Raw genomic sequence first — 99,763 nt, forward strand, 5'->3', positions numbered from 1 at the left:
GATCAACACGCCCTAATTTCTACTCGATTAAGTTAACTAGAGTGAATCGAACCAATGCACGTAATCCGCCTAGCCCCCTTCCCTTTTCTCTGCTTATCATTGCCGATAACTTTTTGCTCGATTTCTCAATTGCTCAATTGCTCAATTGCTCAATGTTTGCATCAAAAAGATCACAAGAGTTGGGAATAGTGAACGACGAAATCCGATCTTCTTTTAATTGCATTCGAGTACAACTCTACGAATAAATGAACTGTAACGTCGCTTAGATGGCCTTCACTCATTGTTTTAGTATCTTGTAGCACGTTATTTCAATATAGAATTAGAACGCGATACAGCTAAGTTTAGGCGCTAACATTAGATATAGGGACGACGTTTAGTTGAAGTAAGCTGCCGAATATATAGAACTAACCAAAGCTTAAGTTCAAATAGCAGGCACAAAAAAGCCGAGCACTAAGCTCGGCTTTTAAATTCGCTATTTAAGCTATTCACCTATAAGCACTTGGCTTGTAAGTTTCACTTAAAACTAAAGGTTGATTAACCTTCGTTGCGCTCTGGACGACGACCGCGGTTGCCGCCATTGCCTGCTGCGTTGCCATGGCCACGTTCGCCACGGTGGTTACCACGGTGATCGCCACCACGGTTACGGTCGAAACGACGCTCGCCATCACGGCCGCCAGCTGAGTTACCATCACGTGCGCCGTCACGGTTGCCACGGTAGCCACCACGACCGCCATTGCCGCCTTCGCGATTACCGCCTTCACGGTTACCACGGTAGCCGCCGCCATCACGACCGCCACGACCGCCATCACGACCGCCGCCACGACGAGGCTCACGGAAGTCGTTGAAATCAACAACTACAGCGCCAGCTTCTTTTTGACGAATACGAAGTTTGCTTAGCTTACCAGCAGTTTCAGAGTTCATTGCTTTTGGCAGTTGAACGTAAGTAGAACCTTGGTCTAGCTTGATAGCACCGATAGAACCTTTAGTTAGGCCAAGTTCGTTTGCTAGTGCGCCAACGATGTCTTTAACCTGAACGCCTTGCTCACGGCCAACTTGTAGTTGGTACGTATCCCAATCTTGCGTATTGAAGTTACGATCGCCACGACCATTGTCACGGTCTTCACGACGCTCTTTGCGACGGTTCTTATCACGCTCAATAGCAGCGATCATTGGGTCTTCGCCAACGTAGAATAGAGGGCTCTTACCTTGCTGACGCTTAAGAAGCATTGCAGCTAGAGTAGCAGCATCAACTTCTAGAGATTCTTGTAGTGTAGAGATTAAACCTGCGAAGTTTTCTAGAGCTTTGCTCTCTTTCTCAGTTTCAAGCTCAGCACCAAGCTTAGCAACACGTGCAGCAGCAACTTCGTCACGTTGTGGAAGTTGGATTTCTTCCATTTGAGACTTAGTTACACGCTCGATTGTGCGAAGCATACGGATTTGGTTAGTGCGAACTAGTAGGATCGCTTTACCTTTACGTCCAGCACGACCAGTACGGCCAATACGGTGGATGTAAGATTCAACATCGAATGGGATGTCGTAGTTAAATACGTGAGTGATACGTGGAACATCAAGACCACGTGCTACAACGTCAGTTGCAACTAGGATATCGATAACACCTTGTTTGATGTGATCAACAGTGCGCTCACGTAGAGACTGAGGAATATCACCGTGCAGTGCAGCAGCTTTGAAGCCACGTGCAGATAGCCAATCAGCTAGACGCTCAGTGTCTTGACGAGTACGTACGAATACGATTGACGCGTCAGTTTCTTCAGTTTCAAGAAGACGAGACATTGCTTCGTCTTTTTCTACGCCTTTAACAACCCAGTAGTTCTGCGCTACTTTGTCAACTGTGTGGTTAGTACCAGCAACGTCAACTTTAGCCGGGTTACGTAGGTAACGGTCAACAATAGTCTTAACCATTGGAGGCATAGTCGCAGAGAAAAGTACACGTTGTGCAGATTCTGGAGCTTGCTCTAGGATCCAAGTAACGTCATCTACGAAGCCCATTTTTAGCATTTCATCTGCTTCATCAAGAACAAATGTATGTGCTTCATCTAGGTGTAGACGGTCACGAGTTAGTAAGTCTTTAACACGACCTGGAGTACCAACAACAATGTGAGCACCGCGGCTTAGAGCGCGCATTTGGTCAACAATTGAAGCGCCACCGTAGATTTCAAGAACTTTAAGACCTTTGATATCACGGCCTAGGTTTTTGATTTCCGCAGCAACTTGAATCGCTAGCTCACGAGTAGGAGCCATGATGATTGCTTGTGGTTTATGTTGGTTCAGGTTGATTTTGTTAAGTAAAGGCAGAGAGAATGCTGCTGTTTTACCAGTACCAGTCTGTGCTTTACCTAGTGCGTCACGGCCTTCAAGAAGAAGAGGAATAGCTGCTGCTTGGATTGGAGTCGGAGAAACGAAACCCATGCTATCAAGAGCTGAAAGAATGTTTTCGTTTAGGGCTAATTCATTAAATTGAATTACAGATTCGGACATTGGGATCCCACTAAATATAAGTAAACAAAAGGTCCCGGGAGCTCTATCAATTCCAATACTGATCCAATCAGATACTGATTCCATTCAGAGTTACGAAGCAGTAATAAAACACTTCAAGCCATTAGGGACGTCTAAGGGAGGCGGATTATTCCTTAAATGCATAAAAAAAGCCAGAAAAAATTGAAATACATCACATATTTTTCGGTTTCACATCAACACTGGCTATCATATCGTCAAAACTTGATGAATATCTCGTCACAGCACCAAACTTCTAGCAAATTGACCTAGTTAAATAAGAGGGCAATTAATTAACGCTCACTTCGCCTTTAAGTAGTAATCAAGCCTCGCAATGATTATAGTGTGCTCAATTGTCCTCGATAGATAAAAGTCAAAATGTTTCAAGATAATCCTCTACTCGCTCAACTCAAACAGCAAATCCAAGAAACCCTCCCTAAAAAGGAAGGTACGATCAAAGCCACTGAAAAAGGGTTTGGTTTTCTCGAAGTCGATAGCAAAACTAGCTTCTTCATCCCACCGCCGTACATGAAAAAATGTGTGCACGGTGACAAGGTGATTGCCATCATTCGCACAGAGAAAGAGCGCGAAGTTGCAGAGCCAGAGGAGTTGATTGAACAGGGTCTTACTCGCTTTATTGCACGAGTTAAGCTTTTCAAAGGTCGATTGAACGTTGTTCCAGATCACCCGCAACTGAAAAAACTGCAGCTTAAAGCGAAAGCAAAGAAGGGCTTGAACCCTGAAACGCTTAAAGAAGGCGACTGGGTTGTTGCTCATATCGTTCAACACCCGTTAAAAGGTGACAACGGCTTCTTGGCTCAAATCTCTGAGAAAATCACAGACGCTGACGACAAAATCGCGCCTTGGTGGGTAACGCTAGCGCAAAATGACCTACCAAACAGCGAACCTGAAGGCATCGACGACTGGCAGATCAAAGACGACGCTGATCTTGAACGTGTAGACATGACTCACGTCCCTTTTGTGACTATCGATGGCGAAAGCACAAAAGATATGGACGATGCGCTTTACGCTAAGAAGAAAGAGAACGGTGATTTTGAACTGACTATCGCAATTGCTGATCCTACCGCTTACATCTCTCCAGATGATGCAATGGATAAAGTGGCTCGCGAGCGTGGTTTCACTATTTACCTGCCTGGTCGTAACATCCCAATGTTGCCTCGCGATCTAGCTGACAACTTATGTTCACTCATAGAGAACGAAGTTCGCCCGGCACTTTGCTGCACAGTAACGGTATCTAAAGATGGTGTTATCGGTGATGACATTAACTTCTTCGCTGCAAACATCAAATCTCACGCTCGTCTTGCTTACGACCACGTATCAGACTGGCTAGAAACAGGTGCATCAGAGAAATGGCAACCGTCAGAAGAGATTGCTGCGATTGTTTCTGACCTTCACCAATTTGCTCAAGCACGTTCAGCGTGGCGTTCTGCAAATGCGGTTGTGTTCCCAGATCGCCCTGATTACCGCTTTGAACTAAGCGAAGACAACGATGTTGTCGCTATCCACGCGGACATGCGTCGTAGCGCAAACAAGTTGGTTGAAGAGTCGATGATCAGCGCGAACATCTGTGCAGGTCGAGTATTAAAAGAAAGCTTTAACCAAGGTGTCTTTAACTGTCACTCTGGTTTTAAAGCTGAGAAAGTAGCAGACGTTCTGGAGCTGGTTAACCCAGAAGCCGAAACACCGTTCACTGAAGAGCAGATCGTTTCTCTAGAAGGTTTTTCCACTCTGCGTCGTTGGTTAGGTTCTTTAGACAACAGCTACTACGACAACCGTATTCGTAAATTCCAAGCATACAGCGAGATCAGCAATGAACCTGCGCCGCACTACGCAATGGGATTAGACATTTACGCAACTTGGACTTCTCCAATTCGTAAATACGGTGACATGATTAACCACCGCATGCTTAAAGCACACATCCTAGGTAAAGCGCCAATTCAAACACCAGACGAAACCATTGGTGATGAACTTGCCCTGCACCGCCGTCACCACGGTATGGCTGAACGTAACGTTGGCGATTGGTTGTATGCTCGTACTCTAGCGAACGCTCCAGTTGAAGAAACTCGTTTCCAAGCAGAGATTTTCGATATTAACCGCGCAGGTATGCGTGTACGCCTACTTGACAATGGTGCAGCGGCGTTTATCCCTGGCTCTCTCATTCTTGATAATAAAGAGAGAATAGAGTGCAACGGTGATATGGGTACTGTATCTATCGATAAAGAAATGGTATACAAACTGGGAGACGTTTTAGAAGTAGTTCTCTCAGAAGTTAATCAGGAAAACCGTAACTTGGTAGCAAAACCTACACAAGTTTTTGCGGACTTGCCTAGCGAGCCTGAAACGACAAATGAAACCGAAGCCTAATTTCTAATAGGTTTACTTCTAAAGGCGCTAATTATTAGCGCCTTTTTTGTAAATGTCTCATGCTTAAACAATACTTAAAAAAGCAATTAATCTACAACGCCAAAGAAGTTCACTATGCCATCAATCACGGTCACTCAATTCAGAAACTTTATTCCCAGGAAACGCGAACGCTACCCCGCCTCTAAAAACGGTATTTTTATGGTATCGAAAGGAAGCATATCTTTTATGCTGCCCAATGGCACCCAAGCCTCGTTAAAAGCGGGAGATTTCACGCTTTACAATTCTGGTCAGATTAAAGACATCACGGTCGACACTGAAAATGGTGAGTTTAGTGCGATTTGCTTAGATTTTGATTTGGCAATTTTCCAAAAGTTCATAAATCAGTTCAGTGATTTAGAATCCACTCAAACTCCAGATAAGTACATTAAGTTCAATCAAACGGATACCGAAATATGCCAATTGAAAGAGCTCATCATGTCTCTGGCCAATTCATCGACTCAGAATGATTACGCACTCACCCAACTAGGCTTAGGTTTGCTGTCTTTAATGGTTGAGCAGTATCCGGAACTATTAGCGATTATTAGCCGAATTTCTAGATTGACGGTGACACAAAAGGTCATCCATTACATTGAACAGAATATAGAAAATAATATCTCACTCGATACCCTAGCCAGCTATATGGGGATGTCACCAGCCACACTTAAACGCCGTTTATCGGCGGAAGACCTTTCGTTTTCAAACCTCTTAAAGATAAAGCGAATCGCCCACGCAGCCACACAACTAAGAACATCGAACAAATCGATTACTCAAATTGCTTATGAATCCGGGTTTAAAAGTGCGGCGCATTTTAGTACCGCCTTTAAAACCTATCACGGTAAAACACCAAAAGATTTCCGGTCTTTGGTTTCACAATCTTATTAATACCAATCGTAGTAAATCACTGATCACTTACTCACTGTGATTGGTATAACTACGCAATCTTATTGGCATAATTTGAAGTGACATCCATCATTTATAGTGATGCAGATAGTTTTAGTAACATAGATCGTTTTACTGACGCAGATAAGCTTTATTAACGTAGACTGTTTTTAGTGACTCAGATAGGTTGTAATGTGGTGAGTTAAAAAAAAGTTGTTCGTTTTAGGTATCAAGCCCCTCGCAAACATCTCAACAGAATAATCACGACCAGAAGTACGATTTAGGGTCTTTTTCTATTTCAGACAAAATAGCATCAAGATCCTTCGATTGAGGTAAGTAAGGATAAGGCCCCCAATTTACTGAATCGGTTTCTACATCACCTTCTAGCGGCACCATTACCAACCAACATGACAGTGACTCATCAAAACTAACGCAGGCGATCTCATTTGTGTAATCGCTATGAGATGAGTCGAGCAGATAATGAGCCTGAGAAAACAGCACACCACCCTCACACTCTTCATAAAGGGATTTGCCTAGCTCGACAGGTAAACTGCGATTTCGAGATGTACAGAGCTTCTCAGCTCCAATTAAAAGACGATTCAGTTCGATATGAATGACGGACATAACACCCCTTGTAACTTCATAGAAACTTCTAAGTAGTGAATTCCTTTGTTTAGCTTAGGACTCAACCAACATTTTAGCGAACTAGCGCAAACAAAATACCCGTCCTGCTCCCAGAAACGAATCCTGCTTTTGTAAACCTAACTCGCTTTCACTCATCAAGCTAATAGCGACACATTGAGCGGATAGAATTTCACAAAATTGTCATATAACCGACCTATCATAGCCGGCAAATGTTATTAACTAGGAGTTGTTTATGTTACGAGTCGCGCTTGCCTCTCTTTTATCCTTAGCCCTGTCTTCTCACGCTGCTTTTGCACAAGAAACCAATATTTCGGGCTCCACTTCCGTATCACGTGTGATGGATGTATTGGCTGAGGAGTACAACAAGACTCACCCTGATAACTATATTGCGGTTCAAGGCATCGGTTCTACAGCGGGTATTACCATGGTCAATAAAGGTGTCGCTGATATTGGTATGAGCTCACGTTACTTAACTGACCGCGAACAGGGCGAAAAATTGAAGGTATTTCCAATTGCCTTTGACGGCCTAGCCGTCGTGACTAACCGTTCAAACGGTGTAAGCAACGTTACACGTGAACAGCTATTCGATATCTACAAAGGAAAAATCACAAACTGGAAAGCCATAGGTGGTGCGGATCAACCTATCGCAGTTGTAACTCGTGAAGCTTCTTCGGGTTCACGTTACAGCTTCGAGAGCTTACTTGGTTTGACTAAAATCATTAACGACCGTCTAGTGTCTGACATCAACCCAAATAACTTGGTTGTAAACAGCAACAGCATGGTAAAAACGATTGTTAACCATAACCCACATGCGATTGGATTCATCTCTGTTGGCTCTATCGACCGTTCGATCAAAGCAATCACATTTGAAGGAGTTGAGCCGACATCTAAGAACATCGCCAACCACAGTTATGAATTGGCTCGCCCATTCTTATTGCTGCACAAAACTGAATCAGTTTCTGACGAGAGCAAAGATTTCATTAAGTTCGTGAAGTCAAAACAAGGGCAAGATCTTATCGAAGAGTACGGTTACACGCGCATCAAGTAACTATAAACGCATTAAGTAGCTACAAACGCATTAAGTAGCTACAAACGCATTAAGTAGCTACAAACACATTAAGTAACTACACGCGTATCAAGTAAGATAACGACTTTTGTGATGTTGTTAGGATGCTGATGATATCGCCTTGATAGACAAAAACAAAAAGAGAGAGCCTTAAGCTCTCTCTTTTTTTGAATCTATAATCTTCGCTAAAAGCAATTCTACTTATAAAAAAGCTCTAGAAGTGAAGTTGAATCACCGAAACAATCACAGCACCAGGACGACGGATGCCTTCGATCTCTACGCGGATTTCGCGTTCAATCTCTAGGCCTTTCTTAATTGGCGTTACTTTTGTTAGCGTACTTTTAGCGCGAACGTTACTGCCCGATTTTACAGGGTATGGGAAACGTACTTGGTTAAGACCAATGTTTACAACCATCTTCGCCGTTGGGAATTGAGATTTGTCAGGATCAACACTGTCTGTCAGTCGAGGAAGCAGAGACAAAGTCAGAAAACCATGTGCAATGGTTGTTTTGAACGGAGAATCTGTTTCAGCCTTAGAAGGCTCTGTATGAATCCACTGCATATCTTCAGTAACGAGGCCAAACTGGTTGATTCTGTCTTGGCTTACATTGATCCAATCACCAGTATGGATCACTTCACCGATCTGCTGTTCAAGCTCATCAAATACAAGTTGTGCTTCTGGCTTAAGTACGATCTGTGGTTCAACAGGCATCTCTGGCGCATCTTCATTGACAGCAGGTTTGTGGTGATCACGAACCCACGCAAAGAAATGACTATTTTGCGTGCGATTCAGAAAGTCTCCCCAGTAATCTCTAAGAGCTGGAGACATCCATTGCATAAACTCTGAGTGTTGCGAAGACACGCTGTCGCCTCGGTGTTTAAATAAATCAATGACTTTCATAAGAACCTCAATGCACAAAATATTTCAATATAACTTGGTAATTTTGAAACACTTCACACTATTGTGCAAATACTTTCGAGCATACAAGTGTTAGCCAAACACTTATATATCCAACAAAAACAACAACCTAAAAATAAAACACCATTTTATTGGAGAGCTTTAATTGGAGTATTAACTCTACCTTATAATAAACATTTCATTATATAAACAGATTCTTTATTCACAAGTGGAATAAAAAAGGCTTAGCACAATGCTAAGCCTTCGTTTTTACAAGAAATCAATTACCAAGGAGAAACCTTGTAAAGGGCTCATCCTACAAGACACTAACTTCCCTATTCATCGTCCAGTGGAATCAACTTGGTATTGCCACCGTGTGCCTTCTCACGCTTACGTTGCACGAATGCATAGAAGCCAGGGATTAGGAACGTACCCGCTAACAACACACATAGCAGGCCACCAATCAGAGAAATACCCAATGAGTTTTGACTCACGTGACCAGCACCCGCAGCGAAGATAAGCGGGAATATACCTAAAATGAATGACCAAGACGTCATGTTCACAGCACGAAAACGCAGCGTACCGCCCTTCACCGCCGCATCTTCAATCGGTGCGTCTTTCTCTTCACGCTCAACCTTTGCGAATTCAACAATCAAGATTGCGTTCTTCGCGGCCAAAGCTATCAAGAGAACCAAACCAATTTGTGCATAGAGATTCAGCGGTGTGCCTGTCAGGTTCAGCGCCAAGAAAGAACCTAAGGTTGCAACCGGTACCACTAAGATAATCGCTATAGGGATTGTCCAACTCTCGTACTGCGCCACCATGAACAGATAGATGAAGATCAGAGCCAGTGCAAAAGCAAAGATCGCTTGGTTGCCTGCCAATACTTCTTGATAAGCCATGCCTGTCCATTCGTACTGGTAGCCTTGAGGCAGCACGTCAGCTGCGACACGTTCCATTGCAGCAATCGCATCACCGCTTGAGTAACCCGGTGCTGGTTGGCCTTGAATCACCGCACTGCGGTACATGTTGTAACGCCATGCTACGTCTGGTTCAAAGATCTGATCGTAAGTCACCAATGTGCTTAACGGGATCATCTCGCCATTAGACGAACGCACGTGGAATCGTTGTAGGTCATCCATGCTGCTACGGTGTTCACTGTCTGCTTGCATGGTGACACGGAAATTCTTACCAAACATGGTAAAGTCATTCACGTACATTGATCCAAGATTGCCTTGTAGCGTTTGGAATATTTCCGACAGCGGAATACCAAGTTGTTGCGCTTTCTCACGATCAATATCGACATAGTAGTGAGGTACATTAGCGCGGAAGGTACTGAAGGTATGTGAAATCTCAGGCTGTTTGTTTGCCTCAGCAATCACGTCATTCATGACCATCGCTAGATCAGTGCGGCTACGACCTAATGTATCTTCGAGAACAAACTCAAAACCAGACGCAGCACCCATGCCCGGTACAGCTGGAGGTCCCATTGCAAATACAATCGCCTGAGGCAGTTCTGTTGCCGCTCGGCCATTAATACGTTGTGAGATAGCTTGCGCTGAATGTTGACCGTCCAGTGCGTTACGCATGTCCCAATCGTGGAGCTTGATGAACATCGACGCACCATTCGAAGCTGAAGCGCCCGTCATGAATGCATAGCCGTTAACCAGTGTCACACCATCTACGCCCGGCTCTTGCTCAACCATCTCTAGTAACTGCTCTGTCACATCTTCTGTACGAGACAGCGATGCCGCGTCAGGAAGCTGCACGTTAACCAGCAAGATGCCTTTATCTTCTTGAGGTACGAAAGCCGTAGACGTGGTTTTCGCAAAGTAAGTTACCGCTGCTAGTGCCACAACAAAGAAGGTAAACAGCAGAACACCCTTTTTCACAAGGAAGCCTGCAATTTGACCGTATTTGTTGGTTACAGATTCAAGACCACGGTTAAACGCTTGGTACCAACGTGCTGTGTTACCACCGCCCTGCTTAAGAACCAATGAACACAATGCTGGTGACAGCGTTAGAGCGTTAATAGAAGAGATCACAACCGCAATACAGATGGTCAGAGCGAACTGACGATACATAATGCCGGTAATACCTGGCAGCATCGCTACTGGGATGAATACCGCTAACAGAACCAAGGTTGAGGTAACAATTGGCCCCGTAACTTCTTTCATTGCGATAAGCGTTGCTTTTCGCGGTGAAATGGTAGGATCTTTGGCCATCGTAGTATCGACGTTCTCGATAACCAAGATCGCATCATCTACTACGATACCAATCGCCAAAATCAAACCAAACAGGGTTACTGTATTAATGGTAAAGCCGGTCATCTGCATGATCGCAAAAGTACCAATCAAAGATACCGGAATCGCAACCACAGGAATCAAGGTTGCACGGGCACTGCCCAAGAACAAGTACGTTACTGCGATAACCAGCAAAATTGCTTCGATGAGTGTTTTAACTACGCCTTTAATCGACTCAGCAACAAAGAGTGTGGTGTCGTAACTCGCCTCGTAAGCAACGCCTTCAGGGAAATTTTTGCTTAGGTTGTCTAGCATCGCCATGACTGCTTTACCACTTTCCAGCGCATTAGCGTCTGACTGAAGTGACAGCGTTACGATTGAAGCGTCTTGACCACGGTATTTACCGTTACCATCGTAGAACTTTTTACCTAGCTCAACACGTGCAACGTCTTTTAAATAAACCGTTGAACCGTCTTGATTTGCACGAAGCACAACATTTTCAAACTCATCAGCCGTTTCTAATCGGCCTTTTGTTACCAAGTTGAATTGCACTTCTTGCGCGTTGTTATAAGGTGCAGCTCCAATACGGCCAGCTGCGACTTGAGCGTTCTGCTCCGCCAAAGCGCGATTCACATCAGAGGTAGTTATATTGAGGTTAGCCATTTTTTCAGGATCTAACCAAACACGCATCGCGTATTCACCACCACCCAACACGTTAACTTCACTAATGCCCTTCACACGAGCCAATTGGTCTTTAATGTTCAAGTTCACGTAGTTGATAAGGAATTGGTCATTGTACTCTCCGTTCGGCGAGTAGAAGTTCAATACCATCAATAGGTCAGGTGAACGCTTCTTGACCGTTACACCCACCATTCTTACTTCTTGTGGAAGTTTCGATTCGATCTGAGCAACGCGGTTCTGAACGTTGACCTGAGCCATATCAGCATCAGTACCGACATCAAAGGTCACGTTAAGGTTGTATGAACCATCATTAGCACTTTTAGAAGACATGTAGATCATATCTTCTACGCCATTCACCGATGTCTCTATGGGGTCGGCTATCGCCTGTTCCACCACTTCAGCACTCGCACCCGTGTAGAATGCCGACACACTGACCGATGGTGGGCTAATTTTTGGATATTCGGCCACTGGTAAGATAGCGAGAGAGATCGCACCCGCCAGCGTTAATATTATGGATATGACAAGGGCAAACTTAGGCCTTTGAATAAAGAAACGACTCAACATAAATAAGCCCCTTACTCAGCTTGTTCAGCAGTAGGTTGAATGCGAACAGACATACCATTACGCACACGCTGTAAGCCTTGAGTGATAACTGCGTCATCCTTCTCTAGTCCAGAGTGAACAATCACACCACCTTCAACTTGTCTACCCATCTCGATGTTTCTACGCTCAGCGACAGGCGCACTCTCGCCTTCAACCAAAACCATCACAAAGTCACCTTCAAGGTCGGTTTGAACTGCACGACGCGGAATAGTCACAACATCAATAGATTGCTTTTCACGTAGATCAACGCGAACGTGTTGGCCTGGAAGTAATTGCTGGTTCGGGTTATCAGCAATGGCGCGCATCGCGATCGTACCAGTATTGAGGTTGATACGGTTACCCAAGAAATCAAGCTGACCTAGATGTTCGAACGCTTCACCATTCTCAAGCATGATCTGAACTTCAACACCTGCAGAATCGCTGCTGCCGTCGCCTTCGATACGATCCATACCCAGCTCAATACGCTCACGCTCACTGATGCTGAACGATGCATGGATTGGATCTAGGCTAACCAAGGTGGTTAATACACCTGAAGACGGTGAAGCCAGATCACCCGTGCTCACTTTGGTGTCACTGATTCGTCCAGAGAAAGGCGCAATAATTTTGGTATGAGAAAGCTGGACATTGGCTGCATTGAGTTGTGCTTGACTTGCTTCAAGCTGTGCCTGAGAACCCAATAAGTTTGCTGTCAATGCATCAAATTCCGATTGAGAAATACTCCCCTTAGGGAGAAGGTTCTTACCTCGGTTAAAATCAAGCTCGGCTTTTTTAAGGTTCGCGTTCGCTTGAGCAACAGACGCTTTTGCGCTTGCTACTTCAGCTTCAAATGAAGAGGGTTCAATGGAGTACAGTAATTGCCCCTTTTCGACCATTTGACCTTCATTGAAATGACGGCTTTGTAGATAGCCAGAAACCTGCGCTGTGATAGCCGTGTCTTCAACGGCTTCAATACGACCGATGTACGACTTACTTTGCTGGTGAGAAACAACGCTAACATCCTGTACTGCTACGAGAGGTAGAGGCGCTTGCTTGGCATTTTGAGCATCTTGCCCACATCCAGCAAGAATAAGAGAGCTTGCAAGAGCCGTAAGGATCAACTTTTTACGCATAGTTATACCGTCACTTGTTAGTATTTGAACAGTATAAAATTTACGTAACACACCCGTTACTATTGTCCGAGGAATATCAATTATAACGAACCAAAGTGTATCAATATGTTAATTGAAACTAAGTGCTTATAAAGTAATTACAAACGCGTTACAATTTCTAAGTAAATCAACCTCTCAGCTTTTGTTCTCTATGGATATTGTCTAACATCATGTATTGTCGGGCAGATAAGCATTCACATTTAATTGTTAAGGAATTCTCATGATTTCAAAATGGGCTAAACGTTTCTATCAAATGGCGGAATTGGTCGGTTCTTGGAGTAAAGATCCTTCAACTCAAGTCGGCGCCGTCATCACTAAGCACAACCGTATTGTTTCAGTTGGCTTTAATGGCTACCCACATGGCGTGTCTGATAGTGCGGATACTGACGATCGCGAGATGAAATACCTCAAGACACTTCACGCTGAAGAAAATGCAATCTTGTTTGCTAAACGTGATTTAGACAGTTGTGAAGTTTGGGTCACTCACTTCCCTTGTCCGAACTGTGCAGCAAAAATCATCCAAACTGGAATTTCAGCGGTACATTGCCCAGAGCAAAGTGAAGATTTCCTTTCTCGTTGGGGAGATAAGATCAAGATAAGCCAAGATATGTTTGAGCAAGCTGGTGTAGAAGTAGACTGGTTGCCACTCGCTGACCTGGATTAATCTCTAACGCTAGGTCTCAGGTCTAAGTCTAGATCTCAAATACAAAAAAGCCGAGAGTCGATATTATCGCTCTCGGCTTTCTTTTTATTCGGACTTGTTAGCTTCCAGCATCGTATTAGTCACTTGAGGGAAATGCCAACGCGTAAGCTTCCATGAAATCTTTACGAATATCTTGCTCTAAATGAATCGCTTTTTCGGTCGGACAGAAGATCATAAAGTGCACTTCTTGCTCACCTGTCGAACTGCTTGTGATATGGATGTGAGGCTCAGAACCCGGAAGGTCAACACCGGCGTGCTTTTCGATCACACCATTGTAACGACGGGCAACATCGATAAACTCTTCACAATGCTCTTCAATTTTCACGATAAGACCCGGCACCATAGGGTATAGGTTTACAAAGTCTTTCACCGTCACAAAAAAGTTATGATAAACATAGCGCTTCATGAAGTTGAGGTTCTTTACCGGATAAGTGAAGAACATGCTATTAGGCAGCGTGGCAGTCTTGCCAGTGAAGTGATATTGCCCATGATACAAATCGATTTCTTGAATCACAGTCGCCATCAAGTTGTGCTCAATCACCTCACCGCTGATTTTGCCCACTTCAATCCAATCACCAATTCGAAATGAGCGAGAACTCGCACGCTGAATAGAGCCAGTAAAACAGAGAATGATCTCTTTTGAAGCCACGACTATCGCAACCGCAATAGCAGTAACAGACAGCGCAAATTCGCTGATTTCGGATTTCCACAGCACGAATAACGTCACAACAATAATCGCGAATGTGCCGTTTTTGGTACGTGACATCCAGTTACGTTGGTCTTCACTAAGAAAAGCGACATCACCACGGATTCGAGACAAAGTGATTCGTCGGATTATTAATATAATGCAGATGATCAGCACACTAAAAATAAACTTATTAGCGAGTAAGAAATCTATTACTTGACACATCTTTTCCATTATTTATTCCTTTGTATTACAACAATTAAGCTTTATAACGACGATCATTAAAGCGATGAGCTTTACAGCGACTGACTCAATCCAATAAACGCATTATAAAAAAGCACTCAAAAATAGAGCGCTCCTTTTCATGCTTTTATCAGCTATTAGGCCGAGTTGACCTTTCGCGGTTAAATTTTGTTCGAAAGATCAACACGCCCTAGTAAGGCTATCATTTTATCTTGGCAGAAGTAATAAATTGGCCAAAAGTTTCACACCAAATCACAACCGTATTAAATCGATTAAGATCAGTACCTTCTGGGAGGTTAACCATAAATCGGTCGAATGTTTTTACATCTCCGACTCTCAGTAACTCACTCTTGCTGTCATTGAATGCCTGTTCGGTTTCAATAAACTTAGGTGATAGGTAAACCTTATAATCCGGCCCCGGCGCCAATTCACCTTCAAAAGCTATCGCACTTTCAGAGACAGAGACGATGCCCTCTCCCCAATGCAAAAAGTCACTGTCTTGTCGGTCTTTGGTGAACTCACCTGTATAGATCGCCTGCTGACTGATCGCTTCAACAGAACTTGAGGAAGGAGAATCAGGCTCAATCAAGATAGGTAGTGCGTAGACACCAAGCCCAAAACCAAAAGCACCCACGGCTAAGTGGGTGCAAAGTAAAACTAACTTTTTCATCGCGTACTCCCTTATACTTAAAGAGAGTATTAATGAATACTCTCAAAAATACAAAGAGATATCGCGTTTTAGACGGCTATTTTTGATAGTGAATAGCGGTACGTTGAGAGAGTTTCACGATCACTTCTACCGCTTGTTCCATGCCTTGAATGGTAATGAACTCATGAATACCGTGGAAGTTGTAGCCACCGGTAAAGATATTCGGACACGGTAGCCCCATGAAAGATAAGCGAGCACCGTCTGTACCACCTCGGATAGGCTTGATCATTGGCTCAACATCACACTCAATCATCGCTTGCTTCGCTAATTCAATAATATGTTGATGCGGTTCAACCATCTCTTTCATATTGAAGTAGCTATCGGTTAGCACCAGCTCAACACGGCCTTTCTCAAGACGCTCATTCAGCTCATCCACTTTCTGTTGCATGAATGCCTTACGCGCTTCTACACCCTCACGTTCAAAATCACGGATGATGTATCCCAGTTCAGAGCGAGCCACCCCCATTTCAGCCGACTTCAGGTGGTAAAAACCTTCATAACCTTCTGTGCACTCTGGTGTTTCTTGTGCAGGCATCATCAGTTGGAATTGCGCTGCAATGTTCATTGAGTTCACCATTTTACCTTTGGCGGTACCTGGGTGAACGTTCACGCCATGACAGATAACATCAGCGCTCGTGGCATTAAAGTTCTCAAATTCCAACTCCCCTACTGGCCCACCATCGATGGTGTACGCCCACTCGGCGCCAAATTTTTCAACGTCAAACAGGTTCGCACCGCGGCCAATCTCTTCATCCGGTGTGAAACCAATGCAGATGTCGCCATGTTTGATGTCTGGATTCGCTTTCAGGTAAGCAATCGCACTGATGATTTCAGCGATGCCCGCTTTGTTATCGGCACCAAGCAGAGTTGTGCCGTCAGTCGTAATAAGGTCGTGACCATGTAAAGAATCAAGGTCTGGGTATTGGCTTGGGTTCAAACTCTCGCCACTTTCACCTAATTCAATCGTTCCACCTTGGTAATCTTTAATCACTTGTGGTTTCACATTTGCTCCTGAAGCATCAGGAGCGGTATCCATATGCGCCACAAAGCCAATCGCAGGCACTGGATAATCGACATTCGACGGCAGTTTCGCCATCAAATAGCCATTTTCGTCTAAAGACACATCAACTAACTCTAATGCAACCAATTCTAACTTTAAGGCTTCAGCAAAAGTAATTTGACCCGGTGAACTTGGGCATTGCTGATTAGAAGGATCGGATTTAGTATCAAAAGTAACGTAATTCAGGAAACGTTCTACAAGCTTTTCCATAATTCATCTCACCATGGATTAAGTAATTGATTTACTGACCTAATTATTAAGATAGATAAGCGATGTATTTTTAGACAAATACGTACGCAGAGTCAGTCGCGAGGCTTTCCATCTTACGCCCCTGACCATGTATGTAATTGCTCTAAATCATTGTTGTGCGAAATTAGATGCGCTTCCTATACTTGAAAACAGAGGGTTTCGTCAGTTCAACATTGCATACGGATGATAAGCGATCGCTTTGTACGCATTCTACGCCCTCCGCTCTCAGCCTAAAAAAAGTACAAAGTGGATGATGATCACAATTTATCCTTGATGCAGAATCTGTCATACGTTACACGGAGACACAGTTATGACGATTAATAAATATTTCATTTTCTCTCCTCAAGCCTCTGAGGAAACGCTTCAACCAGTATTAACTGAGAAAGAAGTTCAAAGGCAGGAAGCTCTAAGACAGGCGCAATCTCAAGGTGGTTTTGACACCAACGCGACCTCGTAACTTAATCAATACTCAGAACTTGTTTATAGAACCCCTAAAAAAGAGCTCTACTTCTCGTTGATGTAGAGCTCTTTTGTCTCTGAACCTTTCTCCTATCCCAATGCAGCTTCATTCAGGCGCCTGATCTATTAACACCTTGTTATCTATCGCGTCTTTTGTATGTTGCTTCTCAATCATCAAGCAGACTCATTTGTTGCAATGAGAAATGACTCATTAAACTTGCCCAAGCCATACCCTGTGTTGCCATTTTGTGCTAATAATTTATATTCGTTTTCATTCCTCACTCGCCCTTTTTCAATATCCACACTGCGAGCACTAACGAGCCTCACTACAGGAACCCCGAATTTAATGGAATACTCAAAACTAGGAAGTAGTCAAATTCCCGTTTCCCGAATCTGCCTTGGCAGCATGACTTGGGGGCTGCAAAATACGCAACAACAAGCTGACCAACAAATCGAATACTCGCTAAGCCAAGGTATTAACTTTATCGATACCGCAGAGATGTACGCAGTACCACCGTCTCCAGACACCTACGGTAAAACGGAAGCAATCATAGGTAACTGGTTAGCTCGCAATCCGCAGCGCCGCCAAGAAGTCATCATCGCCAGCAAAATTGCAGGTCCGGGATTGCCTTGGGTTCGAGATGGCGGGCCAATCACGGGGGAAGTTGTAATTGCAGCGGTTGACGCTTCACTAGCGCGTTTACAAACGGACTATATCGACCTTTACCAACTGCATTGGCCAAACCGAACGACGCCTCACTTTGGCAAACATTTCCCGAATCATATTCGATTCAGTGATATCGACAGAAAGCAGCATGAAGCGGAGATGCTAGAGATCCTCCAAGCACTGGCGAGCTGCATCAAAGCGGGAAAAATCCGTCATGTTGGTTTGTCTGATGACACCACTTGGGGTATTAACACTTACCTTAAACTCAGTGAGAAGCATGATTTACCGCGAATGGTCTCTATTCAGAATGAATTTAGCCTGCTGCACGCGAAAGACTGGCCTTATTTGATTGAAAACTGTGTGCACGAAGACGTCGCCTACCTACCATGGTCACCGTTAGCAGCGGGCATGCTGAGTGGCAAATACATTGATGGTGCGAGACCAGAAGGAAGCCGTTGGACTTACATGCAGCGTAAAGGCATTTTCCGCGACACTGAGTCTGCCAATGAAGCGGTTAAAGGCTATGTTGAAGTGGCAAATGCTCACGGGTTCACTCCGAGCCAACTGGCATTGGCTTGGTGTAATCAAGTTGATGGGGTGACGTCCACCATCATCGGTGCAACTACGATGGAGCAGCTAAAAGAGAACGTAGCCGCTTTCAGTAAACCGTTATCAGAAGAGATCCTGACTGATATCAACACGGTATTTAAGCGCTACCCAGCTCCGTATTAGGCTGTCAGTACAGCTTAACTTAGGTAAGTAAATCCCATAAGAGCGCACTATTTAGTGCGCTTTTCTTTTTTAAGTGGATCGCATTGAGTCATCACGCTTTTGGTTCGCTAACCTTTGCTCTATAATGCGCGGGCTTATATCTAGGATAAAAACATGATTTCAAAAAACCAATTAAAACTCCTTCGTGCTTTGGGCCAAAAGAAACAACGTAAAGCCCACGGCCTGTTTCTAGTTCAAGGTGAAAAGAACGTTCTTGAGCTGTTCAATAGTGACTTAGTGGTGAAGAACGTCTTTGCTACCGCTGATTTCTTATCTGAAAATCATGCTTCACTGATTGAGTTTGATTGTGTTGAAGCCTCGCTGGATGACCTCACCAAAGCGAGCACTTTGGTAAGCAACAATGCCGCGATTGCGGTTGTTGAGATCCCAACGTTTGAGCTACCAGAAGCAACAGGACTGATGATTGCGCTTGATGGCGTTTCAGACCCTGGCAACCTAGGTACGATTATTCGCGTAGCAGACTGGTATGGCATTAAGCATATCGTTGCGAGCAGCGATTGTGCAGACCCATACAACCCGAAAACGATCAGCGCGACCATGGGCAGCTTTGGCCGAGTACACGTAAGCCAAACAGACTTACCTGAATACTTAGAGCAAGCGAACCTGCCTGTTTACGGAGCGTTCTTAGAAGGTGAAAGTGTTCATAAGACGGAATTTACTGCCAACGGTATTTTACTGATGGGCAGTGAGTCTCACGGTATTCGTGAACACGCCGCTAAATTCGTGACAGACAAGATTACGATTCCAGCATTCGGTGGCGCAGAGTCTCTGAATGTAGCAATGGCGACAGGTATTATTCTCGACAACATGCGTCGTCAGCATAGCTAAATTTCATAAGCTAACGAGCCAGTCGACACTGCTCAGATATTAAAAAAGGCGTATTGATTAAATCAGTACGCCTTTTTATTTGAGTTCTTTTCAACAATTACTTTTCTAGCATTGCCAACTTATCAGCGACACCATTCCACTTTTCAGCTTCATCCATCGGTGCTTTGACTTCAGTTTGTACCGGCCAGATTTCGGCAAGCTCGGCATTCACTTCAATAAAGATCTTTTGATCTTCTGGCAGTTCATCTTCTTGGAAGATCGCTTGAGCGTCGCATTCAGGTACACACAAACCACAATCAATACATTCGATTGGGTTGATTACCATGAAATTCGGGCCTTCATGGAACGCATCTGCGGGGCATACCGCCACACAGTCTGTGTATTTACATTGAATACAGTTATCGCCTACGACAAATGCCATGATGCTCTGCTCTATAAGTTAGTCAAAATTGAAGAATGGAGGATAATACTCATCCCAAGGCAAAATTCAACATCATACGGCTCTAATATCGTGTCTATTTGCTCCATGTTTCCAAATTAGTATGACAGATAAATCAATTTCTCGTAAAATGCGCGCCATTGTGAGCTTATCGCTTCTTTCAACATCAGCGTTTTCATCAAACTCTGCGTTTAGAAGCGGTCTAGCTAAGACACCTATAAAGACGAGACATCGAAATGATACGTTTAACCGAAATTAAACTCCCTCTAGACCACGAAGAATCAGCCATTCAAGACGCTATTGAAGCAAAGCTTGGCATTAATTCTGATCAGGTACTTTCTTTTAATATCTTTAAACGTGGCTACGATGCTCGTAAGAAATCAAAAATCTTACTTATCTACACGCTTGATGTTCTCGTTGAAAACGAAGCTGAGTTGTTAGAGCAATTCATTAGCGACCCGCACGTAAAAGTGACTCCTGACATGGAGTACAAATTCGTGGCTAAAGCGGTTGAGAACCAAACTGAGCGCCCTGTCGTTATCGGTTTTGGCCCTTGTGGTTTGTTCGCTGGCCTAGTGCTTGCTCAAATGGGCTTCAATCCAATCATCGTTGAGCGTGGCAAAGAAGTTCGTGAACGTACGAAAGATACCTTTGGTTTCTGGCGTAAGCGCACTCTGAACACTGAATCAAACGTACAGTTTGGTGAAGGTGGCGCAGGTACATTCTCTGACGGTAAGCTATACAGCCAAGTTAAAGATCCAAAGCACTACGGCCGTAAGGTAATCGAAGAATTCGTAGCTGCTGGTGCACCTGAAGAAATCCTATACGTAAGTAAGCCGCACATCGGTACCTTTAAACTGGTTACCATGATCGAGAAGATGCGTGCTTCTATCATTGAGCTAGGTGGCGAAATCCGATTCAGCACTCGCGTTGATGACGTTCACATGGAAGACGGTCAAATCACTGGCTTGACGCTTTCTAACGGTGAAAAGATCAAATCTCGCCACGTTGTACTGGCTGTTGGCCATAGTGCTCGTGATACGTTTGAAATGCTGCACGAACGTGGCGTTTACATGGAAGCTAAGCCTTTTTCTGTTGGTTTCCGTATCGAACACAAACAGGCGATGATCGATGAAGCTCGCTTCGGTAAAAACGCAGGTAATCCTATCTTAGGTGCAGCGGACTACAAATTAGTACACCACTGTAAGAATGGCCGCACTGTATACAGCTTCTGTATGTGTCCGGGTGGTACTGTGGTTGCCGCGACTTCTGAAGAAGGCCGCGTAGTCACCAACGGCATGAGCCAATACTCTCGTGCAGAACGTAACGCAAACAGTGCTATCGTTGTGGGGATCGACCCAGAGCGAGATTACCCAGGTGATGCACTAGCAGGTATCCGTTTACAACGTGAATTAGAAAGTGCCGCTTATGTTCTAGGTGGCGAGAACTACGACGCCCCTGCACAGAAAATCGGTGACTTCCTAAAAGGTCGCGATCCAAGTGAAATCGGTGAAGTAAAACCATCATTCACACCGGGTATCCACCTAACAGACATTTCAAAAGCGCTGCCTGATTTTGCTATCGAAGCGATTCGTGAAGCAATCCCAGCGTTCGAGAAGAAGATCAAAGGTTTCTCTACGCCAGATGGCCTACTAACCGGTGTTGAGACTCGTACGTCTTCTCCTGTATGTATCAAGCGTGGTAAAGACTACCAAAGCATCAACCTTAAGGGCTTCTTCCCTGCTGGTGAAGGCGCAGGCTACGCGGGTGGTATCCTATCTGCTGGTATCGATGGTATTAAAGCGGCGGAAGCGCTGGCACTGTCAATGGTAGAGCAGAACCAAGCTGAGAAGATTGAGATCGCTTAAGATCTCAGTTTAAAGCAAGTATCAAAAAGGGCTCAATGAGCCCTTTTTTAGATCTTAATATCAGTATTCCTAGCGTAGCTGTTACTTTTCATCAGTCTCTAACTGCCTAGGATTCCACTTACCTTCATGAATCGCTGAATTGACGTCTCTTCTTGGCAACCAGCCCATGGTTTCAAGCTCGGGTTTATCTTTGAAGTGGTCAACGTAACCAATGCACAGGTACGCCACAATATCGATGTTTTCTGGGATATCTAATGCGTCTCGCAGTGTTGAGTCATGCAGGATACTCACCCACCCTAAGCCTAGGTTTTCGGCTCTAGCTGCCAGCCATAGGTTTTGAACCGCACACACGGTGCTGTACAGATCCATCTCTTGTTTGATGGTTCTACCTAACACGACCTTTCCGGTTCGGTTGCGATCGCAAGTCACGCAGACACCGATCGGTGATTCGACGATGCCTTCCAACTTTAGACGCTTATACATTGCCTGCTTTTCATCGGTGAACATTTCCGCGGATTCCGCATGAGCCTGATTAAAACCGGCTTTGATTTGTTGCTTGGTTTCGATATCACGGACAACGACAAAATCCCAAGGCTGCATAAAGCCAACACTGGGAGCATGGTGCGCTGCGGTTAGCACACGCATCAAAACGTCTTCTGGGATCTCATCAGGAAGAAACTGACCACGAACATCTCGGCGAGAAAAAATCGTTTTATATACTGCATCGCGTTCATTCGGCGTAATTTCCATACATCCCTGTCTTATCGTCGTCTTATTGAGCCAGTATTATCCAACTAAAGTGTCTATGTAGCTAGTAGTACACAAGCAACATGGTAGAATGCCGCCATTAATCTTATCCTTGTATAAGATTGTTAAACCTATCCATCGCTATTTAGCCAAATCATACCGAGAAACTTATGCCATTTTCCAAGCTTGGATTAAGCTCACCTATTGTTAAAGCCGTTGCAAAACAAGGCTATGAAAAGCCAACCTCTATTCAAGAAAAAGCAATTCCGATTGTGCTTTCTGGTAAGAACCTAATTGCTGCTGCACAAACAGGTACAGGTAAAACTGCGAGCTTTGTTCTCCCTATCTTAGAAATGCTAAGTAAAGGTGAAACACAACGTAAAAAACGCATTCGCGCTGTTATTCTGACACCAACTCGTGAGCTTGCGATTCAGGTTGAACAGAACATTACTAAGTACGCGAAGTTTCTAAACCTAACATCATTAGCTATGTACGGTGGCGTATCTTACCAACACCAGAAAGACCGCTTGATTGAAGGCGTCGATATTCTTGTGGCAACACCAGGTCGTTTGATCGATATGTACGGACAACGTGCCGTTCACTTTGATGAAGTAGAAGTTCTGGTTCTTGATGAAGCAGACCGCATGCTAGACATGGGTTTCATTGAAGACATCAACAAGATCATCGCGCGTTTGCCACAAAACATTCAAAATCTATTGTTCTCAGCAACGCTATCAACGCCAGTTCGTGCGCTAGCGAAAAGCGCAATCAGTGAAGCAGAAGAGATTTCAATTGCCAAAACTGACGCTTCTAAAGCGAACATCGAACAATGGCTAGTTACTGTAGATAAAGACCGCAAATCTGCACTGTTAAGCCACATGATCACTGACGGTGAGTGGGACCAAGCGCTTATCTTTATCGAGACCAAACACGGCGCGGCTAAGCTAGTTGCCCAACTTGAAAAGCGTGGTATCGAAGCGGAAGCTTTCCACAGTGGACGTAGCCAAGCGATTCGTGAAAAGATTCTGGCTGATTTCAAAAAAGGCCGTCTAAAATATCTAGTTGCGACAGGTGTTGCTGCTCGTGGTATCGATATTGATAATCTAAGCCGCGTAGTCAACTACGACATCCCATTCCCAGCGGATGACTATGTTCACCGTATTGGTCGTACAGGCCGTGCTGATGCGTCTGGTGAAGCGATCTCTTTCCTATCGAAAGATAACTTCAAGAACCTGTGCATTATCGAAAAACGTCTTGGTCACTTGATTGAGCGTCGCGTCGTTGAAGGTTTCGAACCACGCAAAGAAGTGCCAATCTCTGTATTGAACTTCGTGCCTAAAAAGAAAAGAGACCTACAGCAACCTGAGTAATGTCAGGTTTAGACAATGCGAAAGTCGCGTTAGCCAAAATGAAAATAAAACGAAGCCCTATGTGGCTTCGTTTTGTTCTTTGAAATACATATAAAGTTGAGGCAATAAGATGATCACTCCTATCGCAACGAGATTAACTAGAGGCCAAGATCTAAAGCTTGAGCTACAAAAACTAGTGACCACACAGAACATCTCGGCAGGTTCTATCGCGTCGTGCGTCGGTTGTGTTTCTCAACTCAATATTCGTTTAGCTAATGCGAACAACACCAAGCTAATCAAAGCTCCATTCGAAATCGTATCTGTGATGGCAACGCTAACCCCGAACCACCAGCATATTCATATATCCGTTGCTGATGAAAATGGTGACGTGATTGGCGGTCATCTGTTGGAGGGAACGATTATCGCCACCACCGCTGAATTGATTGTGCACCGTTACGATACTTTGACCTTCAACAGAGAGCATGATGATTCAACGGGTTACACTGAGCTCACTATCAGTAACAACACGCAATAGAACAACAACACGCAATAGATTAACCCATAGCAACACCAGCGCCCCATATAAAGCGATACAACTAAATAAATAGTATTAGGAAACACGATGGCTCCAAACTCCGCAGACTCCGTTATCGTTCTCGATTTCGAAACCACAGGCTTATCACCAAACATGGGTGACCGAGCGATTGAAATCGGTGCGGTTAAATTAGTTAACGGCGAAGTCGTCGACACCTTTCAGCAACTCATGAACCCAGGGTTTCGTGTTAGTGGATTCATTGAAAGCTATACCGGAATCAGTAACCGTATGTTAAGCACAGCGGCCAGTTGCAGTGAAGTGATGGATGAGTTTGCAGACTTTATCCAAGGCAGCCAACTTGTTGCTCACAATGCATCGTTTGATAAGCGCTTTCTCGATGCGGAATTAGACTTTATTGGCCGAGACTACACAGGCAAGTTCGCTTGCTCAATGTTGATTGCTCGCCGCCTAATCCAAGACGCGCCGACTCATAAGCTAGGCGACCTTGTGCGTTTTAAGAATATTGACAACGACGGTACTTTCCACAGAGCGTTAGCCGATTCAGAAATGACAGCACGGTTGTGGTTATTGATGATTGATGAGCTTCAAAGTGACCACGGCATTCAACAGCCGAGTTTTCAACTGATGCAGAAAATATCTAAGACCGCTAAAGGCTCTATTCCAAAGCTGCTGATGAGCAACAGAAATTAAATATCTAAACTCTCTCCCCTTCAAGTTTGATTGACAGGCTAGTCGCATGGATAACTACTAGCCTTTAGAACGAAAGAAGACTCTACTCCTGCAGTGATTCAAATGTTCCTTTAAGGCTTGCTAATTCACTCATGAAATAAGCCCACTGCTTATTAGTACTGCTTTCTACGATATCGACTAAAAAATTGGCTGATGTCTGCATGTTCTTGTTAAGCTCAGGCTCAAGTCCTTCAGGGTAATAAGCTTCATTGTTCAGAAGCAGGTTCATAATAATCGGCTGAGCTATATCTAAGTCGCTTTTCTTTTCTATCAGTGTCGATAAATCTTGGTAGGTATTATTTTGATATTGGCGCCAGTTATCGTTGGTATTTACCCACTTTTGGGACCAAGCAAGAATAATCTTTTTTTGCTCTTTCGATACCGTCCCTAACCATCGCTCTAGCCTATCTTCTATTCGACTCCGATATCGCTCTCTCGAATCTTCATCATTCAATGATAATCTTTCTTCGTAATACTCGTGTTGCTTTTCTCTAAAGTTCTTTAAGAATTCCTTATCTTGCTCAGGGGTAAGCTGCATACTTAATGCATAAATATCAGGAGAGAACTTATTAGCGATTGAGCGAATATGGTCTTTAATTTGGTCACTTTGTTCAGTGATAAAAGCAGAACTCATATCAGAACGATCTGTGTTTTGGATCACTTCTAATTGCGAAACATATAACGGCAGTTGAGTTTCTTTATGCCATTGCTGTAATAAATCGAGGCGCTCTTCGAGCTCTGATTCCTGACTATTGGAAAGAGTTACAAAGTCTTCAATATAGCTAACGACAAACCAGCTTATATTGTTATAGGCAAATTTAGTCCCGCAGCCAGAGAATAGAAAACAGCTTAATAAGACTAACCAACGACACTTTCTCATTACACCCTCTCACAACATTTTACTCAACAACGAACCTCAAGACGATCTTATAACATTAGCTACAAAATCGGGTTCTCGTAAAAACTTTCGGATAAATTGAGACTCAGACTTGCTAATCTAACTATTTCGGCAAATGATTAAACTAAAAATAATTAATGGCAGTGATGTAACTTGATTTTTATTGCTCATTTGACGCAATACGAACCCTATAAATGAGTTGGGTTGGCGTATTTCAAATGATTGATATTTGGGAGGGGAGCTATGGCCGCTATTCCTGATCATCCAAGCGATTTAGAATATGAGCTTTGTTATTTTGACGATGGTTCAATAACCACAATCACGATATTGGTTCACAATCGAAAGGAAGCGATGACTTGGTATCTTAGCGAGGGAAAACATATCAACGATCTTTATTCGATAAGACCCGATGAATAATGCTTTGGTATAGAGAACTAGGTCGATAAACCTAAGAGAGTAAACTTGAGTGGCATTTTGTGGAACACCCTTTACTGCAATGTCATTAAGTAACAATCTCGTTAATTAGACATATCGCAGCAAAGGGATTCAGTCTCGAATTATTTCAGAATTCGGGCGCGGAATTGACGACCCTTCATCTTACCTGATTCGATTTTTCCTAATGCTTTCTTAGCCATTGATCTTTCTACAGCAACGTAAGCGCGCATCGCGAACAAGTTGATCTTGCCTACTGACTTACCATCAATACCGCCTTGGCCTGTCAACGCACCAAGGATATCACCTGCGCGAAGTTTCGCTTTCTTACCACCGTCAATCTGGATAGTTACCATGTTTGAGTAGTACGGCTTGGCAATTGGTTTAGCTGGCAACTGAGACGGTTCGATTGGCATATCCATGTACTCATCAATTTGAGCAACACGGTGCATCTCTTTTTCGCTAAAGAAGCTAATTGCGACACCTTTGCTTCCTGCACGACCAGTACGACCGATGCGGTGTACGTGAACTTCAGGATCGCGAGACAACTCAAAGTTGAACACAGCATCTAGGTTATCAACATCAAGACCACGAGCAGCAACATCTGTTGCGACCAAGATAGAGATGGTTTTATTTGAGAACTGAACCAAAGCTTGGTCACGTTCACGCTGTTCCATGTCGCCATGAAGCTCAATAACACTGAAGCCACGGTGGCTTAGCTCGTCGTTTACGTTCTGTACTTCTTTCTTAGTATTACAGAACACAACCGCTGACTCTGGTTGATGATGAAGAAGCATTAGCTCTAGTGCGTCATCACGAGCTTCAGTACCTTCAACCTTATAAAAGTGTTGCTGGATGCTTGAGTGATCATGCGTTGATTCAACCTTCACCATTTCAGGGTTATTCATGATGCGGTCTGCAACAGATTTAATCTGTTTAGGGAAAGTTGCACTGAACAATAACGTTTGACGATCTTTTGGTGCTGCTTCAATAACAGCATCTAGTGCATCTTGGAAACCCATTTCCAGCATGCGGTCGGCTTCATCTAACACAAGTGTGTTCAACTCAGACAGGTCAATACGGTCTCTCTCTAGGTGGTCCAGGATACGACCAGGAGTGCCCACCAGAATGTGTGCGCCATGCTCTAATGAACCAATTTGTGGGCCCATTGGCATACCGCCACATAGTGTCAGCACTTTAATATTGTGAATACCACGAGCAAGAGTACGGATCTCTTTTGCTACTTGGTCTGCTAGCTCACGAGTCGGACATAACACTAAAGACTGAACACGGAAACGCTTAACGCGTAGGTTTTGCAGCACGCCTAAACCAAAAGCAGCTGTTTTACCTGAACCCGTTTTACCCTGACCGATAACATCCTTGCCATCCAGAATAGTAGGAAGACTTAACGCTTGAATAGGCGTCATTTCAGTATAACCAAGAGAATCTAACGTATTTAGAAGCTCTGGCTTAAGGGCGATTGAAGAGAATTTTGAAGTGCTCAATGGAAATATCCAACTGGTGAAAAACAGAGTGCATTATGAGTGTTTTTGAAAATTATTCCACCTTAATCACAGTTTTGAAGAAATAGGTTAGGCGAACACAAAAAAGCCAGCTTTGTTGGCTGGCTTATCGTCATTTTCGAATTACTTCTTATGGCACACCGTGACCTTTAGAGGCAACCCAAACGCGATACCATTGCTCACGAGTCAGTTCGATTTTCAGTGAATCAACGGCCGTTTTCACTCGCTCAATCTTACCTGAACCAATAATAGTAATCGGTTTAGACGGTAATCGACGAACCCAAGCGTAAATTACTTGGTCAATACTATCTGCACCCACTTCTTGGCGAATGGCTTCTAGTTCATTACGAACACGAATCGCTTGTGCTGAATCGCCACTAAAGATGCTACCACCACCGAGACAAGACCACGCCATTGGACGAATACGGTTCATCTGCAGTTGATCTAGCGTGCCATCATGAGCTACTTCGAAGTTCAATGGGTTGATTTCAACTTGGTTAGTCACTAGTGGCTTACCTAGTCGAGATTGCAGTAAGTCGAACTGACGCGGTGAAAAGTTAGAGACACCGAAGTGCTTAACTTTGCCTACTTTATGAAGTTCAGCGAACGCTTCTGCCACTTCATCCGCGTCCATCAATACGTCAGGGCGATGAATCAGTAATACATCAAGTTCGGTTACACCCAAACGCTCTAGAGAGTTATTTACTGATTGGTAAATATGGTGCGCGCTGGTGTCATAGTGATTGATCTTGCGATCTGGAGTGTGGTCACCACACAAGTTGATGTCGCACTTGGTGACGATTTGAATATCATCTCGAAGGCTCGGCTCAAGCGCTAATGCTTCACCAAACAACTTTTCACATTGGTAGTTACCGTAAATGTCCGCGTGATCAACCGTTGTGATGCCAAGATCAATGTGTTGCTTTAGGAAAGTCAGACGTTGTTGCGGGGTCATACCCCACTCAGCTGTACGCCAGTATCCTTGCACCAGCTCAGAAAGTTCTGGGCCTTGTGGCGCTACCGTTACTTTTGCAACCATGGGTTGTCTCCTTTATCAATACTGAACGTATCCTAAGCTCGTTTTACCGAAGGCTCAACGTATAACAAATGGCAAAGGTAAACGCTTACTAAAAATGTGAGAGCCACAGAAAAACGAACACTTAAATGAATTATAACTTGCTGTCTGCCCGTGAGCCGTTCTCCTGAAAGGCTTGTTTACTCTGATGAATGACGAAACCATCTATAAATTTGAGCAATTAAAAGCGATTTAGTTCAACCGTTAAGTTGTCACCATCACTATGTAACTGAATCCAAGGGGCTGAAGAACGAGAAGAAGATGAGGAAGAGCTAGGCACATTCCATACACTCATTTGCTCAGAGGAATGATGTGGTGAGTTGATGAATTCTACGAGTTGTTTATCTACCTTGTCGTAACCAACTCCCTCACGTTTCGCTTGTTCGAGTTGAGCGACGACATCAAAATCATCCTCTCCAATGCGAATTGAACTGAGAGCAAAGCCATCTTGACGAAGATATGCCTGAAGCTTTGTGTAACTTAGGTTCGAATATGGCAGATTAAGGCGAACCACTTCGACGCTTGAGTCACCCAACTCCAGTTCAACATAAACATCCAAATCGTAATATTGGGTTAAGTCACTGCACAACAGAGTGCCTTCAACTTCGCCACAATCCATAAGATCGATATCGTTAATATAGTTTTGAGAACTCGGTTGAGTTGGGTTGCTATTGAATACCGTCCGTAACCACCAGCTTTCACTCGCCTGCGCAGAAAATGAAAGGGTATTCAGAGTCAATAACAAAGGTAGGATTAAGCTAGGAAGAGTTCTCATTATTTGTGCTTATTTCACGCGGTATGGAGCGTGCATTATACGTGACCAATCAACAAACAACTGCTCGATTTACATCTATAAAACTAAAAATATTGCTCAACGATAAGATTAACAAACTTGATACTAAGAAGAGTTGCACTCTGTTATATCTGTCGTCACACAATACACCCCATGAATGTGTCATAATGTTGAAATTAATGAATAATTTACAAGGAACGTCCATGACTGCAACGAACTATCTCAACCAATTGAACCAAAAGTATCTTGCGACTCATAAAGCGAAAGAAGACTTCTTTTGGGATACTTATATGGGGATCAGTGACGACCATGATGGCTCGACACTCGCGCAGACCCAATGGACTGAATTTCTTAGCTCTGCCGAGCAAATTGCTGCTATCGAAACGCAGCTAGCTACTATCGAAGAAATTCAAGACCCTCAAGAAAAAGAGAGCACGCTAACAGGCTTGAATGGTTGGTTAGCGACCTTTAGATCTCACGCTATTGAGTCTGAGCAGTCACAGAAGCTTAAAGCCGAACTCATAAATTTTGAGGCTGAACTGTTTGAGAAAAAACAGAATCATGTAATGACTTACGTGAATGAAGCGGGCGAACACACAGAAGGGTCATTACCGGTTCTAGGTTCAACAATAAGAACCAATAGTAATGAAAAAGTTAGGCTTTCAGCTCACCAAACACTATTAGGTTTAGAGCAGTGGCTGCTGGCTAACGGCTTCATAGAACTGATCAAAAAACGTAACCAATTTGCTCAATCACTGGGGTTTAAAACCTTCTTTGATTATTCCGTCGTTAAAACCGAGCAGATGACAACTGAGCAACTGTTTACAATTCTGGATGACTTTGAAGTTCGCACGCGAGATAACCATCAACAAAGCCTAGAGAGCTTAACTCAGAAAAAAGGTCAGAGTGCTCTAGAAGCCCATAATTTCACCTACTCTTTTGCTGGTGACGTTATGAATGATCTCGACCCTTATGTACCCTTTTCAAAATCACTGAGACGCTGGGTTGAGTCTTTTGGTCGTCTTAATATCGAATACTCACAAGCAACATTGAAATTAGATTTACTTGATCGTAAAGGAAAGTATCCAAACGGTTTCTGTCATGGGCCAATACCTTCTTTCTACGATCAAGACAAATGGGTATCGGCTCAAGTTAACTTCACGAGCAACGCCAAGCCCGACCAAATCGGCAGCGGCTATGATGGTATCAACACACTATTTCACGAGGGCGGCCACGCTGCGCATTTCGCTAATGTTAAAATGAACGCGCCTTGTTTCTCTCAAGAATTTGCACCAACATCGATGGCTTATGCCGAAACTCAATCCATGTTCTGTGACAGCTTATTGAATGACGCCGATTGGCTAAAACAATATGCCCTGAATGCAGAAGGCCAAGCAGTACCAGACGAACTCATCAAAGCCATCATCGATAATAAACAACCGTTCAGAGCTTACCAAGAACGCAGTATTCTTGTCGTTCCATACTTCGAACGAGCCCTGTACGAGTTGGCAGATGAAGACCTCACTCCTGAAAAAATCACTGATCTTGCTCGTAGCAGCGAGAAAACGATTCTGGGATTGGCTTGTAGCCCTCGCCCATTGATGGCGATTCCACATCTACTGTCGGATGAAGCCTCATGCGCTTACCAGGGCTACCTATTGGCACACATGGCGGTGTATCAAACACGTGCTTATTTCACCGATAAGTTTGGCTACTTAACGGATAACCCAGAGATCGGCCCTTTGTTAGCTAAGCACTATTGGCACCAAGGCAATAGTGTGAATCATAATGGGACAATCGAAAGCCTGACTGGGGAAGGTTTTAATGCCAAGTACCTCGCTGACGAATGCAACTTATCGCCAGAAGAAGCTTGGGCTATTGAAGATCAAAAAATCAAACAGCTGTCGACAAGAGAGCGAGCACCAGTCGCCGATTTGAATGCGAAGATATCAATCGTTGATGGGACAACCGAGTTGGCGAATAATGATAAGTCAAACCATCAGATGTGTGACGAGTTTGAACACTTTATCGTTGGGCAATACGGCCGATAGAGGGTGCTGAGCATCTGTAATCAAGGTTGAACCAAAAAACTCAAACGAAAAAAAGGACGATATTTAATCGTCCTTTTTATTTACAGCATCGGCCCTACACAGTGACACAATTTAAACGAGATTGAACATCAAAAATAATGTCGACAGAATCAAGGCTTCTTAGTGATTTCCTATGAATACCACATATCTGCCCTGTCAAAACAATATAAAACTTTTCTGTTTTGAGTAAATTCCAAGCTTCATCAAGAGATTCAGCATAAACCTTGTTCTTGAGATCTTGCGGGCGAGTACCTGCAACTCTTCCATGTTTACGCGCCAATTCAAATAATCCATTTCGATTCGGTTTACATGTAAACAGAGTGTCATTTCCGTAAATAACACCCTTGGCAGTAATGCTCTTAACCATTACATTCTCCAGATTATCATTCCACTCATAACACTGAGTGCCAAACCACATATCGGTTGGATACTTAAACGGCAAAACGAAGAGAACATGGTGTAACGACCGGGCATGCGACACACCATAGCAATCAGATTTAAAGTTCTTAAGCTCTCAAAGCTATTAAGCTATTAAGCTATTAAGCTATTAAGCTATTAAGAGCTTAGAAGTAGTAGTAAGCTGCTGCGAATACGTGTGTTTCTTCGTCGTACTGTGCGCTAGTTGAACCCATGCGTGCACCATCAATATCTTGTTTGATATCAATACCCATGTCAGCGTTGTCTGCAATACGGTACATTACCGCGATGTTGATGTAAGAAGCATCTACGTCCGCTTGGCCATCAAGTTCATTGCTGTTAGAGGCGTAACCAGCTGCAATTGTTAGGTCTTCAGAAACCGCGTAACCACCTGAAACGTAGTAACCCGTGTCTTTCTCAGAATCTGCGTCATCAATCCAAGAGTTCATACCTAGTGTTAGGTCACCAATTTTTACGTTACCAGTTACCGTGTAAACTTCGTAATTAGCTTCGTAATCACGGTTTTCGTAACCTGCGTATAGGTTGAATAATTCTTGCTCTAGACCGATGTAGCCGTTCACACCTTTGTCGAACTTATCATTGTTACGAGAATCTTTCGTTTCGAAGTAAGAGATACCGTAAGCGATACCGCTTGTTGCACCCTGGAACTTAACAACATTGAAGCCGTCAGAAGCATCACCAGCAGAAGCGCCAAACTCGTAAGTGTTATCACCAGCACCGTCAACTTTATCTAGTGCTGTATCATTTTCCCAACCGAATGAAGCGATACCGAAACCAGTGTCAAAACCAAGCCAAGCTTTGTCTACATCAGCAGCAGGGCCAGTATCGATGCCATTTGTCCACTTGTAGTTAACGGAATCATTCGCTGAAACGTTATTGTCTGTTGTGTAGTTCACCATCAAGTCTGTTTCGAAGTAACCAACAATACGGTTGTTACGGTAGTTTACTGCAAGTGTTAGGCCTGTAGCCCAGTCATCGTAGAATGCTTTAGAACCAGTATCGTAGTAACCGCCAACACCCATAGCACCAGATACTGAAAATTGATCTTTATGCATTGAATCAAATGCGAACATGTCTTCATTCTGGCTGTTTTTGCTGCTTGTATTTACCGCGAAAGCTGAACTTGAAATGCTTGCAATCGCAAGTGCTACTAATGTCTTTTTCATAATAACCACTACCTATATATTGATTCGGCCTTGTTAGTCCGGCCTTTTGGAGTAGCGCTATTGTTCAAAAATTTGTGTTGTGGATATACCGTAAAACTACTGGAATTTTATCGTTGCGATGAATTTAATTACATAATGATATGTTGATATTACTTTTATATTGAGAAGCGCAACCCAATCGTAAACCCAATATCAGTGCTGTTATCCATATTGCGAATATTCTCTGTCATCAGCGCTTCGACTGCGAATACACAAACATTGGCGATGCATCCGCGCTAACCATCGGGTGACAAAAGAGCAGCATCGATACTGAAATGATTAGTAAGGCTCTAAAACGTATCACAGTGTTTACTCGGTTGTATAAATGCCCGATTTTATTAAAAAACACCGTTCAATTAATGCAGTAGATCTACCGCTTATCATCCTAACATTTAGATTAAAGAGTTATAAAAAAACGAAAATTAGAACCTCTCGAAAATGTAAACATCTTATCTTGCACTGTGCTTTACGAACGCATAGTCTTCGGTATATTAACCTGATGAATATATTGATAGAGGAAAGGTATGTCGGCTACTAACCTAAATTTTGAACAATTGTTGATGAAGCAATCGACGACTCTCATCAATAGCGATCCTCAGTGTTTTCAAGCTACTTGGTCAGAAGCGAGCTTTGACGTACTCGATTGGTTTGGGATGGATCGTTTAACACTCTACCCTAACTCAATGGTCTTACTGGAAGACGGAAAGACTTGTTCAGTATCGAAAGCGAACATACCCCCGGTCAATAAACAGAATCTCATTGGTGGCAACTATCTTGATTATCTAAAGCTGCTAAAGACCAAAAAAACTTATCTCGCGTTTTCGAAAGACGACCTTGAGAACACTCAGAATTACGTATTAAAGCAGTTATACAAAGAAGGGGGCCGATGGCACTGCATCATTCCTTTGCAACTCTTTAACCAACGCTGGGGAGCACTGTCTTTTACTAACTTTCACGACAACGATACCACTTTCGCTCTCGAAGACATCCAGCGCTTAAAATTAGTCTGTGAGCTTTGGCTCTGTTATTGGCAGCACTCAACGCTAGCCAGAACATTAAAGCAAAATGAGAATCGGCTAGAAGATGACAGTGACAAATTACTCTTACTCACCAAGAAGCAGACCAAAGTGTTGGCCCTTATTGCTCAAGGCCTAAGTGCAAAAGAGTGTGCGGAACAGCTCCATCTAAGCTCTCGAACTATAGAATCGCATAAGTACAGAATGCTTGGATTACTCGATTTGAACAACCACAATGACCTTCTTCAGTTCGCGTTGCGTAATGGGTTAGGTATTACAGAAAACCTGCACACAACGCGTTAAAGCAATCTATTGACCCTGTAGATCATTCTGTGTTCGATGACCTTCAGCTCTTTATATCTGAAGGTTCTGTATTTCTGAAAGTTCTATATTTCTTGAGTTTAAGGACACTGGCTACTCGTTACCTTCACTCAGAGCAAATTTAATTTCATCCGACGAAAAGCCTTTTCGACTTAGCATAGCGTAAGCCTTTGAGCGCTCTTTGTGATCGTTGAGGTCATAAGATTTCTTTTGTAGTTGTTCTAAACACGAAGAGTAAAAATCCAGTTGCTCTTCGTTAATTAACCGATCGACTAACGATGACAGTTCGCTCGTGTCTATTTGTCGCTGTCTAAGCTCTTGCTGAATAGCAGTCAAGCCTTTGCCTTTACGAGCATACTTAAGCACTTCTTTTTCCAAATCGGCTTTCTCTGACTTAATTTGAATATTACTCTTCAGTTCATGCGCTTGTGGGTGCTGGTCAATCGCTACCTTAACTTGCTGATAGCTAAAGCCACGCTTTTGCAGCGTCGCAACCAATTTTTCACGGCTCATGGTAAAGCTTGTGTAGTAATGGTTGATTCTGTCTATCAAGATAGTTTGTTCATCAATAGACTTTTCGAAAGACACCTTATGGATAGCATCAGAAATCACTGAATCCATCAGGCCTTTCTTTTTCAATTTTTCAACAATATACCGAGAACCAAATTCACCTGAGAACGCTTGTTCTACGAATTGTTCAGCAAACACTTGGTCAGACTTGAGATACCCAAAGCCCTTCAAAGTATTCAACGTTTCATCGATCCATTCTTGATTGTCGGTTTTCACTTTGAGCTTCGCTACCAACTCACTTTCTGTCATATCTCTCTGAGTTAAATGCCACATCGCAGAGTTCATGACGCTTTCGATTCGCGTCGCTTTTCTTACCGTTGTATTTCTACCATTCGTTTTTTGCTGTGAATCATCCATTCGATTTCAACTGTCCAAACTAAGCCTACCCCATCATAACTTAATTCTAAGGTGGTTGAATTACCTAAAAGAGTGAAGCTCAATATAATACCAATCGTAGTAAATAACTGTTCACCCTAGCTGGTTAAAACGCTCGATAACGGCGTTAGAACTTTTGATTGTAGAATAACTACTTATCAAAAATTTCTGCCTTGTTCTCAAGCCTTTTTCCTGCGCTATTTCTGATCACTTACTTACTGTGATTGGTATAAACTGGCAGCCAATAAAAATGGACGCTTATTCAGCGTCCATTTGATATCACATTAAGAAGAGATCGACCTTAAGCCGTACTTAGTTCTCTCCGTATTAGCTATTCTCGTACTAGCCTTTTTCCGGATTAGTTCTCTTCGTGATTGTAAACATGTACATCTCGTTGAGGGAATGGAATCGTGATGCCTTCTTCATCGAAGCGTTTCTTCACGGTTTCCGTCACATCCCAATACACTTCCCAGTAGTCATCTGTCTTAACCCAAGGTCTTACAACAAAATCAACTGAAGACGTATTCAAGGTGTGAAGCTTGATCATATGCTCTGGTTTTTTCAACACTAGAGGGTGAGCAAGAATGATGTCGTTCAATACCGATTTTGCTTTATCGATATCATCTGAGTAACCGATACCAAAAACCATATCAACACGTCTCACACGCTCTGCTGTGATGTTGTTGATCACGTCACCCCAGATCTTGTTGTTTGGGATCACCAAGCGTTGGTTATCGATGGTTTGAACGGTTGTCGATACTAAGCTCATGTCTTTTACAGTGCCTTGAACACCAGCGACTTTGACCATGTCGCCAACATCGTACGGACGGTAGATCAAGATCATCAAGCCCGATGCAAAGTTAGACAGCGTATCTTGCAATGCAAAACCAATGATGACACCCGCAACACCGAAACCCGTTAATAGTGGTGCTAGCTCAATCCCTATTTGAGACAGGGCGATCAGCAAACCAACAAACACGACCGCTTTAGATGCAATTGATACAAAGAAGTCCTGCATCAATACACTGAAGTCCATTTTAGAGTGCGAAACACTCTTACGAACGGTTTTACGAGCCACATTAGCAATAAGGCGAGTTACATACAAAATACCGAGGAAAAGCGCGAGTTTAACGATAAATGAAGGGGTATTTTCAAAAGCCCATGAACTGAATGAACGAAGCCAACCATCCAACAACTCCAGTGCAACATCAACATCCAATACATCAGCGTTAATGTCGCCGGTGGTCGCTAATAGAATACGCTTGTACGAGGTGACATCCACACCAAATGGCACCATCATGGAGATACTTTTCTCTAAGCTGGCAACCATAACGCTGGTTCGTTCTCTGAAACGTATTAATTCAGTTTTTATCGTCGCCTTTTCTTCTTCACTCACAAAAGACAAACGGCGCTCTAAATCTTGACGCTGCGTGTCTGTGTAGAGAATCGCATTTGTCAGATATTGCGAACGAGAAACTAGTGCGGTTTTTAACTGACTTTCCGCAGCCGATACATCAACGCCTCGATCTTTTGACCAACTTAAGGTCTTAGAAAGTTGCTGATAGTAGTCATCCATCATTCCGATACGTTTTTGAATCAACAATTCAAGACGCTTTTTTGCATCCCCTTCAGCCGAACGGTTGTCTTTGCTCATAGAGACAATTTTAACTTCGTTCAATGACAGTAAATGCTGTAAAAGCTCTACTTGCTGGGCAAGAACAGCGTCTAAGCCTTGCTTCTTATCAGATGATAATTGGGAGGATATCTCTTTGCGTAGTGCTTGGTTCTTTCTTCGCAATATGTCTTCTAGAAACGGCTTTTCAGCATCGTGCGCTGTTTCTAATGTAGCGAGGTCCAGCATTAGCTGGTCTTGTACTTCTGCTATTTTATCGACGCTTTGCGCAAAACTTCCAAATGCGACAAACGCCAACATTAACAATAGACAACGCCAAACCTTCATCATACTAATTCCTATTATTGTCTAAATTGACCCTATAAATAGTAGTAAAAAGAAGATGGATAACAAGCATTTAAACGTATGTTGTGTTAAAACTTTGCAAATTATCAGCCTGTATCTAATATTTGAGAGTTCCAATCCCCTCTTATGACCTGTAGAGTACGCAACCAACAAAGAACAACAGCCAATATCGTCATTTAGGTGCATGTACTAAATCGCCTTAAATCCTATGTTGGCTCACAGCAAAAGAGCATAAAAATGAACAACGAACTTGATGTTATTGAGTCTCTAGAAGAGCTAGAGCAATTCCTAATTTCAGTAGAAGCAGGGGGCTTAGGTCTTGAAGACGTTGAAGGCGTAGGTATGGCCACCAATAATTCTGATGGTCGTCATTTCGTTGCAGTATTCAACAGCAGTCACAAGGTTTTACTCGCTCGCTGGATCACTAAAGAAATCTTTGAAAATGGTAAAGACCTTGTGCGCAACGGTCCTCGCCGTTCTCACTAAACCTTTCCGATAGCACCAATGGTTAAAGCCCAATACGTCCATCTACGAACTGTTGGGCTTTTTTGTATCTCCTGATAATGAATAGAGCACTCTATACAGGATAAATTGGCGATAACTTCCAGTTGTTGTGAACTTTATCTAGAGCTCAATGTCGTATTTGCGTGAGTTGGTGTTTATGCATCGTTTATCGTGTATCTACGGTTTATCGCGTTTATACATCGTTTCACTTTAACAATTTCATGACTTGTGACTCGAAGAGATCTTATTTAAGCTAACCGTAATTCAATGAGCTCGCTTTAACTATTAACTATTAACTGATTAGATTACTGACTGATTTGCTGAACACATCGCTACTTATCTTATCCACACAGAACCGCCGACAAAAGCATTCGCTTTGGGCGCTGTTCTTTACCGGACTGGTTATCGTAACTTGTCTGGCGAGTACGCTGTCTGCAAACAAAGTAACCACTTCAGCTTCCTTAATTGGACAATCAATACTTGTCGGCTCAGAAACCAGCCCCCCACAAGCAATCGTCGCATCTTTCGATAAAATGTCTGAGCTCTATGCCAGCGTTTTTGGTTTAGAAGCTTCTAAAACTCTGTCAGCGCCAAACTCTAGCGCGTGCAGCCTAAGCTCCAAAATGCTCACATTCGCGACACCTAAAACAGGTTGGCTGATTCCTTTTATCCTGTTTATTGCTGTTGCGTACAGCCTATCACCGCACATATCGAGATTGTCTAGAGATAACCATCGCTCTTCTCGACCTACAAAACACCGCTTACATCTTAAGCACTGTATATTTAGAGAGTAAATAACCGGGCTACTACACCCTTTTATTTATTTTTTGGAGATACATTTGTGTACAACACACTACTAACTAAGTTTGTCGATTCGTTGGCATTCTGCATGCGTACATGCGCGAAAACGCTAGTCACTGCCCTTTTGGTTATGACGTCATTTACTGCTTTGGCACAGACGACGGGCTGGCTCAGCGTGCCTGAACATCCACCAGTCAAGATGCGAATGATGTCGACGGGTGAACAATCGGACGACGGCTCTAAGATCCAAACCGTGCTCGATGTCGTGCTCGACGGCGACTGGAAGACCTATTGGCGCAGCCCAGGCGAAGGTGGCATTCCGCCAAGCTGGGACTGGTCTGGTTCAACAAACATAGAGTCGGTAGAGTGGCATTGGCCGATCCCTAAGTACTACGAACAACTCGACGTGATGACGTTAGGCTACAAAAAACACGTCAGCTTTCCCGTTACGTTGACACTGAAAGACAACACGAAGCCAGCACTGTTCAAGGCGTCGTTCACCTTTCCGTCGTGCACCAATATCTGTGTGTTAACCGATTACGACATCGAATTGCCGATTGATCCGCAAACATTAGAGCTCGATGAAGAAGCGATGTTCTTGTTCAATCAAGGCATGAGCCAATCTCCACGAGAAGCTAACCGCACTTCAGTAAACGGCCTGTTCTGGGATAAAAGTAAACAACAACTGGTGACTCAGCTAACAAGTAAGGAAGGCTGGGATAAACCGATGGTATTGATTGATGGGCAAGAAGTGCTTGATGACTTCTTCTCTCCACCAACCGTCCACATCACAGACAATACAATGACCGCAGTATTCGATGTGAGTAACTGGATCGGCGAGGTCGACTTAACGGATCGCACAGTGAGTATTACCGTTTCAGATACTAACTTTGCAGAAGAGATGACCGCGCAAGTTGGGTCAGACCCGATAGCTTACCAAACAAGCAACAACAGCTTTCTAGTCATGCTTGGTTTTGCGTTAGTGGGCGGTTTAATCCTCAACATCATGCCGTGTGTTCTACCCGTATTAGGAATGAAGTTAAACAGCATCATTCAGAACCAAGGTGCTTCAAATCGCCATATCCGACTCTCATTCCTAGCGTCTGCTGCGGGGGTTATCACTTCGTTTGCGCTACTAGCTCTAGGCATGACCGTTCTGAAAATGGGTGGCAATGCGATTGGTTGGGGAATCCAGTTCCAAAATGTTTGGTTCATCGGGTTCATGCTGATCATTACCCTACTGTTCTCAGTTAACCTGCTCGGTCTATTCGAATTCAGGCTTCCATCAGGCTTGAACACTTGGATGGCAACCAAAGGCGACGACTCACATTCAGGTCACTTCATCCAAGGCATGTTTGCGACACTATTGGCAACGCCTTGCAGTGCTCCATTCCTAGGAACTGCAGTGGCTTATGCTCTGGGCGCAAGTTACCAAGAGTTGTGGGCTATCTTTATCGCACTCGGCATTGGTATGAGCGCACCTTGGTTGATCTTCGCGCTATCCCCAAGCCTAACCAAATTGCTTCCAAAGCCTGGGGCATGGATGTTCAAAGTTAAGTTGCTATTTGGCTTAATGATGTTCATCACCAGTCTGTGGTTAACAAGCCTGCTGAGCCCATTCGTTGGCAAGTTCCCAACCATCTTGTTGTCACTGTTTATCGTCGTTTCAGTGTTAATTTGGATTGGCATGAAATTAGGACGCAAGGTACTGATTCCTATCGTCGCAACCACAACCTTGGTGTTTGGTGCTGCATTGATCGTCGGTAGTGTCACCGCTGATAACTGGGCGACTCCGATTGTTGACGATCTCGCTTGGCAAAAACTGGATGCGAAGCAAATCCCTCAGTTGGTCGAGCAAGGAAAAACAGTCTTTGTCGACGTGACTGCTGAATGGTGTATCACCTGTAAAGCCAACAAAATTGGCGTCATTCTTCAAGATCCTGTCTACAGCCACCTGCAACAAGAAGACATTGTTTTGATGAAAGGCGATTGGACAACACCAAGTGAAAGTGTCACTCAATACTTACAAAGTAATGGGCGATTTGGTGTGCCATTTAATATCGTTTATGGCCCGAGCTATAAAAATGGTATTCCATTACCCGTAATTCTAGACAGTGACACTGTTATTCAAGCCATCGACGCTGCGAGATAATTGATGAAGACGCCCAACAACGAACAAAAGCCTAGCTCTGCTGAAGATAACGCTGTAAAGGCTGAAACCAAAAAGCCAAGCCGTCTTAAGAAGTGGGGAAAGGAACTCGTTTCAATGATACTGATCGTTGGCGTGGTTTCGTTTGCCATGGATTTTTACCACAGCAGAAGCATGCCTCAAGGAGACGCGATACCAATCGTGGGTCAGTCGATCCAAGGGGAAGATATTGATGTTATCGAGCTAAGCAAAAGCGGTAAGCCCGTTATTGTCTATTTTTGGGCGACTTGGTGTAGCGCGTGCAAATTGGTGAGCCCGACGGTTAATAGCTTCAGCGACTCCCATCAAGTAGTTTCTGTCGCACTTTCATCTGGCCCAGACGAACGTGTTCAGCGCTTCTTAGACGCCAAAGAGTATGACTTCCCTGTTATCAATGATCTCTCTGGATCGATCAGCAGAAGTTGGGGAGTCAATGTCACGCCAAGTATTGTCATCATCAAAGATAGAAAGATCAGCAGCATCGCAACCGGCGTTACTTCCCCTATCGGCCTGTGGTTAAGAACCTACTTTGCATAACTCGCTCACTAAGAAAAACAGAGCAGAGCAAATGAACCGATTAAAGCCAATTTAACAAACAATAATACCGTGAGCGCGACCCAAAACATGCTCACGATTATCAAGAATTAGAGAAAAACAACATGAAAAAACATCTGATTAGCACACTGATTTTAGGCTCACTAATGAGCACAAGTGCCTTCGCTGAGTTAAGCACAGAACAAACCCAGCAACTCGAAGAAATTAACCAGTTCCTGAAGGAGAATCCTTCTACTATTTCAGGATTACATACCAGTTTAGAGCAGTATGTCGCAGGCCAAGCGCAAGCAAAGAAAGCTCAAGCTGAGAGTCACGACTGGTTATATAACAATGACGCTCACCCAATCACGGGCAACCCGAATGGCAAATCAGTAATCGTTAACTTTACTGACTACAACTGCCCTTACTGTAAGCGCTTGGAAAAAGGCTTGGTTCAATTAGCCTCTGAAAACAGCGACATTAAAGTGATCAACGTGTACTTGTCATTTAAGCAGCAACAAGTAGATGGCCTTGATACCAATGCGGCTCTATACGCGATGAAAGTATGGAAAGATAACCCAGCAGCCTTCCCTGAAGTCAACAGACTGCTGATGGCAAAAAGTGGTATTCACTCGAAAAGCTCACTAGAAGCCGTAGCCAAGAAGACAGGCACAGAAGCGGAACTAAAAACAACTCAAGAACAAAACCAGGTTCTAACCACTAACCATCAAACCTTTAGCGCTCTGGGTTTAACAGGAACGCCAACGATGATGATGAATGATCAGCTTCTACCGGGCTATGTGCCTTACGATCGACTTAAAGATATCGTGGATGATGCTTTTTAATCGAGCGTAGATAGAGATAAAGACTAGAAAGAGAAGTGAATAAAAGCCGACTCGCGCAACACCCAGTCGGCTTTTTCATTGTTTGAATAAAGTAGATAGTCCATTTACCTTAAATTTAAAGGTGAGTTGAATCCTAAAAACGACCAAAGTTAAAACGCGTACATTCTTTTGTCCGTCGATAGTTCAAAACAGTACTCTGCGTGTTTTCTAAGGCATTCAAACACTTCTCGATCCAACTTATAACTATCAACTTGTTCCGTTAATATCGCTAGAGTTTCTTCCAGTGTCATACCTTTACGATAGGGGCGAGACTGGGTTAATGCTTGGAATACATCGACTACAGCAACAATTCTACTGGGTTGATCTAAATCTTCAGCAGTTTTACCCATCGGATAGCCTGAACCATCTAACCTTTCATGGTGATCGGAAGCCCACTGACACACCTGAGGCGAACTAAATAGCTCCTGCAGCGCGAATCGAGTATCTGTCGCATGGCGTTTAATACAACAGTATTCTTCGTCAGTGAGCAAATCTGGCTTATGAAGAATGTCACCAGGGGTTTGCAGTTTGCCAATATCGTGAACTAAACCAGCTAAATAGAGCTTTCTCTGCGTTGTGTGTGAATAACCAAGTTGTTTAGCTAGATATTCAGAAAGTTGCCCTACCTTCAACGAGTGCTTGAAAGTGAACGAGCTTTTCGTATCAACGACATTAGCAATAAACTCGGCAAAGGCGACTGTCTCATCCAGCGACATTTGCTGAGAGAAAAAGGGCACAGGTTCAAAGTTATCTCTCATATTCTCGATGTAAGGGGTCTCCATCGAGAACCAAAAATCATCCAGATCGACCAACTCACACATGTGCTGTACAAGATTGGTTTCGAACATCTCATCCGCTTGCTCAGTCAAACGTCCAATAATGCTCGCTTTACCGTCTGGGGTTAGGTTCCCATAACGATCAGAAGCTGTTATGCCATATAGATAGTCAACTCTGTCGGCAAGCATCACAACTGCAGCCAGTTCCTTTTCTAATTCACTGATATTCATAGTCTTTAGATCTAACCAAGGGGTATGATGATAAAGAACTGGCTTAGCAAATATAGAAAGAACAGGGCACTCCTTTAAAATTTGGTAGCCCTTTTGACAATGGTAATAAGTCGAGTCGGGAACAAACCCCGAATTCAGTCGACGTTGCTCGTCTATTTGCGACACTCCGCAGTCGTGAATTAGCCCTAACGAAAATGCGAGCTGTGCCTGCTCCTCTTCCCACCCCACGCTCAGAGCGCATCGATACGCGATGTAACCCACCCTCTGTCCATGGTTTTTGCTTTCAAAACCGACGTTATCAAGCGCCTTAGCAATACCAAATAGAGCCTTTCTTAGGTCTACGGTTACCTCTTGGCAATGTTGATTCATTACTTAAGCCTAGTATTTTTATAGTTTTTATATATTTAGGCTGCTAATACTAATGCATGACCAACGATCATACCCGCAATTATTATAAGGTTTAATGTATTTCGTGATGGATCTAGCGTATCACGAATAATTCGTGCCACAAGTGGTTGCATATTCAAAATTGTGCGACATTATAACCTGCCGACCAAAAGACACTTAAATCATCAGCCAAAAGAAAAGGGAAAACATGTTTAAAACAGTTATCGATGAAGAGTTATCCATCGCTCTGGTTGAAGAGAACTTCGCTTCTCATTACGCGGAAATTTCACAAAGCCAAAATGAGTATCTTAGCCAGTGGTTAGCATGGCCACCGCACTGTAAAACAGAGCAGGACTTTAGGATCTTCATCCAGCGCTCGCTACATGATTACGCGGAAGGCAAAAGCATGACATGTGCGATTGTGTACAAAGACAATATCGTCGGTAACTGTAGCTTTAACACCATTGACCACAGCAAACAGAAAGTCACGATAGGCTATTGGTTGTCTGAGACTTACCAAGGTAACGGGATCGTTACACGCGTAGTTGAGAAGCTCATTGATATTGCTTTCAATGAGTTAAATATGGAAAAGGTGGAGATATCAGCTGCAACTGGCAACCAGAGTAGTCGCAAGGTTTGTGAGCGCTTACATTTCACATTAGAAGGTATCATAACTCGTAACGAGAACTTAAATGGCCGTATCATAGATCATGCTATTTATGGCCTTCATCGTTTAAGCGCCAACAACATCTAAGCTTGATTTTCTACTTGGTAAATTTTGCCAATTGATAGTGAATGATAATTAGTAAGTTAATTAAAATAATAAGCCACGATATTAAACCGTGGCTTTCATTTTTAAGAGTCTAATTGGTCTCTTACTAAAATCATTTACGCGATCTTTGGGATTAAGATACAGAACTTAGCACCACCGCGATTGCTATCGCAGATCCGAATGTCCCAAGAAAGCTTTTTAGCCGCTGAAATCGCGATTGCTAGACCTAACCCTAACCCACCGGTTGCTGATGCTCTGCTAGAATCTAAGCGAGAAAACGGAAGGAATACTTCTTCACGACTGTCCTCCGGTATCCCAGAGCCATTGTCTTCAATCAGAACCAGCCAATTTTCTGAGTTCTCGTCCAGAGTTACCCAGACTTTGTCTTGTGTGTAATTCCCAGCGTTCTTAATCACGTTATCAAAAACCAAACGCGCCATCGAGCAATCACACTTAATTTTGCACTCTAGCTTTACTTTGGACTCAAAAATAACATTGTCTAACTCCGAGTAACGGATTCTATCTAAACAATACTCGCGAAGGTCAGCTTTCACTTTAACAAGCTCGAAGAAAGAATTATCCATGACATTCAATTTCGACAGCATGATAATTTCTGACGTGAGGTCGTTGATATCGCCGATGTAGGTATCAATATCATCGAAAAAAACCTGATGATGCTCTGGAGCTTCCCGCCTTAAGAGATCCGTCGCCAATTGAATACGGCTTAGCGGTGTGCGGACTTCATGTGGAATCGCTTGGGCAAATATATGACTTTGTTTTACTTTGCTCTCAATCTCCTCAGCCATGAAGTTAAAACTTTTGGCTAGCTCAGACACTGGGTGTATATCATCTACGTCAGAGCGAGTACTCAGCTTCCCCTTACCAAACTGCTTCTGTTTCTCAACAAGTAACTCTATTCTTTCTTGAAAACGCCTAACAGGTAAGTAAACACTTGCGCCAATAGCGAAGATAACGGCCAACAAAAGCCCAATAAGAAAGTTTCTTTCTGAATCTTCATACCACTCAATTTCAGGTGAGAAGAAATCGCCTACCTCACTGAACGCAAAGCTAAACCTAGAATTTGGTAGCTGAAATACTGCCGAATAGAGATTATTTTCACTTAGGTATACCGGTACACCATTCAAGGTGGTAAATAACTCGCATCGTTGACACGGAGCCTCTCCCGACCAATTCTCCAACAGGCGTAAATTGAAAATATAAAATTGCTGGTAGCCTGTTCTGTCGAGTTCTTTATATAGCGAGTTTTCTCGGTTGTGTTGACGAACATACTGCTCAGAAAAGTAGATGCCATCATTAAGGAATATTTCGATCTGGGTACGCCGCATGTGCCCTTCACCAAGGTTCCAAAACAAAAAGATCGTTGCCGACATCCCTGCCACAATTCCAAGGTACAAACGAGTAAACATAGAAACAGATCGAAGTTTCACCGCGATAGACTTATACAACCAGCATATACCCCTTGTTACGAACCGTACGGATCAACTGCTTATCTTTTGCATGCATACGCAGCTTCCGGCGCAACCCTGAAACACGCATATCAATAGAGCGGTCGTTAAAGGCATAATCAATACCTCTAAATAGCTGGCAACATTGATCTCGAGTAACGACCTGACAAATGTTATTAACAAGAAGATTTAGAATTTCAAACTCGGCAGAGGTGAGCTTTAGGTTCTGTCCGTACAGAGTGGCACTTTGAGCTGTACTGTTGATCACAATTTCACCTGGGGTTTCAGCGGTCGTGTCAGGCTCAGCAACAACAGGGGCTGCGCGACGCAATAGTGCTTCAATTCGTGCCAATAATGCATGACCACGAATAGGTTTTGCTACGTAATCATCCGCGCCAAACTTAAACAAACTAACCTCACTCATTTCATCAGCAGAGGCAGTCAATACTAAGATAATCCCATTATAAAATTCGCGAGCCTGTCGGCAAATCTGTGCGCCGCTCATTCCTGGAAGCATCAAGTCCAACAGAACGAGATCGGGTTCAATACTGCGGATCGCTTCAATGGCCAAATCCCCTTCATGGACAACGCTAACATTGTAGCCTTCAGCTTCGAGGTAAAGCGTAGTTAAACGCGCTATCGCCTGGTCATCTTCGACAATCAGCACTTTGGTTTTCGACATTTCTATCACCAGCATTTATTAAAAGCGAGGGCAGTATATATACTGTTCATATATCATCAATATTGTTATTGAAGTCACTAACTTACCGTACGCAAAACATATTAATCACTTTTGTACATACACGTTTACAAACCATCGTTCAGCAACAAAAACGCTCATTTATTGATTGATTTCCCGTCAAAAACGGAAAATCTAGACGCTTAAATGCTTACGTTTGCTTACCTTCTTACGCACGCTTACATTAAAAGAATTTACAAAACTCATTCAAATAAACTTGCTAAACATTAATAACACAATAGTTAGTAACACTTCAAATCAACAAAATGACAGATTTTAAAACCGCGATCGTATTCTAAAAAATTGAAGAAAACGATTACTTAACCAATCAAATAGCATGTTCCATTATCAAGCTCTCTCCCCCTCTATCAAGTAAAGTCTTCTTCAAGTAACATTTATTCGGCTAATCATTAACTCAAATAATAAACAACGGTGACTTACTGATTAAACAAAAGTCACTTTGTCACAAGGCCACTTAAAGATGAACAAATCGCTTTTAATGTTACTGACCATAACCGCTTTGTTGGCAACACGAGTCACCGCTGCTCCTAATAAACATGAGGTGATGAATCAAATCAAAGCGCAAGTAAGCTCTTGGATAGATATTCAAGTCACACCACAAAATAGTATTATCCAAAAGATGGTCTTCAACTGTAATTTCTACCTAACAACCCCAAGCATTAAATCTCCAGATGGCAACGAAAGCAGCTCTGGTTCATATCGCTTTTATTCACATAATGGGGTAGTCGGCGCGATGACTGAACCTTTCACTACTCAACCCCTTCCAGAATTAACAATGTGCCTGAAAGAAGACTTCATCGTCACTAACCAAGATCAAGCCCAATTATTATTTGAAGCCATTGAGACGGTATACACAAATCATTCAATGTTTGACGATCGCTTCCCGAAAGAAATCGTCAAGACATCAACAGGTTGGAACTTCATCAACGGGGAAATTTTGGGGGACAATAAAGGCTATGCGATTGAAAGCACCCCGAAAGGAAAAGTAACCAAAATTATCCGTTCACTGAATCTTTAAACGCTATTTTTGTCGCTAATTTATCTTTAGCGCCTGATTTTTCTTTAACACATAGCTCCTTCACGGCTGTTAAAGATCAGAGTTCAATTTGATAGACGCACTGCCAAAGCACGACATCTGTCTGCATAAATCGATTAAAGTATGAGTTCCCCGAATTTATTATGATGACCAGCTACCAACCTTTCGAACATCTAAAGTGTCCTATCTGGATATATGACATTGATAATAAGCGAATAACCTGGGCAAACAGCAGTGCCCTCCCTCTTTGGGAGTCTGAATCTCTATTTGAACTGACCTCACGCGATTTTGGTGTTGAAATGTCAAAAGCGATCGAAGCAACGCTTGAAGAATATCAGAGACAATTTCAGCGAAATCAAAGTGTAAAGACTTGGTGGAACTTCACCCCAAAATACATTTCTAAACGCGCACTATGTCTTTTCTCTGGAATCCCATTACCCGATGGCCGAACAGGGATGCTAGCGCAAGTCATCGCAGAAGAAGAGAGCTTAAAACGCGATCTCACATACTCTGATGGTTCCAACCTCTCTCTTTTATTCAACAAAGTGGGAAGCGTAGTGAGTGCAAACTCCGCTTTTTCTAAAAACTACGGCTCGCCGTTTAGTCGCCTATCCGATTTTGTTTCAAGCGAAGAAGTTGCAGACCAATGGTTATTTTCAGCTCGCAAAGGTCGAGACATTTTGGAGGAAGTCAGCTGTAAAATTGAAAATAAAACCCACCACTTTGATGTTCATGGAAAGTGGTTGTTTGACAAAAGTGAACTGCTATTAAACCTAACCTGTACCACCAAACAAAAAGAAAATTTGATTAAAGCTCGATATAACGCAGAGCACGACTGTCTCACTGAGCTCTACAACCGCCGCGGGATCACCAAAAGGCTCGAATCGAGTATTGCCTGTCGCTCGCCCTTTGAATTGATGTTTGTGGACCTTGATGGCTTTAAGTTGGTGAATGACACTTATGGGCATAGTGTTGGTGACCAACTACTCAAAAAAGTTGGCAAGCGTCTTAAACAGATCCTCGACGAAACATGCACAATCGGTCGCTTTGGTGGTGATGAGTTCATCGTGATTGCTCACGCCCGAAAAAATCAAAATATCCCGTTACTCTGCTCTCGCATTATCGATTCTTTGAACAAAAGCTTCCAAATAAAAGGAATTGGCACCTTATCTGTAGGTTGCAGCATAGGTTCTGCTCATTTTCCAGATAATGCCACGGATAAAGAATCATTGTTAAAGCAGGCCGGAATGGCGATGCATGTTGCCAAAGCCAATGGTCGGAACCGCTTCCAAACTTTTACTCCAAATTTAGCGCAGATTCTGCATCGGCAAGTAGAGATACGCCATAGGTTAACTCTGGCACTAGAAGGTGATGACCTCAATCTTCATTACCAACCGATAATGGACACCAATAGCAATAAAGTTAAAGGGTTTGAAGCCCTACTTAGATGGTCGGATAAAGATCTGGGCAACATCGAGCCTGATGAGTTTATTAGCCTAGCGGAAGAAACTGGACAGATTGTTCCACTAGGAAAGTGGGTCCTTAATTCAGCACTTAAGCAACTGTCGATATGGCACCGAGAATTTGATGACGAGTTGATAATGAGCATCAATATCTCGTGTATCCAGATGCACACTACTTTTGCAGAGCAACTATCGGCAATGCTCAACTTCTACAACATACAACCTAAAAGTATCGCCCTTGAGATCACTGAATCCTCAATGATCTTCAAACACGGTGAAGTCAGACAAGCATTAGACGATATTTCAGCGCTAGGCGTTGAGCTACACCTTGACGACTTCGGCACTGGCTACTCCTCACTCTCTATGTTACATGACTTGCCAATTAGTACCGTTAAGCTAGATAAAAGCTTCGTCCATGGCACCTATAAAGGGAGCGAAGCGATTGTCCAAGCCACCTATGCTATCTGTGAAAAATTGGGGCTTAAGGTGGTTGCGGAAGGGGTCGAAACTGAAACACAAAAAGCTTTCTTAACCAGTTGCGGATATCAATATTTACAGGGATTTCTGTTCAGCAAACCTATCCCACCCGATGAAGTCGAAATGCGATTTTTGTCTAGTAGATAACTCGGCTCTAAGGGGGTTACTTACCAAAGCAATTAAATTCCCCAAGCACAATATAATTATGTAAGTGGTAAATGCTATCAACTATACCACTTACGTAAATTTTACGTCATACCAAAATATAGATAATTTACACTTTGGTTAGTTGTAATTAAATTACCATTTAAATTACTCCCCAATGTCACCCTAATATAATTGTCAATATCCAACCAACCAAAGTAGACATACTTACACTATGATCTGAAAAATAATACTAGATATTACCTTTTCTTATAGATCGGGTAATCTTGAATTTATTTCCTTTATTTACATGAACTTAAATGACATTAAAATAAAATCAAACCATCCTTATAGAAACAGTCCAACTACAGAAGTAAAAACAAGTGCAATACAAATTAACATAGAAAATAAAACTATATTCTCAAAATTAACAATAAATAAACCATATCGAGATAATCATAAAAAACCGGGCGATCTGACATATAAATAATTTAATCATATAAAACCAAAAGCCAAATTAGCTTTCCAAAGAGGGAATGACAAAAATTACAGAACAAGACAAAAAGTAAAAATCCAGCCCCTAGAAATGGATAAATGCCAAAATAAATGGATAAATCCACTTTACCCCTTGTAAATCATCAACTTTTATTTATAAATTCAAGTTTTGGGTGAACATCTCTATAACCTGTTATTGACCCCAAAATTCTGCGATTAGTATCAACATCTTGAGAGAAATAGTGACATTTTAGTTATGTTATTTAGAAAGGACTCTTAGGTTGAATGAAAATCTCAGCATCACATATCAATCACGTAAATATAATAACTATCGCTTAGGAGTTAAGCTATGCATTGTTCTTTCAATATAAACAATAACTATGAGAGCTTGCAATTAATTTATAATGAAGAAAAAATATACATAAAAAGGAACAGTAATAAGATATCAGAGGAAAGTCTTAATAGTAAAGAAAGTTTTGTTTTTAAATATCTTATTGAGCATTCATCGATATCAAACCCTCAATCTGCTAGAGATGTTGAAAAGTCATTTAAATTACACTTCGATGAAGAGTTCAGCTTGTACGCTTTAAAGAACATTATTGCTTCGATAAGAAAAAAGTATAGGAATCTGTGTAAGAAAGCCAAAATTAACAATAATAGTGAACTTATCTCGAACCTTTATAAGGTTGGTTATTTTATCGACCTAGATAAAAGTACAACCAACCGTATAACACCAAAATACAACATCAACCAATTCAAGCTCAGCCATATCGAGATGTTGAAGCTGATGCTCAACACTTACCAAAAAGAGTTGATCAGAGGCTTTATAGCCGTTTGTACCGTTTCTTCATTTTTTTTGTTCGTTGTCTACTTCTTCCAAATCCTTTATACAACGAAAATTGCAGATGAATACAGTAAAAACGCAAAGCAAATAGTAGAGGAAGTAATGAACTATGGCTGTGATAGCGAAGTTGCAGTGTACGCATTGAGGCACTCACTTAACCTGGATTCTGTTTTGATGACAACGCCTTATGGTTCATGCTACATATCCAAAACACAATCAAAAATGGTTGAACTAGACCAAATTGAAAACTTTGACGATAGCCTAGATTTTGCTTATTCACGCTTCTCTGACCCCAAAGAGGACATCGAACTCATTGCGCGTATTTCTAAATGGTCTATTGAAGCTAGATATAAGAACTCATTACTCCCTCTTTTGGTTGATTCAGTTTCCATACAAAAAAATGGTCACTACATATTAAACCTAGGCGAAAACAGTCAGCCTATTTATCAAGCCCCACTTCCAACCGGTGCAACCATCACTTTCTACAGTGATGATATTGTGCTTCTGTGGGTAATTTTTTCTCTGGTGATCGCCACGCTACTTTATCGCTCATATATTCTTGGCTTTGGCATTTACCTGCTTCGTTGGCGACACATATCCTTCGAGGAAGAGCCCATAATCAACACTGACGACAATAGCGTTTTATATTACGAGTTATTGTCTAGAGTGCGTAACGTAGGCGTTCTGAGTTTCATCAACACCATGAGACGTACTAATTTGTTGACCTTTCATACTATTTTAATCATTGAAACAGTAAAAAAAGCGAAGTTAGACAATAGCCATGATATCTACGGTGTCAATGTGTGCCCGAGTGCGTTGGTGGGATCTAACTTTACAAAGCTCAAAGAGCATTTAGTCACGATGGAAGCGAATGAGTTTGTCGTAGAAATAACAGAGTATTCAAACATTGGCTATGGCTATGAGGTCATCGACAACATCAAAATGATCAAAGATCTTGGAATCACCATCGCGCTAGACGACTTTGGTACAGGTAACAACAACATTGAAATAATTAGTGCTATCTCTCCGACCTACCTAAAACTGGATCGTTGTTTTGTTAAAGACATTGAGTCAGGAGATTATCATCAAGGAGTATTGCTTAATATATCGGAGATTGGACGCTTATCAAACATCACGATGATTTATGAAGGTGTCGAGACGCGCAGGCAGCAATATATCTTATGTCAGTTAGGCTACAACCTACATCAAGGTTATCTGTACAGTAGACCTAGTCACTCGGAGGAGTAATTATCTACCACCTCATTTAAATATTGATGACCTCCCTTTTCTTGTTTAATTGCCATTGATCATACAACGACTTGAGAGCCCACAAGGAAGTAGGCTTCAAGCGTTCTCATAACCCAATACATTTCTCTCAAACATAAAAATATACTCTTCATTTTTATAAAAACCTTGCCAATCTGAATAAAAAGCTTAGTGTTATACACATGTATATCACCATGCAGTTTTAATTATGACCGAATGGAAAGACGACCAACCGATCTTTAGGCAGCTAGCGGCAAAGATCAGTGACCAAATTCTTCAAGGTGTTTGGTTAGAGCAACAAGCACTGCCCTCTGTGCGTGCGGTTGCCGCCGATCTCAAGATCAACCACCTTACTGTCATGAAAAGCTACCAGTTACTGGTGGATGAAGGCTTGGTAGAGAAAAAACGCGGCCAAGGTATGTATGTCGCAGAAGGGGCACTTCAAAAATTGAAAGAGTCCGCACATCAATCATTCATCAACACACAGATCCCAGCCATCGCTGAGACGCTAGGCATCATTGATATGAGTGTCGAAGAACTCGTGAAACAGCTAGAACAACATATAAAGGACAAGTCATGAGTACTTTACTTTCAGTGAAAAACGCAACCAAAACCTATTCAAATCAAGTGGGTGTCGAGAACATCAGCTTTGAGTTAAAACCGGGGCAAGTGCTTGGTCTGCTAGGCCACAATGGCGCAGGGAAATCGACTCTGATCAAATCACTGCTTGGCGGACACAGCTATCAAGGTGAGATAGAAGTTAACGGCTATCACCCTATCCACCAGCATGCAGAACTCATGTTGCACTTATCGTACATTTCAGATGTGAACGTATTGCCTGAGTGGATGACAGTAAAGCAACTGCTTCGATACACACAAGGCGTTCACCCAAGCTTCAACAAGCAAAAAGCAGAACAAACGTTAAGTAGCACCAACATTAAGCTGACTTCGACTATCAAGCAGCTTTCTAAAGGAATGAAGGTACAACTTCACCTTGCGATCATCATCGCGACCGACACTCAAGTGTTGATCTTAGATGAGCCAACGCTAGGTCTAGATCTGCTCTACCGCGATACTTTTTATCGCCACCTCCTAGAGTGGTTCCATGACGGCGAACGCGCGATGATCATTGCCAGCCATGAGGTTTCAGAGATTGAACACCTATTAACGGATGTATTGATTCTAAAACATGGCCACTGTGTGCTGCAAAAGAGCATGGAAGACATCGAAAACGACTATTTCATTATCGATGTCGCAAACAACCACTCAAGTGAAATCCAGAAACTCAATCCTCTGACCTCACAGCCTGGGCTAGGAACCACTAAGTGGTTATTGGAAGGCCAATATAAAGCGCAAGTTGAATCATTGGGTAACATCTACAACGTTGGTCTCGCAGACCTATTCCTTGCAACACAGACGGAGAAGGCATAATGCACCCAACTTTTTATATGCTAGAAAAAGAACTGATCGAGCACAAAATTAACACTCGATTACCTCTATTTATCGCGTTATGTGGTTTCTTGCTGTTCGTTAGTTTGTTTTTCAATGGCGCAGCGCAGCATGAGTTTTTCTTCCAAATGGAAGTGAATGGTGACGTAAGCGACATACACAGAGAGTTCGCACAAGACCTCAACTCAGTGATCTACTTTGGTGCTGGCCTTATTTCACTCATACTTTCGACGCTTTACATCCCTAAAACACTGCGTAAAGAGCGCCAAGAAGGAAGCTCGATGTTTTGGAGAAGTATGCCAGTATCCAATGCCATGACTCACGGCGTTAAGCTAGGCTTCGGTCTAGTGGTTATTCCGGCTATCTGCGCGCTATTAGTTCTATTCGCTGACTTCCTATTCTGGATATTGAACGTCTCAAGCGAACAACAATTGGCATTGATAGTAGAGCAGCAATCACTGTTTTATGTGCTGAGCAATTGGTTGGTATTCTTTGGGCGAATGATGTTAGTTGCACTGGTTTTATTGCCACTAGCAACCGTTACTCTGGCAATTTCGCAGTTAGTGAATTCTCCACTGCTTGTCATTTTTATCTCAAGCTATGCGATTAAGTTACTCTCGGTCGCCGTATTTGGATTCTATGGCATCAATGACTTCTTCTCTCTCGTCGCATCACTACCAATAAAGGTACTAACGGCGAGCAACCCATTCAGTGCGATTGCAGAAGCGCCGGTTTTGTCTTTGGGTATTTATGTACTGATTGGTGTTGGCGGGTGTCTACTGAGCTTGAAGCTGAACCGAACGGACGATGTCAGTTTGAAAACACTGTTCCATCGATAGAGTCACTTATTCTGAACCCTCAACGGGTAACCAAATCAGATATCAAAATCTAAATCAAAGCTTCTGAGAAATCAGGAGCTTTTTTATTGGCTGCTGTTTTATTGTTAGGTGTTTTGAATTATAACAACGGTTTTCGTGATAGAGGCAAAGGTACGGATTGGTGGTTGGTTTTGGTTTTGCTTCAGAGTGCTGAGTGAGGATAATCTAGGAGGTATTAATGAGCTGACATTGAATTGCATTATTGTTAATGCCTGCCAGCTCTTTGGGGGGATGATTTCTTTAGTCGCTGACCAGATGAAGGTCCTTGAGAGTGCTATTGAAATCGATTTGTTACGTTTTACATATGATTAAGCTTTTCAGCTTTCTTATTTTAAAGCTTTACGATTTAAAGCTTATTTCTTTGAAGCTTCTTTCGCTGTGTCTTTCCAGTATTGGATGCGAACGCGATGAAGCTGTGCTCTTCTCATTTTTTTCATAAGGGATATTTCCTTTTCTTTAACTGCTCTTCATGAGCTATTTTTATTGCCAACCATTCGAATCTAACGGTGTTTGATGCCCAGTTCAATGATACAAATCACAAAATATATAGAGTTTCGAGTACCATTTACATCAAAGTATGACCTAGTTATCAACTATGGCTCAATTCAATCTCTTAAGCCGTTGTTCGAAATTTAGATTAGTTATCTCAGATGACAAATTCATTTCAGTATCAATACAGTTCAGTGATACGTATTTAATAGACCGGACTAACACGGATTTAGTTCCAGTATCTTATCTTTTATTACTCATCTCACCCAAGAAGTTACAGTGCAACAAGATCTATGTTCAATGTGAACAATTAATCGCCACATTAGCCTATACGTCACAACATCAAAATGGGATTATGTTTGTAACGGGGAGAGCTTTTGATAGACAAAAGCCGTAGTGGACAAAATTAAATAGACGTAATTAAATGGACGTAATTATGAGTAAAGTAATTCTGCAAGGGCATATTCTAGTGCCAGACAACGACCTAGAAGCCGTCACACAAGCGCTGGTTGTACACAAAGAACTGACACTGGAAGAACCTGGTTGTATCGTGTTTCGAGTCAGTCAAAGCACGCTTCAACCTAATCGCTTTGAAGTGTATGAAGAATTCACTAACCGTGAGGCGTTTGAAGCGCACCAACAGCGAGTAAAAACGTCTGAGTGGGGTGAAACCTCCAAGAACGCAACACGTCACTACCAAGTCACCGATGTTCTGACACCTAATGATTGACCCGCTAGCCAACCGTATCATCACGTTGATCAAACAAGATCCCTTGCGAATGCAGGTTTTAGACTGTGTCTCTCAACTGAATTTACCGCAGTGTTATGTTTCGGCGGGCTTTGTGCGAAATCTCGTTTGGGACGACCTACATGGTTATGCTTCCCCGACTCCACTTAATGATATTGATGTGATCTACTTTGATCCTATTGATACCTTCTACGAATCGGGTCTTAGATACGAGGCTCTACTTCAACAACGGTTGCCTGAATTAAATTGGCAAGTTCGCAATCAAGCCAACATGCATACTCGAAACGAGGATCAGCCCTATCAAAGCTCATTGGATGCGATGAGTTACTGGCCAGAGAAAGAAACCGCAGTCGCCGTCAAGCAAAGCCCGACAGGAGAAATCGAGTGTATTTCCGCTTTTGGTTTAGAGAGTTTGTTTGATTTAAAGATCACACCGAATACCAATCGCAGCAGAGACGTGTTTGACCAACGAGTTCAATCTAAAAACTGGTTAACTCATTGGCCCAAGTTAACGATTGGTTGTTTGAGTCTCAAAGGGTCCTTTGTCGCTCGTACTAATTAGTCGCAAATTTTATACATTAATATGTTTAATATAAACTATGGTTAATATTAGCTCACATCCATATAAGGTAGCTATTATGTCGATTTTACGTGCGTTACTGATACTTATAAGCTTAGTTATCATTGGGTGTGCTGATACACATAAACTTCAGGTTACGGATGTAAACTCGACAGCTAAATTTGAAACAAGTGATTCAGTTTTAATCGGCCGCTCAAAGAATGGGGAATATGGGAAGCACTATTATTCAGGCTCAGGACTAATGGTGAGTAAAGCTCTTCAATCAGAGTTATTCACAAAACTAAACAACGTCGCAATCGCTAACCAAGCAGCTGATTACAATTTTGTCCTTGAATATGCGAAAAGCAATGAGTTCGACTACTTAATTTTTCCTACCATATTACACTGGGAAGATCGCGCGACTGAATGGTCAGCAAAGCCAGATAAAGTAAGCGTAAAAATTACAGTTGTTGATGTTAAAACAAAAGCAATTATTAAGTCTGGCATAATCGAAGGAAAAAGCGGGCTAGCTACCTTTGGCGGTGACCACCCACAAGATTTATTGTCAGAGCCGGTCAGCGAATTTATGGCTAGCCTATTAAATTAATTATCGTGGTGATTCAATAATTGAGCTCTATTGCGTAGACAACATCAACTCTACCTTATGACACCGTAGTTAGCATGGTTAACCTATGTCGAATCAAACTTTGCCTCTGTACTAAAACCATTGACTAAAAGCCCAATCAGATCGAACATGCCCCCACTTGCTTAGCTTAATAATTTATTAGCTTAGTAAGTTAGTGACTAACCAGCTCATCAACCGCGCCTGGCGACTAACTGCTGCGCTCTCTCGTCATACTGAGTAACGACCATGAACCAACAATATATGCTGCAAGCTCTTGAAGCTTCGCGCCAAGCCCTACCCGATTGCCAACCAAACCCGCCTGTGGGTTGTATTTTGGTGAAAAACGATAAGGTGGTGTCTGTTGGATATACGCAAAAGGTCGGTGGAAACCACGCCGAGGTTGAAGCACTGAATGGCTATGACTGCGAAACGGATGGAGAAATGGAAGGCGTTACCGCTTACGTAACTTTAGAGCCATGTTCATTTGTTGGCAGAACACCCGCTTGCGCCAGTACATTGGTTAAAGCCGGTGTGAAACACGTAGTAGTAGCGATGCTAGACCCAGACCCTCGCAATAATGGTCGTGGTGTGGCGATACTCGAGTCGCACGGCGTGAAAGTCGATGTAGGGTTATGCCAAGAACAGGTAAGCGCCTTTTTAACCCCGTATCTTGGTAAGTCCTAGCTCTTAAACAGCCAGTGCTAATTCAATTTCACTCGGTAAAGCGGATTGACTGGCTTATCGACAAAATACGACCAAATATGATCGTAGACGGCATGTTGGTTGGGGAACGGCGCAAGTGCTTTCGCTTCCTCTAAATCGCACCAGCGGTACTCTGTATGTTCGTCATTCAGTTCAATCGCTTGGTTGGGTGGGCATAGCACCGCAAACACAGGGATTAGCTGAATCACATTTACATGCGCCTCGTAAAACTGCTCCAGAAACTGCGCGTTATACAGAGCTTCCACCTTAATTTGGGTCTCTTCTTCAAACTCGCGCACGATAGCTTGCCAGCCTGTTTCACCTGCTTCAATCGAGCCTGCGACGTGGCACCAAAACTCACCTTTAACACGCTTCATTAATAGCATTTTCATTTGTCCGTTGATCTCTGAAATAGCGACACCGGATACAATCGAAGTGTTGAGTGGAATCATAACGTTACCTTAGTTTTCATAAGAGGGCGCAAGGCTACCACCCTTCGTTTGTGAAGTTACCTTCTATGATTAAAAACGAGAAGTTACTCATCAATTAATGAAGTTCAGGCCATAACTCATGGGTTCCGTGTTAACCGTCTCGCTTAGCTATCCAGTAATAGAACCATTTCTTATTTGAGGCGCTTTTCGATAAAGAGTAGAATCGCCGCCTTGTACTGTGTTTAAAACCTTTAAACATACACAGTAGACTCACAACCATTTATCACCACGATATAAGTATTAATACGACTATGCACTCATCAAAACCAACGCACGACTCAGAAAACAGCCATACTCCTGAGCATTGCTTCACTCGTTTTCAACAGCCGATCGAGTCATATTCGTTGCCTGAGCGTTTCACATTCCCGTTCTATTATGAACCGCATCCACTGTGTGAAATCGCCTCTCATCAGCTTCAACAATATCTAGAAACGCAAACCGATTGGCAACATGACTTCGGCTTAGATTCTGACGATGGTCGCGGCAAAATGTTTGGTGTGTTACTGGTGAAAAGCCCTGAAGGTGAATTGGGTTACTTCTCTGCTTTCTCTGGAAAAATCGCCGACCAAAATCTATTGCCTCACTTTGTACCACCCGTATTCGACATGCTGAGCAGTGACAGCTTTTTCCATCAAGATACGGCCGATATGATGGCTGTCAACGCTGAGTTTAAAGCTCTGCAAGCAAACACTGAATACCTTGAGTTATGCGAGCAACTGGCGCAGCAAAAAGCGCAAGCGGAGCAAGAGATCGAAGCACAACGTTTGTTGATTATAGAAGGCCGAAAAACACGTAAAGAACAACGTGAGCAAGGTAAAGAAAACCTTGATGAACAAGCCTTCGAGCAACTGAACAATGAGCTTAACAAAGCCAGTGTCGCCGACAAGAACCAGCAGAAGTACCTAAAACTCAACTGGGAACAGATCCTGCAAGTGTTGCAAGCTAAAGTTGATGTTTTCACGACTCAACTTGCTGAGCTAAAAGAGCAAAGAGCACACCTTTCTCATCAGCTTCAGCACAAACTGTTTTCACAATACGCTTTCCAAAATGCGGAAGGAAACATTGAGGATCTCAACCAGATCTTTGAAGACACACCAAACAAGATACCACCAGCGGGTTCTGGCGAATGTGCCGCTCCCAAGCTGCTGCAATACGCGTATTTGAACGGTTACACACCGCTGGCATTGGCTGAATTTTGGTGGGGTCGTTCACCGAAATCGGAAATCCGTAAGCACAAGAAATACTACGCGTCTTGCCAAAGTAAGTGTGTACCGATTTTAGGCCATATGATGAAAGGCTTGGAAGTCGATCCCAACCCATTGCTAGAGAACCCAGCAGAAGGCAAAGACCTCGATATCCTGTTCCAAGACGATCACATCGTTGTGGTACACAAACCAGCAGGTTTTCTATCCGTACCGGGTAAAACCATAAAAGATTCGGCCTACACTCGTGTTCAAGAAATGCATCCCGATGTTGAAGGGCCATTTGTTATCCACCGCTTGGATATGGCGACCTCTGGCATTCTAATATTTGCGCTTACACGACGTGCGAACAAAAGCCTACAGAAGCAGTTCATTACTCGTGAAGTTGAGAAGCGTTACGTGGCAATGATAGAAGGCGTTTTAGAGCAAGATGAAGGTTATGTTCGCTTACCACTACGTGGAGATTTATACGATCGTCCTCGTCAGATTGTCTGCTTCGAACACGGCAAGCCTGCTGAAACGAAATGGGAAGTGATTGAGCGAAGCCAAGACACAACAAAGGTTTATCTGCACCCGAAAACGGGCCGCACACACCAATTACGTGTTCACTGTTCACATGAAGAAGGGCTTAACATGCCTATCGTTGGTGACGGCTTATATGGCAACAAAGCCGACCGACTGCACCTACACGCAGAAAGGCTAGCACTACACCACCCAGTCACCAAAGAGTGGATGGAGTTCCAGTTCGACGCTGAATTCTAAAATCTCTCATTAGTAAAGAGCTTTAAAAAAGGAGTCACACCGCTTGTGGCTCCTACCTCTTTTGGATATATCTCCACGCTTATTGAACTACATCAAGATTCACTTTGTTGTGAAGAGTAGCATGCCCACCTTCTTCTCTCCTTGAGGCCTTTGATATGTCATCAGCTGCTTTGAATTTGCACCACAACACACAAACTTCTTCTTTGATAACTGCGCAAGCACCAAGCTTGAAACCACTAGCAACCAAAAAGCCTAATCTAAATTTGGCAATGCTTAACTTAATTGAAGAAGTTAAAAACGAACTCCCACTTTACGAGTCGGAGACGTTTATCTGTGGTCCAAAAGGAAACTGCTCGGGTTGCTCTAAGAAACTACTTGAGATGGTCGACAGCGAGTTAATGTATTGGGAGCACAGTATTTCCATTGGCCAAGGCCCTAACTTCGAAGAACTGCGCCGTTTTGGTAAGCTATGCAGTAGCGTTAGACGCGGTTTAGAGCGTAACGGTTTAGTCGAAAAGCGCCCAAAGAAAAGATAACAAGCCAACTCGATAATCATTACAATGTGTCGTTGGCGATTACAAGCTACCCTGCTACTAACTGATTGAACTCGTTAGCTATAAAAGTAATAATATTTTGTAATACAATTCAGTGCGCAGACCGACTTCGTAGATTCGAACTCATAGAGATAAGCTCATCGATACTTTCACTATATTCTCGAACGCCTCTATCCTTCTTGTCTGACGTGCCTTAGCCTTCTGTATATCAATATCACATCAATTAGAAACCTATCTTGGACAACGGAGAGCCACCTTGAAGAGACCACAACCAGTACTGGGAAAGACCGGTATGCTATTTTTTCTCGTCATAATAAGTGCTTTCCCTCCATTGACCATCGACCTTTACTTACCTGCGCTTCCGCAGATGGTCGAGGTGTTTAATACTGACCGATCCATGGTCAACCTAACCCTGAGCAGCTACTTCGTTACTTACGCCATCGGTCTTTTGTTCTGGGGGCCGCTCAGCGAAAAATTTGGTCGTAAGCCGATCCTATTAATTGGATTAGCGGGCTATATGGTCGCGAGCATATTGTGCGCGATGACCAATAGCATCGAACAGTTGATTAGTGCTCGTGTATTCCAAGCCTTTGCGGGCAGTGCCATCACCGTTATCGCGACTGCCATTGTAAAAGATCTTTATGACGGCCGAGAACGTGAAAAGATCATGGCGACTATCATGTCACTGGTGATCATCGCACCAATGGTCGCGCCTGTATTTGGTGCTTTCCTGCTGAAAATAGCGTCTTGGAGAATGATGTTCGTCACTCTCGCTATTTTTGGTGCATTCGCATCAGTATTGGCGCTTTGCTACCGAGAGACGCTTGAAAGCAAATACCAAGGCTCTATTTTCCGGTCATGGGGAAGGCTGGCCGTGGTCATGAAGAATCGGTCGTTCATAAAGCTGCTGGTTATTTTCTCTATCACACCAATGGCGCTGATGGGCTTTCTTGCCGCAGGTTCTTATATCTACATCAATGACTTCGGGTTGACCGAACAGCAATTCAGCTACGCTTTCGCGTTCAATGCATTGTGTGCCTCATTTGGCCCAACAATTTATATGAAGTTGTCCTACAAAATATCAGTTCAAAATGTCATCTCTGGATGTTTTGCTTTATTAGCGCTTGCGGGAATCTTCACCCTAACTATTGGCGACCTGTCCCCTTGGTTCTTCATGCTCATCGCTGCACCAGCGACATTAATGGCGATCATCATGCGAGTACCGGGTACCAACTTGATGTTGAATCAACAAGATCATGACACGGGCTCTGCCGTCGCACTGATACAGTTCTTCAGCATGATTTGTGGCTCGCTTGGCATGGTGTTGGTTTCAATACGCCCAGAGTCACTGATTGAAAACCTAGGCTTTATTCAATTATCCGTCGGTACGCTAGGCGGCCTGATGTGGCTGATGGTCAGAAACAAAGAGTTCGTGACTAAGAAACTGAATTAGGCACATCCAAAATAGCTAAGTTTGTACTCAAACACGATTTAGGGCGTCCTCAATCGTGTTTGAGGTCTCGCCCTCACTGGCTTTAGCGCATATTGGCTCCAATCACCTCAATTGGAGTTAAACCATGAAATGGATACATTTACTGTTCACATCCCTACTTTTCCTTTGCGCTTCATCCATCGCTTCCGGTGTCGGCTTCACTCAAGTCACCTTAACTGACGATCCTAATCGCCCGCTAAACACTGCCATTTGGTATCCCACACAAGATGTGTCAGACACAACCTTGATTGGCGATAACCCAGCGTTCATCGGTACGCAAGTCATCAAAGATGCTGAGATTCACTCAGGCACTTTTCCAGTAGTACTGCTATCACACGGCTACCGAGGAAACTGGCGAAACCAAAATTGGTTGGCGACCGAACTTGCGAGTCGTGGCTACATCGTAGCGGCCACTGACCATCCGGGAACCACCTCTTTCGACCAATCTCCAGAGCAAGCCGCCAAGTGGTGGGAAAGGCCGCGAGATATCATTCGAACCATCGATTACCTGTTAAGCGAAGTTCAATGGAAGCAAACTGTTAACGCCAACAATATCGCTGCAATCGGACACTCGTTAGGAGGCTGGACAGTGATGCAATTGGCAGGAGCGAAAATAGATAGAGCGACCTTTGAAGCCGAGTGTCTTATATACCCTAACCCGCGTACCTGTGGGCTGTCTGATGAATTAGGGCTATCACAAGCCCAACCCTCAGAACCAAGCAATAAAAACCTTTCAGACCCTCGAATTCAACGTGTAGTTAGCCTTGATCTGGGGCTTGCTCGCAGTTTCTCAGTCGGCAACTTAAATGACATTACAGTGCCAACCTTAATATTGGCGGCTGGGATTGATATTGGGGATCTACCTCAGGCATTAGAATCTGGCTACATTGCTGAGCACATGCCTGTTAATTTAAGACGCTATAAGGTCTATGAAAGCGCTACCCATTTCAGCTTCATTCAAAGTTGCAAACCTGGGGCAGTACCGATGCTTGAAGAAGAAGTGCCAGGCGATGGCATTATTTGTAAAGATGGCGTCGGTATATCACGCGACCAGCTACATCAATTGATCTTAAACGACATCGTTAGCTTTCTGAATTGATAAACGGAAAGCAAACACACTCAATCTAACACTTGTGGCGAACTTCTATACTCACTCGGAGTTTGCCCAGTTATCCTTGAAAACTCGCGATTGAAATTGGACTTAGTCTGAAAACCGGAACTAAGGAAGATATCAGTTATCGCTTCATCACTTTGCATCAGGAGAGTCTTAGCGTGCTCAATTCGATAGGCGTTAATCACCTTTGAAATGTTCTGGTGGTGAGTTTGATTAACCGCAGACGATATTTTTCGAGCTGGGATACCTAGCTTTCTCGCCACTCGATTGAGGGACAAATCAGGATCTTTGAACACCTGATGATCCTTCATTAACGCATCAAACTTAGCGACGATCTGCGTGACTTCTTCATCCACTTTTAAGCTTGTCGACGATGCCGGAGATACATCAATTGCTTCAGGATAATGGTTTGACGTTGTCAGTTCACTCTGCTGTTGGTTTTGTTCCTGAATTGGTGCCGTGCTAGTACTCACAACGACTACAGCCCCAACAATTGCGGGAATAAGAACTAGGTAACCAATAGACAGAATTAAGTCGGTGTGTTGTGCGTTAAGCAGCAAAATATCATACGAAATAATGCTATCCACGAGAGCCGAAAACAGTAAGGCTATACCTGCCGTACGCTCAGCATACAAAACATTCGATACATCACTCAGCCTGACGTGCTCTGGGAAGTTAAACGATGATTTCAACAACAAGCAGCCATAGCTGAGATATAGCGAGATCAACAATAGATCAATCGTTCCATCCCAAATATACGAATAAGAAAAGGAGCCAACCAGAACAACGACTGGGCCTAAGCGATGCAAAACAGACAAAGGTTTACTTCGATGAGCTCCCGCAAAGCAGAGCCACGCAGCCACCGGTACACTTGCCCCTAGAACCGGTTGTAAGAAACGAAACAGTGCAATATCAAACGTCCAACGTAGCCCAACGACAGTAATCATCAATGCACACAACATGATAAACCAAAATGGTTTTTGACTTGTTTGTGGGTAACTATATCGAAGCAAAACGGCCGTGATAAATAACAAAAGAGCAGCAACAAATGGCAAGGGAATAGCGAGCATCAAAATTCCATTTATGTTCGAGAAAAGATCATTTCAATATCACGTCACATATTCAGTAAGTGAACCATTGAATCAGTGCGAGTGATAAGTATTGAATATCAATCTATGGTAAATCATTCCTCAGAAAGAAATCTAGAACGAAATCTTGATGGTGTTAAACCGATGATTTTCATGAAGACTTTTCGGAAGCTGTTTACGTCCTCATAACCAACTAGATAGCTGATCTGTTCTACCGGTTTGTGGGAGCTTTCCAATAACTCACATGCACTTTGAACACGCACATGTTGGATATAGTTAATCGGCGTAAAACTGGTCGCCTTTGTAAATTGACGAATAAAAGTTCTTCGAGTCATAAACGCTTCTTCAGCCAATTGATCAAGAGACAACGAAAGGTGATGGTTCTTTTGAATAAAACGCTGCACCGACACAATTTTGTCATTACCGTGAGCATAGTTCGGCACAAAGCTCTGATAGTAACGTTGCTCTCTCAACCCCGTATCAAGCACCAAGTATTTACCTAGATTACGAGTGTTAGTCGGTGTCGTGTATTTAGTCAGGATAAACAAAGCAAGATCCATCCACGACATCAAACCACCCGCAGTAATAATGTCAGCGTCATCGATCAAGATTTTGTCGACATCAACATCGACTTCAGCATACTGCTCCGAAAACTGTTGCTGCGCTTGCCAATGCGTGGTCACGGTTCGCCCTTCTAACAAACCTGTTTTTGCCAAAATGAACACGCCCGCACAAGCTGAGCAAAGTATCGCCCCCCTTTGGTGAGACTCAATCAGGTACTCAAGCAAGGTGTCACTCGGCTCTAGATAGTAACAACCATCTAAATTCGGTGGGAGTATGATGATATCGGCGTTCGACACACTAACACTGTCATGCGCTTGGATCTGAACGTTGAATTGAGTCTTCTCAGCCGAAGGTTCAAGAGAATTTGCCATCTGCAGAAACTCTTTCACGCCAAACACGGCACTTTGCAGAGAGCCTGGGTAGTCGATGATTTCGACCATTACTGATTTTGTCACTATTGCCATAGAGTCTGTCATTTTTGACGTGCGATAAAAACTACAGAGTATTCATAATATCCCTACACCGCAATACACCAAATACAAAGGTATAAACTATGAAAAACACTGCATTACTACTTATCGACTTTCAAAATGACTATTTCCCTTCATACGAAGGTGCAAAATGGGCGCTGTCTGAAACAGAGAAAGCAGCAGAAAAAGGTGCACAGTTATTATCCGCTTTCAGAGACAAGCAACTTCCTGTGGTTCATGTACGTCATGAGTTTCCGACGAATGATGCTCCGTTCTTCTTACCAGAATCAGACGGTGCTCAAATCCACAGCAGCGTGACTCCGCTAGACGGTGAGCCAGTCATAGTAAAGCATCAAATCAATAGCTTTAGAGACACCGAACTGAACAAAGTGCTAAAAGAGCAAGGCGTTGAAAAGCTGATCATCGTTGGCGCAATGAGCCACATGTGTATTGATGCTGTAACTCGTGCAGCAAACGACTTAGGCTATGAATGCCACGTAGCGCATGACGCTTGCACAACCTTAGACATGGAGTTCAATGGCGTTAAGGTTCCAGCAGCTCATGTCCATGCCGCTTTCATGGCAGCGCTTAGCTTTGGTTACTGTAATGTCGCAACGGTCAGCGAGCTTGAAAGCCAACTTTAGTCAGACTCAAAACCGTCCACATGGGCGGTTTTATCTATATTCAAATCAGAATTAGCTTCCAAACAATTCTTTCAGGCGCAAAAAAGGCCCCTTTCGGAGCCTTCTTATTAGAGTCTGAGATCACTCAACTTGGACAATTACTACTAAGCTTGAGCCACTTGACGCGCTGGGTGTTTGATAAACACAGCAACCACAGCCACGATTGCAAGTGCAAAACAGTAGTATGAGTTAGACACGATTTCCAAAGGCGATAGGTTAAATACCGAACCTAATAGCAATACCTGCGCACCGTAAGGCAATACGCCTTGAATCACACACGAGAAGATATCCAACAAGCTTGCTGAGCGACGTGGAGACACATTGTTCTCTTCCGCCAATTGGCGAGCCACACTACCAGAAACAATGATTGCTACCGTGTTGTTTGCCGTACATAGGTTCACCATAGATACCAAGCCAGCAATACCTAGCTCACTCGCACGGCCATTCGCTTGCTTAGAGTGGGAAGAACCAAACGCACGAATCACACCACTTACCAAGTTAGTCAGAAACGCCAATCCACCTTGGCGACGCATCAGCTCACTCAAACCACCAATCAGCATCGACAATAAGAAGATCTCCTGCATGTTGCCGAAGCCTGCATAGATATCTTGAGCGTAATCCGTCAAACCGTAGTGCTCAACAGAACCTAGGCTCACACCACCCGCCAGCAAGATACCAATTGTCAGCACGACGAATACATTCATGCCCGATACCGCAAGAATTAGGATGGTGATGTACGGCAGTACTTTTAGCCACTCGATTGGGCCTGTTTCAGGAACCTGAGTTGCCGTGCTGTTGAAAGCAAAGATAACGATCGCGATAAGAGCAGCAGGCAGTGCAATGCGGATGTTCTCTTTAAACTTGTCTCTCATCTCACAACCTTGCGAGCGTGTCGCGGCAATCGTGGTATCAGAGATGATAGACAGGTTGTCACCAAACATAGCACCACTCAGAACAACACCTGCTGTTAGTGGAATGCTCATGCCCGCTGAATCAGCAATGCCTAATGCAACAGGTGCTACCGCAGCGATGGTACCCATCGACGTACCCATTGCTGTCGCGATGAAAGCTGAAATTAGGAAGATACCCGGTAGAATCATGCTCGTAGGAATCGCCGATAGACCAAGGTTTACCGTCGCGTCCACGCCACCAGAAGCTTTAGCCACAGCAGCAAAAGCACCCGCTAATAGGTAGATCATACACATTGCGATAATGTCTTTGTGACCGACTCCACCTAAGAACTGTTCGATAGCACGGTTCAATTTATCTTTGCTTAGCAACAACGCTAGCATCACTGCAGGCAAAGCCGCAATCGGAGCTGGAAGCTGATAGAAAGCAAAATCGACGCCTTGCAGTGACAAGTACGTACCTACACCAATAAACAGCGCTAGGAACACGATCAGAGGGATAAGCGCAACTACCGAAGGGGCAATTACAGCATTAGAATTTTTTGAATTGGACATGGAACATCAACGCAATAGAACAGGAAGGTGAGCAGACTAATGTCACACTTAGAGCTTGTCAACGTCTAGACGTCTAAACGCCCAATTTAATGCAAAGTAATAAGCACACCATTGAACATCACACAATAGAAAAGGCTACTTACTAACCAAGTAAGCAGCCTTTGGATAACAGATCATGTAAGCAGAAAGCTTTATAACTTTTGTTTAAATATCACTTCATATTCGCCTAACTCGTCATAACGTACTGTCGTTAGTTGATCGAATTCGACTTCAACAACACCACAATATGACCCGGTAATAATGGCCTCACCCGCTTCGAAGCTAACACCGCGTTGAGTCATAGTGTTAATCAGCCAATAGATAGGAGTTTGTGGTAGTGAGTTTGGGTGCTTACCAGAGAAGGCTTGCACTTTCTCATCTTGAGTAATAGTAATCTCAAAGTTCGCTGCTGCAAAAGCGCTCTCTTTACTAAGCTCAGGACCAAGAAACAAACCTTGATTAGCTAAGCCATCGGCCAACACCTCATAGAACTCTACGCCACTATCATCAGCAAAGCGGGATTGAATAAGCTCTAAAGCCATGCGACACGAACCGATAGCCTCATTAACTTGCTCTTCAGTGTAACCATTGGAATTTGCTGGTAAAGGCTTGGCCAAGACAAAAGCAATTTCAGGTTCAATACGAACTACTCCGTTATCCGAAAAAGCCTCGCATTCAGAACCAAACTGAACGCTATCTTCGAAAATAGGCGCAACGATCAACTTCTCTTCGCTCAATGGCAACAGGCATTTCCAACCACCGACTTTACTGCGGTGAAGGTCAACCATTGATGCTTGAATGTGTAAAGAATCTTCAAGGTTGTTCGGGCGAAATTGCTCACTCATTCGCGCTGCTTTCATACCAGCAACTCGGTAGCTTAGTAACTCTTTTGCCGCTTGTTTAAACTTACTTTGCATGTCTTATCACCCTGAAATTATAGGGCTTTATAATACTGAAATTTATAGCTTGTGGGTAGGCATCCAATTACAGTTTCCACCATGCCTGAACAGGTACGGGCTCTGAGATCACCAAACGTTCACCCATCACAGGGCTTACCATTTGTACATCTCGCTCTTTGCTTATCGCCAGTGCTTGTTCCATTGGGTCTTGCCAATCGTGCATAGAAAGGTCGAAGGTACTGTTGTGGATTGGCATCATCACCTTACCTTGCAGATCAATGTGTGCCTGAACACTCTGTTCTGGGAACATATGAATATCCGCCCAAAGTGAATTGTATGCGCCCGTTTCGACCATGGTTAAATCAAACGGCCCGTAGCGCTCACCAATCTCTTTAAAGCCGCTGAAGTAACCGGAGTCACCGCTAAAGAAGACTTTCTTGTCTGAAGCGTTAATAACCCAGCTACCCCACAGTGTTTGGTCACGATCAAGCAAGCCACGTCCAGAGAAGTGCTGTGTCGGCGTCAAAGTAAACTCAATGTCTGAGGCCGTTGCCGATTCCCACCAGTTCAACTCGATGATCTTTGCTTTATCCACGCCCCACTTTTCAAGTAGCGCTCCGACTCTAAGTGGCACCAAGAATGTCCCTACTTTGTCGGCTAATACTTTAACCGCACCTTTATCTAAATGGTCGTAGTGATCATGGCTGATCACCACCACATCAATATCAGGCAGTTCTTGCAGTGAGATTGGTGTCGGATGAAAACGTTTTGGCCCCATCCATTGCACGGGTGATGCACGATCACTGAACACAGGGTCAGTCATCACTAGCTTCCCATCCAGTTTCATCATCACACTGGAGTGACCTAAGCGGTAAGCAACGTCGTCTTGTTCTTCGATCAATTGCTCAGCTGTCATTGGAATCAAAGGCAATGCAGCGCGCGGCACGGGCTCATTCCTTTCCACTGTCACGTATGCTTTCAAGATTGAAAAAATATCAGACATACCCGATTTGTATTCCAGCTCACTGTTAACAAACTTCTTCGGAAGCTTATCTAGATTGTCATTTGATTGTGAACCTGTGCTTACGATAGCGACCACGGCAAGTACTCCTAAAATCGGTAATAGATATTTTTTCATTGGTATCTCTTTAATCATTGGGATAAACCCAATACAAAAACTACACTGGATAGTTTACATATCAAAAGACAAAAGTAAACCAATGAGTGTAACTTTTAATTTACCTAGACGTGAGCATGCCAAAGTCGATTTTGGAGAAACCGATTTTGAAAACGAGCTAACTTAGTTATTTAGTTAGTAAGAAAGGTCAATCAGCAGACCATACATTCTTGAAGTCTGGCCATCCCCAGTTTGTGATGGCCACGTTTTTCAAAATGCCTTGGAAACGAACTGTTTGTAGGTGATGGAACATAGGCACTAGCCAATAATCAGAAATCAACGTGGATGCAACGGGCTCCAACTCTACCAAGTAATTAGGCAGTTCAACGGATGCTTTATGACTATCCAAGCGCTGCTTGAGCCAATCACTGTTCATCTCACCTAGTGCCGAGTGCAAAACAGGATCATTCATCAACCACGAGAACAGTGAAGATGGCGCATTGTCGTCTAGGTTCAAGTTACACAGCACCAAGTCTTCTTTTAAATCGCCACTTTGAGAGAGCTGCGCCAATTCTCGAAAACTGTAGGTGTTCACCTCAACTTCCACACCATATCGTTTCAATATGTCTGAAACGCAGATGGCACATCGGTACAACGCATAATAGTCATAAACTGCAATACTCATCTTTTTCGGTAATTGTGCTTCTTTCGAAGGCGTTCGATACAGTTTTTGCCAACTTGGCAGTATGTTTTGAGCTAAAGAGACACTGAACAAACCCTTATTTTTTTCCAACTGAGATAAAATCGCTTGTGGGTTGGTCAGTTCTGAAAGGTATTTTCGCTGCTCATTATTAAGCGGAGTTGCCGCTGAATTCTGATTGAACAGGATAAATAAGCACCCATCCTCGACTCGGCTACGAAGGCCATCAGTTTCAGCCGACACCAGCTTCGCGTCGCTTTTTCCGAGTTGATGAAAACAAGACGAGTCTTCATAAGGTGACACCTGCATTTGGCTGTCATCAAAGCGAGCACTGCCCGTCATCGACTCTTCGAATTGCCAAATAGTCACCTCATCCGTTAGAGAGCGGCAACCATAATAGTGTTCAAATGCGGCAAGCTTGATCCGTTCGTTATTAGTCTCAACCACTTTGAAAGGGCCGGTTCCAATCACGGCATGAGACACAGAATTCAATGGCGATGGCTCACGAGTCACTTGCGCAGCAGGTTGAATCGAATACTTAACGCCAGCCAATAAGCCCGCGAAGCCAGTGTCTGCTTTGGTCAATTGGAAGCTGATCCTTAACGGCTGTTCACTGTAAACCAAAGCAACATGGGCTAACTCTGTCTGATAGAAAGGTAGCGGTTGTAAGGCGGTAAACAACGATACGAGCTGCTTGGCGTCAACGGGTTGCCCATCGTGAAAGGTTAGGCCTGGGCGCAAATAGAAAGTCCAAACTAATTTTTCAGCATCATATTCCCAATGGTGCGCCAGTTCAGGCTTCAACTTGCCCTTGCCATTACAAGTGACTAAGCAACTGAACACTTGCCTGATCAAAAATCGTTCGCTACTGCGGTGAATATGATGCGGGAATAGGTCTTCAAACTTACGTTTATAGGTTAATTGAACGTGCAGCAGCCCTTCACGCATCGTCGCGCCAGAGGTTTCTTGGAGGAGAGAGCCAAATATCGCGCGGTCGTTGTCTAAAATTGAGAGTGCTTTTTCGTATTTGCCCTGCTCTATCAGTTTACTAGCAACATGTTGAGTCAATTCTTGATTGCTAAAACGTAAAGTCAGATTAGAACGTTGATTCCTGCCGACTTTTGGCTCCCACACCAACCATTCAGCCTGATGCATCTTGCCTAACAAAGTTCGTGCATGGCGCAAGCTGGTGAACAGCTTGTCTGCCACCTCAGTTAAGGTAACCGAATGTGAGAGGTTAGGCTCAAACGAATCTAGCCTTGTGTAGTAACGCATCATGTTTAGATCAGACAAATAATGAACCTTTTTAGAAACAACCCTTCCTGATTAAGCCCATTATAAAACACATCAGCCAAAAAGTAGCGCTAAAAGACAAAAACAGGAACAACTTAGTAAAAACCCATCTGTTTATTACTTCCTATTAAATAACCATAATTAATGGGTCAACAAGGAACTTTGAGTTCCCACCAAAGCCTAATACAAGAGAAGTAATCATCATGAGAAAATACTATCTTAATAAGCTTAAAAGCACCTGTAGCAAGCTCGAAAGAGAAGCACTACGAACACTTATAGAGCTATGTAACTGGCGTTATTAGTACACTTTTAAGCACCGAGTTAACGCGAGTTGAGTACAACCTAATATGCTCCTACCCCCAATATGAGTTAGGTCTCAACTCGCTTTTCCATTCCAAATCCCCTATCAACCCAGTTGTACCAATCGCTCACGCATTCGATAAATTTCTGTTGTCGACTCGACAAATTTAATTCGTTTTCTTAGTTAAACGAAAAGCCTTAAGGTTCGCCCCGAAGCAAGCAAGGAGCCTCAGAAAAACTGAAAGCTCAGCTAACAACTAATTTATTTGCAGTTACCAATCAGGTATTAACTAAGGAAACGCCATGCGTATCGCAATTCTTTCTCGCAACGAAAATCTATACTCTACTTCTCGCTTAAAAGCGGCTGGAGAAGCACGTGGTCACCAGGTCGATGTTATCGACACGCTGCACTGTGATATAGATATCGCGAGTAACAATCCGAAGATTCGCTACATGGGTGAAGAGCTACCTCAATACGATGCTGTTATTCCACGTATTGGCGCTTCCATTACCTTTTACGGAACTGCGGTTGTTCGCCAATTCGAAATGATGGGCACTTTTTGTATCAATGAGTCAGTTGCAATCAGTCGTTCTCGCGACAAACTGCGCTCACTACAACTGTTGTCTCGCAAAGGTATTGGCTTACCAAAAACAGGTTTCGCTAGCCGCCCAGACAAGATTCAAGACTTGATCAAAAACGTAGGTGGCGCGCCACTGGTTATCAAGCTTCTTGAAGGTACTCAAGGTATCGGTGTGGTTCTAGCTGAAACAAACAAAGCAGCAGAAAGCGTTATCGAAGCATTCATGGGCCTAAAAGCGAACATCTTGGTTCAAGAGTTCATTGAAGAAGCAAATGGCGCAGACATCCGTTGTTTTGTTGTTGGCAACAAAGTAATTGCAGCGATGAAGCGTCAAGCTGGTGAGGGTGAATTCCGCTCTAACCTGCACCGTGGCGGTACAGCTCAACTGGTTAAACTAACCAAAGAAGAGCGCGCTACAGCAATCAATGCTGCGAAAATCATGGGTTTAAACCTATGTGGTGTTGATATTCTACAATCTAAGAATGGCCCTGTTGTAATGGAAGTTAACTCTTCTCCTGGCCTAGAAGGTATTGAGAAAGCGACAGGTAAAGATGTAGCAGACATGATTTTCGAATTCATTGAAAAAAATGCAAAACCAAACGCTAACCGTACTCGTGGCAAAGGCTGATTTAACGCCGTTAACTCATGATTGGAAATGACATGAACAATAAAATGATCATAGGGAATACAGAAGCACTTTGCTTACCAGAGTTAGGGATAACTGGACTACATACACGTGTTGATACAGGGGCTAAAACCTCTTCTCTACACGTAGACAATCTACTATGTGTAAAAACAGACGGTGAGAACTTCGTTGAATTCGATCTTCACCCAGACGTTTACCACCTAGAAGAGACAGTGCGCTGCAAAGCGAAGCTGAAAACAAGTAAAAGAATCAAATCATCGAACGGCGAAGTTGAACACCGTTGTGTGATTGAAACCATGCTAAAAATCGGCGGTCAAGAATGGCCTATCGATATCACGCTAAGCAACCGTCAAGATATGACTTATATGATGCTGCTTGGTCGTCAAGGCATGAGTGACAAAGTGATTGTTGACCCAGCGGGGGAATTTCTAATTTCTCACTAATTGAACTGCTCCACAGCTCAAATAGTGAGTCAACAACGCGCATTAATAAAGGCCAGTCTTTGAGACTGGCCTTTATTATTTATGGCGATTTTTTTTATCTTTAAACCCAAATCGCCAAACAGATTTAACCAAACCTTTGAGTTTGATTTTAGTCACTCGCCAATGTGTCACGGGCCTTCTTGGCGCACTCATCAACAGATGTTCAAACGCTTGCTCACTCAAATTCACTTGTCCCCCATGCGCCACCAGCAAGGTGTCGAGCTGCATGTTATAAATACGGGATACCGACTCTCGATACTTATTGGGATGAAAAATTGGGAAAGGCGGAATCAGCTTCTTTTTGACCTCGACCATTAAATCCGCCACATAGGCGACACTGTGTGATGGGCAATAGACGGAAAGATCTCTGTCGGTATGGCCTGGCGTTTCCAGAACCAACCAGTCATCAAAACCCGGAATGCTGTCTCCATCCGATAGCTTGTAGTCCGGCTTTAACTTTCTTGAATACCATAGATTTGCTTTAGGCCTGCCCAATCGATTCGCCATCCATCGTGCCAACGCCAGATCGGTCAAATGCATCAAGATACCATCAATACCGTGATACCAGTCTTTGTCTCGATCTGCTGCCACCAAATTACAATTCGTGAGCTTTCTGAGCTTGTGCGCTGCCCCTGCGTGGTCTGGATGCATGTGCGTAACCACAACCGTATGTAGATCAGCAAAATCACGCATAAGCCCTGTTTCGATGAAAGCCTTCAAATGCGGGATGTCGGCTCGACACGCACCATCAAGCAAGAGCAACCTGTCAGGGTACTCTACGAGATACATGTCTTGGATATAGCCTTTGATGGTATGAAGTTGCAAATCCACTCCTTGTGATAAAACAACTGGTCAGACCTATACAATAGCAAACTCGCCATCAATTGTGATCATTTTGTTAAAAACGACAATCTAAAACCAGATAGATCGCTCGAATCAAGATTTCCATTGGTATCCACTCAATTACTCAAATCCAACGTTACTCAAAACCAATGTTACTCAAGTCCAATTTAACTCAGAATAATGAGGGCACATTCCAAAGATGATCATCAATTTCATCCGATATTTTTCAGCATTATCGAATGCTCACATTACCGAAAACCTTGCTCAACAAGCCTTGCGCTTTAAGCACTGAGCATCATTTGTCGTGACGATAAAACATGTGATTTGGTGACCTGAGTTATTCGGACTATATATGCGCCTCTAATTTATTGTCTGAGTGCTATACATGAACCAACTTATCGATGCTCTTTCTACCCAAGGTTACTTTGTTTGGGATGACTTCTTAACTCACGAAGAAGTAGTGGCATTGAGGGATTGCATTCCAGAGAACTGGAAAAAGGCTAGGATCGGCCGTAACGATGATGTAGCACGAGAAGCAACGATTCGTAGTGACAAAATTCAGTGGGTACGCCGTGATATGGGCGAACCCGCATCTCTGTTCCTAGACAAAATGGAGCAAATTCGTTTAGAAACAAACAGAGCGTTCTTTTTGGGTCTGTTCGAGTACGAAGCGCACTTTGCTAAATACGAAAAAGGTGACTTTTACCAGAAGCACTTAGACTGCTTTAAAGGCAATGAAAACCGCCGCCTAACCACTGTGTTCTACATGAATGACGAATGGTCTGAGGAAGACGCAGGGGAGCTCGTGGTTTACGATCTAAAAGACAACCACATTGCGACCATTCCACCAAAGTCAGGGCGTTTGTTTGTGTTCTTGTCTGAACAGTTCCCACATGAAGTGTTACCAACCAACACAGAGCGATTCAGTATCGCAGGTTGGTTCCGTATTAACGGCGTGAAAGACAACCAATTAGACATCGCACACTAAAACTGTATCCACATCGAACCTTATTCTTAGCCTCTCCATCGAGAGGCTTTTTTGGTCAGAAAAACGTCTTAAAAGCTAAATACATCAAACATCAAAACCATCAATAACTTTTCTCTTAAATAAAATCGAAATGAATCTTTCACATCAGTGAAACGGTTTAGCCACGTAAGTGAAATATACCCTGTTCAAGATAGCTTCAAACGATACCCCTACCGTCTCGTTAATACTCAAATTCAATACCTCTATATCGATTTCATCCAAAAGGAAACGAAGATGAATAAGCTAATTTTGGCAGGCGTTCTTTCTGCGACAGCGGCAATGCCAGCGTTCGCAACGACTCAAGTCACTTGGTGGCACGCAATGGGCGGCCAGCTTGGAGAAACAGTAAACAAAATTGCGACCGACTTTAATGCGTCACAAGATGATTACGAGATCACGCCAATCTACAAAGGTTCATACACAGAGACCTTAACAGCGGGTATCGCGGCATACCGAGCAGGTGAAGCACCCAATATTCTGCAAGTCTTCGATGCCGGTGCTGCAACCATCATGAACGCGAAAGGCGTCGCGAAACCGGTACAGGATATTCTGGTTGAGTCGGGTTACAACTTTAATTCAAACGACTACCTAGCCGGCGTTCGTAACTTCTATGCCGACAACCAAGGCAAGATGGTTGGTATGCCTTTCAACAGTTCAACACCGGTTCTTTACTACAACAAAGATCTTCTCGCGGAAGTGGGTGCAGACGCGCCTAAGACTTATGAAGAGTTAGAAGTGGTGGCCAAGAAGTTGAAAGCAGAAGGCCACATTGCGTTTTCTCAATCTCTAACGCCATGGATCATGTTCGAAAACTTCAAGTCTCGCCATAACCTGCCAGTCTCTGACCAGAACAACGGCTACGACGGCCTATCCACTAAAATCATGTTCAACACCAAAGACATGATGATGCACGTTAGCAAGATGAAAGAGTGGTCAGATCTAGGTTACTACAAGTATTACGGCAGCGATTGGGATGCGAACCAAACGCCTTTCGAGCGCCAAGAAGTGGCAATGTGGATGGGCTCTTCAGGTTCATTCGGTGGTTTGCGTAATCGCGTACCTTTCGAGTTAGGCACAACTTACCTTCCATACTGGAAATCAGTTAACCCTGATGCTGGCTTAACCTTCATTGGTGGTGCAGCTCTGTTTGCACTCAATGGCCATGACCAGAAACAGGACAAAGGTGTTGCAGCGTTCTTTGATTACCTGACCAAACCTGAAACTCAGGTTTACTGGCACAAAACAACAGGCTATGTACCTGTAACAACTGCTGCCTATGAACTAGCGAAAAAGTCCGGCTACTACACAGAGCAGCCAGACGCAGAAGTGGGCGTTAAGCAACTAAGCCTCAAATCGGGCGAGTGGACTAAAGGCTACCGCCTAGGTTATTACCCGCAGATCCGTGAAGTGATGCACCGTGAGTTCGATAACATCTTCGCTGACCGATCTAGCGTCGAGAGCAGCCTAGACAAGGTCGAAGATGAGAGCAGCAAACTACTAAAGCGCTTCGCTCGAACGATGAACTAGATCGGTTAATAACTAGATCGATCAGTAAACTGGATCGATTAATGAAACGAAACTGTTCACAAGCTTAAGGCTTAGCGAATCAGAGCCGTTCATCACTCCTCACGACTTGTCACTGCGTCGCTAAAAAACGCTATGGCAAGGCGTGAGGAGACTCTTCCCTAGCGCCATTTCTTGCTCCAACAACGATAACTCAACGGGATGCATGCCTGATATCGCGCTAGTGGTAACAGCCGCTCATAGTGGCCACTGTAATTATTTTTAGGGATTACCCTGTGGAACGACGTCAACAATTCTTTCACTCTCCGCTGCCTTACCTATTTTTGGCACCTCAGATACTCATCATTGCGGTTTTCTTTATCTACCCAGCGGCAAAGGCGGTTTACCTTTCATTTATGCTGGAAGACCCTTGGGGAACCTCATCGATATTCGTATGGTTTGAGAACTACCAAATGCTATTCGAATCGAGCGAGTACCTGAACTCGATTGGCTTTACTTTGATGTTCGCAATTGTGGTCTCTTTCTTATCACTTGCCTTGGCTCTGCTGCTTGCCGTGAAAGCCGACAACATCATTCACGGACAAGGCGCTTACAAGGTCACTCTCACTTGGGTTTATGCGGTTGCCCCTGCGATTGCAGGTGTTATCGGTGCTTTCTTGTTTAACCCGCACATTGGCGTGTTCACAGAAATCTTTGCTGTTGTGGGTTGGGATTTTAGCTTCCAGACCGACCCTTGGGATGCCACGGTTGCTCTGATTTTGGTTTCCGTGTGGAAACAGGTTTCGGTGAATTTCATCTACTTCCTAGCGGGACTCCAATCGATCTCTTACGCCGTAAAAGAAGCGGCGATGCTGGATTGTGTCAGCGACTCAAAACGTTTCTGGACCATTACCTTCCCACTGCTCGCCCCGACTGGCTTCTTTCTACTGGTCATCAACCTCACCTACTCATTCTTTGAAACCTTTGGCGTGATAGACACCATGACCAATGGCGGCCCAGGTGGCGGCACAACTTCATTAGTGTACAAGGTGTATCGAGATGGTTTTGTTGGCGCAGATTTAGGCGGCAGTTCCGCCCAGTCTGTTGTGCTGTTACTACTGGTACTCACTCTCACATTTATCCAGTTTCGCGTTGTAGAAAAGCGCGTCCATTACTAGCCCCTCCCCGCTAGGATTTAACGCGACAGGAGTTATTTATGAAAAGTAATAAGGTCTCAGACCACCTAATTTTAATTGCAGGGATGCTGTTTATGTTGGTCCCTATCTGGCTAATCTTCGCTAGTTCTACGCATAACCCAAACACCATTGTCAGCGAAGGTCTGCAATGGCTACCGGGCGATAACTTTACGGCCATTTATAGCGAAGCTTGGAACAAAAGCATGGGCTTTAGTGGCGAAGTCACCGCCAGTAAAATGATCACCAACTCGATGATCATGGGGCTAGGTTTTGCGATCGGTAAGATCATCATTTCGATGATGGCCGCGTTTGCTTTGGTCTACTTTAGACTCCCTTACGCCACGGCGTGGTTTTGGCTGATCTTCGTGACGCTGTTACTGCCATTAGAGGTTCGTATTATCCCTTCCTATGAAGTTGTCGCTGGGCTTGGTCTTCTTAATAGCTATACAGGGTTGATTCTGCCTTTGATCGCATCAGCCACCGCGACCTTCTTTTTCAGGCAATTCTTCAAAACCATCCCCGATGAATTGTTAGAAGCAGCTCAACTAGATAATGCAGGCCCATTTCGATTCTTTGTCGATATCTTGCTGCCTCTTTCTAAAACCATGATCGCCGCGATCTTCATCATCATGTTTGTGGTGGGTTGGAACCAATACCTGTGGCCAATCATGATGACTACCGACGAAGGCTACAACACCATCGTGATGGGCATCAAACAAGTACTCAATAATATCAATGAAACCAGTTTACCGCGCTATGACTATGCTTTCGCCATGGTGATTTTAGCCATGTTGCCACCCGTACTAGTGGTGGTTGTATTTCAGCGTTGGTTTGTAAAAGGGCTAGTAGAAAGTGAAAAATAATAACGACACAACTCAAATGAACAATAACCGCATTCAATCACTCGATGAGTATAAGACGACTCACCTGCCTTCTCACCAAGCTATCCACAAAAATACAGAGGACACCCCGATGCCAAAGCTAAAACAAACGTTAGCGCACAACCAAGCCATTCACGATCGTACGCGCAAAGCTCCCATCATGCTGGGTATCAAAAACTTGGTAAAGACGTATGAAAACGGCCATCAAGCCGTCAAAGGAGTCTCGCTTGATATCGATGAGGGTGAGTTCCTTGTTTTGGTGGGTCCTTCTGGTTGTGGCAAGTCTTCTATCCTACGTTCCATTGCGGGTTTGGAAAGCATTTCTGGTGGCGAGATTCACTTAAGTGGTCGCCGTGTTGATACAGAGAAACCTGCCCTGCGTGATATCGCGATGGTCTTCCAGAATTACGCGCTCTACCCGCACATGTCGGTTTACAAAAACCTCGCTTATGGCTTAAAGAACCGAGGTGTTAGTCAGCACCTTATTGAAGAGAAAATTGAGAAAGTCGCCAAAACGCTGAAAATCGAAGAATATCTAGACCGCAAGCCAGCTAAGCTTTCGGGTGGTCAACGTCAACGTGTTGCTATGGGACGAGCGATCGTTCGCGATCCACAATTTTTTCTGTTTGACGAACCTTTGTCTAACCTAGATGCCTCACTGCGTGCTCACATGAGATTAGAGATCAAAAAACTGCAACGCGAACTTGGCGTGACCAGTGTTTACGTGACTCATGACCAAGTCGAAGCCATGACACTGGCTGATAGAATCGTGGTGCTCAACAAAGGCCAGATAGAGCAAGTCGGGACGCCACGAGAGGTCTACCACCAGCCAGCCAGTACTTTTGTGGCGAGCTTCATTGGCAGCCCAGCGATGAATTTTTTACCAGCAACACTCGATGACGGATACCTTGAGATTGGTGATCAGCAAATGTACTTACCCGAGTACGCCCACGTAAAAAATACAGCCATCACACTTGGTATTCGTCCAGAGCACTCTGAAATTGGTTCAGAATTGATGATGAATACCTTGCCTCTTGAACTGCGTATCAGTGTGGTTGAGCCTTTGGGTCCAAATCAATTGGTTCATGGTCTGGTGAACGAGCAGCCCTTCATTGCAGTAACACCCGAAACGACACTGTGCCAAGCCGTCCCCCTAGGGCTAAGAATCGATAAATCCAACCTGCATATTTTTGACAATCATGGCAAACGCATTCACCCAAATAATTTTACATCACAGGAGCCACACGAAGATACGACAAGCTTAACGACGGCTCTCGCTTAATCGAGTACACTGATATTTAATGCGTTTTTACGGTGCGTCTTTAAGAAGGATTAATTATGTCGTCTATCATCGTAGGTCATAGAGGTGTAGCAGGTACTCACCCAGAAAATACCAAAGCAAGCATTGAACAAGCGGCGAAACTCGGTTTGAAATGGATTGAAGTTGATATTCAGCCCACTCAGGATGATCAACTTGTGGTTTGTCACGACCACACGCTTGAGCGCTGCAGCGATGGCAAGGGTCGTGTCGACGAACATACCCTTGCAGAACTGCGTCAGCTTGACTTTGGCAGTTGGAAGTCGGAGCAGTTCGTGGGTGAGAAAATACTGACGCTGGAAGAGTTGCTCGCGCTTGTTGAGCAGTATGATCTCAGCGTCAACCTAGAGGTCAAAGTCGATAGCCGACATCAAGCACCTCATGTCGTTGATTTGCTGCACACCGAGTTGATTCATTCAAATCTAGACACCGACAGAGTTTTGCTTTCAAGCTTCAGCCATCAAGTCGTTGCTGAAATGGCTCGTCATTTGCCTAGATACCGTGTCGGTGTGATCACAGAGCAACTGACTCAAGATGATCTTATGCTGATTGATGAGGTTAAAGCGTTCAGCTGTCACATGAACTACGAGCATCTGAAGCAGAGCGATCTTGATACACTTGGTGAAGCAAACATTCAAACATGGTGCTACACCGTCAATGATCCGTCTCGCTTCAAATTTCTCTCAAAAGTAGATGCTGTATTTACTGATTTTCCGAATCAGTTCAATCCTATAAATTGAGCTCGTAAATACCGAAAAAATAGCCCCGATAAACTTTAAATAAACTCCCGGGATGCCTTAAAATTAATTCTCGGGAAACCATAAAATTAAGTAGCAAACACAAGTGAGCAGGAGTACATTCCGCTACTCACTTGGTTTCATCGCTCGCTCTATTTAGACAGCTTCATTGGTTACTTAATTTATGGATCTCATTTTTAGTCCAACCTTCCCAATTTTGGGTGCTATCTTCATTTTTGCCGCTATTGTTCGTGGCTTCTCAGGTTTCGGTTTTACCTTAGTGGCACTGCCATTGAGTGCGTTATTCGTGCCTGTTATCGAACTGGTTCCCGTTTTCATGCTGATCGACCTGTTAGGCAATATCCAATTGCTGCCGAAGGTTAAACATCATGTGAATTGGCGCTGGGTTTCAAAGGTATTTGTCCCTTGTTTGGCCTTCACTCCGGTCGGCCTACTTCTGCTAAAATCCGTTAGCCAAGACACGATCATCTTGATCATCAGCGCCTTCATTTTTGCATCTGCACTTATGATCTACAAAGGGTTCCAGTACAAAAGAGAGCCTAGATTTGCTCCCTATATTCTAGGTAGCCTTGCTGGGGTAATGAACGGCGCAGCTTCAATGTCAGGGCCTCCGATTGGTACACACGCGTTGGCAAGCCCAGTTGCTCCGCATATAGCCAGAGCTGGCCTGATTGCGTTCTTTGTGTTGGCAGATTCCAGTGCGTTTGTATCGGCATCTATCGCAGGATTAGTCGACCGCGAGGTGGTCTGGCTTACTTTTGCACTGTTACCAAGCAGCATGTTTGGCGGTTATGTGGGTTCTAAACTATTCGAGAGATTTGGTGGAGCGAAATTTAAGCCAGTCACCATTGCGTTGCTGATCGTAATTGCGATATTCAGTGCAGGTCGAGTCATACTGTAACTGACTTTAGCGGTTAATTTCGGAAGTTGGTTTCACGAATTGACTGCGCTAATTGCCTGCGCTAATAGATTCCGAAAGTGACTAAGAAAATGGGGTACCAATGACTACCATTCGATATGGATAGGGGTACCCATTTTTACAAGTTGGAGAAACTCATCCATATCTTGATTGGTTAATGCGATACAGCCATCCGTCCAATCAAAGCTTTGAATAAAGCTCGGTGAACGGCGCTCACCATTTTTAATTCCGTGGATCTTGATGTTCCCTCCAGGGTCGACATCATTTTCTTCAGCCCACTGCATATCCGAAGGTTGCGGGTAGCTGATATGCACCGAGCGGTGAAAATCCGATTCTTCCATCACATAATCGAGCTGGTATTCCCCTTCAGGTGTTCGGTTGTCTCCTTCAAAACGTTTATGCCCTTTCGGTTGTTTCCCTAACGCAATACGAAACTCTTGAATAACCTCGTCACCCTTAAGTAGGTACATTCTACGTTTCGATTTATCAACTTTGACTAAGGTGACCACTTGCGACAGAGAGTCTGCCTCAGAAGAGGGACCGGTTAGAGTGTAAGACTGTTGAGAAGAGCTTTGAGGGGGACGTTTAGATGAACCTTGAGACAGCTGGGCAACTTGTTCGCCAGAGTTACTGCTAAGAACATCATCCACAATAATCACATGTTTGGAATTTGAGATCACTGAAGAGGTTGAGTTAGAGGAAGACGTTGAGACACGCTGAGAGTGAGCCGGTTTCGACTCGAATACAATGGTTTCGATTGCCGTCGCGTCAGAAATTATCTTTTCAACCACAACCTTTTCAGCTTGCACACTCGAAGCTACAAACAGTAAACACAGTAATAAAGGCAAAAATAGACGCACCTTTAGTTCTCCTCAAAGCGCATGGACATGGTTCGTGATTGAGTTTCCATGCCTAACGACTCATAGAAACCCTTAGCTTGCTGATTAAACTCCATCACTTCTAACCTAAGCTCAATAGCACCACTCGCTTGCGCCCACTGATTAAACGACTTCATCAACGCTTTGCCGACGCCTTGGCTCTGAACCTGATCGTTTACCACAATCGTATTCACTCGCGCTATTTTGTGAGACTGAATGAAGCTTACCCCTTTATTCTGCGTTACCTTCCCCACCAAGAAACCAACAACCTGTTGAGCATCAACCGCAACTAAGAAAGTGCCAACCGGATCAAGCATCAATCCCAACCAATATTCTTCACTATCAGCCAAGCCATGAGAAGCGGGAGCAAATACTATAGGGGCACCAAGATGATGTTGACGATTTATTTGTATAGAGAGCTCTAAGATCGAGCTAATATCAGTTACCTTAGCGTTCCGGATTTGCATATCACTACCTTTTTAAATTCAATAACACCTTAGCAAAAATAGCTTAGCTGTGCACCGTCCTACTCTTTTAACAAAACTTTCGAGCTAGAGCTTGATACCACTAATTACATGACACGATAACGAAGAACAGCCCCCAATTGGGAGCTGTTCTTATATCTAAATCTCGGTTCGTTCTAAACGAATGACGTAAAATCAATCAGATAAGAAACGATTAAAAACCGTTAAACATTTTGGGTCTGCTTTTTTTGATTATTACGGTATAGGTCAAATTGAACAAACCATTCATAGCGACATCTCTAAACTTACTTAAGAATTTTAGAGTTTTAATACGGAGTGATTTTTTTGTTCTAGAAGACCGATTCCCAATGACTGAGCCACCTTCTCCCCCGGTTAATCCTGCAGGAGATATTCCGTAAGTTGGTTGCTTATGAAGCCATACATTTCTAATAAATACATCTACTGGGTAGAGGAATCGTTCACTTTTTTCTATAAAAATTTTCGCCACATGCGGTGTGATCATATAGGCAGTGGTGCATAGTGGTGTTTTAATATGTCGCACTAGACTTTGTTCGTCATCGAGATTTTCAACGACATAATTATACTCTCTCTTAGTCGAATAATTTTCCAATCTCATAAAACCACACTCTTCAATATGCTTACTGGCAAATTGAACCGTTTTTTCAAATACATCGACATCAACAACAACATCGTCTTCGAAGACAATAACTGGTTGATTTAACTGAATGCATCTTTCCCACGCTAAATAGTGACTACCATAACACCCGATCTCACCAGGAACAGCGATCCTTCCATTTAGTGCATAAAAGGCGGTTTCATCATAGAAATCCATCAAAGGATGAGGTTTAGAGGACATAGCATCAACAGCACTCAACTTTTCAATATCTAGAGACTTAATATTTAAAAGTTGCTTTTGGCTGGATAAAAATCGTTCAGATTTACGTTCTAGCGCAATAATAAGAGATTTCACAGTAAAAAAACACCTATTGCTAATAATTTAACCCATAATAAATTAATATAAATATCAACAAAAGTACCCCCCCTATTTCTCATAATTAGAACCAATCTAAAACAAATGTTGTTCATTATTCCAATTATGTTCAACTTCGTGACTCTGTAACGTAAATTGCTCCCAATCGATAACATTTATTGTCTTAAAATGTTATCAATTACTAAACAAAGTGATATTAAAACACCATAGGTTAATTGCGCGATTGCATATAAATACAATTGCACACCAATTCAGCTTGTATAATATTTCTTAAGAATTGACGAGAGGATATAATCAATAGATCTTCATTCTTTGGGTATTGAGTCTTTTATATTAAACACTTCCAATAAACCACCAATTGAGAGAATACAATCGGTCACTGATACTAAACCTGCACCTCCCACCTCCGAACCTGCACAACAAAAGACTCTATTATGATGCTCTAGAAAGCTCAGGTATAGACGAGTTAATATTAATATCAGGCTAAAGATCTTGGAGAATTGTTCCGCAAATCTCAGAAACAATGCTAGCCATTGAGTGCTACTATCTTCATAGAATTAATATACTAACTATTGGATACCTTATGATTAAGTTCGCTGTAATTGGAACCAATTGGATTACAAAGAAATTTGTTCAAGCTGCTCATGAGTCACAATCAATGCAGTTGGCTGCTGTTTATTCACGAAATCTAGCCAGCGCGGAGCAGTTCGCCCAAGAATTTGACGTTGAAACGACGTATGACTCACTCGACGCATTGGCAAATGACAACACTGTTGAAGCCGTGTACATCGCTTCACCAAACTCACTGCACTGCGAGCAATCTATCTTGATGATGGAACACGGCAAGCATGTCATCTGTGAGAAGCCTGTCGCATCGAATATTGAAGAAACAACACACATGTTTGAGGTCGCTCAGAAGAACGGTGTGGTGCTGTTTGAGGCGTATAAATCTCAGTTTCTACCGAACTTTGAGCAAGTTCAACTCGGCTTAAAAAAGATAGGCAAAGTGCATAAAGCGCACATCAACTACTGTCAGTATTCATCGCGTTACCAGAAATACCTAAACGGCGAGAACCCAAACACCTTCAACCAAGCTTTCTCTAACGGTTCATTAGTCGATATTGGCTTCTACTGCGTAGCCGCAACTGTTGCTCTGTTTGGTGAGCCTGAGAATGCACAGGCTTCGGCAAAGCTACTTGACTCAGGTGTGGATGCGCATGGCTGTGCGATCTTCCAGTATCCAGAATTTGATGTAACCCTTGCGCACTCTAAAGTCAGCGACTCTTACGTACCAAGCGAGATCCAAGGCGAACAGGGAGCGATCATCATCGATCACATTGCAGAATGCACCGACGTTAAGATTCGCTATCGTGATGGCACGGTAGAAAACCTTACTCAAGCACAAAGCGAAAACTCCATGAGTTACGAGGCCCAAGCCTTTGCAAACTGCATTGCTGGTGACAAAAGCACCCAAGCTCAAGCCCAACTGCGTGCTTTAACCGTTGCCAAGTTAATTACAGATATGCGTCAGCAAGTTGGTGTCATTTATCCCGCCGACAAATAACACCCCAAGCATGTTAACCAACTGATTTTTAAGAAATGCCGATTTATGCATAACTAAATTTAATCTTTACGACAAATAACCGGATTAGTTGATTGGGATACCATCTGTTTAAATCCGCGTTCGATATCTGTCGTATTTATTTATTTTATTGAAGGTGTGTAAAGTGTTTTCAGTTGATGATCGCGTTGTTGCTACAAAAGGTGTTGAGCTAGGTGAAATGGTAGTAATTGGCCTAAGTGCTGGTGGTGGCTACGTTCATGTTACAACAGTAGAAGGCGCAATAATGACGCTTACTTACCCTGCAAAAGACCTTAAAAAAGCATAGTTTAACCGCTCCGCTCTTTTAGTCGTCACTCTGCTAAAGGTAACAAAATTGAGGCTTTGGCTGACTTCATTCTTCTGCATTAGAGTGAGCAGCCAGAGCCTTTTTTGTGCCTGTAATTTACCCACCAGTTTCCCCTCCAATTTACTCATTACAATAAAGAGTATCTGCACTAGATACTTATTGTCTGTTAGTGCACGCTGTTTATTAGTGCTAAGCGCTTACTGGATCTTAGCATTTATTGATGCTTAGTATTCGTAAGAGTTTCTGGTACATTAGCATTATCTTATACTTGTAATGACCATAAATGAGGGAAGCTATGAAGCTTTACATTTACGACCACTGCCCTTTCTGTGCAAGAGTTGCCTACATTGCTCAATCTCTCGGCTTGAACATCGAACTTGTTTCTGTGGATTATGATGATGCCCAAACCCTTATCGATCTGATCGGTAAAAAAATGGTGCCCGTCTTACAGAAAGACGATGGTTCTATTATGGCCGAAAGCCTAGACATCATTGCTTATTTCATGGATTTGAAATCAAATGATGAGCAACGTGAACCTTCAGAGCAGGCTACTCTTTTCCAAAGCCGTGCTTTCCCTCTTACTCAACAGATCGGACGCCCACGTTGGTGGAACCTCGACTTGGCTGAATATCGTTCGGCTGGAGCAAAAGAAGCTTGGCGTGTTAGTAAAGAGACCGAAGGCTTTAATTTTGAAGAGCTCTTAGAAAAGACCCCACAATACGTTCAACTGATTAACCCATTGCTGAAAGATGCAGAGCTTCTATTGGAGCTAGAGAATGGTGAATCATCGCTACCTTTGATTGATCAAGCTCTTTATTTCTCAATGCTTCGCGGTTTCTGTGTCGAACCAAGTATCGAATGGCCACCGGAACTTGATCACTGGATGGAACGCAAAAGCAAGGAGCTTGGTGTCGGGCTGCTTAAATAGACTAAAAACCGAAGCCTAGTGCTTCGGTTTTTATTTATGTTTCAAATTGATTTCTGACCCGTCCTAGATAAAGCGGACAATGCCCAATCAGAAAATTGGAAAGTAGCATGAATCAGAACTCAAGAAGCCGAGAAACGGTTTGAATGGGATGAATCAAAATTGTCTTAGATATATAGATCGTCAAATTCCCATCACGACATCATGGCGCTATTTTTGATCTTTATTCAATAAAAATAGACACTTACAAACCGCTTACATTTACCTCATAATTACCACATATAGTTCAGTAACTTTATATATAAGGAACTGACAATGAGGCTTAAACTTTTATCACTTGCTTTGATTTCCGCCGGATCAATTGCATCAGAAACAGAAACACTTTCCAATATTTCTACAGAACAAAGCGAAACGCTTTTAGTCACATCAAAATTTCACGGATACAAAACAGAGAATGATAGTGAATTTAGATATGTTGATACCGTTGATTTAGACGGCATAGATTGGGCTTTTTGGTACGGTGAAAACCGTTCACAATCAAAGCCAAAAACAAACCTTATTAGCGATGTAAAAACATTTGGTGAGTTTGAATTCCAAGCTCAAAAACCAGCTCACGGCAATGAATACTTATGGAACAGTGGCAGCTCTAGAGATTTTCTGGGCGAATCAAATCATGCCACTCTCGTCAAGCATGGAGGTGGCTTTGAGTTTACCGTAAAGCCCGGCAAGGCTGGAGAATTCAAGCTAGATCTGTATACACATAACTGGCTTGCTATGTCAGAGTTCACAGCATGTTTGAAAAATGACTGTGTAACCATTACAAACTACTACCCATCGCACATATCAACTACAAAGAACAGTGTCGAGTTTTCAACTAATACGACAACAGATGAGCTAACAATCACATATAAAGCAAAGAACGATCAATTCAGCTGGAAAGATAACGACCCTTACCATGCGCTAGAAGCAATCAATTTAAGTGAGGTGAAATAATGAAAAAGCTATTAGTTGCAACAGCGGTTTTAGCCTCATTTTCTGCAAACGCTGGTTTGACCCGGCTTGATCGATCAGTTCAACAACACAAAGAATTTGCATTGCAAACAAAGTTTGATTTTGCTTGTAAGATGAATGCAGGTTCAGCAACGCTAATTGACCCGTTTTGGGTCATCACTGCAAGCCATGTAAGCGGCTCGAAATCTGACGGGTATCAAAACACTGTGACCTGTTATTCATACGAGAAAGACGAAAACGGCGTTTATCAGCAGATAACGCACAAGGTTGCGAGCACTAATCCGGCGGGTCAATTTGGAGAATACAATTTCCCGTATAAAAATGATCGCGGTTTTGGTGATTTCGCCCTTGTTCGACTAGATACGCCGATCACAGAAATCGAGCCAGCAAAACTACCTAAAGAGGGGATGTTTGATTACTCGAAAGTTTACCAGGTTAATCAAATTGGTTACGGCAATTACAACCACAGAAACGGCGGAACTAAACAGGTAATGCACAGTGAATATGAAGATCGCTGGCTTGCTGAATATTCATATGATTTCGGTACATTAAAAAAGACGGACTTAAACTGGCTTACTATTCATGGTGATTCAGGTTCAGGCATCACCATTGAAAAAGACGGTGAACTTTACTTAATCGGTGAGATTGGTTTGCAGTATAGCACCAGTGAAATCGGCGGCTGGACTGATACGTTTGATGATGTGATCGCGCGTTTACCATTCATTCACAAGACGATGAAAGAGCATGGCTTTAGCTATGCCGAGCCAATTGATTTTGACGATATCAAATGGACGCCGGAAACACAAAACGATATTGATAACTTGCATGCATTTTATTCTTACTGGCGCGCCAGCAACGTTGATTTCAATGAAACAAAATGGCTAAATGATGGAAGTATTCAAAGCGCATTCTATGCGACAGAGAGCGATAGCTACACAATTGAAACAGTAATAGAAAAAGGGCAAAAGCCTTTTGATGTATTTATTGATGGCCGACAAGTTGCTCACAATGTAGACGCAACTGATCAGGCTTTGAAACTTACTCTAAACGCATTTAAAGCAAAAGGCGATTTAGTGAAAGTAGAGTTTAAATTGATTGAACCAGGTGAGAACTTAACTATAGATCATTTTTTGGTTAAGTCGGTTGAACAGTAATATTTGATTATTAGCCCCAGCCTTATGGCCGGGGCTTTTTATTAAAATACACTTAACTTGGGTTTTACGTTTACGGCTTTATCAGAAATAGGTTGTTATTTTCAGGGACGCTGATGAAATTGCCACCTCGAATAAAGCAGCAAGATCGCTAGATCACAAACGAAAGATCAAAGAAGTCGGCGTCGCAAACCTGTACGTTCCAAGATTCGTGTCGAAATCTCTTCAACAGACAGTGACGAGGTGTTGATGTATGGAATGGCTTCACGTCTGAACAAACCTTCTACCGTTTGCAGCTCATACAAACATTGAGAGTCACTTGCGTACTCGCTACCTGCCAATCGATTTTCACGGATCTCGGTCAGCCTTTCCGCATCAATCGTCAAACCAAACAACTTATGACGATATATCTCAAATTCCGGTAACAACCTTAAGCGAGCAATATCATCATGGATAAACGGATAGTTTGCGACGCGTAAACCAAACTGCATTGCCATGTACAAGCTCGTTGGCGTTTTACCGCTGCGAGAGACACCCAACAAGATAATGTCTGCCTCTTCCAAGCCTTTTAAAGTAATGCCGTCGTCGTGCGCTAACGTGTATTCGATAGCAGCAATACGGTCGAAGTATTTGTCCGAGTCTTTATTAACGCTACGAGAACGCTGCAGCTTCGGCTTAGGCGCCATTTTCGTATCATCTTGCACTTTCTGCACGATACTCTCTAACACGTCATAACAATGCGCAGGCGCATCTAACAGCTTGAGTTTTATCTCCGGAATCACAATCGAGAAAAAGACCAAAGGTTCATGGCCTGTTGCTCGATATGAAATCTCGATCTCTTTCAATAAATCAGAAAGTTTGTCTTCACTTTCGACAAACGGGAAGGTTTTTTCATTAGCTTCGAATGGGAATTGACCTAGAACAACATGCCCTAAAGTCTCACATGTTATGGCCGTTCCATCAGAAACATAGAATACATCACGACTTTGGATATCAATTTGCATTTTTTATTTAATGTTTAAAATTATTTTGAGTAGGATGGGAACCATAATATATATAACGAAACCCTGCTGACTATTACGTCCCCCACAGCTTTAGAAAATAATTTACATTTTTTTAAACTGATACGTAATCGTTTGCCTTTAAATCCCTACAATGCTTGCTATGTTTCTGGAGAAATAAATGCAAAATAACACCCTATGGTTCAATGGCCTTTCCATGGAAGATGTCGACAAAGTCGGCGGTAAGAATGCTTCACTTGGCGAGATGGTTTCTAACCTAGCCAACGCTGGCGTATCAGTACCTAATGGTTTTGCTACCACATCTTATGCGTTTAATAACTTTCTTGACTACAAAGGTCTTGATGAGCGCATCCACCAACTCCTTGATGAACTTGATGTTGAAGACGTTGACGCACTGCGTAAGACAGGTGCAACAATTCGACAATGGGTTCTAGACGCACCCTTCCCAGAATCACTAGAGCAAGATATCCGTGATAACTACCGCGAACTGATTGAAGGCAACGAAGAATTGTCTGTTGCGGTTCGCTCATCGGCAACAGCTGAAGACCTTCCAGATGCTTCTTTTGCAGGCCAACAAGAAACCTTCCTTAACGTGAAAGGTATCGATGCGGTTATCGAAGCAACGAAACACGTGTTCGCTTCACTGTTTAACGATCGCGCTATCTCTTACCGAGTACACCAAGGCTTTGATCACCGTGGCATTTCATTGTCTGCGGGCATCCAGCGCATGGTTCGCTCAGACAAAGCTTCTTCAGGTGTGATGTTCACGCTTGATACTGAATCAGGCTTCGACCAAGTGGTATTCATCACCTCTTCTTGGGGCCTAGGTGAAATGGTCGTACAAGGCGCGGTGAACCCAGATGAGTTCTACGTTCATAAGCCAATGCTAGAAGCGGGTCACTACCCAGTTGTTAAAAAGACGTTTGGTTCTAAGTTGATCAAGATGATCTACTCAACCAACCAAGAGATCGGCAAGCAAGTTGATATCATCGATACAGATACTAAAGAACGTAACGAGTTCTCATTGAACGATGAAGAGATCAAAGAACTAGCAAAGCAAGCGATGATCATCGAGAAGCACTACCAACGTCCAATGGACATTGAGTGGGCAAAAGATGGCATCGACGGCAAGCTTTACATCGTTCAAGCTCGTCCTGAGACAGTATGTTCTCAAAGTGACCAAAATGTCATTGAGCGTTACGAGCTAAACACCAAAGCAGATGTCTTGGTGGAAGGACGTGCTATCGGTCAACGTATTGGCTCTGGCCCTGTTCGCTTGGTTGACTCTCTAGACCAAATGTCACTGGTTCAAGAAGGCGACGTGCTGGTAACTGACATGACAGACCCGGACTGGGAACCTGTGATGAAGAAAGCCTCTGCGATTGTCACTAACCGTGGCGGCCGTACTTGTCACGCAGCAATCATTGCTCGCGAGCTTGGTATCCCTGCAATTGTTGGTTGTGGTACCGCGACAAGCAGCCTGAATGATGGCGACACCGTAACAGTGTCATGTTCAGAAGGCGAAACAGGCTACGTTTACAACGGCGAGCTCGACTTTGAGATCAAACGTTCTGAGGTTGATGAGCTACCAATGCTGCCAACCAAAGTAATGATGAACGTGGGTAACCCAGATCGAGCCTTCGACTTCGCTCAAATCCCGAATGAAGGTGTTGGCCTTGCTCGTCTTGAATTCATCATCAACAAGATGATCGGTATTCACCCTAAAGCTCTGCTGAACTTCGATGAGCAAACGGATGAGATCAAAGCTGAAATCAACCAGCGTATTCGTGGCTACAAAGATCCTATCGATTTCTACGTAAGCAAGCTAACAGAAGGCATTGCGACTATCGCTTCTGCATTCTGGCCTAAGCGTGTGATCGTACGTATGTCTGACTTCAAGTCGAACGAATACAGCAACCTTGTTGGCGGTAAAACGTTTGAACCACATGAAGAGAACCCAATGCTGGGCTTCCGTGGTGCATCTCGTTACATCTCTCCAGTATTTGAAGACTGTTTCGAGCTTGAAACTCAAGCGCTGAAGCGTGTTCGTAACGAGATGGGACTGAAGAACGTTGAAATCATGATCCCATTCGTTCGTACTCCGAGCGAAGCGGCATCGGTTATCGATATTCTGGCTAAGTTTAACCTACGTCGTGGCGACCAAGGTCTGAAAGTCATCATGATGTGTGAGCTTCCATCCAATGCGATTTTGGCTGAGGAGTTCTTGAAGTACTTCGATGGCTTCTCGATCGGTTCAAACGACATGACCCAGCTGACACTTGGCCTAGACCGAGATTCAGGTGACGTTGCACATTTATTCGATGAGCGTAACCCAGCGGTTAAAGCGATGCTGAAAATGGCTATCGATGCAGCAGCTAAAGCGGGTAAATACGTGGGTATTTGTGGCCAAGGCCCATCTGACCATGACGACCTAGCGGAGTGGTTGATGGAACAAGGCATCAGCTCGGTTTCATTGAACCCAGACACAGTTATCGATACTTGGTTGAAACTGGGTAACGTTGCGAATAAGTAACGCTTAGCGCCAACAAGTAGATATAACAAAGCCAGTCATCGCGACTGGCTTTTTTGTTCACCGAAAGCCAACAAAGATAACCTGCCTAGCATAACAAACATTGGTATCGCGCTGACCTTACGTTATCCTTTACACAATTCTTCATTGAGAGGTTTGTCACCAATACAAACCTAACTTCAAGACCGATAAGAGCGTTATGAATTCTACTACCGCAACTCCCTCGCCTTCTCTTGGCCGACAACTCTATACAATGACGTGGCCAATGCTGTTTGGGGTGCTTTCTCTAATGAGCTTCCAGCTTGTCGACAGTGCTTTTATTGGCCAACTGGGCGTACTGCCGCTCGCTGTTCAAGGTTTCACGCTTCCAATACAGATGATCATCATCGGTATTCAGGTCGGGTTAGGTATCGCGACAACCGCGGTAATCGCGAGAGCCATTGGCGCGAATGAAACGCGCTACGCTAAGCAGCTTGGTGGATTAGTGATTGCGATGGGCAGCGTGAGTGTCGCGTTTTTCTCCGTCATCATCTATCTGCTGCGAGGGCCAATTTTACAATTGTTGGATGCGCCACCGACGGTATTACCGATCATTGATTCTTATTGGATCTATTGGCTAGCCAGCTCTTGGACAGGTGCACTGCTCTACTTTTTCTACAGTGTGTGTCGTGCCAATGGTAATACCATGCTGCCCGGTTCAATGATGATCGCGACTAGTATCATCAACTTAATATTGGACCCGATTTTCATCTTTACGCTCGACATGGGCATCAATGGAGCCGCCATTGCGACCATCTTGGCGTTCGGTGCGGGTATCTTTATCGTTGCACCAAAGGTCACCAAGAAGCATTGGATGACCTTCGACTGGCACGACCTCGACATCAGCAAGAGTGTTCGCTCCATTGGTAACATCATGGGGCCTGCGATGATCAGTCAGCTGCTGCCTCCTGTTTCATCCATGTTCGCCACTAAGCTGCTTGCTGGCTATGGCACAGCTGCCGTTGCAGCTTGGGCATTGGGTTCACGTTTTGAATTCTTCTCGATTGTCGCTGTGCTAGCACTAACGATGTCGATGCCTCCGATGATTGGCCGCATGTTGGGAGAGAACAATCTCGAAAACATACGTAAGCTCGTTAAGATTGCGGTCATGTTTGTATTGGGTTTCCAGTTGGTGATCGCACTAGTGACTTGGTTATTCTCTGGCGGACTAGCAAACCTAATGACCAGTGAAAGCGAAGTCTCGACGATTTTAAACTATCACCTACTGATCGTACCTATTAGCTTAGGGCCATTAGGAATCTGTATGCTGATGGTTTCTGTCTCTAACGCATTAGGCAAGTCCTATACCGCCTTGACGATTTCAGCGCTGCGCCTGTTCGCCTTCTTCTTACCTAGCTTGTGGGTTGGCTCTCAGCTTGCGGGTATTGAAGGCCTATTCTGGGGCGCAATGACAGGTAATGTGCTTGCCGGCACCTGTGCATGGTTTATGTATCAGCGCGCGCTAAAACAAGTCGAGCTTAAACTGCCAAGCGAATAATCAAACAGAACACTCCAAAATAAAGCAGCAACTTCAGCTGCTTTTTTAGGATCTAAATCCTAGCTTGCATCCTATTAAAAAGCTGTTTTTTGTGAATTTAACTCTCTAATACAACCTCATTTTCAATTAACCACCTATCTTTACTCACCACCACATTCGCAAGGTAAATGCTTGATTACCATGCATTTACAATACCAATCAATTCAATTTTTTGCCTTTCCTTATAACTTGTCCTAGATCATCAAAGGGTTCAAAAATGCAACCTTTGGTTTTAAATATGTAAACCTTGATGCGGTTTAAGAAATTAAACCTCATTTGGCTATCTTTAGTGATCTTGTTCAAATTCCGCTCGTGATATAGGTCTAAACCTTACGATTTGTTGATGTTTTGAACGTTCACTTCAGGTTTACAGAAGTTTACCGCATCTTGTGGGAATACCACCAAAGGAGTAGATTTCAGTCATTGAGTTCAAAAATGTAAACCGAAATCATGAATGTAAAACAAGTTCGATTCACCGATGAAGACAGAGAATGCTTAAGCAATTACTTCCGCTTAGCAGACACTATCGCCGATTTGATTGGTCCTTACTGCGAAGTGGTCATCCATTCATTTGAAAGCTTAGAAAACTCAGTCGTGAAGATCGTCAATGGACATCATACGGGGCGTGAAATTGGGTCACCGATCACCGATTTAGGTTTACGCATGTGGAGCACATTCGAGAAAACTGGCGAAGTTTCTCCGAAAAGCTATTTCACCAACGCAGCAGATGGGTCCCTACTGAAATCAACCACCTGTGTGCTTGCTGGTCCGAAGCAAAAACCTATCGGCATGCTGTGTATCAATATGAACTTATCTTTCCCATTCCCAGAAATCGTCAAAACGCTGATGCCGCAGTGCAATGTACCGCAAACCATTGTCAGCGAGACATTCAGCAACAATGCAAACGACGTCATTCAACAAGCATTGAGTTCAGCCATTAACGAGGTTGACCAAGACGAGTCGGTTTCCTGCAAAGGTCGTAATAAAGCCATCATCCGTTGTTTATTTGATAACGGCGTATTTGAGCTAAAAGAGACGACTACACAAGTATCAGAGCAGCTTGGGATCAGCCGTCAGGCGGTTTACAAGTTTATCCGTGAATTTAAATCAGAATAAAACCAATAATTTAGGAGTTACATCGTGAAACAGATCATTGCCACTGAACAAGCACCTGCAGCTATCGGTCCTTACTCACAAGGTACGTCTTACAGCGACATGGTTTACACCTCAGGTCAATTACCTCTTGTTCCAGAAACCATGAAGTTTGTTGAGGGCGGCATCAAAGAGCAGGCTCGTCAATCTCTTGAGAATTTGAAGGCTGTTTTAGAAGCAAGCGGGGCTGGCTTAGACACAGTATTGAAGACAACCTGCTTCCTATCAGACATGGAGAACTTCGTTACCTTTAATGAAGTGTATACCGAGGTGTTTGGTACTGAGAATGCACCTGCTCGCTCTTGTGTTGAAGCAGCACGACTACCAAAAGACGCACTGGTTGAAGTTGAAGCCATCGCATACAAAAAATAACCGATTTAGGTATTAATGGGTATCATAGGAGATTCTCATGAGCGTTTCATTTATCGCATTAAGCGTACTGTTCTTTGGGTTCTACGCACTGCTGTCGAACTTCAAAAAGCAAAAGAAAAGTTTTAACTTCCGCGTACTGAGTGCGCTTGCTGCTGGCTTGTTGTTCGGTGGCGCAATTCAACTTGTTTTCGGTGTCGGCAACGTTGCGACATCTGGCTTTGCTGAACTGATTTCCGTATTCGGTAAAGGCTACATCAAACTTCTACAAATGATCGTTATCCCACTGGTATTCGTCGCGATGATCTCTTCGATCATGAACGTTGAAGGCGGCGGCGCGTTATCTCGTATCGCACCAAAAATCATCGGTATTCTACTTTTCACTTGTGCAATCTCAGCAGCCGTTGGTATCGCAAGTATTTACCTATTTGGTATCGATGCGAACGCGCTAGTAAGCACTATCGGCACAAACAGTGCGATTGAAGCTCGCGGTGATTCACTGGTCGCAACACAAGATGCGATGGCGAGCAGCGGTCTGTCTGGTATGGCTCTGTCTATCATTCCAACCAACATCTTCGACATGCTAACGGGCTCTCAACGTACTTCTACGCTATCAACTGTACTGTTCGGTATGTTCCTTGGTTACTGCATCCTTCAAGTGAAAAACCGTAAGCCTGAGAAAGTGCAAAACTTCGTTGATTTCATCAACTCTGCAAAAGAAGTAGTGCTTTCAATGGTTCGTGAAATCCTGAAGCTAACGCCTTACGGTGTATTCGCTCTGATGACCAACGACCTGTTCGCACTTGCAGAGATGGGCCGCTTCCTTCTAGCAAGCTACGTAGCAATTGGCGTTATGTTCGGCATCCACTTCGTGATGGTGTCAATGTTCGGCCTTTCTCCTGCCAAGTTCATGAAGAAAATCTGGCCAGTACTCGTGTTCGGTTTCGGGTCTCGTTCAAGCATGGCAGCTATCCCACTAAACGTTGAAACACAAACTCAGCGCCTAGGTGTAGACGAAGAAACAGCAAACATGTCAGCGACATTCGGTACTAGTATCGGTCAAAACGGTTGTGCCGGTATCTACCCAGCAATGCTAGCAATCATGGCGGCACAGGTCATGGGCATGCCTGTAGACTTGAGCTTTATCCTACAACTAATAGCTGTTATCGCGATTGCTTCATTCGGTATCGCAGGTGTTGGTGGCGGTGCAACGTTCGCAGCAGTAGCGGTACTCACCATCATGGGTCTAGACATCACAGTAGTCGCGATTTTAGTGTCTATTGAAGCACTAATTGACATGGCTCGTACAGCGCTGAACATCTCAGGCTCTATGTTGTCAGGCGTTCTTACAGCGAAGAAGAATGGCTCATTGGATACTGAACAATACGACGCTGACGTTACAGCGACAGTATCAAAAGAAGCAGCAGTATAATTCTCAAACTTAATTAAGAGCACTCCACGTGAGTGCTCTTCTGTTTTTCCTGAGTTCAGGTTATTTAGGTAGTAAATATGAAAGTTGTTGTTATAGGCGGTAGCGCCGCGGGTATGAGTTTCGCAGCAAAATACAAACGTAATCAACCATCAGACGAAGTCATCGTTTTAGATAAGCGTAGCTACATCTCTTTCGGAGCCTGTGGCTTACCTTACTTTGCAGGCGGCATGTTTGATGACACCGAGAGAATGATTTCTCGTACGCCAGAGCAAGCCACCAAATCGGGTTTAGATGTTCGTGTAGAAACGGAAATGGTGTCGTTCGACTGTACTGAAAAACAGATTACGGTGCGTTACCAAAACGTAGAGAGTACTATCGATTACGATATGTTGGTGATTGCGACAGGCGCACGTCCAATTGTGCCTTCATTCGGTGAATTCAATCCAGAACACGTATACACATTAACAAGCATGGAAGACGGCTTGGCGGTTAAAGAAGCGCTAAAAGATGTTAACAAGCCGCGTGTGTGTGTTATTGGGGCTGGTTTTATCGGCCTGGAAGTATTCGATGCAGCGCACGGCTTAGACAAACACGTGACGATTATCGAACGTGAACAACACATCATGAGCCGTCAGTTCAGCCCAGAGATCATTGAAGTTGTCGAAGGTGCAATTCGAGAATCCGGTGCTGACCTTAAAACAGGTTGCAGCGTGTCTGCGATTCGCGATGCCGAGCAAGGTGGTTACATCGTAGAAACCGATAATGGCAATGTAGAAGCTGATGTCGTGATCCTGTCACTCGGCTTCAAACCAAACACTGAAGCATTCGAATTACCAAAAGCCGCAAATGGCGCGTTGTTGGTGAATGAATATGGTGCTACTGAAGATGCTTACATCCATGCTGTAGGTGACTGTGCCGTTGTCCATCATATGGCATTAGGCAAACCCGTTTATGTTCCTCTAGCAACCACAGCCAACAAGCAAGCACGCATGATGGCAGACAAGCTATCAGGTAAAGATACTTACATGTCGGGCTTCTTGGGGTCGTCTTGCTTGAAAGTACTCGACTACGAATTGGCGTGTACCGGCGTATCTGAACTTCTGGCGAAAGAACATAACTTGGATGTGAAAGTATCGACGATTTCAGATAAGAACCAAACCGATTACTACCCAGGCCAAGAAGACATCAAGGTGAAATTGGTTTATCACCCAGAAACTAAGGTCCTTTTAGGTGGTGAAATCGTAGGTAAGAAAGGAGCCGTTGGCCGCATTAACGCACTGGCCGTAGCGATCACAGCCAAGATGACTACTCAACAACTAGGCTACATGGACTTCTGTTATGCCCCACCATTCGCACGTACATGGGATGCTCTAAACGTGGCAGGTAACGTAGCAAAATAACGAGTGTAAGTTCTGAAGAACGTACAGTTAAAACATCAAAGCAGAGCCTGAGCGCTCTGCTTTTTTAATGCCTTAACTCTACGAACCTTATAACTAGATTAGATAACGACTTATCTAGTGTTTTTGAGCTCTCTTTTTGCAAATTCAAGATGTAAAAAAGCCCGCTGATTTCT

At 43.5% G+C, this 99,763-nt stretch carries 89 protein-coding genes and 1 pseudogene; 56 read left to right on the top strand and 34 right to left on the bottom strand.

From position 1 onward, the window contains the following. Positions 1-245 (top strand): hypothetical protein (locus AB4180_RS07820; RefSeq protein WP_206747926.1); only part of this gene is annotated, 245 nt, incomplete at its 5' end. A gap of 289 nt (positions 246-534) precedes the next feature. Here AB4180_RS07820 and AB4180_RS07825 read toward each other — a convergent pair. Further along, positions 535-2,580 carry a DEAD/DEAH box helicase gene (locus tag AB4180_RS07825; protein WP_102250263.1) on the bottom strand — a complete coding sequence of 682 codons (2,046 nt, stop codon included), beginning with the start codon at positions 2,578-2,580 and terminating at the stop codon, positions 535-537. Positions 2,581-2,889: 309 nt separating this feature from the next. Between AB4180_RS07825 and rnb the strand changes: the two genes are divergently transcribed. Continuing rightward, positions 2,890-4,896 carry an exoribonuclease II gene (gene rnb, locus AB4180_RS07830; RefSeq protein WP_102250262.1) on the top strand — a complete coding sequence of 669 codons (2,007 nt, stop codon included), beginning with the start codon at positions 2,890-2,892 and terminating at the stop codon, positions 4,894-4,896. A 114-nt stretch (positions 4,897-5,010) separates the two neighbouring features. Beyond that, positions 5,011-5,817 carry an AraC family transcriptional regulator gene (locus tag AB4180_RS07835; protein WP_017099793.1) on the top strand — a complete coding sequence of 269 codons (807 nt, stop codon included), beginning with the start codon at positions 5,011-5,013 and terminating at the stop codon, positions 5,815-5,817. A gap of 258 nt (positions 5,818-6,075) precedes the next feature. On the opposite strand, the gene AB4180_RS07840 is transcribed toward AB4180_RS07835, so the two are convergent. Further along, a complete protein-coding gene (locus tag AB4180_RS07840) occupies positions 6,076-6,438 on the bottom strand; it encodes a DUF3024 domain-containing protein (RefSeq protein WP_012600988.1) in 363 nt (120 codons plus the stop codon). A gap of 253 nt (positions 6,439-6,691) precedes the next feature. Here AB4180_RS07840 and AB4180_RS07845 point away from each other — a divergent pair, with 253 nt between their 5' ends. Then, entirely contained in the window at positions 6,692-7,507 is an 816-nt protein-coding gene (locus AB4180_RS07845) for a phosphate ABC transporter substrate-binding protein (protein WP_009844791.1), read from the top strand. Positions 7,508-7,739: 232 nt separating this feature from the next. On the opposite strand, the gene AB4180_RS07850 is transcribed toward AB4180_RS07845, so the two are convergent. From AB4180_RS07850 to AB4180_RS07860, 3 genes are all read right to left on the bottom strand, one after another. After that, complete coding sequence (locus AB4180_RS07850) at positions 7,740-8,426, bottom strand: MaoC family dehydratase (RefSeq protein WP_009844790.1); 687 nt, start codon at positions 8,424-8,426, stop codon at positions 7,740-7,742. 332 nt (positions 8,427-8,758) lie between these two features. Next, positions 8,759-11,911, bottom strand: coding sequence for an efflux RND transporter permease subunit (locus tag AB4180_RS07855; RefSeq protein ID WP_012600990.1), 3,153 nt, complete (start codon positions 11,909-11,911; stop codon positions 8,759-8,761). An 11-nt stretch (positions 11,912-11,922) separates the two neighbouring features. Further along, positions 11,923-13,059 (bottom strand): efflux RND transporter periplasmic adaptor subunit, encoded by a 1,137-nt coding sequence (locus AB4180_RS07860; protein WP_029222826.1) that lies wholly within the window; start codon positions 13,057-13,059, stop codon positions 11,923-11,925. Positions 13,060-13,318: 259 nt separating this feature from the next. Between AB4180_RS07860 and AB4180_RS07865 the strand changes: the two genes are divergently transcribed. Continuing rightward, the gene (locus AB4180_RS07865; RefSeq protein ID WP_004731749.1) at positions 13,319-13,762 is read left to right on the top strand and encodes a dCMP deaminase family protein; all 444 of its coding nucleotides are present in this window, start codon (positions 13,319-13,321) and stop codon (positions 13,760-13,762) included. A gap of 115 nt (positions 13,763-13,877) precedes the next feature. On the opposite strand, the gene AB4180_RS07870 is transcribed toward AB4180_RS07865, so the two are convergent. The 3 genes from AB4180_RS07870 to pepT form a co-directional block, all read right to left on the bottom strand. Continuing rightward, positions 13,878-14,720 carry a mechanosensitive ion channel family protein gene (locus AB4180_RS07870; protein WP_102250261.1) on the bottom strand — a complete coding sequence of 281 codons (843 nt, stop codon included), beginning with the start codon at positions 14,718-14,720 and terminating at the stop codon, positions 13,878-13,880. Between the two features lie 211 nt (positions 14,721-14,931). Continuing rightward, a complete protein-coding gene (locus AB4180_RS07875; RefSeq protein ID WP_017098691.1) occupies positions 14,932-15,399 on the bottom strand; it encodes a DM13 domain-containing protein in 468 nt (155 codons plus the stop codon). A 76-nt stretch (positions 15,400-15,475) separates the two neighbouring features. Next, a complete protein-coding gene (pepT, locus tag AB4180_RS07880; protein WP_017099788.1) occupies positions 15,476-16,708 on the bottom strand; it encodes a peptidase T in 1,233 nt (410 codons plus the stop codon). 349 nt (positions 16,709-17,057) lie between these two features. Between pepT and AB4180_RS07885 the strand changes: the two genes are divergently transcribed. The 3 genes from AB4180_RS07885 (at position 17,058) to AB4180_RS07895 (ending at position 19,493) form a co-directional block, all read left to right on the top strand. Continuing rightward, on the top strand, positions 17,058-17,204 hold the full coding sequence (locus tag AB4180_RS07885; protein WP_009844784.1) for a hypothetical protein: 147 nt from the start codon (positions 17,058-17,060) through the stop codon (positions 17,202-17,204). 348 nt (positions 17,205-17,552) lie between these two features. After that, positions 17,553-18,605, top strand: coding sequence for an aldo/keto reductase (locus AB4180_RS07890; protein ID WP_102250260.1), 1,053 nt, complete (start codon positions 17,553-17,555; stop codon positions 18,603-18,605). A gap of 153 nt (positions 18,606-18,758) precedes the next feature. After that, entirely contained in the window at positions 18,759-19,493 is a 735-nt protein-coding gene (locus tag AB4180_RS07895; RefSeq protein ID WP_102250259.1) for an RNA methyltransferase, read from the top strand. Positions 19,494-19,590: 97 nt separating this feature from the next. On the opposite strand, the gene fdxA is transcribed toward AB4180_RS07895, so the two are convergent. Next, positions 19,591-19,914, bottom strand: a complete 324-nt coding sequence (gene fdxA / locus AB4180_RS07900; protein WP_050650887.1) for a ferredoxin FdxA — start codon at positions 19,912-19,914, stop codon at positions 19,591-19,593. Positions 19,915-20,168: 254 nt separating this feature from the next. Here fdxA and AB4180_RS07905 point away from each other — a divergent pair, with 254 nt between their 5' ends. After that, complete coding sequence (locus tag AB4180_RS07905) at positions 20,169-21,800, top strand: NAD(P)/FAD-dependent oxidoreductase (protein ID WP_102250258.1); 1,632 nt, start codon at positions 20,169-20,171, stop codon at positions 21,798-21,800. An 81-nt stretch (positions 21,801-21,881) separates the two neighbouring features. Here AB4180_RS07905 and bluB read toward each other — a convergent pair whose 3' ends face one another. Then, positions 21,882-22,550, bottom strand: coding sequence for a 5,6-dimethylbenzimidazole synthase (bluB, locus tag AB4180_RS07910; protein WP_017102459.1), 669 nt, complete (start codon positions 22,548-22,550; stop codon positions 21,882-21,884). A gap of 167 nt (positions 22,551-22,717) precedes the next feature. Here bluB and AB4180_RS07915 point away from each other — a divergent pair, with 167 nt between their 5' ends. The 3 genes from AB4180_RS07915 (at position 22,718) to AB4180_RS07925 (ending at position 25,142) form a co-directional block, all read left to right on the top strand. Then, positions 22,718-23,917 carry a DEAD/DEAH box helicase gene (locus AB4180_RS07915; protein WP_009844775.1) on the top strand — a complete coding sequence of 400 codons (1,200 nt, stop codon included), beginning with the start codon at positions 22,718-22,720 and terminating at the stop codon, positions 23,915-23,917. Between the two features lie 109 nt (positions 23,918-24,026). Next, positions 24,027-24,431, top strand: a complete 405-nt coding sequence (locus AB4180_RS07920; RefSeq protein WP_009844774.1) for a PPC domain-containing DNA-binding protein — start codon at positions 24,027-24,029, stop codon at positions 24,429-24,431. An 87-nt stretch (positions 24,432-24,518) separates the two neighbouring features. After that, a complete protein-coding gene (locus AB4180_RS07925) occupies positions 24,519-25,142 on the top strand; it encodes a PolC-type DNA polymerase III (protein ID WP_017098680.1) in 624 nt (207 codons plus the stop codon). 82 nt (positions 25,143-25,224) lie between these two features. Here the strand turns inward: AB4180_RS07925 and AB4180_RS07930 are convergent, their stop codons facing one another. Further along, positions 25,225-26,061 carry a DUF6279 family lipoprotein gene (locus tag AB4180_RS07930; protein WP_102250257.1) on the bottom strand — a complete coding sequence of 279 codons (837 nt, stop codon included), beginning with the start codon at positions 26,059-26,061 and terminating at the stop codon, positions 25,225-25,227. A 261-nt stretch (positions 26,062-26,322) separates the two neighbouring features. On the opposite strand from AB4180_RS07930, the gene AB4180_RS07935 reads away from it, so the two are divergent. Beyond that, positions 26,323-26,496: a hypothetical protein gene (locus AB4180_RS07935; protein ID WP_009844771.1), complete on the top strand. Its 174-nt coding sequence runs from the start codon at positions 26,323-26,325 to the stop codon at positions 26,494-26,496. Positions 26,497-26,636: 140 nt separating this feature from the next. Here the strand turns inward: AB4180_RS07935 and dbpA are convergent, their stop codons facing one another. The 3 genes from dbpA to AB4180_RS07950 all read right to left on the bottom strand — a co-directional run bounded on the left by dbpA (position 26,637) and on the right by AB4180_RS07950 (position 29,884). Beyond that, complete coding sequence (gene dbpA / locus AB4180_RS07940; protein ID WP_009844770.1) at positions 26,637-28,016, bottom strand: ATP-dependent RNA helicase DbpA; 1,380 nt, start codon at positions 28,014-28,016, stop codon at positions 26,637-26,639. A 148-nt stretch (positions 28,017-28,164) separates the two neighbouring features. Beyond that, entirely contained in the window at positions 28,165-29,073 is a 909-nt protein-coding gene (locus AB4180_RS07945) for an aldo/keto reductase family oxidoreductase (protein ID WP_009844769.1), read from the bottom strand. Between the two features lie 217 nt (positions 29,074-29,290). After that, entirely contained in the window at positions 29,291-29,884 is a 594-nt protein-coding gene (locus tag AB4180_RS07950) for a hypothetical protein (RefSeq protein ID WP_102250256.1), read from the bottom strand. Between the two features lie 221 nt (positions 29,885-30,105). On the opposite strand from AB4180_RS07950, the gene AB4180_RS07955 reads away from it, so the two are divergent. Further along, positions 30,106-31,953, top strand: a complete 1,848-nt coding sequence (locus AB4180_RS07955; protein ID WP_102250255.1) for a M3 family metallopeptidase — start codon at positions 30,106-30,108, stop codon at positions 31,951-31,953. 94 nt (positions 31,954-32,047) lie between these two features. Here AB4180_RS07955 and AB4180_RS07960 read toward each other — a convergent pair whose 3' ends face one another. The 3 genes and pseudogenes from AB4180_RS07960 to AB4180_RS07970 all read right to left on the bottom strand — a co-directional run. Then, positions 32,048-32,359, bottom strand: a complete 312-nt coding sequence (locus tag AB4180_RS07960; RefSeq protein ID WP_029222827.1) for a hypothetical protein — start codon at positions 32,357-32,359, stop codon at positions 32,048-32,050. Between the two features lie 196 nt (positions 32,360-32,555). Beyond that, positions 32,556-33,596: a porin gene (locus AB4180_RS07965; RefSeq protein ID WP_102250254.1), complete on the bottom strand. Its 1,041-nt coding sequence runs from the start codon at positions 33,594-33,596 to the stop codon at positions 32,556-32,558. Positions 33,597-33,751: 155 nt separating this feature from the next. Further along, positions 33,752-33,841 (bottom strand): annotated as a pseudogene (locus AB4180_RS07970) (DUF3187 family protein); the annotation flags it as partial. A gap of 318 nt (positions 33,842-34,159) precedes the next feature. Between AB4180_RS07970 and AB4180_RS07975 the strand changes: the two are divergent. After that, positions 34,160-34,954 carry a response regulator transcription factor gene (locus AB4180_RS07975; RefSeq protein WP_102250253.1) on the top strand — a complete coding sequence of 265 codons (795 nt, stop codon included), beginning with the start codon at positions 34,160-34,162 and terminating at the stop codon, positions 34,952-34,954. A gap of 111 nt (positions 34,955-35,065) precedes the next feature. Here the strand turns inward: AB4180_RS07975 and AB4180_RS07980 are convergent, their stop codons facing one another. Both AB4180_RS07980 and AB4180_RS07985 read right to left on the bottom strand, forming a co-directional pair. Further along, complete coding sequence (locus AB4180_RS07980; RefSeq protein WP_102250252.1) at positions 35,066-35,899, bottom strand: regulatory protein RecX; 834 nt, start codon at positions 35,897-35,899, stop codon at positions 35,066-35,068. Between the two features lie 376 nt (positions 35,900-36,275). Then, the gene (locus tag AB4180_RS07985) at positions 36,276-37,880 is read right to left on the bottom strand and encodes a mechanosensitive ion channel family protein (protein WP_017096657.1); all 1,605 of its coding nucleotides are present in this window, start codon (positions 37,878-37,880) and stop codon (positions 36,276-36,278) included. A gap of 252 nt (positions 37,881-38,132) precedes the next feature. On the opposite strand from AB4180_RS07985, the gene AB4180_RS07990 reads away from it, so the two are divergent. The 5 genes from AB4180_RS07990 (at position 38,133) to AB4180_RS08010 (ending at position 42,767) form a co-directional block, all read left to right on the top strand. Further along, entirely contained in the window at positions 38,133-38,381 is a 249-nt protein-coding gene (locus AB4180_RS07990) for a hypothetical protein (protein WP_009844760.1), read from the top strand. Positions 38,382-38,716: 335 nt separating this feature from the next. Further along, on the top strand, positions 38,717-39,193 hold the full coding sequence (locus tag AB4180_RS07995) for a hypothetical protein (protein WP_157936323.1): 477 nt from the start codon (positions 38,717-38,719) through the stop codon (positions 39,191-39,193). A gap of 95 nt (positions 39,194-39,288) precedes the next feature. Then, entirely contained in the window at positions 39,289-41,352 is a 2,064-nt protein-coding gene (locus AB4180_RS08000; protein ID WP_102250264.1) for a protein-disulfide reductase DsbD, read from the top strand. 3 nt (positions 41,353-41,355) lie between these two features. After that, positions 41,356-41,925 carry a protein disulfide oxidoreductase gene (locus AB4180_RS08005; RefSeq protein ID WP_102250251.1) on the top strand — a complete coding sequence of 190 codons (570 nt, stop codon included), beginning with the start codon at positions 41,356-41,358 and terminating at the stop codon, positions 41,923-41,925. 122 nt (positions 41,926-42,047) lie between these two features. Next, positions 42,048-42,767, top strand: coding sequence for a DsbA family protein (locus AB4180_RS08010; protein WP_017102469.1), 720 nt, complete (start codon positions 42,048-42,050; stop codon positions 42,765-42,767). Between the two features lie 149 nt (positions 42,768-42,916). On the opposite strand, the gene AB4180_RS08015 is transcribed toward AB4180_RS08010, so the two are convergent. Then, positions 42,917-44,182 carry an HD-GYP domain-containing protein gene (locus AB4180_RS08015; RefSeq protein WP_012601015.1) on the bottom strand — a complete coding sequence of 422 codons (1,266 nt, stop codon included), beginning with the start codon at positions 44,180-44,182 and terminating at the stop codon, positions 42,917-42,919. A 226-nt stretch (positions 44,183-44,408) separates the two neighbouring features. Here AB4180_RS08015 and AB4180_RS08020 point away from each other — a divergent pair, with 226 nt between their 5' ends. Further along, the gene (locus tag AB4180_RS08020) at positions 44,409-44,954 is read left to right on the top strand and encodes a GNAT family N-acetyltransferase (RefSeq protein ID WP_102250250.1); all 546 of its coding nucleotides are present in this window, start codon (positions 44,409-44,411) and stop codon (positions 44,952-44,954) included. 134 nt (positions 44,955-45,088) lie between these two features. Here AB4180_RS08020 and AB4180_RS08025 read toward each other — a convergent pair whose 3' ends face one another. Beyond that, positions 45,089-46,438: a HAMP domain-containing sensor histidine kinase gene (locus tag AB4180_RS08025; RefSeq protein WP_102250249.1), complete on the bottom strand. Its 1,350-nt coding sequence runs from the start codon at positions 46,436-46,438 to the stop codon at positions 45,089-45,091. Further along, positions 46,431-47,120 (bottom strand): response regulator transcription factor, encoded by a 690-nt coding sequence (locus AB4180_RS08030; RefSeq protein ID WP_029222829.1) that lies wholly within the window; start codon positions 47,118-47,120, stop codon positions 46,431-46,433. Before AB4180_RS08030 ends, AB4180_RS08025 begins: the two co-directional genes overlap by 8 nt. A 538-nt stretch (positions 47,121-47,658) precedes the next feature. Between AB4180_RS08030 and AB4180_RS08035 the strand changes: the two genes are divergently transcribed. From AB4180_RS08035 to AB4180_RS08080, 10 genes are all read left to right on the top strand, one after another. After that, positions 47,659-48,216 (top strand): hypothetical protein, encoded by a 558-nt coding sequence (locus tag AB4180_RS08035; RefSeq protein WP_102250248.1) that lies wholly within the window; start codon positions 47,659-47,661, stop codon positions 48,214-48,216. 161 nt (positions 48,217-48,377) lie between these two features. Further along, positions 48,378-50,321, top strand: coding sequence for a bifunctional diguanylate cyclase/phosphodiesterase (locus tag AB4180_RS08040; protein ID WP_102250247.1), 1,944 nt, complete (start codon positions 48,378-48,380; stop codon positions 50,319-50,321). An 841-nt stretch (positions 50,322-51,162) separates the two neighbouring features. Continuing rightward, positions 51,163-52,905 (top strand): EAL domain-containing protein, encoded by a 1,743-nt coding sequence (locus tag AB4180_RS08045; RefSeq protein WP_017096648.1) that lies wholly within the window; start codon positions 51,163-51,165, stop codon positions 52,903-52,905. A 226-nt stretch (positions 52,906-53,131) separates the two neighbouring features. Next, entirely contained in the window at positions 53,132-53,503 is a 372-nt protein-coding gene (locus AB4180_RS08050) for a GntR family transcriptional regulator (protein WP_012601023.1), read from the top strand. After that, complete coding sequence (locus AB4180_RS08055; RefSeq protein ID WP_102250246.1) at positions 53,500-54,354, top strand: ABC transporter ATP-binding protein; 855 nt, start codon at positions 53,500-53,502, stop codon at positions 54,352-54,354. Before AB4180_RS08050 ends, AB4180_RS08055 begins: the two co-directional genes overlap by 4 nt. Then, positions 54,354-55,211 carry a hypothetical protein gene (locus tag AB4180_RS08060; protein WP_017102475.1) on the top strand — a complete coding sequence of 286 codons (858 nt, stop codon included), beginning with the start codon at positions 54,354-54,356 and terminating at the stop codon, positions 55,209-55,211. Before AB4180_RS08055 ends, AB4180_RS08060 begins: the two co-directional genes overlap by 1 nt. A 964-nt stretch (positions 55,212-56,175) precedes the next feature. Further along, positions 56,176-56,469 carry a putative quinol monooxygenase gene (locus tag AB4180_RS08065; protein ID WP_017102477.1) on the top strand — a complete coding sequence of 98 codons (294 nt, stop codon included), beginning with the start codon at positions 56,176-56,178 and terminating at the stop codon, positions 56,467-56,469. Further along, a complete protein-coding gene (locus AB4180_RS08070; protein WP_102250244.1) occupies positions 56,462-57,049 on the top strand; it encodes a nucleotidyltransferase family protein in 588 nt (195 codons plus the stop codon). The genes AB4180_RS08065 and AB4180_RS08070 overlap by 8 nt, the downstream gene beginning before the upstream one ends. A 76-nt stretch (positions 57,050-57,125) precedes the next feature. Next, a complete protein-coding gene (locus AB4180_RS08075) occupies positions 57,126-57,653 on the top strand; it encodes a DUF4823 domain-containing protein (RefSeq protein ID WP_102250243.1) in 528 nt (175 codons plus the stop codon). Positions 57,654-57,917: 264 nt separating this feature from the next. Next, entirely contained in the window at positions 57,918-58,355 is a 438-nt protein-coding gene (locus AB4180_RS08080) for a bifunctional diaminohydroxyphosphoribosylaminopyrimidine deaminase/5-amino-6-(5-phosphoribosylamino)uracil reductase RibD (RefSeq protein WP_102250242.1), read from the top strand. A gap of 17 nt (positions 58,356-58,372) precedes the next feature. Here the strand turns inward: AB4180_RS08080 and AB4180_RS08085 are convergent, their stop codons facing one another. Beyond that, positions 58,373-58,825, bottom strand: coding sequence for an NUDIX pyrophosphatase (locus AB4180_RS08085; protein ID WP_102250241.1), 453 nt, complete (start codon positions 58,823-58,825; stop codon positions 58,373-58,375). 290 nt (positions 58,826-59,115) lie between these two features. Between AB4180_RS08085 and AB4180_RS08090 the strand changes: the two genes are divergently transcribed. The 4 genes from AB4180_RS08090 (at position 59,116) to AB4180_RS08105 (ending at position 63,973) form a co-directional block, all read left to right on the top strand. Beyond that, positions 59,116-60,828: an RluA family pseudouridine synthase gene (locus AB4180_RS08090; RefSeq protein ID WP_102250240.1), complete on the top strand. Its 1,713-nt coding sequence runs from the start codon at positions 59,116-59,118 to the stop codon at positions 60,826-60,828. Between the two features lie 155 nt (positions 60,829-60,983). Further along, entirely contained in the window at positions 60,984-61,364 is a 381-nt protein-coding gene (locus tag AB4180_RS08095; RefSeq protein ID WP_050621763.1) for a hypothetical protein, read from the top strand. 310 nt (positions 61,365-61,674) lie between these two features. Then, positions 61,675-62,835, top strand: coding sequence for a multidrug effflux MFS transporter (locus AB4180_RS08100; RefSeq protein WP_102250239.1), 1,161 nt, complete (start codon positions 61,675-61,677; stop codon positions 62,833-62,835). A 124-nt stretch (positions 62,836-62,959) separates the two neighbouring features. Beyond that, positions 62,960-63,973, top strand: a complete 1,014-nt coding sequence (locus AB4180_RS08105; protein ID WP_102250238.1) for an alpha/beta fold hydrolase — start codon at positions 62,960-62,962, stop codon at positions 63,971-63,973. Positions 63,974-63,993: 20 nt separating this feature from the next. On the opposite strand, the gene AB4180_RS08110 is transcribed toward AB4180_RS08105, so the two are convergent. Together AB4180_RS08110 and AB4180_RS08115 are read right to left on the bottom strand one after the other, a co-directional pair. Next, positions 63,994-65,061: an AraC family transcriptional regulator gene (locus tag AB4180_RS08110; RefSeq protein ID WP_102250237.1), complete on the bottom strand. Its 1,068-nt coding sequence runs from the start codon at positions 65,059-65,061 to the stop codon at positions 63,994-63,996. A 110-nt stretch (positions 65,062-65,171) separates the two neighbouring features. After that, a complete protein-coding gene (locus tag AB4180_RS08115; RefSeq protein ID WP_102250236.1) occupies positions 65,172-66,104 on the bottom strand; it encodes a GlxA family transcriptional regulator in 933 nt (310 codons plus the stop codon). An 89-nt stretch (positions 66,105-66,193) separates the two neighbouring features. Here AB4180_RS08115 and AB4180_RS08120 point away from each other — a divergent pair, with 89 nt between their 5' ends. Beyond that, on the top strand, positions 66,194-66,754 hold the full coding sequence (locus tag AB4180_RS08120) for a cysteine hydrolase family protein (RefSeq protein WP_102250235.1): 561 nt from the start codon (positions 66,194-66,196) through the stop codon (positions 66,752-66,754). Positions 66,755-66,897: 143 nt separating this feature from the next. Here the strand turns inward: AB4180_RS08120 and AB4180_RS08125 are convergent, their stop codons facing one another. From AB4180_RS08125 to AB4180_RS08140, 4 genes are all read right to left on the bottom strand, one after another. After that, a complete protein-coding gene (locus AB4180_RS08125) occupies positions 66,898-68,256 on the bottom strand; it encodes a Na+/H+ antiporter NhaC family protein (RefSeq protein ID WP_102250234.1) in 1,359 nt (452 codons plus the stop codon). 191 nt (positions 68,257-68,447) lie between these two features. Then, positions 68,448-69,212 carry a fumarylacetoacetate hydrolase family protein gene (locus AB4180_RS08130; RefSeq protein WP_009844734.1) on the bottom strand — a complete coding sequence of 255 codons (765 nt, stop codon included), beginning with the start codon at positions 69,210-69,212 and terminating at the stop codon, positions 68,448-68,450. Between the two features lie 67 nt (positions 69,213-69,279). Continuing rightward, the gene (locus tag AB4180_RS08135; protein ID WP_102250233.1) at positions 69,280-70,332 is read right to left on the bottom strand and encodes an MBL fold metallo-hydrolase; all 1,053 of its coding nucleotides are present in this window, start codon (positions 70,330-70,332) and stop codon (positions 69,280-69,282) included. 187 nt (positions 70,333-70,519) lie between these two features. After that, positions 70,520-72,304, bottom strand: coding sequence for an SgrR family transcriptional regulator (locus tag AB4180_RS08140; RefSeq protein ID WP_102250232.1), 1,785 nt, complete (start codon positions 72,302-72,304; stop codon positions 70,520-70,522). A 603-nt stretch (positions 72,305-72,907) separates the two neighbouring features. On the opposite strand from AB4180_RS08140, the gene rimK reads away from it, so the two are divergent. After that, positions 72,908-73,813, top strand: coding sequence for a 30S ribosomal protein S6--L-glutamate ligase (rimK, locus tag AB4180_RS08145; protein ID WP_019824669.1), 906 nt, complete (start codon positions 72,908-72,910; stop codon positions 73,811-73,813). A 32-nt stretch (positions 73,814-73,845) separates the two neighbouring features. Further along, positions 73,846-74,274 carry a RimK/LysX family protein gene (locus tag AB4180_RS08150; RefSeq protein WP_102250231.1) on the top strand — a complete coding sequence of 143 codons (429 nt, stop codon included), beginning with the start codon at positions 73,846-73,848 and terminating at the stop codon, positions 74,272-74,274. Positions 74,275-74,349: 75 nt separating this feature from the next. Here AB4180_RS08150 and AB4180_RS08155 read toward each other — a convergent pair whose 3' ends face one another. After that, positions 74,350-75,138: an MBL fold metallo-hydrolase gene (locus tag AB4180_RS08155; RefSeq protein WP_102250230.1), complete on the bottom strand. Its 789-nt coding sequence runs from the start codon at positions 75,136-75,138 to the stop codon at positions 74,350-74,352. Between the two features lie 403 nt (positions 75,139-75,541). On the opposite strand from AB4180_RS08155, the gene AB4180_RS08160 reads away from it, so the two are divergent. The 7 genes from AB4180_RS08160 (at position 75,542) to AB4180_RS08190 (ending at position 82,740) form a co-directional block, all read left to right on the top strand. Then, entirely contained in the window at positions 75,542-76,144 is a 603-nt protein-coding gene (locus AB4180_RS08160) for a 2OG-Fe(II) oxygenase (RefSeq protein ID WP_102250229.1), read from the top strand. A gap of 273 nt (positions 76,145-76,417) precedes the next feature. Next, positions 76,418-77,710, top strand: coding sequence for an extracellular solute-binding protein (locus tag AB4180_RS08165; RefSeq protein WP_102250228.1), 1,293 nt, complete (start codon positions 76,418-76,420; stop codon positions 77,708-77,710). A gap of 272 nt (positions 77,711-77,982) precedes the next feature. Further along, positions 77,983-78,864 carry an ABC transporter permease subunit gene (locus AB4180_RS08170; protein WP_102250227.1) on the top strand — a complete coding sequence of 294 codons (882 nt, stop codon included), beginning with the start codon at positions 77,983-77,985 and terminating at the stop codon, positions 78,862-78,864. A 38-nt stretch (positions 78,865-78,902) separates the two neighbouring features. Beyond that, the gene (gene ugpE, locus AB4180_RS08175; protein ID WP_009846304.1) at positions 78,903-79,745 is read left to right on the top strand and encodes a sn-glycerol-3-phosphate ABC transporter permease UgpE; all 843 of its coding nucleotides are present in this window, start codon (positions 78,903-78,905) and stop codon (positions 79,743-79,745) included. Beyond that, positions 79,735-81,045 carry a sn-glycerol-3-phosphate import ATP-binding protein UgpC gene (locus tag AB4180_RS08180; RefSeq protein ID WP_102250226.1) on the top strand — a complete coding sequence of 437 codons (1,311 nt, stop codon included), beginning with the start codon at positions 79,735-79,737 and terminating at the stop codon, positions 81,043-81,045. The genes ugpE and AB4180_RS08180 overlap by 11 nt, the downstream gene beginning before the upstream one ends. 56 nt (positions 81,046-81,101) lie before the next feature. Further along, on the top strand, positions 81,102-81,821 hold the full coding sequence (locus AB4180_RS08185) for a glycerophosphodiester phosphodiesterase family protein (RefSeq protein ID WP_102250225.1): 720 nt from the start codon (positions 81,102-81,104) through the stop codon (positions 81,819-81,821). A 181-nt stretch (positions 81,822-82,002) separates the two neighbouring features. Further along, a complete protein-coding gene (locus AB4180_RS08190) occupies positions 82,003-82,740 on the top strand; it encodes a sulfite exporter TauE/SafE family protein (protein ID WP_009846301.1) in 738 nt (245 codons plus the stop codon). Between the two features lie 104 nt (positions 82,741-82,844). On the opposite strand, the gene AB4180_RS08195 is transcribed toward AB4180_RS08190, so the two are convergent. The 3 genes from AB4180_RS08195 to AB4180_RS08205 form a co-directional block, all read right to left on the bottom strand. Next, entirely contained in the window at positions 82,845-83,618 is a 774-nt protein-coding gene (locus tag AB4180_RS08195; RefSeq protein WP_009846300.1) for a murein L,D-transpeptidase family protein, read from the bottom strand. A gap of 2 nt (positions 83,619-83,620) precedes the next feature. Continuing rightward, entirely contained in the window at positions 83,621-84,103 is a 483-nt protein-coding gene (locus AB4180_RS08200; RefSeq protein ID WP_102250224.1) for a GNAT family N-acetyltransferase, read from the bottom strand. Between the two features lie 211 nt (positions 84,104-84,314). Beyond that, positions 84,315-85,091 carry a glycosyltransferase family 25 protein gene (locus AB4180_RS08205; RefSeq protein ID WP_009846298.1) on the bottom strand — a complete coding sequence of 259 codons (777 nt, stop codon included), beginning with the start codon at positions 85,089-85,091 and terminating at the stop codon, positions 84,315-84,317. A 604-nt stretch (positions 85,092-85,695) separates the two neighbouring features. Here AB4180_RS08205 and AB4180_RS08210 point away from each other — a divergent pair. The 5 genes from AB4180_RS08210 (at position 85,696) to AB4180_RS08230 (ending at position 90,112) form a co-directional block, all read left to right on the top strand. Beyond that, positions 85,696-86,676, top strand: coding sequence for a Gfo/Idh/MocA family protein (locus AB4180_RS08210; RefSeq protein WP_102250223.1), 981 nt, complete (start codon positions 85,696-85,698; stop codon positions 86,674-86,676). A 163-nt stretch (positions 86,677-86,839) separates the two neighbouring features. Then, positions 86,840-87,001, top strand: coding sequence for a hypothetical protein (locus AB4180_RS08215; RefSeq protein WP_009846296.1), 162 nt, complete (start codon positions 86,840-86,842; stop codon positions 86,999-87,001). Between the two features lie 316 nt (positions 87,002-87,317). Further along, entirely contained in the window at positions 87,318-87,950 is a 633-nt protein-coding gene (gene grxB, locus AB4180_RS08220) for a glutaredoxin 2 (RefSeq protein WP_102250222.1), read from the top strand. Positions 87,951-88,262: 312 nt separating this feature from the next. Continuing rightward, on the top strand, positions 88,263-88,940 hold the full coding sequence (locus AB4180_RS08225) for a hypothetical protein (RefSeq protein WP_102250221.1): 678 nt from the start codon (positions 88,263-88,265) through the stop codon (positions 88,938-88,940). Further along, positions 88,940-90,112: a trypsin-like serine protease gene (locus tag AB4180_RS08230; protein WP_102250220.1), complete on the top strand. Its 1,173-nt coding sequence runs from the start codon at positions 88,940-88,942 to the stop codon at positions 90,110-90,112. The genes AB4180_RS08225 and AB4180_RS08230 overlap by 1 nt, the downstream gene beginning before the upstream one ends. Before the next feature lie 167 nt (positions 90,113-90,279). Here the strand turns inward: AB4180_RS08230 and AB4180_RS08235 are convergent, their stop codons facing one another. Then, the gene (locus AB4180_RS08235; protein ID WP_009846294.1) at positions 90,280-91,113 is read right to left on the bottom strand and encodes a pyruvate, water dikinase regulatory protein; all 834 of its coding nucleotides are present in this window, start codon (positions 91,111-91,113) and stop codon (positions 90,280-90,282) included. 178 nt (positions 91,114-91,291) lie between these two features. On the opposite strand from AB4180_RS08235, the gene ppsA reads away from it, so the two are divergent. From ppsA to AB4180_RS08265, 6 genes are all read left to right on the top strand, one after another. Continuing rightward, a complete protein-coding gene (ppsA, locus tag AB4180_RS08240) occupies positions 91,292-93,664 on the top strand; it encodes a phosphoenolpyruvate synthase (RefSeq protein WP_102250219.1) in 2,373 nt (790 codons plus the stop codon). Positions 93,665-93,860: 196 nt separating this feature from the next. Beyond that, the gene (locus AB4180_RS08245; RefSeq protein ID WP_017096987.1) at positions 93,861-95,198 is read left to right on the top strand and encodes an MATE family efflux transporter; all 1,338 of its coding nucleotides are present in this window, start codon (positions 93,861-93,863) and stop codon (positions 95,196-95,198) included. A gap of 489 nt (positions 95,199-95,687) precedes the next feature. Continuing rightward, a complete protein-coding gene (locus AB4180_RS08250) occupies positions 95,688-96,353 on the top strand; it encodes a transcriptional regulator (protein ID WP_102486017.1) in 666 nt (221 codons plus the stop codon). 24 nt (positions 96,354-96,377) lie between these two features. After that, positions 96,378-96,761 carry a RidA family protein gene (locus AB4180_RS08255; RefSeq protein ID WP_102250217.1) on the top strand — a complete coding sequence of 128 codons (384 nt, stop codon included), beginning with the start codon at positions 96,378-96,380 and terminating at the stop codon, positions 96,759-96,761. A gap of 37 nt (positions 96,762-96,798) precedes the next feature. Next, positions 96,799-98,190: a cation:dicarboxylate symporter family transporter gene (locus AB4180_RS08260; RefSeq protein WP_102250216.1), complete on the top strand. Its 1,392-nt coding sequence runs from the start codon at positions 96,799-96,801 to the stop codon at positions 98,188-98,190. 77 nt (positions 98,191-98,267) lie between these two features. Further along, positions 98,268-99,590: a CoA-disulfide reductase gene (locus AB4180_RS08265; RefSeq protein ID WP_102250215.1), complete on the top strand. Its 1,323-nt coding sequence runs from the start codon at positions 98,268-98,270 to the stop codon at positions 99,588-99,590. Positions 99,591-99,763: the final 173 nt, after the last annotated feature.

Origin of the sequence: Vibrio sp. 10N.286.49.C3, assembly GCF_041469545.1 — a bacterium.
In the GTDB taxonomy this organism is placed as follows: domain Bacteria; phylum Pseudomonadota; class Gammaproteobacteria; order Enterobacterales; family Vibrionaceae; genus Vibrio; species Vibrio tasmaniensis_A.

Bases quoted from the DNA above. Each gene is read 5' to 3' on its own strand.
- AB4180_RS07825 (WP_102250263.1), bottom strand. From the start codon at position 2,580: ATGGAATCAGTATCTGATTGGATCAGTATTGGAATTGATAGAGCTCCC.
- rnb (WP_102250262.1), top strand. From the start codon at position 2,890: ATGTTTCAAGATAATCCTCTACTCGCTCAACTCAAACAGCAAATCCAA.
- AB4180_RS07835 (WP_017099793.1), top strand. From the start codon at position 5,011: ATGCCATCAATCACGGTCACTCAATTCAGAAACTTTATTCCCAGGAAA.
- AB4180_RS07840 (WP_012600988.1), bottom strand. From the start codon at position 6,438: ATGTCCGTCATTCATATCGAACTGAATCGTCTTTTAATTGGAGCTGAG.
- AB4180_RS07845 (WP_009844791.1), top strand. From the start codon at position 6,692: ATGTTACGAGTCGCGCTTGCCTCTCTTTTATCCTTAGCCCTGTCTTCT.
- AB4180_RS07850 (WP_009844790.1), bottom strand. From the start codon at position 8,426: ATGAAAGTCATTGATTTATTTAAACACCGAGGCGACAGCGTGTCTTCG.
- AB4180_RS07855 (WP_012600990.1), bottom strand. From the start codon at position 11,911: ATGTTGAGTCGTTTCTTTATTCAAAGGCCTAAGTTTGCCCTTGTCATA.
- AB4180_RS07860 (WP_029222826.1), bottom strand. From the start codon at position 13,059: ATGCGTAAAAAGTTGATCCTTACGGCTCTTGCAAGCTCTCTTATTCTT.
- AB4180_RS07865 (WP_004731749.1), top strand. From the start codon at position 13,319: ATGATTTCAAAATGGGCTAAACGTTTCTATCAAATGGCGGAATTGGTC.
- AB4180_RS07870 (WP_102250261.1), bottom strand. From the start codon at position 14,720: ATGGAAAAGATGTGTCAAGTAATAGATTTCTTACTCGCTAATAAGTTT.
- AB4180_RS07875 (WP_017098691.1), bottom strand. From the start codon at position 15,399: ATGAAAAAGTTAGTTTTACTTTGCACCCACTTAGCCGTGGGTGCTTTT.
- pepT (WP_017099788.1), bottom strand. From the start codon at position 16,708: ATGGAAAAGCTTGTAGAACGTTTCCTGAATTACGTTACTTTTGATACT.
- AB4180_RS07885 (WP_009844784.1), top strand. From the start codon at position 17,058: ATGACGATTAATAAATATTTCATTTTCTCTCCTCAAGCCTCTGAGGAA.
- AB4180_RS07890 (WP_102250260.1), top strand. From the start codon at position 17,553: ATGGAATACTCAAAACTAGGAAGTAGTCAAATTCCCGTTTCCCGAATC.
- AB4180_RS07895 (WP_102250259.1), top strand. From the start codon at position 18,759: ATGATTTCAAAAAACCAATTAAAACTCCTTCGTGCTTTGGGCCAAAAG.
- fdxA (WP_050650887.1), bottom strand. From the start codon at position 19,914: ATGGCATTTGTCGTAGGCGATAACTGTATTCAATGTAAATACACAGAC.
- AB4180_RS07905 (WP_102250258.1), top strand. From the start codon at position 20,169: ATGATACGTTTAACCGAAATTAAACTCCCTCTAGACCACGAAGAATCA.
- bluB (WP_017102459.1), bottom strand. From the start codon at position 22,550: ATGGAAATTACGCCGAATGAACGCGATGCAGTATATAAAACGATTTTT.
- AB4180_RS07915 (WP_009844775.1), top strand. From the start codon at position 22,718: ATGCCATTTTCCAAGCTTGGATTAAGCTCACCTATTGTTAAAGCCGTT.
- AB4180_RS07920 (WP_009844774.1), top strand. From the start codon at position 24,027: ATGATCACTCCTATCGCAACGAGATTAACTAGAGGCCAAGATCTAAAG.
- AB4180_RS07925 (WP_017098680.1), top strand. From the start codon at position 24,519: ATGGCTCCAAACTCCGCAGACTCCGTTATCGTTCTCGATTTCGAAACC.
- AB4180_RS07930 (WP_102250257.1), bottom strand. From the start codon at position 26,061: ATGAGAAAGTGTCGTTGGTTAGTCTTATTAAGCTGTTTTCTATTCTCT.
- AB4180_RS07935 (WP_009844771.1), top strand. From the start codon at position 26,323: ATGGCCGCTATTCCTGATCATCCAAGCGATTTAGAATATGAGCTTTGT.
- AB4180_RS07945 (WP_009844769.1), bottom strand. From the start codon at position 29,073: ATGGTTGCAAAAGTAACGGTAGCGCCACAAGGCCCAGAACTTTCTGAG.
- AB4180_RS07950 (WP_102250256.1), bottom strand. From the start codon at position 29,884: ATGAGAACTCTTCCTAGCTTAATCCTACCTTTGTTATTGACTCTGAAT.
- AB4180_RS07955 (WP_102250255.1), top strand. From the start codon at position 30,106: ATGACTGCAACGAACTATCTCAACCAATTGAACCAAAAGTATCTTGCG.
- AB4180_RS07960 (WP_029222827.1), bottom strand. From the start codon at position 32,359: ATGGTTAAGAGCATTACTGCCAAGGGTGTTATTTACGGAAATGACACT.
- AB4180_RS07965 (WP_102250254.1), bottom strand. From the start codon at position 33,596: ATGAAAAAGACATTAGTAGCACTTGCGATTGCAAGCATTTCAAGTTCA.
- AB4180_RS07975 (WP_102250253.1), top strand. From the start codon at position 34,160: ATGTCGGCTACTAACCTAAATTTTGAACAATTGTTGATGAAGCAATCG.
- AB4180_RS07980 (WP_102250252.1), bottom strand. From the start codon at position 35,899: ATGGATGATTCACAGCAAAAAACGAATGGTAGAAATACAACGGTAAGA.
- AB4180_RS07985 (WP_017096657.1), bottom strand. From the start codon at position 37,880: ATGATGAAGGTTTGGCGTTGTCTATTGTTAATGTTGGCGTTTGTCGCA.
- AB4180_RS07990 (WP_009844760.1), top strand. From the start codon at position 38,133: ATGAACAACGAACTTGATGTTATTGAGTCTCTAGAAGAGCTAGAGCAA.
- AB4180_RS08000 (WP_102250264.1), top strand. From the start codon at position 39,289: ATGCGTACATGCGCGAAAACGCTAGTCACTGCCCTTTTGGTTATGACG.
- AB4180_RS08005 (WP_102250251.1), top strand. From the start codon at position 41,356: ATGAAGACGCCCAACAACGAACAAAAGCCTAGCTCTGCTGAAGATAAC.
- AB4180_RS08010 (WP_017102469.1), top strand. From the start codon at position 42,048: ATGAAAAAACATCTGATTAGCACACTGATTTTAGGCTCACTAATGAGC.
- AB4180_RS08015 (WP_012601015.1), bottom strand. From the start codon at position 44,182: ATGAATCAACATTGCCAAGAGGTAACCGTAGACCTAAGAAAGGCTCTA.
- AB4180_RS08020 (WP_102250250.1), top strand. From the start codon at position 44,409: ATGTTTAAAACAGTTATCGATGAAGAGTTATCCATCGCTCTGGTTGAA.
- AB4180_RS08030 (WP_029222829.1), bottom strand. From the start codon at position 47,120: ATGTCGAAAACCAAAGTGCTGATTGTCGAAGATGACCAGGCGATAGCG.
- AB4180_RS08035 (WP_102250248.1), top strand. From the start codon at position 47,659: ATGAACAAATCGCTTTTAATGTTACTGACCATAACCGCTTTGTTGGCA.
- AB4180_RS08040 (WP_102250247.1), top strand. From the start codon at position 48,378: ATGATGACCAGCTACCAACCTTTCGAACATCTAAAGTGTCCTATCTGG.
- AB4180_RS08045 (WP_017096648.1), top strand. From the start codon at position 51,163: ATGCATTGTTCTTTCAATATAAACAATAACTATGAGAGCTTGCAATTA.
- AB4180_RS08050 (WP_012601023.1), top strand. From the start codon at position 53,132: ATGACCGAATGGAAAGACGACCAACCGATCTTTAGGCAGCTAGCGGCA.
- AB4180_RS08055 (WP_102250246.1), top strand. From the start codon at position 53,500: ATGAGTACTTTACTTTCAGTGAAAAACGCAACCAAAACCTATTCAAAT.
- AB4180_RS08060 (WP_017102475.1), top strand. From the start codon at position 54,354: ATGCACCCAACTTTTTATATGCTAGAAAAAGAACTGATCGAGCACAAA.
- AB4180_RS08065 (WP_017102477.1), top strand. From the start codon at position 56,176: ATGAGTAAAGTAATTCTGCAAGGGCATATTCTAGTGCCAGACAACGAC.
- AB4180_RS08070 (WP_102250244.1), top strand. From the start codon at position 56,462: ATGATTGACCCGCTAGCCAACCGTATCATCACGTTGATCAAACAAGAT.
- AB4180_RS08075 (WP_102250243.1), top strand. From the start codon at position 57,126: ATGTCGATTTTACGTGCGTTACTGATACTTATAAGCTTAGTTATCATT.
- AB4180_RS08080 (WP_102250242.1), top strand. From the start codon at position 57,918: ATGAACCAACAATATATGCTGCAAGCTCTTGAAGCTTCGCGCCAAGCC.
- AB4180_RS08085 (WP_102250241.1), bottom strand. From the start codon at position 58,825: ATGATTCCACTCAACACTTCGATTGTATCCGGTGTCGCTATTTCAGAG.
- AB4180_RS08090 (WP_102250240.1), top strand. From the start codon at position 59,116: ATGCACTCATCAAAACCAACGCACGACTCAGAAAACAGCCATACTCCT.
- AB4180_RS08095 (WP_050621763.1), top strand. From the start codon at position 60,984: ATGTCATCAGCTGCTTTGAATTTGCACCACAACACACAAACTTCTTCT.
- AB4180_RS08100 (WP_102250239.1), top strand. From the start codon at position 61,675: ATGCTATTTTTTCTCGTCATAATAAGTGCTTTCCCTCCATTGACCATC.
- AB4180_RS08105 (WP_102250238.1), top strand. From the start codon at position 62,960: ATGAAATGGATACATTTACTGTTCACATCCCTACTTTTCCTTTGCGCT.
- AB4180_RS08115 (WP_102250236.1), bottom strand. From the start codon at position 66,104: ATGGCAATAGTGACAAAATCAGTAATGGTCGAAATCATCGACTACCCA.
- AB4180_RS08120 (WP_102250235.1), top strand. From the start codon at position 66,194: ATGAAAAACACTGCATTACTACTTATCGACTTTCAAAATGACTATTTC.
- AB4180_RS08125 (WP_102250234.1), bottom strand. From the start codon at position 68,256: ATGTCCAATTCAAAAAATTCTAATGCTGTAATTGCCCCTTCGGTAGTT.
- AB4180_RS08130 (WP_009844734.1), bottom strand. From the start codon at position 69,212: ATGCAAAGTAAGTTTAAACAAGCGGCAAAAGAGTTACTAAGCTACCGA.
- AB4180_RS08135 (WP_102250233.1), bottom strand. From the start codon at position 70,332: ATGAAAAAATATCTATTACCGATTTTAGGAGTACTTGCCGTGGTCGCT.
- rimK (WP_019824669.1), top strand. From the start codon at position 72,908: ATGCGTATCGCAATTCTTTCTCGCAACGAAAATCTATACTCTACTTCT.
- AB4180_RS08150 (WP_102250231.1), top strand. From the start codon at position 73,846: ATGAACAATAAAATGATCATAGGGAATACAGAAGCACTTTGCTTACCA.
- AB4180_RS08160 (WP_102250229.1), top strand. From the start codon at position 75,542: ATGAACCAACTTATCGATGCTCTTTCTACCCAAGGTTACTTTGTTTGG.
- AB4180_RS08165 (WP_102250228.1), top strand. From the start codon at position 76,418: ATGAATAAGCTAATTTTGGCAGGCGTTCTTTCTGCGACAGCGGCAATG.
- ugpE (WP_009846304.1), top strand. From the start codon at position 78,903: ATGAAAAGTAATAAGGTCTCAGACCACCTAATTTTAATTGCAGGGATG.
- AB4180_RS08185 (WP_102250225.1), top strand. From the start codon at position 81,102: ATGTCGTCTATCATCGTAGGTCATAGAGGTGTAGCAGGTACTCACCCA.
- AB4180_RS08190 (WP_009846301.1), top strand. From the start codon at position 82,003: ATGGATCTCATTTTTAGTCCAACCTTCCCAATTTTGGGTGCTATCTTC.
- AB4180_RS08200 (WP_102250224.1), bottom strand. From the start codon at position 84,103: ATGCAAATCCGGAACGCTAAGGTAACTGATATTAGCTCGATCTTAGAG.
- AB4180_RS08210 (WP_102250223.1), top strand. From the start codon at position 85,696: ATGATTAAGTTCGCTGTAATTGGAACCAATTGGATTACAAAGAAATTT.
- grxB (WP_102250222.1), top strand. From the start codon at position 87,318: ATGAAGCTTTACATTTACGACCACTGCCCTTTCTGTGCAAGAGTTGCC.
- AB4180_RS08225 (WP_102250221.1), top strand. From the start codon at position 88,263: ATGAGGCTTAAACTTTTATCACTTGCTTTGATTTCCGCCGGATCAATT.
- AB4180_RS08230 (WP_102250220.1), top strand. From the start codon at position 88,940: ATGAAAAAGCTATTAGTTGCAACAGCGGTTTTAGCCTCATTTTCTGCA.
- AB4180_RS08235 (WP_009846294.1), bottom strand. From the start codon at position 91,113: ATGCAAATTGATATCCAAAGTCGTGATGTATTCTATGTTTCTGATGGA.
- ppsA (WP_102250219.1), top strand. From the start codon at position 91,292: ATGCAAAATAACACCCTATGGTTCAATGGCCTTTCCATGGAAGATGTC.
- AB4180_RS08245 (WP_017096987.1), top strand. From the start codon at position 93,861: ATGAATTCTACTACCGCAACTCCCTCGCCTTCTCTTGGCCGACAACTC.
- AB4180_RS08250 (WP_102486017.1), top strand. From the start codon at position 95,688: ATGAATGTAAAACAAGTTCGATTCACCGATGAAGACAGAGAATGCTTA.
- AB4180_RS08260 (WP_102250216.1), top strand. From the start codon at position 96,799: ATGAGCGTTTCATTTATCGCATTAAGCGTACTGTTCTTTGGGTTCTAC.
- AB4180_RS08265 (WP_102250215.1), top strand. From the start codon at position 98,268: ATGAAAGTTGTTGTTATAGGCGGTAGCGCCGCGGGTATGAGTTTCGCA.